109 protein-coding genes (1 of these 109 running past the window's edge) are annotated in these 115,343 nt (G+C 46.3%); 79 read left to right on the top strand and 30 right to left on the bottom strand.

The genetic code is table 11. From position 1 onward, the window contains the following. The 6 genes from F5971_RS14200 to F5971_RS14175 form a co-directional block, all read left to right on the top strand. Positions 1-674: the final stretch of a glycosyltransferase gene (locus tag F5971_RS14200; RefSeq protein ID WP_051514455.1), read on the top strand. It extends 4,375 nt beyond the left edge of the window; only the last 674 of its 5,049 coding nucleotides appear in the window; its start codon lies beyond the left edge, outside the window; its stop codon occupies positions 672-674. Beyond that, positions 671-1,603 carry a hypothetical protein gene (locus F5971_RS14195; protein WP_193495565.1) on the top strand — a complete coding sequence of 311 codons (933 nt, stop codon included), beginning with the start codon at positions 671-673 and terminating at the stop codon, positions 1,601-1,603. The genes F5971_RS14200 and F5971_RS14195 overlap by 4 nt, the downstream gene beginning before the upstream one ends. A 31-nt stretch (positions 1,604-1,634) precedes the next feature. Continuing rightward, positions 1,635-3,551 (top strand): hypothetical protein, encoded by a 1,917-nt coding sequence (locus tag F5971_RS14190; protein ID WP_193495563.1) that lies wholly within the window; start codon positions 1,635-1,637, stop codon positions 3,549-3,551. A gap of 502 nt (positions 3,552-4,053) precedes the next feature. Beyond that, positions 4,054-4,473, top strand: coding sequence for a nucleotidyltransferase substrate binding protein (locus F5971_RS14185; RefSeq protein ID WP_036508753.1), 420 nt, complete (start codon positions 4,054-4,056; stop codon positions 4,471-4,473). Positions 4,474-4,483: 10 nt separating this feature from the next. Further along, entirely contained in the window at positions 4,484-4,789 is a 306-nt protein-coding gene (locus tag F5971_RS14180; protein ID WP_193495561.1) for a nucleotidyltransferase domain-containing protein, read from the top strand. A gap of 82 nt (positions 4,790-4,871) precedes the next feature. Continuing rightward, positions 4,872-6,317, top strand: a complete 1,446-nt coding sequence (locus tag F5971_RS14175; protein WP_036508757.1) for a hypothetical protein — start codon at positions 4,872-4,874, stop codon at positions 6,315-6,317. A gap of 39 nt (positions 6,318-6,356) precedes the next feature. Here F5971_RS14175 and F5971_RS14170 read toward each other — a convergent pair whose 3' ends face one another. Continuing rightward, complete coding sequence (locus tag F5971_RS14170; protein ID WP_193495559.1) at positions 6,357-7,751, bottom strand: MBL fold metallo-hydrolase RNA specificity domain-containing protein; 1,395 nt, start codon at positions 7,749-7,751, stop codon at positions 6,357-6,359. Between F5971_RS14170 and F5971_RS14165 the strand changes: the two genes are divergently transcribed. Then, positions 7,746-7,928, top strand: a complete 183-nt coding sequence (locus F5971_RS14165) for a hypothetical protein (protein WP_193495610.1) — start codon at positions 7,746-7,748, stop codon at positions 7,926-7,928. The two genes, F5971_RS14170 and F5971_RS14165, sit on opposite strands and share 6 nt — an antisense overlap. Positions 7,929-8,054: 126 nt before the next feature. Next, positions 8,055-9,422, top strand: a complete 1,368-nt coding sequence (locus tag F5971_RS14160) for a Fic family protein (RefSeq protein ID WP_193495556.1) — start codon at positions 8,055-8,057, stop codon at positions 9,420-9,422. A 191-nt stretch (positions 9,423-9,613) separates the two neighbouring features. Here the strand turns inward: F5971_RS14160 and F5971_RS14155 are convergent, their stop codons facing one another. Then, positions 9,614-9,991, bottom strand: coding sequence for a hypothetical protein (locus F5971_RS14155; protein ID WP_036508768.1), 378 nt, complete (start codon positions 9,989-9,991; stop codon positions 9,614-9,616). A 248-nt stretch (positions 9,992-10,239) separates the two neighbouring features. Between F5971_RS14155 and F5971_RS14150 the strand changes: the two genes are divergently transcribed. Then, positions 10,240-12,663 (top strand): Kelch repeat-containing protein, encoded by a 2,424-nt coding sequence (locus tag F5971_RS14150; RefSeq protein WP_193495553.1) that lies wholly within the window; start codon positions 10,240-10,242, stop codon positions 12,661-12,663. A 380-nt stretch (positions 12,664-13,043) separates the two neighbouring features. Continuing rightward, on the top strand, positions 13,044-14,396 hold the full coding sequence (locus F5971_RS14145) for a hypothetical protein (protein WP_193495551.1): 1,353 nt from the start codon (positions 13,044-13,046) through the stop codon (positions 14,394-14,396). 61 nt (positions 14,397-14,457) lie between these two features. Here the strand turns inward: F5971_RS14145 and F5971_RS14140 are convergent, their stop codons facing one another. Continuing rightward, the gene (locus tag F5971_RS14140; protein ID WP_036508775.1) at positions 14,458-14,835 is read right to left on the bottom strand and encodes a hypothetical protein; all 378 of its coding nucleotides are present in this window, start codon (positions 14,833-14,835) and stop codon (positions 14,458-14,460) included. 171 nt (positions 14,836-15,006) lie between these two features. On the opposite strand from F5971_RS14140, the gene F5971_RS14135 reads away from it, so the two are divergent. From F5971_RS14135 to F5971_RS14050, 18 genes are all read left to right on the top strand, one after another. Beyond that, a complete protein-coding gene (locus F5971_RS14135; protein ID WP_193495548.1) occupies positions 15,007-16,848 on the top strand; it encodes a CAP domain-containing protein in 1,842 nt (613 codons plus the stop codon). 58 nt (positions 16,849-16,906) lie between these two features. Then, the gene (locus F5971_RS14130) at positions 16,907-19,126 is read left to right on the top strand and encodes an NF038132 family protein (protein WP_051514258.1); all 2,220 of its coding nucleotides are present in this window, start codon (positions 16,907-16,909) and stop codon (positions 19,124-19,126) included. After that, positions 19,123-20,841 carry a GspE/PulE family protein gene (locus F5971_RS14125; protein ID WP_193495546.1) on the top strand — a complete coding sequence of 573 codons (1,719 nt, stop codon included), beginning with the start codon at positions 19,123-19,125 and terminating at the stop codon, positions 20,839-20,841. The genes F5971_RS14130 and F5971_RS14125 overlap by 4 nt, the downstream gene beginning before the upstream one ends. Continuing rightward, positions 20,841-22,046 carry a type II secretion system F family protein gene (locus F5971_RS14120; protein WP_193495543.1) on the top strand — a complete coding sequence of 402 codons (1,206 nt, stop codon included), beginning with the start codon at positions 20,841-20,843 and terminating at the stop codon, positions 22,044-22,046. The genes F5971_RS14125 and F5971_RS14120 overlap by 1 nt, the downstream gene beginning before the upstream one ends. Positions 22,047-22,074: 28 nt before the next feature. Beyond that, positions 22,075-22,494 carry a type II secretion system major pseudopilin GspG gene (gspG, locus tag F5971_RS14115; protein ID WP_081763743.1) on the top strand — a complete coding sequence of 140 codons (420 nt, stop codon included), beginning with the start codon at positions 22,075-22,077 and terminating at the stop codon, positions 22,492-22,494. Between the two features lie 5 nt (positions 22,495-22,499). Beyond that, positions 22,500-22,964: a prepilin-type N-terminal cleavage/methylation domain-containing protein gene (locus F5971_RS14110; RefSeq protein WP_036508784.1), complete on the top strand. Its 465-nt coding sequence runs from the start codon at positions 22,500-22,502 to the stop codon at positions 22,962-22,964. Beyond that, entirely contained in the window at positions 22,954-23,367 is a 414-nt protein-coding gene (locus tag F5971_RS14105; RefSeq protein WP_223116334.1) for a type IV pilus modification PilV family protein, read from the top strand. Before F5971_RS14110 ends, F5971_RS14105 begins: the two co-directional genes overlap by 11 nt. Positions 23,368-23,371: 4 nt before the next feature. Then, positions 23,372-23,971, top strand: coding sequence for a prepilin-type N-terminal cleavage/methylation domain-containing protein (locus F5971_RS14100; RefSeq protein WP_193495541.1), 600 nt, complete (start codon positions 23,372-23,374; stop codon positions 23,969-23,971). A 49-nt stretch (positions 23,972-24,020) separates the two neighbouring features. Continuing rightward, a complete protein-coding gene (locus F5971_RS14095) occupies positions 24,021-24,815 on the top strand; it encodes a type II secretion system protein GspK (RefSeq protein WP_193495538.1) in 795 nt (264 codons plus the stop codon). 17 nt (positions 24,816-24,832) lie between these two features. Beyond that, positions 24,833-25,846: a PilN domain-containing protein gene (locus F5971_RS14090; RefSeq protein ID WP_193495536.1), complete on the top strand. Its 1,014-nt coding sequence runs from the start codon at positions 24,833-24,835 to the stop codon at positions 25,844-25,846. Further along, the gene (gspM, locus tag F5971_RS14085) at positions 25,843-26,394 is read left to right on the top strand and encodes a type II secretion system protein GspM (RefSeq protein WP_193495533.1); all 552 of its coding nucleotides are present in this window, start codon (positions 25,843-25,845) and stop codon (positions 26,392-26,394) included. The genes F5971_RS14090 and gspM overlap by 4 nt, the downstream gene beginning before the upstream one ends. Further along, positions 26,391-26,960 carry a hypothetical protein gene (locus tag F5971_RS14080; protein ID WP_193495530.1) on the top strand — a complete coding sequence of 190 codons (570 nt, stop codon included), beginning with the start codon at positions 26,391-26,393 and terminating at the stop codon, positions 26,958-26,960. The genes gspM and F5971_RS14080 overlap by 4 nt, the downstream gene beginning before the upstream one ends. A 178-nt stretch (positions 26,961-27,138) precedes the next feature. Beyond that, positions 27,139-30,303, top strand: coding sequence for a M26 family metallopeptidase (locus tag F5971_RS14075; RefSeq protein ID WP_193495528.1), 3,165 nt, complete (start codon positions 27,139-27,141; stop codon positions 30,301-30,303). Positions 30,304-30,514: 211 nt separating this feature from the next. Continuing rightward, positions 30,515-32,653 carry a type II secretion system secretin GspD gene (gspD, locus tag F5971_RS14070; RefSeq protein WP_193495526.1) on the top strand — a complete coding sequence of 713 codons (2,139 nt, stop codon included), beginning with the start codon at positions 30,515-30,517 and terminating at the stop codon, positions 32,651-32,653. Positions 32,654-32,675: 22 nt separating this feature from the next. Further along, positions 32,676-33,212 (top strand): hypothetical protein, encoded by a 537-nt coding sequence (locus tag F5971_RS14065; RefSeq protein ID WP_036508813.1) that lies wholly within the window; start codon positions 32,676-32,678, stop codon positions 33,210-33,212. Positions 33,213-33,301: 89 nt separating this feature from the next. After that, positions 33,302-35,254: an SBBP repeat-containing protein gene (locus tag F5971_RS14060; protein WP_193495523.1), complete on the top strand. Its 1,953-nt coding sequence runs from the start codon at positions 33,302-33,304 to the stop codon at positions 35,252-35,254. A gap of 147 nt (positions 35,255-35,401) precedes the next feature. Continuing rightward, on the top strand, positions 35,402-37,501 hold the full coding sequence (locus F5971_RS14055; protein WP_193495521.1) for a glycosyltransferase family 2 protein: 2,100 nt from the start codon (positions 35,402-35,404) through the stop codon (positions 37,499-37,501). After that, a complete protein-coding gene (locus F5971_RS14050; RefSeq protein WP_193495518.1) occupies positions 37,492-38,499 on the top strand; it encodes a glycosyltransferase in 1,008 nt (335 codons plus the stop codon). The genes F5971_RS14055 and F5971_RS14050 overlap by 10 nt, the downstream gene beginning before the upstream one ends. A gap of 14 nt (positions 38,500-38,513) precedes the next feature. On the opposite strand, the gene F5971_RS14045 is transcribed toward F5971_RS14050, so the two are convergent. Together F5971_RS14045 and F5971_RS14040 are read right to left on the bottom strand one after the other, a co-directional pair. Beyond that, entirely contained in the window at positions 38,514-39,377 is an 864-nt protein-coding gene (locus F5971_RS14045; protein WP_193495516.1) for a nitrate- and nitrite sensing domain-containing protein, read from the bottom strand. 22 nt (positions 39,378-39,399) lie between these two features. Continuing rightward, a complete protein-coding gene (locus F5971_RS14040) occupies positions 39,400-40,536 on the bottom strand; it encodes a methyl-accepting chemotaxis protein (RefSeq protein WP_036509133.1) in 1,137 nt (378 codons plus the stop codon). A gap of 529 nt (positions 40,537-41,065) precedes the next feature. Here F5971_RS14040 and F5971_RS14035 point away from each other — a divergent pair. The 12 genes from F5971_RS14035 to F5971_RS13980 all read left to right on the top strand — a co-directional run bounded on the left by F5971_RS14035 (position 41,066) and on the right by F5971_RS13980 (position 52,319). Beyond that, the gene (locus F5971_RS14035) at positions 41,066-41,332 is read left to right on the top strand and encodes a type II toxin-antitoxin system TacA family antitoxin (protein WP_036508821.1); all 267 of its coding nucleotides are present in this window, start codon (positions 41,066-41,068) and stop codon (positions 41,330-41,332) included. After that, positions 41,323-41,826 carry a GNAT family N-acetyltransferase gene (locus tag F5971_RS14030; protein WP_036508835.1) on the top strand — a complete coding sequence of 168 codons (504 nt, stop codon included), beginning with the start codon at positions 41,323-41,325 and terminating at the stop codon, positions 41,824-41,826. The genes F5971_RS14035 and F5971_RS14030 overlap by 10 nt, the downstream gene beginning before the upstream one ends. A 166-nt stretch (positions 41,827-41,992) precedes the next feature. Continuing rightward, positions 41,993-43,069: a capsular polysaccharide export protein, LipB/KpsS family gene (locus tag F5971_RS14025; protein WP_246187813.1), complete on the top strand. Its 1,077-nt coding sequence runs from the start codon at positions 41,993-41,995 to the stop codon at positions 43,067-43,069. A 33-nt stretch (positions 43,070-43,102) separates the two neighbouring features. Next, positions 43,103-43,945 carry a 3-deoxy-8-phosphooctulonate synthase gene (gene kdsA / locus F5971_RS14020; protein WP_036508837.1) on the top strand — a complete coding sequence of 281 codons (843 nt, stop codon included), beginning with the start codon at positions 43,103-43,105 and terminating at the stop codon, positions 43,943-43,945. Positions 43,946-44,262: 317 nt separating this feature from the next. After that, positions 44,263-45,168 (top strand): DMT family transporter, encoded by a 906-nt coding sequence (locus tag F5971_RS14015; RefSeq protein ID WP_051514274.1) that lies wholly within the window; start codon positions 44,263-44,265, stop codon positions 45,166-45,168. Positions 45,169-45,189: 21 nt separating this feature from the next. Beyond that, positions 45,190-46,407, top strand: coding sequence for an MFS transporter (locus tag F5971_RS14010; RefSeq protein ID WP_051514275.1), 1,218 nt, complete (start codon positions 45,190-45,192; stop codon positions 46,405-46,407). Positions 46,408-46,537: 130 nt separating this feature from the next. Further along, on the top strand, positions 46,538-46,777 hold the full coding sequence (locus F5971_RS14005; RefSeq protein WP_193495514.1) for a helix-turn-helix transcriptional regulator: 240 nt from the start codon (positions 46,538-46,540) through the stop codon (positions 46,775-46,777). Beyond that, on the top strand, positions 46,770-47,936 hold the full coding sequence (locus F5971_RS14000; protein WP_193495511.1) for a type II toxin-antitoxin system HipA family toxin: 1,167 nt from the start codon (positions 46,770-46,772) through the stop codon (positions 47,934-47,936). Before F5971_RS14005 ends, F5971_RS14000 begins: the two co-directional genes overlap by 8 nt. A 411-nt stretch (positions 47,937-48,347) precedes the next feature. After that, a complete protein-coding gene (locus tag F5971_RS13995; protein WP_246187812.1) occupies positions 48,348-49,475 on the top strand; it encodes a C4-dicarboxylate TRAP transporter substrate-binding protein in 1,128 nt (375 codons plus the stop codon). A 78-nt stretch (positions 49,476-49,553) separates the two neighbouring features. Further along, the gene (locus F5971_RS13990; protein ID WP_193495509.1) at positions 49,554-50,045 is read left to right on the top strand and encodes a TRAP transporter small permease; all 492 of its coding nucleotides are present in this window, start codon (positions 49,554-49,556) and stop codon (positions 50,043-50,045) included. Between the two features lie 25 nt (positions 50,046-50,070). After that, positions 50,071-51,363 (top strand): TRAP transporter large permease, encoded by a 1,293-nt coding sequence (locus F5971_RS13985; RefSeq protein WP_036508842.1) that lies wholly within the window; start codon positions 50,071-50,073, stop codon positions 51,361-51,363. Positions 51,364-51,461: 98 nt separating this feature from the next. Continuing rightward, entirely contained in the window at positions 51,462-52,319 is an 858-nt protein-coding gene (locus F5971_RS13980; RefSeq protein WP_036508845.1) for an alpha/beta fold hydrolase, read from the top strand. Positions 52,320-52,343: 24 nt separating this feature from the next. Here the strand turns inward: F5971_RS13980 and F5971_RS13975 are convergent, their stop codons facing one another. After that, positions 52,344-53,147: a DNA-binding transcriptional regulator gene (locus tag F5971_RS13975; RefSeq protein WP_193495506.1), complete on the bottom strand. Its 804-nt coding sequence runs from the start codon at positions 53,145-53,147 to the stop codon at positions 52,344-52,346. Positions 53,148-53,495: 348 nt separating this feature from the next. Between F5971_RS13975 and F5971_RS13970 the strand changes: the two genes are divergently transcribed. The 8 genes from F5971_RS13970 to yddG all read left to right on the top strand — a co-directional run bounded on the left by F5971_RS13970 (position 53,496) and on the right by yddG (position 61,068). Further along, on the top strand, positions 53,496-55,163 hold the full coding sequence (locus F5971_RS13970) for a bifunctional 3-(3-hydroxy-phenyl)propionate/3-hydroxycinnamic acid hydroxylase (protein ID WP_193495504.1): 1,668 nt from the start codon (positions 53,496-53,498) through the stop codon (positions 55,161-55,163). After that, the gene (locus F5971_RS13965) at positions 55,164-56,114 is read left to right on the top strand and encodes a 3-carboxyethylcatechol 2,3-dioxygenase (RefSeq protein ID WP_193495501.1); all 951 of its coding nucleotides are present in this window, start codon (positions 55,164-55,166) and stop codon (positions 56,112-56,114) included. It abuts the gene before it with no gap. Continuing rightward, a complete protein-coding gene (gene mhpD, locus F5971_RS13960; protein ID WP_193495499.1) occupies positions 56,111-56,890 on the top strand; it encodes a 2-keto-4-pentenoate hydratase in 780 nt (259 codons plus the stop codon). The genes F5971_RS13965 and mhpD overlap by 4 nt, the downstream gene beginning before the upstream one ends. Positions 56,891-56,932: 42 nt before the next feature. After that, entirely contained in the window at positions 56,933-57,868 is a 936-nt protein-coding gene (locus tag F5971_RS13955; RefSeq protein WP_193495497.1) for an acetaldehyde dehydrogenase (acetylating), read from the top strand. 12 nt (positions 57,869-57,880) lie between these two features. Then, positions 57,881-58,909, top strand: a complete 1,029-nt coding sequence (gene dmpG, locus F5971_RS13950; RefSeq protein WP_193495495.1) for a 4-hydroxy-2-oxovalerate aldolase — start codon at positions 57,881-57,883, stop codon at positions 58,907-58,909. 142 nt (positions 58,910-59,051) lie between these two features. Continuing rightward, the gene (ppiC, locus tag F5971_RS13945) at positions 59,052-59,333 is read left to right on the top strand and encodes a peptidylprolyl isomerase PpiC (RefSeq protein ID WP_281348323.1); all 282 of its coding nucleotides are present in this window, start codon (positions 59,052-59,054) and stop codon (positions 59,331-59,333) included. 62 nt (positions 59,334-59,395) lie between these two features. Beyond that, positions 59,396-60,136, top strand: a complete 741-nt coding sequence (locus F5971_RS13940; RefSeq protein WP_193495493.1) for an AraC family transcriptional regulator — start codon at positions 59,396-59,398, stop codon at positions 60,134-60,136. Between the two features lie 65 nt (positions 60,137-60,201). Beyond that, positions 60,202-61,068 (top strand): aromatic amino acid exporter YddG, encoded by an 867-nt coding sequence (gene yddG, locus F5971_RS13935; RefSeq protein ID WP_193495490.1) that lies wholly within the window; start codon positions 60,202-60,204, stop codon positions 61,066-61,068. Between the two features lie 152 nt (positions 61,069-61,220). On the opposite strand, the gene ovoA is transcribed toward yddG, so the two are convergent. Then, positions 61,221-63,338, bottom strand: coding sequence for a 5-histidylcysteine sulfoxide synthase (ovoA, locus tag F5971_RS13930; RefSeq protein WP_193495488.1), 2,118 nt, complete (start codon positions 63,336-63,338; stop codon positions 61,221-61,223). Positions 63,339-63,704: 366 nt separating this feature from the next. Between ovoA and F5971_RS13925 the strand changes: the two genes are divergently transcribed. The 6 genes from F5971_RS13925 to F5971_RS13900 all read left to right on the top strand — a co-directional run bounded on the left by F5971_RS13925 (position 63,705) and on the right by F5971_RS13900 (position 68,273). Continuing rightward, positions 63,705-64,190 (top strand): DUF6036 family nucleotidyltransferase, encoded by a 486-nt coding sequence (locus tag F5971_RS13925; protein WP_193495485.1) that lies wholly within the window; start codon positions 63,705-63,707, stop codon positions 64,188-64,190. 114 nt (positions 64,191-64,304) lie between these two features. Next, positions 64,305-64,757, top strand: coding sequence for a DUF5320 domain-containing protein (locus tag F5971_RS13920; protein ID WP_193495483.1), 453 nt, complete (start codon positions 64,305-64,307; stop codon positions 64,755-64,757). A 221-nt stretch (positions 64,758-64,978) separates the two neighbouring features. Beyond that, entirely contained in the window at positions 64,979-65,551 is a 573-nt protein-coding gene (locus F5971_RS13915) for a sigma-70 family RNA polymerase sigma factor (protein WP_193495481.1), read from the top strand. Further along, positions 65,551-65,772 (top strand): zf-HC2 domain-containing protein, encoded by a 222-nt coding sequence (locus tag F5971_RS13910; RefSeq protein ID WP_193495478.1) that lies wholly within the window; start codon positions 65,551-65,553, stop codon positions 65,770-65,772. Before F5971_RS13915 ends, F5971_RS13910 begins: the two co-directional genes overlap by 1 nt. An 81-nt stretch (positions 65,773-65,853) precedes the next feature. After that, complete coding sequence (locus F5971_RS13905) at positions 65,854-66,081, top strand: hypothetical protein (protein WP_193495476.1); 228 nt, start codon at positions 65,854-65,856, stop codon at positions 66,079-66,081. A 32-nt stretch (positions 66,082-66,113) separates the two neighbouring features. After that, positions 66,114-68,273, top strand: a complete 2,160-nt coding sequence (locus tag F5971_RS13900; RefSeq protein WP_193495473.1) for an FAD-dependent oxidoreductase — start codon at positions 66,114-66,116, stop codon at positions 68,271-68,273. Between the two features lie 79 nt (positions 68,274-68,352). Here the strand turns inward: F5971_RS13900 and F5971_RS13895 are convergent, their stop codons facing one another. The 8 genes from F5971_RS13895 to F5971_RS13860 all read right to left on the bottom strand — a co-directional run bounded on the left by F5971_RS13895 (position 68,353) and on the right by F5971_RS13860 (position 76,747). Next, the gene (locus F5971_RS13895) at positions 68,353-69,948 is read right to left on the bottom strand and encodes an isocitrate lyase (RefSeq protein WP_036508888.1); all 1,596 of its coding nucleotides are present in this window, start codon (positions 69,946-69,948) and stop codon (positions 68,353-68,355) included. A 530-nt stretch (positions 69,949-70,478) separates the two neighbouring features. Continuing rightward, positions 70,479-71,660: a ribosomal protein uL16 3-hydroxylase gene (locus tag F5971_RS13890; RefSeq protein ID WP_193495471.1), complete on the bottom strand. Its 1,182-nt coding sequence runs from the start codon at positions 71,658-71,660 to the stop codon at positions 70,479-70,481. A gap of 21 nt (positions 71,661-71,681) precedes the next feature. Continuing rightward, on the bottom strand, positions 71,682-72,446 hold the full coding sequence (locus tag F5971_RS13885) for an RNA methyltransferase (RefSeq protein WP_051514278.1): 765 nt from the start codon (positions 72,444-72,446) through the stop codon (positions 71,682-71,684). Positions 72,447-72,452: 6 nt separating this feature from the next. Continuing rightward, a complete protein-coding gene (gene purB / locus F5971_RS13880; protein ID WP_193495469.1) occupies positions 72,453-73,817 on the bottom strand; it encodes an adenylosuccinate lyase in 1,365 nt (454 codons plus the stop codon). A 65-nt stretch (positions 73,818-73,882) separates the two neighbouring features. After that, positions 73,883-74,581 carry a lysogenization protein HflD gene (locus F5971_RS13875; protein WP_036508897.1) on the bottom strand — a complete coding sequence of 233 codons (699 nt, stop codon included), beginning with the start codon at positions 74,579-74,581 and terminating at the stop codon, positions 73,883-73,885. Positions 74,582-74,583: 2 nt separating this feature from the next. After that, complete coding sequence (gene mnmA / locus F5971_RS13870) at positions 74,584-75,699, bottom strand: tRNA 2-thiouridine(34) synthase MnmA (RefSeq protein WP_036508899.1); 1,116 nt, start codon at positions 75,697-75,699, stop codon at positions 74,584-74,586. 44 nt (positions 75,700-75,743) lie between these two features. Continuing rightward, the gene (locus F5971_RS13865; protein WP_193495466.1) at positions 75,744-76,403 is read right to left on the bottom strand and encodes a pseudouridine synthase; all 660 of its coding nucleotides are present in this window, start codon (positions 76,401-76,403) and stop codon (positions 75,744-75,746) included. Positions 76,404-76,534: 131 nt separating this feature from the next. Next, positions 76,535-76,747: a cold-shock protein gene (locus F5971_RS13860; RefSeq protein WP_036508905.1), complete on the bottom strand. Its 213-nt coding sequence runs from the start codon at positions 76,745-76,747 to the stop codon at positions 76,535-76,537. A gap of 258 nt (positions 76,748-77,005) precedes the next feature. On the opposite strand from F5971_RS13860, the gene clpS reads away from it, so the two are divergent. From clpS to F5971_RS13845, 3 genes are read left to right on the top strand one after another with little or no spacing between them, the layout of a single operon-like run. After that, the gene (gene clpS / locus F5971_RS13855; protein WP_425489359.1) at positions 77,006-77,341 is read left to right on the top strand and encodes an ATP-dependent Clp protease adapter ClpS; all 336 of its coding nucleotides are present in this window, start codon (positions 77,006-77,008) and stop codon (positions 77,339-77,341) included. Positions 77,342-77,354: 13 nt separating this feature from the next. Beyond that, a complete protein-coding gene (clpA, locus tag F5971_RS13850) occupies positions 77,355-79,616 on the top strand; it encodes an ATP-dependent Clp protease ATP-binding subunit ClpA (protein ID WP_193495464.1) in 2,262 nt (753 codons plus the stop codon). A 41-nt stretch (positions 79,617-79,657) separates the two neighbouring features. Further along, positions 79,658-80,536, top strand: a complete 879-nt coding sequence (locus tag F5971_RS13845) for a DMT family transporter (protein ID WP_193495461.1) — start codon at positions 79,658-79,660, stop codon at positions 80,534-80,536. Between the two features lie 53 nt (positions 80,537-80,589). Here the strand turns inward: F5971_RS13845 and F5971_RS13840 are convergent, their stop codons facing one another. Next, positions 80,590-80,790 carry a hypothetical protein gene (locus tag F5971_RS13840; RefSeq protein WP_193495459.1) on the bottom strand — a complete coding sequence of 67 codons (201 nt, stop codon included), beginning with the start codon at positions 80,788-80,790 and terminating at the stop codon, positions 80,590-80,592. A 192-nt stretch (positions 80,791-80,982) separates the two neighbouring features. Beyond that, positions 80,983-82,701 carry a Na/Pi cotransporter family protein gene (locus F5971_RS13835; RefSeq protein WP_036508944.1) on the bottom strand — a complete coding sequence of 573 codons (1,719 nt, stop codon included), beginning with the start codon at positions 82,699-82,701 and terminating at the stop codon, positions 80,983-80,985. 235 nt (positions 82,702-82,936) lie between these two features. On the opposite strand from F5971_RS13835, the gene F5971_RS13830 reads away from it, so the two are divergent. From F5971_RS13830 to F5971_RS13805, 6 genes are all read left to right on the top strand, one after another. Then, positions 82,937-83,455 carry a retropepsin-like aspartic protease family protein gene (locus F5971_RS13830; protein ID WP_237748528.1) on the top strand — a complete coding sequence of 173 codons (519 nt, stop codon included), beginning with the start codon at positions 82,937-82,939 and terminating at the stop codon, positions 83,453-83,455. Between the two features lie 70 nt (positions 83,456-83,525). Next, on the top strand, positions 83,526-83,699 hold the full coding sequence (locus F5971_RS13825; protein ID WP_081763751.1) for a DUF2970 domain-containing protein: 174 nt from the start codon (positions 83,526-83,528) through the stop codon (positions 83,697-83,699). Between the two features lie 100 nt (positions 83,700-83,799). Continuing rightward, positions 83,800-84,945: a cytochrome c oxidase subunit II gene (gene coxB, locus F5971_RS13820; RefSeq protein ID WP_081763752.1), complete on the top strand. Its 1,146-nt coding sequence runs from the start codon at positions 83,800-83,802 to the stop codon at positions 84,943-84,945. A gap of 93 nt (positions 84,946-85,038) precedes the next feature. Then, on the top strand, positions 85,039-86,604 hold the full coding sequence (gene ctaD, locus F5971_RS13815) for a cytochrome c oxidase subunit I (protein ID WP_425489363.1): 1,566 nt from the start codon (positions 85,039-85,041) through the stop codon (positions 86,602-86,604). 13 nt (positions 86,605-86,617) lie between these two features. Then, the gene (locus F5971_RS13810; RefSeq protein WP_193495457.1) at positions 86,618-87,181 is read left to right on the top strand and encodes a cytochrome c oxidase assembly protein; all 564 of its coding nucleotides are present in this window, start codon (positions 86,618-86,620) and stop codon (positions 87,179-87,181) included. After that, positions 87,174-88,031 carry a cytochrome c oxidase subunit 3 gene (locus F5971_RS13805; RefSeq protein WP_193495454.1) on the top strand — a complete coding sequence of 286 codons (858 nt, stop codon included), beginning with the start codon at positions 87,174-87,176 and terminating at the stop codon, positions 88,029-88,031. The genes F5971_RS13810 and F5971_RS13805 overlap by 8 nt, the downstream gene beginning before the upstream one ends. 4 nt (positions 88,032-88,035) lie before the next feature. Here the strand turns inward: F5971_RS13805 and F5971_RS13800 are convergent, their stop codons facing one another. Next, entirely contained in the window at positions 88,036-88,224 is a 189-nt protein-coding gene (locus tag F5971_RS13800; RefSeq protein WP_193495452.1) for a DUF2909 family protein, read from the bottom strand. On the opposite strand from F5971_RS13800, the gene F5971_RS13795 reads away from it, so the two are divergent. The 6 genes from F5971_RS13795 to F5971_RS13770 all read left to right on the top strand — a co-directional run bounded on the left by F5971_RS13795 (position 88,223) and on the right by F5971_RS13770 (position 92,813). After that, on the top strand, positions 88,223-88,975 hold the full coding sequence (locus F5971_RS13795; RefSeq protein ID WP_051514279.1) for an SURF1 family protein: 753 nt from the start codon (positions 88,223-88,225) through the stop codon (positions 88,973-88,975). The genes F5971_RS13800 and F5971_RS13795 overlap by 2 nt on opposite strands. Continuing rightward, positions 88,972-89,472, top strand: a complete 501-nt coding sequence (locus F5971_RS13790) for a hypothetical protein (RefSeq protein WP_036508953.1) — start codon at positions 88,972-88,974, stop codon at positions 89,470-89,472. The genes F5971_RS13795 and F5971_RS13790 overlap by 4 nt, the downstream gene beginning before the upstream one ends. An 84-nt stretch (positions 89,473-89,556) precedes the next feature. Beyond that, positions 89,557-90,615, top strand: coding sequence for a COX15/CtaA family protein (locus F5971_RS13785; RefSeq protein ID WP_051514280.1), 1,059 nt, complete (start codon positions 89,557-89,559; stop codon positions 90,613-90,615). Beyond that, positions 90,608-91,528, top strand: a complete 921-nt coding sequence (locus tag F5971_RS13780) for a heme o synthase (RefSeq protein ID WP_036508955.1) — start codon at positions 90,608-90,610, stop codon at positions 91,526-91,528. The genes F5971_RS13785 and F5971_RS13780 overlap by 8 nt, the downstream gene beginning before the upstream one ends. Before the next feature lie 130 nt (positions 91,529-91,658). Continuing rightward, on the top strand, positions 91,659-92,264 hold the full coding sequence (locus F5971_RS13775; RefSeq protein ID WP_036508957.1) for a Yip1 family protein: 606 nt from the start codon (positions 91,659-91,661) through the stop codon (positions 92,262-92,264). 66 nt (positions 92,265-92,330) lie between these two features. Next, a complete protein-coding gene (locus F5971_RS13770; protein ID WP_051514281.1) occupies positions 92,331-92,813 on the top strand; it encodes a TlpA family protein disulfide reductase in 483 nt (160 codons plus the stop codon). Here the strand turns inward: F5971_RS13770 and F5971_RS13765 are convergent. Then, positions 92,810-93,235, bottom strand: a complete 426-nt coding sequence (locus tag F5971_RS13765) for a hypothetical protein (RefSeq protein ID WP_036508959.1) — start codon at positions 93,233-93,235, stop codon at positions 92,810-92,812. The two genes, F5971_RS13770 and F5971_RS13765, sit on opposite strands and share 4 nt — an antisense overlap. A gap of 286 nt (positions 93,236-93,521) precedes the next feature. Further along, positions 93,522-94,088 (bottom strand): elongation factor P-like protein EfpL, encoded by a 567-nt coding sequence (gene efpL / locus F5971_RS13760; protein WP_036508961.1) that lies wholly within the window; start codon positions 94,086-94,088, stop codon positions 93,522-93,524. A gap of 90 nt (positions 94,089-94,178) precedes the next feature. Between efpL and F5971_RS13755 the strand changes: the two genes are divergently transcribed. Continuing rightward, positions 94,179-95,330, top strand: coding sequence for a pyridoxal phosphate-dependent aminotransferase (locus F5971_RS13755; protein ID WP_036508963.1), 1,152 nt, complete (start codon positions 94,179-94,181; stop codon positions 95,328-95,330). Between the two features lie 9 nt (positions 95,331-95,339). On the opposite strand, the gene F5971_RS13750 is transcribed toward F5971_RS13755, so the two are convergent. Then, a complete protein-coding gene (locus F5971_RS13750; RefSeq protein ID WP_036508965.1) occupies positions 95,340-95,768 on the bottom strand; it encodes a PaaI family thioesterase in 429 nt (142 codons plus the stop codon). A gap of 78 nt (positions 95,769-95,846) precedes the next feature. After that, positions 95,847-97,061, bottom strand: a complete 1,215-nt coding sequence (gene alaC / locus F5971_RS13745) for an alanine transaminase (RefSeq protein WP_036508967.1) — start codon at positions 97,059-97,061, stop codon at positions 95,847-95,849. A 441-nt stretch (positions 97,062-97,502) separates the two neighbouring features. Here alaC and folX point away from each other — a divergent pair, with 441 nt between their 5' ends. The 3 genes from folX to folM are packed head-to-tail and all read left to right on the top strand — an operon-like array spanning position 97,503 to position 99,260. Then, entirely contained in the window at positions 97,503-97,868 is a 366-nt protein-coding gene (gene folX, locus F5971_RS13740) for a dihydroneopterin triphosphate 2'-epimerase (protein ID WP_193364993.1), read from the top strand. A gap of 28 nt (positions 97,869-97,896) precedes the next feature. Continuing rightward, a complete protein-coding gene (gene folE, locus F5971_RS13735) occupies positions 97,897-98,535 on the top strand; it encodes a GTP cyclohydrolase I FolE (protein WP_036508969.1) in 639 nt (212 codons plus the stop codon). 17 nt (positions 98,536-98,552) lie between these two features. Continuing rightward, positions 98,553-99,260 (top strand): dihydromonapterin reductase, encoded by a 708-nt coding sequence (gene folM, locus F5971_RS13730; protein ID WP_036509173.1) that lies wholly within the window; start codon positions 98,553-98,555, stop codon positions 99,258-99,260. Between the two features lie 3 nt (positions 99,261-99,263). Here folM and F5971_RS13725 read toward each other — a convergent pair whose 3' ends face one another. The 4 genes from F5971_RS13725 to rimO form a co-directional block, all read right to left on the bottom strand. Beyond that, on the bottom strand, positions 99,264-100,103 hold the full coding sequence (locus tag F5971_RS13725) for an NAD-dependent protein deacetylase (protein WP_036508971.1): 840 nt from the start codon (positions 100,101-100,103) through the stop codon (positions 99,264-99,266). Between the two features lie 17 nt (positions 100,104-100,120). Beyond that, positions 100,121-101,203 carry a methyl-accepting chemotaxis protein gene (locus F5971_RS13720; RefSeq protein WP_036508978.1) on the bottom strand — a complete coding sequence of 361 codons (1,083 nt, stop codon included), beginning with the start codon at positions 101,201-101,203 and terminating at the stop codon, positions 100,121-100,123. A 181-nt stretch (positions 101,204-101,384) separates the two neighbouring features. Next, positions 101,385-102,029, bottom strand: coding sequence for an LON peptidase substrate-binding domain-containing protein (locus F5971_RS13715; protein ID WP_051514282.1), 645 nt, complete (start codon positions 102,027-102,029; stop codon positions 101,385-101,387). A gap of 68 nt (positions 102,030-102,097) precedes the next feature. After that, complete coding sequence (rimO, locus tag F5971_RS13710; RefSeq protein ID WP_193495449.1) at positions 102,098-103,417, bottom strand: 30S ribosomal protein S12 methylthiotransferase RimO; 1,320 nt, start codon at positions 103,415-103,417, stop codon at positions 102,098-102,100. Between the two features lie 142 nt (positions 103,418-103,559). On the opposite strand from rimO, the gene F5971_RS13705 reads away from it, so the two are divergent. From F5971_RS13705 to F5971_RS13695, 3 genes are all read left to right on the top strand, one after another. After that, positions 103,560-104,237 (top strand): DNA-binding protein, encoded by a 678-nt coding sequence (locus F5971_RS13705; protein ID WP_193495447.1) that lies wholly within the window; start codon positions 103,560-103,562, stop codon positions 104,235-104,237. Between the two features lie 44 nt (positions 104,238-104,281). Next, positions 104,282-104,725, top strand: coding sequence for a response regulator (locus tag F5971_RS13700; protein ID WP_246187811.1), 444 nt, complete (start codon positions 104,282-104,284; stop codon positions 104,723-104,725). A gap of 71 nt (positions 104,726-104,796) precedes the next feature. Further along, positions 104,797-105,471 (top strand): response regulator, encoded by a 675-nt coding sequence (locus F5971_RS13695; protein ID WP_036508984.1) that lies wholly within the window; start codon positions 104,797-104,799, stop codon positions 105,469-105,471. Between the two features lie 13 nt (positions 105,472-105,484). Here F5971_RS13695 and F5971_RS13690 read toward each other — a convergent pair whose 3' ends face one another. From F5971_RS13690 to F5971_RS13680, 3 genes are read right to left on the bottom strand one after another with little or no spacing between them, the layout of a single operon-like run. After that, positions 105,485-107,638, bottom strand: coding sequence for a CHASE2 domain-containing protein (locus F5971_RS13690; RefSeq protein ID WP_223116333.1), 2,154 nt, complete (start codon positions 107,636-107,638; stop codon positions 105,485-105,487). A gap of 2 nt (positions 107,639-107,640) precedes the next feature. Continuing rightward, complete coding sequence (locus F5971_RS13685; RefSeq protein ID WP_193495444.1) at positions 107,641-109,008, bottom strand: tetratricopeptide repeat protein; 1,368 nt, start codon at positions 109,006-109,008, stop codon at positions 107,641-107,643. 1 nt (position 109,009) lies between these two features. Beyond that, a complete protein-coding gene (locus F5971_RS13680) occupies positions 109,010-110,455 on the bottom strand; it encodes a FecR family protein (RefSeq protein WP_036508993.1) in 1,446 nt (481 codons plus the stop codon). Between the two features lie 234 nt (positions 110,456-110,689). Between F5971_RS13680 and F5971_RS13675 the strand changes: the two genes are divergently transcribed. From F5971_RS13675 to F5971_RS13665, 3 genes are all read left to right on the top strand, one after another. Continuing rightward, positions 110,690-112,858 carry a methyl-accepting chemotaxis protein gene (locus tag F5971_RS13675; RefSeq protein WP_193495442.1) on the top strand — a complete coding sequence of 723 codons (2,169 nt, stop codon included), beginning with the start codon at positions 110,690-110,692 and terminating at the stop codon, positions 112,856-112,858. Positions 112,859-113,394: 536 nt separating this feature from the next. Then, on the top strand, positions 113,395-113,625 hold the full coding sequence (locus F5971_RS18570) for a DUF2269 family protein (protein ID WP_343042648.1): 231 nt from the start codon (positions 113,395-113,397) through the stop codon (positions 113,623-113,625). Beyond that, entirely contained in the window at positions 113,537-113,884 is a 348-nt protein-coding gene (locus tag F5971_RS13665) for a DoxX-like family protein (protein ID WP_193495597.1), read from the top strand. Before F5971_RS18570 ends, F5971_RS13665 begins: the two co-directional genes overlap by 89 nt. 690 nt (positions 113,885-114,574) lie before the next feature. On the opposite strand, the gene F5971_RS13660 is transcribed toward F5971_RS13665, so the two are convergent. Continuing rightward, on the bottom strand, positions 114,575-115,165 hold the full coding sequence (locus F5971_RS13660) for a hypothetical protein (protein ID WP_223116331.1): 591 nt from the start codon (positions 115,163-115,165) through the stop codon (positions 114,575-114,577). Positions 115,166-115,343 lie beyond the last annotated feature (178 nt).

Here is a 115,343-nt window from a genome sequence, read left to right as displayed (position 1 = left end):
ACAATGAGCAAAACATGGGGTACACGTGCACCATCAATAAAGCGATTCAGCTAGCCGGTCGGGACGATGTGTTGTTGCTGAACAGTGATGCCTATGTCACGCCGGGTTGGTTTACTGGTATGAGGATGGCGGCGGCCAGTGAGGAGAAGGTGGGCACGGTAACGGCCATGGGAAATCATTCCGGTGCGTTCTCGTTTCCGGTCCAGGGCGTTGAAAACCTGCCGCCACAGGGCTGTAGTTACGATGAGTTTGCCAGTACGATCACCTTGAATAATGCCTCAATTAAGCCTTTGGCCCTACCGACGGGCAATGGGTTTTGCATGCTGATTAAACGGTCTTTGTTGGATGAGATTGGCCTCTTTGATGAAGAGGCATTCCCTAGAGGCTATGGTGAGGAGAACGATTTTTGTATGAATGGATTCAAGTTAGGGTATAGCAATTTATTGTCTCCTTGGTCGTATGTGTTCCATGTGCGCAGTGCCTCTTTTAAGGGAGAAAAGGCGCAGTTGTTGGAGGCAGGGGCGCTGGCATTGGAGAAGAAACATCCTGACTATCCAACGTTAGTGGCAGCGGCGTTTTCAAGTGCTTCCATGCGAGCACTGAGACAGCATATTCATCAAACAGTAGGGGCCATCAACTCGAAATGGGTTGGTCGTAAAAGTGTTCAGCAATGAAGTGGTTTAAAAAATACAAGCTGCATAAAGCACGCAAAAGGATAGAAGCCTCGGGACTGTTTGATCCGCAATGGTATTTGCAAGAATACCCGGATGTGTCTGCGTCGGGTATGCATCCTTTGGTTCATTATATTAAGTTTGGTGTGAAGGAGGGGCGTTCACCGGGTGTCTTTTTTAATGAGGCATTTTGTGATGCGCATTCGACACCGAGTTCAAAGCTGTATCCGGTGTATTGCTATTTTAAGTATGGTTTGGATACGCCGGATGCGCCGGTTTCATCACCCGTCACTCCTCAGCTGAGGGCACTCAAAACGCCGGAATTTGAAGCGTCGATTAAGCCGTCAAAGTCTCAGGTATTACCTAAACAACCATCCTATGCGGCCTATTGTTTAGTATTGAATACAGCGGATGTGGTGAACTCTGATGTATCGGGATTGTCTCAGTGGGCCAATGAAGCACGTGTATTTGTTTTTGCGCCATTGGCCTTGGCTCCTGAAACAGTGGAGCGTTTGTGTCAGGTGTTACCTAAGGCTCGTTTTGTGTTTTCGGCGTCGGATAGCGTGAAGAGTTTTGCTGAGTTTATACCGGTCTTGATGAATGAAGGGATAGGTTGGTGTGCTCTAGCGGGCCTTGGTTCATTTCAGGAATTGAAACCGCTTGCCAAGAGTGAGGTGTTGAAGCGAGCGTTTGCATCAGAGATGGAAGGAGTTGGGTTTCAGTTAAATAAATCGAGTGCTGTTTCACAGCCATTAGGCTCGTTAAGTGCTCATCAGATGATACAAAAAGGAGTGATGTTTGTTGCTTTACATCCCACTTTAGGGGATTGGGTGCAGAACAGTGTGTGTGTTCGACGGGTCGACTCTGCGGGTAAAGAGGTTTTGTTTTCAGCAGAGAGGGTTAGTTTTAATTGGTATTCTGTCAAGCGTTAGTTCGACCTTGTCTTTTTATTAAGGTTTATATATGTCCAGTAAGTTAAGTCAAGCGTCAGTCAGCCAGGCCTTTTCGGCATTTAAGACATTTTTAGGTATTCAGCCGGCTGTTGCTGCTTCTGAGTTTGGTTTTGAAAAATTAGAAAAGAAAGATTATCCATTGCTTGCGGAGCAGTGGTGTGAGTCTGCTGAACTAATTGAGTATGAGAGTTTAAATGCATTTTTAGAAAGTGATTCTGCATCAAAAACGACGCAAGAGAGTCTTGAAGAGTTTGTGTTGAATTTTAAAAGTGAAGAGTTTGTTTCTAATTCAGTTGCGTCTGCTGTTGAGCATAATCAAATTCGATGTACGTTATCGCATTTAGATGCCCCGGCTATTTGTGATACGAGCTTTCATTCATCGGTGGTCAATCTACTCAAGTTTGATTATTCGGGTGGCCATTTTTTTGTATTTCAGTATGTCAGTTCGTATGACGCTGTGTATTTTCCTGAGTTTAAGTTATTTTTGCTGACGGGGCATGGCAGTAAGGTATTATTTTTTACTGAGCTGGTAAAAGCGTTTTTTGCTCAGTTGAAGGCGAGTGATGTCGATAAGCCCAAGAGGTTTGGTGGAGTTTTGACTGCGCATGGTCGTCCATCGCATACGTTTTATGATTGTTTGCCTGCGATGTTTCATTTGCATCGTAAAAAGCTCTTAAAGAAAATACCCTTTTTTGTGCAGTTGGAAGGGTATGATTATGTTCAGTTGCCGGCTGTTTTTTCTGAAATTACGCCTGAGCGGTCTGCCACCTTAAAGCCTGCTGAGTTTTCAAAGCGTATGGCGGCTGAGGACAGCTTTTATTTTCATGTCGGGTTGTTATTTAAGCAGCGTTTGCATTTAAAGTTGGTGAATGCGTTTGATAAGCATGTGGTCAAGGCGGCGCTGCATCAGCCATTTGATGCCGTTAAGTTTAAGGGTATTGATGATACGCTGTTGATTTGGTTTGGGGTGACGTCGCAGAAGCGCTCTTGGATTGAGCAGGTGGATGCCTGTGCTGCATTTGTGAATCATTTAGCGACAGAGTATTCCGATGTGGCGTTGGTGGTGGATGGTTGGACAAATCCGCATTCGCCACGTGCGTTGGATATAGAGGAGTCGGCTTCGGATCGTAAGTTAATTAAGCAGATTAAGTCTAAGCTGTCTAAGACTATTCCGGTGTATTCTGTGATTGGTGAGACGCCGTTTACTAAGTTGCAAGTGGCGAAGCGAGTTGCCTTTTTTATTGCAAATCAGATGACGGGGTCGATGTTGGTGTCTCGTTTTTGCGAGCGTCCGGGCATTACGCATATGAGTCAGGCATTTTTTAAAGATTCGGCGGCTCAGAGTGTGAATAAGCATGCGATTGCCTATCCGATAGAGAAGGTGAAGGATGCGGTTGAGGATCTTGATAAGCGTATGGATCAGGTGAGTTATTCAATCGCTGTGCCGGATTTTGTTGAGTTTGCAGACGGTGTATTCAAGAAGCAGTTTTCTTCGATTCAGGCGTATCTGTCTAAGCAGGATTTGGTTTCTTCTACCAAAACGGCGTTTGATTTGTTGACGAAGTTGGAGCCTAAAAAGGATTTGGTGTCGGATCAAGAGGCGGCGTATTGGCGTTCGACGGGTGATGATCCAATTTTTATGGTGTGTTCGACGTTGTTGCCTTTGATTAAGCCGGATACGTATGACTTTAATGTTGCGTTGGATTTTAAGTCTTTGGCGCCTAAGAAGAAGGGACGGGTGTTTTCGAAGGTGTATATTGATTATGGGCAGGGGTATTCTGAGCAGCAGGCGTTGGTTGTTGAGTTAAAGGAGGGGGTAGGGTCTGCTCAGTTTACGGTGGGTGGTAATGTGATGGGGGTTCGGTTCGACCCGACGGATTGTGAGGCGGTGTTTAGGATTGATCGTTTGCAGATTGTTCGGTGTTGATTGTAGTTTTTTGTGTGGGTTTATTTCTTGGTTGTGGGGGCTAGGCTAGGTTTGCTCCATTTTCGACATGCGTTTAGCTGTTTATTCCTTGGTTGTGGTGGCTAGGCAGTCCACCCATTCCTTCCAGAGAGACGCCGTGAATATGTCCCTATAGGCTTGAATGCCGCATCCATGCGGCATGCACTCTCTGAAAGAAATAGGTGAAGTGCCTTGCTGAGGCTTGCGGTGTTTTAGAGCAGCTGAGTTCTTTCAGCAGTATGTAGGGAGAAGTTTTAATACTAAAGAGCATCGTGAAACCTTGAGAGTTTTTATTTAGTGCATTGATAATAAAGTCAATATGTTGCCTTTAATCTAGAAGGAGTGCTGTTGACTTTGTAAGAGCGGAAGTCTTAGTAAAGTATTATGAAACTGGTTTGCATCCTTGCCGAGAATGCCGATTGAGCGAGTGACAGTGATAGACTTTAGTAATGCTAATTTTTTCAACGAAGGAAACTAAACCTAAATGGCAGATGCAGAGATACGCTGGATGCAGCGCTTTGATAATTTTAAGAGAGCTCACTTACAGTTTAAAAATGCGCTGCAATTAATGCGAGAACGATCTCTCAGTGATTTGGAGAAGCAGGGATTAATACAAGCGTTTGAGTTTACATATGAGCTGGCATGGAATCTTCTGCGTGACTATTTAATGTGGCAAGGTGATGCGAATCTTGCTGGTTCAAGAGATACCTTTAGAGAAGCATTTAAACGTGATCTTATTAAAGATGGCCATGCTTGGATGGCTATGCTGCAGGATAGAAATCGTACGGTTCATACGTATAACGAATCCACAGCGAATGAGATAATTTCACAGATTGAGCTAATCTATGCCGGACTCTTTAGTGAGCTAGAGCTTACTTTTAATCGTTTAAATATTTCTGATTGAAGGTAGATAGATGCATTTTGGACTCAACCAAGCTGATATTGATAAGCTATGCCATGTTTTTAGCAAGTATCCAAGCATAGATAAAGTGATTGTTTATGGCTCGCGAGCTAAGGGTACCTTCCGCGATAACTCAGATATTGATTTAACAATAGTCGGTGATTTGGACTGGCTTACCTTTAATGAGTTAGAAACAGAACTGGATGATTTACTACTTCCTTATACTCTTGATCTTTCTCTCTACGAGCAAATAGAGAATAAGGACTTGCGATACCATATCGATCACGTTGGACAAATATTTTTTGATCGGCAGGTATGATTCGTATGCTATGAAATTGACAAGACGGGTTGCTCTGCTAATTTAAGTTCATAACTTGGCGGTGATGTGCAGTGGAGGCAGTATGAAGGTGTTTCAATTAAGTGGGTTGCATGTAAAGAAAATTCTACGATGTTCACTTTCGGTTGCGATTTTAACGTCTTTTAGCACGGTGTCGGCGTACGCAACTGTGGCGGAGCCTGATACCAGTTTGGCGGGGGCGGGTTGGGTAAGGATTGAGTACGTGTCTCCAACCTTTGGTGATGCGCAGCCAAATAATCGTAATAATAATGTGTATGCAGCGAAGGTGAACCCCGACAGTTCTTTTTCGGTGCTGGGCACTACGTCTGTGCGAGCGCAGCAATGCAGTTCGCCTGATTGGTGTTGGACGGTTGATCAGGTTGTTGCCAGTATTGCCAATATTCGTGAGAACGGGACTTTAAATACGGTTGTGACAACGGATGCACAGTTTATTGTTCATGGTGCCTTCACACCGGATGGTAGTAAGGTGTTGTTACTCGCGAATACCGTTCCTGGGGTGACAGGCACGATTAAGCGCTACAATCTTGATGGAACGATTGATACAGGGTTTGCTGACCAAGGGGTGTTTAGAGACCCAAATAGTCTTTTATCTACGTTTTATCCAGGCCTATGGCAAGACAGTGAGGGGCGAATTTTGGTTGCGTCTTTTCCGAATGGATTAGCTCGATTGTTGCCCACTGGCGTGTTGGATGCGACGTTTGGTACGGATGGGGCAACGGGGTCAGCGGGAGGGAATATTTCGTCTGTGGTTGAGGCGACAGATGGTGCCTACTATGTGATGTTGGAGGGTAATATTTCTCCGGGAGCTCGTTTACGTCGCTACACCGGAGCGGGTGTGTTGGATACCGAGTTTGGTACGGAGGGTGAGTTGACATTGCCTACGAATACCTCAGCTGCTCAGATGCTGGCCATGCCTGAGGGTGGGGTGTTGTTGCTGACGGGGTCGTTGCAAACCAATCAGTCCTATAATGCCCGACTAACACATTTTAACCGTCAAGGCGATATTGTCGCTCAGACCGAGCCTTTGTTAGAGCCATCAGTTAGCTTCAGTAACTTTTTGGGATTGTCGAGAGGCGCTTCTTTAACACGTATGCCGGATGGAAAAATCCTCTTAAGTGTGAATAGTCAAGGCGCTGTTCCGCTGACGTGGAGCATTGGATCGATGCGTCTTTTCGGTTTATTTAATCCTGATCTAACACCCGATATAGGGTTTGATGGGGATAATGGTTTATACCTTGCAGAAGAGGAAGGCAAAACTATATACGCATTTGATAATACGCTTCCATTAAAAGTAACTCAGACTGTTGATCCAAAGGGACGAATTGTTTTGGTGGGGGCCAGTATTAATGAAACGGGTCATAACAAGTGGACGGTTGCGCGTTTGATGGGTGACTTTAATGGCATGACTCCGCCACCGCCACCCCCCAATCAGTCAACGCGTCAACGTGGAACGGGCATGCCTGCTTGGTTGTTTTTGAAACAGGATTAAAGTGTTCAAGCGTTTTGAAAAGGTCTTGTTGGTCATTTTTCACATACTGATTTCAGTATTGGGAAGTTTGGTTTGCAAGGCTGTTTTCAACGCGCGTTTGGCCGCTAATTCGCCGTGAACGAGGTGTATTTTTTTAGGTGGAAAGCGCATGCGTGTGACAAATCGCACCAATTCGGCTTGGTCAGCATGCGCCGAGTAGCCTGACAGGGTTTTTACCTTGGCACGAATATCAATACGGTCATCATCGAGGATGACATAGCCATCACCCTTTGGACCATGGGTTTGTATGATGCGTCCGGGTGTGCCTTGAGCTTGATACCCAACAAAGACCACTGCGTGACGTGGATCGGGTAGCAGGTGTTTCAAGTAGTTCACTATACGGCCTGCGGTGCACATACCGCTGCCAGCAATCACAATGGCGGGGCGTCCGGATTGCGCTAAGTGGTGTACCATGCGCAGATGTTCGTCGTGGCCTTGAACAGTAATAAGTTGTTCAAATGCCAGTGGATTGCGTCCTTGGCGTAGGGTTGCATGTGCTTCGGTATCCCACCACCTATTCAGCTTTTTATATATTTCGGTAAAGTTACTGGCCAGAGGTGAGTCGACGATAACGGGCAGTGCTGTCCAGGGTAAATCTGCTCGAATGGTTCGATCCTTTTCAAAATGAATAATGGATTCTAATTCGTATAAAAGTTCTTGCGTGCGTCCAATGCTAAATGCAGGAATCATGACTGTGCCTTTGTTTTGCAAGGCTTGGTGCACGACTTGCTGCAGTGCCCGGCGTCGATGCTGGCGGTGTTGATGCAGGCGATCGCCGTAGGTGCTTTCTAGCACCAAAACATCGGCTCGCCAAGGTGAGCGAGGGGCGGGTAATAAGGGTGTGTAGGAGGCACCGAGATCGCCGGAAAAAACGACAATTTGTTTTTGTTTAGACGGACGTTGAGTGATTTCAATTTCAAAATAGCAAGAACCTAAAATGTGTCCAGCACGCTGTAGGCGCAAGCGAACACGATGAGTGTCGGTGTCATAGAGTTCAAACCAAGTTTTGTAAGTCAACGGCTTGACGCGTTGCATGACCTGTTTGATAAAGGTGTCTCGATCACGTGTATGGCGGCTGACGCTGAGTGTAAAAGAGTCCTCTAGCACTAAAGGTAGCATTTCAGCGGAGGGTGCCGAACATAAAATAGGCCCTGTAAAACCTGCCGCTAATAGCCAGGGTAGCCGGCCAACATGGTCGGCATGTACGTGTGTGATCAACAAGGCACGTAGCGTGGAGATGTCGAAGTTGATGGTGTGAGGGTTGGAGGTGTCGGCGGCTTCTTCAGAGCCTTGAAAAAGGCCACAATCAATCAGTAAGCTGTGTTCAGGGTGAGTAAAGAGTTGATGGCAGGAGCCGGTTACGCCTTGACCTGAGCCATGGTGAATAATATGCATGCGATAAGTCCTTTTCGCGGTGGTGTCGAAATCCGAGCAGAGTATACCATAGCGTTTAGAGGTGTAAAAAGCGTCTGCGGGACTGGCGCGGTGAACATGGTGACGACAGCAGCCGTAGAGCATGTGAATCCTATTCCTGTCTTGTTTCTTCTGGGCGATACCTTTGCCACTTTTTAGGGTTAAACGTTTTTTAAGTTGAAAAAAACGCCATAATCGCGCCAAGCAACTCGTTCAAGCTGGCGCGATTCCAGAAATTGCGCCACAATTGCGCCAATCCTAACTTACAATTGCGCCAACAACACTATGTCATCTACCAACGATTTGTTGAAAAGCATTAATGCATCCACCAATGGGGTCTCAATGGCAGAGCTCATGACCATGCATCCCGGTATAGCCAGACGTTCAGCGCAGCGACAAGTTGCCAAGCTGGTTGAAGATGGGCTGGTCGTTGCTCGCGGGGATGGCAGGGGGCGGCGCTATTTCAGTGCTGTTGTTCTACCAGAAGCACCATCAAAAACAAATGTCCTCACGAATAAGGGCGATGTTTTTCCTAGCTCTATCCCGGTGTCTGCGGATAGTCAAGACATATTAAGTTATATCAATCAACCGCTTGAAGCTCGGAAACCTATAGGCTATCAACGGGATTTTTTGGATTCTTACCATCCTAATAAGACCTGGTATTTGTCAGAGTCATTGCGTCGTCAATTACACAAAATGGGCAAAACCACGGACAGTCAAGAACCAGCGGGAACTTACTCTCGCGCTATTTTAAATCGGTTGCTGATAGATTTGTCATGGGCATCAAGTCATTTGGAAGGAAATACCTATTCTCGCTTAGATACACGTGAGCTAATCGAACATGGAAAGTCCGCACAGGGTAAGGCTGCCATTGAGACACAAATGATTTTAAACCATAAATCGGCTATTGAGTTATTGGTGGATAATATCGATTCAGCTGAATTTAATCGCTATACCCTGATGAATATACACAGTGCATTGTCGGAAAACTTGCTACCAAATCCTGCCGATGAAGGTCGAATTCGACAACATGCTGTAGATATTAGTCAGAGTGTCTATCGTCCATTGTCAGCTTTGGTACAAATAGAAGAGGCGCTCGATGTACTACTTAACAAAGCTAATCAGATTAGCGATGCATTTGAGCAATCTTTTTTTATGATGGTGCACTTACCTTATTTGCAACCGTTTGCTGATATTAATAAACGCACCTCCCGCTTGGCTGCGAATCTGCCACTATTTCGGGCTAACCTATGTCCGTTGACTTTTCTAGATGTGCCAGAGCAAGCCTATAGCAGAGCTACGTTGGGCATTTACGAAATGGCGCGAGTCGAATTATTACGCGATCTTTATGTTTGGGCTTATGAGCGCTCGACGCAAGAGTATTTAGCGATAAAGCAAGATTTAGCAGAGCCAGATCCATTACGCCTTACTTGGCGAGACTTTATCAAGCAAACGATTCATCTGGTTGTGACGAGTCCTGAACAAGATCCGTTTACACTTATTCAACAAACAGTAAAAACAGAAATCCCTACGGCTGAGCAAAATGATTTACAAGCGTTAATTGTCGAAGAGTTGAGACGATTGCATGAAGGCGTGTTAGCTCGTTATGGTTTGCGCCCCTCTGAATTTTCTGCATGGAAGGCTGTGCAATAGTCTAATAAAAACTGATTTCATATCAATGGTTCTATTAAACTGGTGGCAATTTATGTCTGATAAATCAGGCTGGAAGCCTTATGACTACTGGGCTCATTCCGACAAGAGCTGCCGCCGGGTTAATAAACAATATTCCAAACAAAAAAGGCGAGGTTTTAAACCCTCGCCTTTTTTATTAGCTGAAGTGCTGGTTATGGCAGTATTTGCACACGTTTAGCTACACACCAGCCATTGTGAGTCTGTTCATCCGTAAAGGTGATGCGCACGCGTTTGTTTAAGGCGAATGCCATTTGCACAAGGCTGAACATTTCGTATGCCTTGTTCTCGTCATTAAATTGCGCATCGCAATCAAAGGTTATCCAGTTATCAGCGCATCCGGGTAAAACCGATTTTGGGTTGTGTGCAGGAAAATGCGCAACACAAGCACCATATAGGTCGTTGTCAAACATAATACGGTCTACAGGCGCGGTGATCGTGCCAGTTGCGGCCATGGCTGAGTTAAATGCAATGGCGGCGGTGGCGGCGATGGCAAATGCGCTCAACTTTTTAAAGAGTGATAAGTGTTTCATAACAAGTGCCCCTGTTAAATGTTGTGATTTAAGTCTATGTGAGATTTATGTATTTGCAAATTCAGAAATGGCGAAAATAACGTATTTTCGGCGAATTTAGCAGGTTTTTATAAGTCGCTTAAAATTTTGATGGGTTTGTTGATCCTGATCAATAGTTCTGTCCTGCCCGAAAATAAACCCCTCTATGCTTAATAGCATAAAGGCGTATTACGTGAGTGGTATGCTTTAATTCTCATGAGGGCAAGGTTATGAAGAGTTTAAAGGGTATTCTTTGTTTGGCTGCCGTCGTTGTTGGATTGTTTCCTTCATTAGGTGGAGCCTCACTTAGAAATGAAACCCAGACACAGTTTATCGAGGGGGCCCCCATGCAGGTTGCGCGCATGGGGCATCATATTGTTCAACTCCCAACGGGAGAGGTTAAAGTTTTTGGCGGACACGGCAGTGGCTTTCGGTCCTTGGATACTGCGGAGTCCATATCATTTGAGTCAAATGAGTTTTCATTGCAGTCCATGCTATATAAGCATGATGATCCAGCCTTCGCTAGGTTGGCAAATGGTCATTATTTGATAATGGGAGGCAGTCGAGATTGGGGGATTCCTAGTTTCAGTCATGCTCAGATTTACAATCCGTTTACCGATACATATACACCAGCGGGATCAATGGTTCGCTTTAGAGCGGGAGCAGGGAGTACGTTGTTGAACAATGGCCAAGTATTGGTTGCAGGGGCTTGGTGGACACACAACACCGCTCATACCTATGGGGAGGTGTATAATCCGAACAGCAACACCTTTTCTGAGACGAATGCTTTTTCAGTGAGGCGTTCTCATCCGATTGTGCTGCCATTGGTTGATGGGCGCGCCGTTATTTTTGGCGGAGTGACTGAGTCAGGACAGCATGTTGATATGCCTGTTGAAATTTATGATCCGGTGAGCGGATTAAACTCTGTGTACCAACAGTTCATGTTTCCGAGTGAGCCAGGTTGGCACGTTGTCCAAGATAAGCGTTTACATGAAAATCAAAAATTGACCGATACTGAGTACCTGTTTTATGCGTGGAAGCGTGAAGGTAATGTCTATCATTATCGACTTTTCACGTTTGATACAGAGAGTTTGGCATTTGAATGGGTTTCAACAGAGGTTGAGTTGCCTACTTCTACGGTTATGTCGTTTAGTTCGCAGCCCGTGCTGAGTCAAAATAAACAGGCGGCGCATGTGCTAGTGACATTGACTGAGGGCGATAATGCGGGTTCTGTTGCGTTGTTAAGTGTCGATTTGCACTCAGGGCAGGTGTACTTATCAGAGCGTAGCATTGCGCTTGGTTATTCTTTAGGTGGTGTTGGTGTATTGGGCTTGCAGGATAATCGGATTTTTGTAACAGGCGGAACGCTTGATGGTTCTAACTTTAATCCGGTTAATAAAACATTTTTCATTGAGCCTATGTCGGTGGAGGCTGATCAAGACGGTGTGATTAGAAAAGATACGCAGACTCAGTTTATGGCTGGAGTGCCAATGCAGGTTGCACGCATGGGACACCATATTGTTCAACACCCATCTGGAGGGGTGAGTGTATTGGGTGGGCATGGCAGTGGCTTTAGATCACTGAACACAGCAGAGTCCTATTCGTCTGCTACGAATGAGTTTTCATTACAGTCGATGTTATACAAGCATGATGATCCCGCTTTCGCTAAGTTGGCAAACGGTAACTATTTGATTATGGGGGGAAGCAGCGATTTAGGCGTTCCTAACTTTAGCCATACTCAAATTTACAATCCAGTAACCGACACATACAGTGCTGGAGGAGCTATGGTTCGGTTTAGGGCTGGGGCGGGAAGTGCCTTGCTGAATAATGGCAAGGTTCTCGTTGTGGGGGCTTGGTGGATGCACAATACAGCCCATACCTATGGTGAAGTCTATAATCCTGAGACGAATACGTTTTCAGAAACCAATGCATTTTCTGTAAGACGTTCACATCCGATTGTGCTGCCATTGGTTGACGGTAGAGCGGTTATTTTTGGCGGAATTACGGAGACAGGGCAGCATGTGGATATGCCTGTTGAGATTTATGATCCGGTAAGCGGGTTAAATTCTGTCTATCAACAGCTTATGTTTCCAAGTGAGCCTGGCTGGAATGTGATGCAAGACAAACGTTTGCACGAAACACAGAAAGTCTCTGACACAAAATATGTGTTTTATGCTTGGAAACGCGATGGTGGTGTTTACTATTACCGACTGTTCACGTTTGATACTGCAACCCTGGCATTTGAGTGGGTTCCTACAGAGGTAGAGTTGCCAAGTTCAACGGCTATGTGGTTTGGTTCTCAGCCGGTACTGAGTCAAAATAAACAAGCGGTACATGTGCTTGTAACATTAAATGAAGGGGATGATGCGGGTTCAGTTGCTGTATTAAGTGTTGATTTGCAATCTGGCCATGTGTATTTATCGGAAAATCGTTTTAGACACGGTTTTATCATTAGTGGTACAGGGGTTTTAGGGCTGCAGGATGGTCGAATTTTGGTAACAGGGGGCAGTGCGGATGGATCCAACTTTAACCCTGTGAATACCACATTTTGGATTGAGCCTATGCTGTTGGGTTCAGAACCTGAGGAACCCGAAGACCCTCATAAATCAAGACGTCGTTCTAAACCGATTTGGTTGTATATCCTCAATAATTAATGCGTCATTTTAACATTCACTCTCGTCCAGCTGGGCGAGGGTGATTTTTTTGTCAATCTTGGTGTGGCGATTAAGCACGATGGCTAAGTGATGGGGTAGAGCTGTCTGTTCAAGAGTTAAAACAAGAAGGGATACTAATAGACCAAATTAATTTTAAGCGCTTACTTGGGGAAAACCTAAAAGGCTGACAGTAAAATGAGTTGACACATTTTAAACAAGGACGATAATCTTTTCATTTTATGCATATACTTATGTTGGTAAAGTACCACTAAGTTCGTGGATGTCAGTGCGGGTCGCTCGATTGTGGTAAGCTTTTGTTAATGTATGACCGAAAACACGAGATTTCTGGAAATAGGCGCCGTTGAAATTAGGATGAAACTATGAAAAATAAGATGATAAAGCCGCTTGTGATAGCCGTAGGATTGGCCTCTTCAGTTGGTTGTGTGTTTGCTAATCAATTGATGAATGTCGACAGTCCGGCCGACAACTTGCCAACTCTTACGTCAGTGGGAGGGGAGTTCGAGGGAGTTTCGTTTAATACTTGGTCAGAGCGTTTATCGGGACATTATGTTTCGCGTTGCCAGCAGGTGACAGATGTGCGCTATCAAGGGCGTCCAACCTATGAAAAAGTCTACGAGTTTTTTGAGCCATCTGGTGAGGATACCGAGGTTGATTTATCCGCTGTCTTTTATTATTACAGGGATACCGATACGACGTGCTCTGGTGAGCCGTTGGTCGCTTTAACTTTTGAGGGTGTGCGTGTTGAGCTCGATTCTGAGTTTATGCAGGTTCATCCCGAGTACGGAATTTTTGTGCCTGTTAGTCGTGTAACCTATCATGTAAATAATAGTGGATCTTTTTCATCTGAGCCGACTCGCTTAGCTTCGGGTGACTATGTGGTCGGTGATTTTACATTCAGCCAAGATCATGTCGACGGGGGTGAGTTTAAAGCCCTGCTAAGTGCTGATACGATTTTACACAGGACCTTTGCCGATGATGATGTGGACTTGGATATCAACGGCTTCCCGGAATTAATGGATTTTTTCAATACCTTTGATCAATTACTGAGATATGGTTTCTTACAGCGCCCCTTTGCTGAAGGTATTGTTGCAGTAGGTCAGTTTAGTGCCGATTTATCCTCATTAAACGGTGTCTTTGCCAGTGCGTGTGAGTTAGATGACAATGTGCAGATGCAAAATATCTGGGGGCCTTTTGCGCGTGTTCGTGAGATAGTGACGCTCAATGCTGTGAGTGATAATCAGGTGATAGGTAATTTACAAAAGCATATTTATGATCACCATAATACCCTGTGTCTGGGAGAGCCAATACTGTCATTTGAACAGGAGGGGTTGGTGTTTGATGTGGTGTCTGAATCATCCCGTTTGGAGCCCGAGTTTGGGTTGGATTTGACGGCTTTACGTGTCGATATTGCTGGGCCTACGGCCACGGGTTATGAATGGGTCCCAGAGGGCGATTATATCTTTAGAGATGGTTTGGTGCTCTCTTATGAGATGATTGGAAGTTTTGAAACCAAAGCAATTATAAATACGGATCCCTTTGGATTGATTGCAGGTTTTGATGAAGAGTCCGGTCTTGATCCAGATGGGTATGTGAATGTTTTTGATACCTATTTTTATCGAGTCGCGCTAAGCGAAGACGGTGGCGTCGACATGCCAACCTCCAGAAGACGTGGAGGGTTGCCCGTCTGGTTACCTGCAATTATTCAGCAGTAATGTTTTAAAACAAAAAAAGCGAGGCATTGTCCTCGCTTTTTTTTTTGTGCGCGATGCTTACTTAGGGCAGTAGCTGAACGCGTTTTGCGACACACCAGCCGTTATGGGTTTGTTCATCAGTAAAGGTGATACGGACACGTTTCTCAAGGGCAAATGCCATTTGCACCAAGCTGAACATTTCGTAGGCTTTGTTTTCGTCATTGAATTGAGCATCGCAGTCGAAAGTTATCCAGTTATCCGCGCAGCCCGGTAAAACCGACTTTGGGTTGTGCGCTGGAAAGTGCGCAACACAGGCACCGTATAGGTCGTTATCGAACATGATCCGATCAACAGGTGCCGTGATGGTTCCTGTAGCGGCAACCGCAGAGTTAAAAGCAACAGCGGCGGTGGTGATAACGGCGAAAGCGCTTAACTTTTTCAAAATTGATGTTTTGTTCATAACAAAGGGTCCCTGTCAAATTATGTTTAACCTAGTCTAAATTAATTCTTGGTTTTTTCAAGTCGACAAAGTGGTATATTTCAGCTAATTTTGTACCCAACTCCAATGCGTGTTTTTCACGTTTTGATTCAAAATGATGCCTTCAATCCCAATATGCCCCAAGGTTCTGTGATGCTGCCTTTTCAATTCCACCCCCGTGGTTTTTATTCGTTTTTAATGATGGTGGGGGGGATGTGTCTCGCAACCCCGTTAATGGCTGTTGATTTTAAAGGACACTTTTTCGATGTGTCGGATCGAGAGCAGGTTCGACAGTTTTACAATACGGTTTATCGCTCGTCTGATGGTGTATTGGCGAATTGGACAGGAAGTATTGAGAGCTGTGATGCGGGTCGAGTTTCAGAAGCCTATGAAGCAGCAACGCTTCGGCGTATTAATTGGTACCGGGCCTTTGCGGGAGTTCCTTCAACGATTGTTTTAGATGAAACCTATTCACGTAAAGCGCAAGAAACGGCGTTACTTCTCTCGGCAAATAATACGTTAACCCATTTCCCTACGTCAGATATGCGATGTTACTCCGCTGCAGGTGATGAGGGGGCGCAGAAGTCGAACTTAACTTACGGACAGGCAGGTGCGGGGTCTGTAAAAAACCAATTCGAAGATTATGGTAGTTCAAATAAAAGCGTCGGTCATCGACGATGGCTTCTTTATCCGTTTACCCAAAAAATGGGTGTGGGGAATGTCGTGCCAGAGTCACCCAATCCACGAATTGGAGCAGTTTGGGTTCTTGATCCGCCGAATTTAGCGTCTTGGGGTGCCCCACGTCCAGAGACTCGTGAGGCGTTTGTTGCGTGGCCGCCACCCGGTTTTATTCCTTATCCTCTCGTGTATCCCCGTTGGTCGTTTACCTATCCAAATGCGGACTTTTCCGATGCGCAGGTGACGTTGTTTCGAAACGGTGAAGCGCATCCATTGATGTTGGAGCCCTACGAAGTCGGTGCGGGTGAAAATACGTTGGTTTGGATTCCATCACCTTATAAAGACGGAGATCGCTGGCAATCCGTTGCGGAGGATGAGCAGTATGAGGTAATCATTGACGGCGTTCGCATTGCTGGAGCGCTTCAGACGTTTAACTATTCAGTCACTATTTTTGATCCTTTGTATTCTGCACAGGGTGTGTTTAGTGAGTCGATGTTGCCGCAAGGTCCTGAACAGTTATACAGGGATGATGAGGTAGCATTTAGCATTTTCGGATTACACTTTACAGATGGCTACGAATGGAGTGTACAGACTATTCTTGAGTCCGAGGCTCGTTATGATGCTGAGGTGGATGATGATTTAGAGATCCTGCGTTCCGAAGGTTACAGCGGATACGTATCGGGTATTGAGGCATTGGAGGGAGAGCGTTCATACCATTTGGCTCATCCAGTTCCAAGGGAGCAGTTGTTGGTGCTCCCGCAAACATTTTTGGTGAACTTAGATTCTCATATCGCTTTTCAAAGCTATTTAGGGTGGGCGAGCAATGGTCAAGTTGCCTCGTTTGAGGTGAGTGATAACGGTGGTTTAAGCTGGACTCCCTTGTGGGAGCAAGCCGGAGTAGGCAATCCCCAAGGGCAAGTTGTCAGGCAGATTCGTTTGTCATTAGGCGATTATGAAAACCAAACGCTTCAAATGCGCTTTCGCTATCGTTTTAATGATGGAAGCTATTTTCCGCAAGTGTCGGCGTCTGTAGGCTGGCGTCTAGACAGTATTGAGTTGGAAAATCTGGATGAGTTAGACTTATTGATGAATATTCAAACGAATGATTCAGTTCTTAGCAATTTAGATTTACAATCCTTTGAAATTTTTTGGTTACAAGTACGTTCGCGAGTTTTTAAAGATCACTTTACGGAGTGGGGACCAGGCAAACGTTTTGAGTTACTTGCTGACTTTAGGGACGATCCTAAGGATGATGAGCAGGCTCCAAGAAAGAAGCGTAAGGGCTTACCCGTTTGGTTATTTCATATCACACCCTGATTGGCGTGTTTGAATATTGATTTAGCCTTGTATTAATCGTTTAAATTATGGATGAATTATGATTAGAGTAAAGCAAGTTCAAACCGCGTTTAAACTGGGGGTTTTAAGTGCACTCGTGCTGTCAACTCCGTATGTTTATTCGGATACCCTGAATGACAACCTCCGAGCCCAACGTGATGCAAAGCCCAAAAGGGAAGCGCCTCAGTTACGGCAGTTGTTGGTTGACACATCTCAGTCCACCTCCGTCGCAAACTTTCAATCGCGCTCAAAAGGATCTCCTTATGCTGCACTGCTTGACGAAGTGCGCGAGCAGGGCACTATTCGGTTGAGAGTGGGCATAGCCGTTCCCTTTGCTGAAGAAGGCAAGCTGTCAGCGGCACAGGTACGCACTCAACGTGCCGAAATACAATCGGCTCAGAGACGCTTGTCTGAGCGTCTGCAAACGGCTCGTGTAAAAACATTTAATTCAATTCCATTTGTTACGCTTGAAGTCAATGAGCAGGAATTAGAGGCGTTATTGACCTCACCTGAGGTATTAAGCATTGAGCGAATCCAAAAATACCAGCCGATGCTGCCTGAAAGTGGGCGTGTGATTGGTGCGGATGTTGCCTTTGCTCGTGATTTGACAGGGACCGGATGGAATGTTGCTGTTTTAGACACAGGCGTGGATAAAAATCATAGTTTTTTGCAGGGAAGGGTGGTCGCTGAGGCTTGCTTTTCGGGTGAGGGTGGTTTTGACTTAGAAAATTCGCTTTGCCCAAATGGCAGTGCTGTCCAAATTGGCAATAATGCAGGTGGGGCCTGTAGTGCGAGCCTAGACCCGGGTTGCGATCATGGAACCCATGTCGCGGGGATCGTTGCGGGGAATGTTCGTGGCGGCGGTTTGCAAGGGGTGGCACCTGCGTCAGGGATTTTAGCTGTTCAGGTTTTTAGTGGTGATGAGAGTTGTGACCCGTTTGAGCAAAGCTGTATTGGTGCATATGACGACGATATTATCTCGGCACTTGAATATATTTATGATACGGCACGTTTTGACCATTCTATCTCAGCGATTAATATGAGCTTGGGCAGTGGGCAGTATTTTTACCATTGCGACTATTTGTCTATGGCAATGACCAGCGCTATCAATAATTTGCGCTCAGTTGGAATCCCAACCGTTATCGCGACGGGCAATGATGGTTTTACCAATAGCATTGGCTCGCCTGCGTGTATCTCTTCGGCCATCAGTGTTGGATCGACTTGGGACAGCAATTTCTCGAACCAGCAAGATTATTGCCCATCACCCTGGAGTGATCCCACAGGCAGTGTTGATCGTGTTACCTGTTACAGTAATTTGTCTTCTAACTTTGATACCTTGTTAGCGCCGGGTTCTTTGATTCGGTCATCTGTTTTTAACAATCAGTTTGATGCGTGGCACGGTACCTCCATGGCAGCGCCGCAAGTTGCAGGCTGTTGGTCATTGCTAAAACAAGCCAGCCCTGAAGCCGGTGTCGATGAAATTTTTTCTGTTTTGAAAGCAACAGGGACTCAGGTTCAAGATTGGCGTAACCCTGCCAACGTTTTCCCTCGAATCAATTGCTACGATGCTATCACTGCCTTGTTGGCGTTTGAAGACTGGTCCTGTGAAGGAACCTGCGGTGTGGCAGGCACGGATGGTGTCGTTTCACGTCCTCCCGTTGATGAGCCAGTGCGGTGGGTGAGTACGTTTGGATCACAAGAGAACAACGTAGCATTAGAAGGGGTGGGCGGCTCAGGCTACCCGACTAACGGCTCTCGATCATTGTCGCCGCCATTCTTTGGAACCGAGGGTGAAATATTAGAGTTTTATTTTAATTATGTAACGTCGGATGGGGCCGATTACGTTGATTATGCGTGGGCGCGTCTCTTAGACACCGAACTGAACCAAGAGTCATTACTGTTTACGGCACGTACCACGGAAAATGGCAATACGGTTCCCGGTTTGGATATGCCTGCACCAACGGCGGTGATTACTCCTGCCGTCAACCGGATTATTCCGGGGGGCCCTGAGTGGTCAGCTTTAGGCTATGACAGTGGTGATTGCTATTACGAGGGATGCGGGTATAGCGGCTGGATTAAAGCCACGTATACACTGCCAAAGTCAGGCTATTTCCATTTAGAGGTCGGGGTTGTGAATTGGGATGACCAACTCTATGCTTCGGGTATGGCATTTACCATGCCTTACGTGGGGAAAGCACCGCGTGAGCGTAAGCGTCAAGGAATGCCACCTTGGTTACCGGCGGTTATTTTACAAAAATGATAGAAGGGAGGTCTGAAGAGGTTGCCACAGGTGTGGCGACCCAATCGAAGCTTGGCGAGCGCTTGCTTGCCAAGCGTCTGATCAGCGCTTCAGATGTACACCGAGCACTTCAGGCTCAAGCGGAGATGGGTGGTCTTTTGGGGCAGGTGTTGGTTCAGCTAGGTTTGGTTGATGAGTCGATCATTCTAGAAACCTTGTCTGAGCAGCTTGCTTTGCCTTACTTGAGATCGCATGATTTTTCCGACAGCAGGCTGGAGCTGCCAGCAATCAATCTTGAATTTCTTGCGGCGAATCGGGTTGTTCCTGTCAAATATGTGCAGGGGCAAATTCTATTCGCTGCCTCTATTCCTCAAGATCCTTTCTTACAGAAAGCCTTATCCTTGGTGTATCAGAAAAAAGTTCACTTAGCTTTGGCACGTGAGCAGGATATTGATCGTGTGCTGGCTGACTACCAGCAGCCTAATGTGGATGAGGAGGTGTTGTTACACACCCATCAGTATGCGAGTGATGATGAGTTTGTTGAGCACTTAAAAGACCTCGCCAGTGAAGGGCCCGTGATTAAAATCGTGAATGATTTTTTTAATCAGGCCTTAGAGCTCGGTGCCTCAGACATTCATATTGAGCCTTTTTCGGATCGGCTAATTGTCCGCTATCGTGTGGATGGCGTGATTCAAGAGTCACTATCAGCGCCTGATGTGTCCTTGGCGCCCGCGATCATTTCACGTGTAAAATTGCTGGCAAATTTGAATATAGCTGAACGACGTTTGCCGCAAGATGGTCGAATTATGCTGCGTATAAAAGGGCATGAGCTTGATTTAAGGGTGTCATCCGTGCCCACCGTTCATGGTGAAAGCTTAGTGATGAGGCTGCTTGATCGGCAAAGTATCCGTTTAGGTCTGACGGATATGGGGTTTTCTAAACATCATCTTCAGCGTTTTCAAAGCTTGCTTGAAAGACCGCACGGTATACTGTTAGTGACGGGTCCCACCGGATCGGGTAAAACCACGACCTTATATGCAGCGTTAAACAGCCTCGACTGTCAATCCACCAAGGTGTTGACGGTTGAGGACCCGGTTGAGTATCAATTGCCGGGTGTGAATCAGATTCAGGTGCAACCGCAAATCGACTTAACCTTTGCTAATGCTCTGCGCTCAATTTTGCGGCAAGATCCTGACATTATCATGATTGGTGAGATGCGAGATTCAGAAACAGCCAAAATCGCTGTGCAGTCAGCCTTGACTGGTCATATGGTGTTATCAACGCTTCACACCAATACAGCCGCAGGGGCTATTGTCCGGTTGGTTGATATGGGGGTCGAGCCTTATTTAATCACCTCGTCCTTGAATGCTATTTTGTCTCAACGTTTGGTGCGCTGCTTGTGTCCGCATTGCCGAGTTCCGGTGGACTCTCCCGATGCTCAGCTCGCTCAAGTGAGTGAGATGCGCGTGACACAATTCAAAAGCTTGGGGTGTGAACAGTGCCAAGGCACTGGGTACAAAGGGCGTACTGCTATTCATGAGCTCTTAGTATTGGATGGTAGGTTAATTGAGGCCGTGCTAGCTGGACGAGATGCATCCTTTATTCATGAAGTTGCGATCGAGCAAGGGATGCTAACACTCTATGAAGACGGTCTGCACAAGGTTGCAGCGGGGGTAACCAGCCTTGAGGAGGTGTTACGAGTGACACAAGATCAAATGATGGATGCACTGATTTAATGGAGTATTTGTACAAGGCGATGACTCGCCAAGGTGCCATCTTAGAGGGCAAGGATTCTGCAGAGTCACCGGATGTTTTGGTTGGGCGCTTAAAAGCGCGAGGGTTAACGGTCCTTCAAATTGACGCTTTTTCCAGTCAAGATGAGGTGATTACGTCTTCCGTAAGGGCGTTTCCTTTGGTTGAGCTGTGTCGTTTTACCCGAGACTTATCTGTCTTGATGCGCTCGGGTTTGCCGATAGAGCGAGCCTTAAAATTGCTGAGTGAAACAGTATCGAATGTCGCTATGGGAGCGTTTATTACGGATGTTCGTCAGCAGGTTAAGCAAGGTAAACCTCTGAGTCAGGCGTTGGCGCCTTACGAAAAGTTTTTAGGTCGTTTTTATTTGAGTCTGATTAAGGCAGGTGAAGCCAGTGGCCGCATGGTTGAGGTTTTGAGCACTTTGGCTGACTATCTCGAACAGCTGCGTCTACTTCGTTCAAATGTTATTTCTGCGATGATATATCCTGCCATTCTGCTGGCGTTTGCCATTATCTCTATTTGGGTGATGTTAGGCTTTGTTGTCCCACAGTTTGATACATTGTTTTCAGATATGGGCGATGCGTTGCCGCTGCCGACGCGTGTTTTAATGTTTGTTGGTGATTTTTTTAGTCATTATGCCCTACATATGTTGGTTGGGGCTGTGCTCTTGGCTGTTTTTGTATGGAAAGGGTTAAAGACGGACAAGGGGCAAACGTCTTTGCAAGCATTTTTGATGCGATTGCCTTTGGTTGGCTCATTATTAATCACTCTTGAAGTGGCCAGGTTTACTCGGACCCTTGGAACCCTTTTGGCAAAAGGGGTGCCGATGGTCAAAGCATTGGAGATTGCATTAGACACCTTGTCTTTGGTAACCATGAAGCAGGCGTTTGCTCAGTTAATTCCGGCGGTTAAGAGCGGCCGGGTCATGTCAGACACGCTAAAGGATTTCAAACGTTTTGTAACGCCAACGTTGATTCAAATGATTCGAGTCGGTGAAGAAACTGGGCGCTTGGATGCTATACTCTTGGACTTGTCGGCGCTGTACGAGGCGGAGGTGGCGGTTAAAATCAAGCGCTTGTTGACCTTATTGGAGCCTGCGTTGATTTTAACCTTGGGGGTGGCAATTGCGTTTATGGTTGTGGCGATTTTACTGGGTATTTTGTCGGTGAATGACTTTATATTTTAATTTTGTCGGTTAGTGTGAAGGGTGTTTCATGTATAAAAATCGTGGGGTTAGGGGCTTTACACTCATAGAGTTATTGGTAGTTCTTGCGGTGTTGGCGCTGTTGGCCGGTTTGGTTGGACCGCGTGTTTTAAATCAGCTAGGGGGGGCAAAGAGTAATACGGCACTGGTGCAAATTCGTGATTTGGAGCAGGCAGTTGAGTTGTTTATGCTGGATGTTGGGCGTTTTCCGTCGAGTGAAGAGGGATTAAATGCCTTGGTGGTGAATCCAGGTGCTAACGGCTGGAAGGGGCCGTATTTACGACGCAATCAAGTGCCTAAAGATCCTTGGAATCGAGAGTATGTGTATCGTTCGCCAGGTGAGTATGGCCCTTACGACATTTTTTCGTACGGGGCGGATGGGCGCTTAGGGGGTGAGGGTGAAAATGCCGTGGTTGGGAACTGGAATTAAGTCCCATGTCGCTCACACAGCCTAAACCAACGCAAGGTTTTACATTGCTTGAGTTATTGGTGGTGCTGGTGATTTTAACCGGTGTTGTCGGTATTTCGTCGCCTTATATGATGCGTTTGTACGAGACGGTTCGCTTTCAACGTTTTGTCAAAGACATGCAGCAATCTTTATTGGAAGTTCGGCACGCCGCGATGATGTCGGGTGAGGTGCGTCGTTTTTATTTTTCATATGAATCACAACGCTTTGGTGACACTGATGCGCTGACGCAACAGATACCTAAAGCCTTTAAGGTCGATATGATCGCAGCGGCTGAAATTCAAGAGGGGGCTGTTGGGGTGATCGATTTTTACCCTGCTGGCGGCTCGTCTGGAGGGAGTTTAGAGATTCGACAAGACGAGCGCTCTGCACGTGTGCGAGTGGATTGGCTCTTGGGTCGTGTGACATTGGAACCGCTGTTGAATGAATCATAAGCAGATGGGGAGTCCTCTAGCACCGAACTATTCCCCCTCTCGGGATTTAGGCTTTTCGTTGCTGGAAATGTTAGTGGCCTTGGTGATCCTCAGTATTTCTCTGGCCGCCTTGTATCAGAGTGCGGGATTATCGTCTCGGATAGTGGTGGCCGAAGAGCGTCGAGTGAAAGGTTTGTTAATTGCTGAGTCTGTGTTGGAGGGCGTTCAGATGGAGAGTGATCGTCAACCGCGTTCGGGTGTTGTAGATGATTTCGCATGGAGTCTTCGCTTGTATGCCTTACCGGATCATCCTTTGCAACAAACCATCCCGATGGCATTGGTTGAAGTTGATGTATCCTGGCCATCTTTGTTCCGCCACGGATCCGTGCAGCTCCACAGTTTTGTCGTGCTTGGACGGGAGTAGCCAAATGCACCTCACACGTCGACGTATCCAAGTAGGCTTTACGTTATTAGAGGTGTTGGTTTCGCTGGTTCTTTTATCGCTGATAATGACGGTCAGTGTAAGTGCTTTGTTTACGCTCAATCAATCATCAAAACGCATTAACCAAACTTCCACTTCGCTTGATGAAATGCGCTTGGTATCGGCGTTTATGCGTGAAAAATTAACATTGGCTCAATTCCCACGAGGCAATGCTTCGCTTTTTCAGTCGTCCTTACCTTTGACAGGAGAGAGTGATTCTCTTGTTTTATTGAGTGTAATGCGAGCACACCAAGATCAAGGTGGATTGCATGTGATGCGGTTTCGACTCACCCAAGACAAGGGTTTAGTGTTTGAATGGTTACCCTATGTGCCTCAGCGTGTAGAGATTGACTGGGCACATGCAAATGCATTGAGCCTATTGCCCCAGGTAAAACGTTTCAATCTTCTTTATGAAGATGCAGATGGGCAGGTGTCATCCCAATGGCATAGTTTGGAGAAACTGCCAACCTTTATTACGGTTTCAATTGAGGAGCCTGAACGGAGTTGGCCTGCCATTCGTGTTCGCGTCCTGGGTGCTTATGGTTAGGTTTCCATTAATATTTGGCATTCGTAAGGACGAGGGCGTTGTGTTGCCCATGATGTTATGGCTAATCTTGGCCTTATCCTTGATAGTGGCCGGGATTGCAGCTGTCGCAAAGATGGATGCGCGCGTGGTGAGTCATCATTTAGCCAGTATTCAGGCGTTCCAGTTGGCAAAGGGTGCTGTTCATTTGGCCATGCGTGATCTGCAGCTTGCCCGGGAAACGGGCGAGCATCAGGGGCGTGGAGTCTTTGTTGTGCAGTATCAATTTAACCAATCTCAGTTGACCGTGACGGTTATGCCAGTAACCGGTTTGATGAATGCAAATCGTGCATCGGAGGCACTTTTATCCTTGGTTTTTCGACAGGCTCTGCAAATGGAGACAGAGGCGGCAGACGCATTGGCCACTCGATGGGTTGCTTGGCGTGCACCTTCAGACGACAATATGAGCGATGAACAGGATTTAGGTGGACGCCGCTTTGAAGTAATAGAGGATCTGCGTCAAGTGGTGGGTATTCAGTTTGATCAATATGCGCGACTTAAAGAACTTGTAAGTGTAATACCCTCTAACCACTCGGGCATTGATCCTGTTGCAGCACCTGCAACACTGTTATTGGCATTATTAGAGGGAGATGAGACCCAGTTTGAACGCTTGATGAGTCTTCGTGAAAATGATGCGCTGGATCATCAGCCGTTTGATTCGATTGAATCTCAGTTCTTAACATCCGCCAGTTCGCGTGGGTATCGTGTTGATGTTAGGATAGAAAAACAGACGGTGTTCATGCATCGGTTTTGGGTGATGCTAGACAGCTATGATGAAAAACAACCCTGGCGGATCGTGTCTTTTTAATAGGATGAAAACTCTACGTGCTTAAACTCGAACCCAAGTTATTTGGTCTTGATTTATCACATTCAGGGCGTTGGCTGCGTCATTGGAATGCACGGGTATGGTGGCAGCAAGATGCGTGGATGCGCGCCTATTTAGATGTGCCTGTGTTGTTGCAAGATCCAGAACATCAGACGCACTATTGGGTCATTAAAGGCGCGGCAATCCCCGCACCCTTGCCGATGCCTAAAAATCCTGTGGAAGGTATTTTACTCCCTGAAGAGGTGTGCTTGGTGAAGCGCCTGCACTATCCCCGCCATCTGCAGGGAGAGTTGGATTCAATCATTGAGAATGAGCTGAAATACTCAAGTCCTTTTCTCGAAGAAGATACCTGTTGGACCTACCGTATAACGCAAACAGACAAGACGTTTACCTTGACGCTTGTGATGGCATCGATTGCGCAAATACACGCCTTTTATTTAGATCGCACAGTTTCAAGGACGTCTAATCACGAAGTTTGGTGTCAGGTTGACGGCCATTTTTTATGTTTTTCTCATTTCAAACACCCTGAGCGAGAGCGTCAATATCAAAAGCGCGTAAGCACGTTTAAGGCATGTGGTGTTTATATTTTAGTGATGTTGGTGTTACTTCCACTCCTGCCGTTGGGAGTCAAGCACAAACAGTTGCAGCGAATTGAAGGTCAAGCGCAGTTATTTCAAGCTCAGGCGCAGGGCAGTATTGCAGCGCGTAATCAGATGCTGGCCTATCAAGCGGGTTTAGCAGAAGTGAGTGCCATGGATGTGACGCTTCCTGCTCCCTTATTTCATTTGAGTGAGCTTTCGCGTTTATTGGACGATAGCGTGTGGCTGACCCACATTGAATTGACGGCATCGGGTATTCGCATAGAAGGCCGTGCACCCGATGCTTCGAGAGTCATGGCGTTGTTATCCGCCAGCGAAACTTATGCGCAGGTGAGAGCTCCATCTCCTATTGTGCGTGATAATGCTGGGTATGAGCGGTTTTTACTGGATGTTGCTCCAAGGAGTGGCCTTTGAACTGGAATGTATCGAATATACAACGGCTGGGTCTATTGAGCACGATTGGGGTGCTGCTTGTGCTTGTCTACGCAGTGTATGTCTCGGGTGTTTATGCGGTCTATAAAGCATATGGCGATCAAATACATACAGTCTCCGAACGTGTTGCCCGTTTGCAAGGCTTCGTTGAGGCAGGGCCATTAATTGAAGCACAGACACATGAGACTGAGCGCTTCATGCACAGTCTTGTTTACCCGCGTACCGTTGATGATTTGAATGTTGCCGCTCAGTTACAGCAAAAAGTACGCGCGGTTTTTCAAGCGGTTGAAGGGGATATTTTGGGTGTTCAGATTATGCCAACCCAGGCGTTGGGTGGTTTTGAGCAGGTTCGTGTGCATATTCGTGCTGAGCTCGATATAGAGGGGCTGGAGACCTTATTAAAGCGCTTAGAAGAAGAGTCGCCAAAAATTTGGATTGAGTCTTTGGCTGTTCAACCGATGGGAGCCAATCGTTCAGGGAATCGGTTGACTGTGCAAATACGTTTTGTGTCTTTACGGTGGTTAGCATGAGGCATCCTCTACTAAACGTTACGTTTACTGTGTGCTTTGCATTGACGTTAGGCTTGGTTGGGTTGGCAGGCTTTCAATGGCAGGCATTGCATAAAATGACTTTACCTGAGGCACAGCTACCGAGCTTTCCTAAGGCGGTTGATTTGAGTCCTCAAAGATCAACCCTGCCCTCAAATACGTTAACGATACGGCCTTTGTTTTGGCCCCGTCCTGAATCTGTGACGGTCGAGATCGAAGAAGTCCCTGTGTTTCTGCCAGCACCTGAGGTCTTGTTGACAGCCGATTTTTTAGATGGATTCATCCTTAGAGGCGTTTTTCAGAATGCAGAATACTCAGGTGTGATTTATGAGTATGAAAAAATGTCGGGGCGTCTCAGAGTGGGTGAACATATAGGTGATTGGGAGTTGTTGCATGTGGATGAGAGAGGGGCCATGTTTGGTTCAATGCCTGCTCTATCTGACCCGCTTAACACGCCCTTAAACCATTTTGTTGAACTGCCTTATTTTATCGGAGAAGGCCGTTTTCCGGCCACAAATCTTGACCCAAGTCAGCAAACACTCAAATGATTTCAGTGTTATTTGCGCTATTCACCAGCCCGTCTTACGCTTAAAACGAATCATTAGATGATTTTAATGTAGTGACATCTAGTGAAGATGTGTCAACGCATTCGCACGCAAGAAAAATAAAACGATGTCACAAGATCAGATAAGAGAAGGGAGGTTGAGCCCTTCCTGAGGAGTCGTTATGAATAGCGTGACTGCTTTTTATCGTTTCATCTGCAGCAAAATGCATCGGTCTGTGTTGAGTGTACTTCTGATCATTTTGGTGTTGATGAGCGCCCCAGTGAATGCACAGTTTTCAGGCGGAGATGGAACTGAAGCCAATCCGTATTTAGTTGCCACGGCATCTGATCTTAATCAGGTCAGGAATCATTTAAGTGCACATTTTCGCCAGATAAGTGATATTAATCTCTCGGGACAGTCTTGGTCTGCTATTGGCAGTTCTCATGTCAATGAGCGTTTTAGCGGTGTATATGACGGTGGCGGTAATCGTATTCTTGGATTAACCCTGCAACGGCCCAATGAACACTATCAAGGCTTGTTTGGTTATATTAGCGGCGGCAGCGTTAAGAATTTACATTTACAGAATGTCTCGATTCAAGCCAGGAGTTATGCAGGGGCATTGGTCGGTTATGCGACTCAATGTGTTATGGAAAACGTGTCTGTATCGGCCACCAATGTGAGTGGATATATGTATGTCGGTGGTTTGGCTGGTTGGCTTTATGCGTGTCAGGTTCGATCAGCGGAGTCTGATGGAGTTGTGTCTGGCTATCAAACAGTGGGCGGTTTAGCGGGCATTACTCAAAGCACAACTCTGCGGTATGGAAGCGCAAGAGGGCAGGTGTTGGGCAGTCACTCGTATGCGGGTGGCTTGTTAGGCCAGCAACAATCAGGCGCTACATTCGACAGTTTTAGTCATGCGCAGGTTAGTGGGGGCAATATTGTCGGTGGACTCATTGCAATGGCCTATGGTGGAGGAGCTGCGATAGTCAAGTCATACAGTGCTGGATCAATTGATTCCGAGGGCGATGATTTAGGTGGGTTGATTGCTCAGCGTGTTGCTTTGTATGGTGTTCCAGTCGTGGTTGATTCGTTTTGGAATCAAGAGACTGCGGGCGTCAATAACAGTGATGGCGGTGTTGCAAAGTCCACCCTGCAAATGCAGCAGGCTGAAACCTTTATCAATTTTAATTTCCGCACTGTGTGGTCAATGCAAGGCGAGTCTTACCCCACTTTTCAGAGTTTACGTCAGTACTCACAACCTGAGCGCGTACTGTTAGAGTCCTTGCAAGGTCAGGGGACAGCGGAGTCACCCTATTTGATTTACAGCGCTGGCGAGTTAAATGCGATGCGTATGAATCCCAGTGCACATTATCAATTAATGAACGAAATCAACTTGATTGACAGTGTTGTGTGGGAATACGGTGCGGGTTGGTTACCTATTGGCTCTTCCGATGCACCTTTTGTTGGAGTACTGGACGGGGCTGGTCATGCCATTCGTAATCTAGTGATTAATCGTCCTACATCTCATGTCCAAGGTTTGCTTGGTCAGACTGCCGAAGGTGCGGTGGTGACTAACCTAAGTGTGTTAGATGCGAATGTGTATGGCGGTGATGAGGTCGGCATCTTAGTGGGGCGCGCAGTTGGTGTCGATATTGACAGGGCTGTTGTCAGTGGCGAAGTCTCCGGACGTAACCAAGTGGGTGGTGTTTCGGGTCGGATTTATTCAAACAGTCGTCTCGTATATGTTGGCAGTGATGTGTCCGCTAAAGGGTTTAATCATGTTGGAGGGTTTGCAGGGGTAACTCATAATATCTCTATGATTTACACCTACAGTCAGGGGGCCGTTCGTGGAGATCAGAATGTCGGTGGCTTATTGGGGCAATTACAAGGTGGTTTGACCGCTGATAGCTATAGCTCTTCGGATGTGAAAGGCCTGCAACAGGTCGGTGGCCTAATGGGGTCAACCTATGGGGGAGGTTCCCTTGTCTTTAGAACCTACAGTAATGGCTCTGTTATGGGCGACCCAGCACACAGTGAGACAACCGGTGGTTTGATAGGCACACGCATTGCACTCTACGGTGTAGGTGAGGTTGAGGATAGCTATTGGGATATTGAAAAATCCGGTCAAGTCGAGAGTAGCATGGGCATAGGGCGCTCATCGGCTGAAATGTCCATGGCTGAAACATTCCAACGTTTTAATTTTAACTTAGTTTGGATGCTTCCAGATCAGATGAATGCATCCCCTGTCTTTCAGGATTTGTCGGTTTATACTCATCCCGAAGAACGTTCGCTGTCTGATTTGAGTGGCTCAGGCACACGCCTTGATCCGTATTTAATTCACAACCGACATGAGCTCAATGCAATGCGGTTAAATGTAAATGCGCATTATCGCTTAATGGCCAATATCGATCTTGCTGATTCGGTTGTGTGGAACATGGGAGAAGGCTGGTTACCTGTAGGTACTCAGGAGCAGATGTTTGTGGGTTCCTTTGATGGCAACGGATTTGCTTTAGAGAACTTGGTGATTAATCGCCCTGGAAAAAATGATCAAGGGCTCTTTGGTCGTACCAACGAAGGGGCTGAACTCAGCCGCGTATCGTTGAAATCCGTCAATGTATATGGCTCTAGTTACACAGGTGCCCTTGTTGGTCGGGCAAACGCAACGGTTATTCATCGAATTCGAGTCGAGGGTGATCTTTCAGGACGTCATTCTGTGGGTGGTATCGCGGGTGAAATGACCCAAAATGTCAGTGTCGCTAATGTCCGTTCTCAGGTGAGGGTGCGTGGTTACAATTATATAGGCGGCCTTGTCGGCAACAGTGGTAGTACTCATGTTCGTATGGCGTTTTCAACTGGTGAATTGTCGGGTGCGGCATACGTGGGTGGACTTCAGGGGATGCAAAGCGGGGGACTCACTGAAGACAGCTATAGTCATGCCCGAGTTCGCGGGGCAGGTTACATTGGAGGGCTTTTAGGCTCAATTAACTCAGGTTCGGCTCAATTAAGACGTGCCTACAGTGCGGGTCAGGTCTTGGCACTCAACGAGGCATCTGTGCAAGTGGGTGGTTTGGTCGGCGCATCAGGGTGTTTTTATGGTTGCCCAGTCGTTAGTGATAGTTATTGGGATACAGAGTCATCAACTGTGTCAGTCAGTGCGGGTGGGACAGGTTATTCGACTGCCGCAATGACTTGGCCTTATGCCCAAGGGGTTTATCAAGGATGGGATTTTAGCAAAACCTGGCGCAATGACGTGAAACAGGCCGCTCAGGGGTATCCGTATTTGCGTGATCCAGACCAACAGCGTTCAAGACGCGGTGGGTTACCCGTTTGGTTGCTCATTCAGTAGTGTGTGATGTGTAGGTGTACGCCTCTTCTATCGGTTCGTTTGTGTAGAAGAGGCGTTTCTTTTTATTTGTTAAAACATCCCACGACTAAGGGCGAAGCCGTTTAGTCGTGGCAGTTCATGAAGCATTTCGATACACTCTTGCTGTTGATGCTTTAGGATTAAAGCGGCTCAATGTTCATTCGGGCAAATATTCAGGGTAATAGTGAAGTTAATGGCTAGGAATACGTCTATTTGGGTCCCTATTCTTGGGAGTTTTTTCTTAAGTGCTTGCCAATCACCAACACTTAAACCGGTTTCTGATCCAGTACCTGTACTCATGACAGAGCCAGTGTTGATGTCACCGAGTCAAGAGGGACGTTATTCCACGAGTTCTGATAAAGAGTCTGAATCAATTACGCCAACCCTTCCACAGTTATACAAAGGCAATGATCAGGTCGTCCGAGCGCCATCGTCATCAGAGCCTGTGCGTTTTTTTGGCGAAGATGTCAGCTTGAGTTTTGAAGAGGCACCCATTACCCAAGTGGTGCATATTATTCTCGGTGAGATTCTCAAGCTGGATTATGTAATCGAACATCCATTATCCGGCAATATCACGATTCGAACGCGCTCTCCAATTCCTCAAGATCAGTTGTTATCGACACTGGAGTCCTTGTTGCAGGCCAATGGCGCTGTCATGATTCGTGACAATAATGGTCGTTATTTTGTTGGAGCGGGCGCTTCCATGTCGAGCTTAATGCCAGGCATTGCCTCCGCGAACGAGCGCAATGCAGGCTATTCAAATGTGGTTATCCCTTTGCGCTTTATTGGCGCACAGGAAATGGCCGATATTTTAGGGCCCGTTGCAAGTGACTCTGCATTTGTGCGCGTTGATCCCCGCCGTAATCTTTTGATTTTGGCGGGAACTCGCCAACAGCTCGATGGTTGGCTCGAGATTATTTCGACTTTCGATATTGATCTACTAAAAGGTATGTCGGTCGGCGTGTTTCCGCTCCAATATGCGCCAGTTCAAGAGGCGTTCACCATGCTGCAGGCGCTGATGGGCGAGGAAGTGCTGGGAGATGGGAATATTTCGAGCTTGGTTCGCGTTATTCCGGTAGAGCGTTTAAATAGTTTATTGGTGGTTACCCCCAGATCACATTATCTGGAGCAGGTGAAGGTGTGGATGGAGCGCTTAGATCAGCCGCCCGATCATTTGTTTGAGCAGCAACTGTTTGTCTATCCGGTGCAAAATGGCTCGGCCGGGTATCTCGCATCTCTGATGAGTAAGCTCTTTTCGCCGTCGCCGGGAAGTGCTGAGATGACTGATGCGGGGGTGGCCCCTAATCTCACCGCGTCACGTATTTCTTCAGGAGCAACACCTCCCTCATCAAATCCGATATCGAGCGGTAGTACGACAGGTAGCTCAAGCGCGAGTGCGCAAACGGCATTGCCTGCGTCTACTGGGCCGACCTCGACCAACTACGATTTAGCACAGAATGTTCGAATTGTTGCGGATGAACAAAGCAATGCTTTATTGATTTATGCCAATCGCCGCGAATTTCGAAAAATTGAAGCGGCTTTGAAAAAGTTAGACATTGCGCCGTCTCAGGTGTTGATTGAGGCAAGTATCATTGAAGTTTCTCTAAATGATGAGCTGCGCTATGGTTTAGAGTGGTTTTTGCAAGAAAGCTTAGGCAGTGGCTGGCGAGGCAACGCATTGTTGAATTTATCGGATGATCCTATTGGGCCAAGAGTGCCTGGGTTTTCCTTCACCGTCACAAATCCGGCAGGTGCGATTCGTGCGGTGATTAATGCCTTGGCAGAGAAATCCTTAGTCAATGTGATTTCAACACCATCGGTCTTGGTACTGGACAATCATACGGCAACGATTCAAGTAGGCAATCAGCAGCCAATACGTTCAGCGCAGACGGTGACGGATGGTGGAACCATCACCTCGTCAATTCAGTATAAAGATACGGGTGTGATGCTGTCAGTGACACCATCGGTGAATGCAGGTGGCATGGTCAATATGGAGATCAAGCAGTCAGTCACGGACGTAGGTCAACAAGACAGTGCCACGGGACAGCGCAGTTTCTTAGAGCGTAACATTAACAGTCGAGTGGCCATTCGTTCGGGTGAGACGGTTGTTCTAGGGGGACTGATTCGTGATAACACGTCGAGAACACGTTCTGGCTTGCCTATCTTGCACGATATCCCTGTGATGGGGAACTTGTTTGGTGCAACTGGCAATACGACTAACCGAACTGAGTTGTTGGTCATGATTACTCCGCGTGTACTATCCAATGAGCAAGATCTTCGTGATGTGAGCCGAGAAATGCGCTCGCGAATGTCGGGCTTGGTGTTTGAGTAAGCTTTATTAAGAAGGAGAAGCGATGAGTGCACTGAAATACTCAATGGTCGCCTTAGTGGTTTTAGTGATGGGAGGTGTCGCTTGGCTTTTTAGCCCTGACGATACCGCCCTTAGTCGAGAGGATTCTTCTCGTGTGGTTGATATTGACAAAAATGGACTATACTCAAATCGATCCATGGATTCTGAGAGGTTGTCAGGTGTACTGAGTAGTGGCTCTGCAGAAGCGCCTCGCTTAGAAACCTTAACCCCTTTGTCCCATGCGCGAGTTGAAAGAGTTGACCCAGATGTTCAGTTGGCGGAGTTAGAGCATCATCGCGTTATCCAGCCAAGTGATTCGGCAAGACAAGGTGAGTTTATTGACCCTGATGATGAGTCGTTTCAATACAACCTGACGCGCTCTGAGGCGATTGGTACTTGGATCGATCCAGACGATGAATCGCTACAGCGTACCATTACAGCGCCTGGGCGTGTGGGTGAGTTTATTGACCCTGATGATCTTAGCCTAGAGCGAGAGATTACAAACCCAGGTCATCTCGGGGAAAGGGTGGCGATAGAGTGATGATCGAGCCTTAGATCGTCTATTGTTTGGATTTTGCAATCTTGGTCTATACGAGGTGTGATTAAGAGCAATAACTAAAGGTGTTGACGATGTTAAGTCAGAACGTGTTTGCTCAAGGTTTTTTGAGTCTTCTAATCTTTGCCGTACCATCGCTAAGTTCGGCCAGCCTTTTAAATAGTCTAGACTCATCCAAATGGTTTGTGTGGGCAACAGTGGATGAGCGTGCTTGTGGTGGATCCATCTATCAAGAGTCGATGATTTTTTACATAGATCAGCAGGGAAACCAACTGAATGTGAAAGATGCAGACGGCTATGAATATACGGGTACACTCAATGGGCAGAATTTAACTTGGCAAGGTATGTTTACGGAGGATGAGGGCAGCACCAACATATCGGTTTCGGCGACAATTTCGGATGATTGGATCACTATGGAGGGTAGTTCTCAATTCACATTTACCCCCTTTGTTGGGTTTCCTTGCAGTGGAGGCAGTACCTTTAGCGGCGAGCGTGAGGTAGAAGATACCCCCATCATTGAACCTGAACCTCAACCCATTTATGCACCGTTATCTTCTGAATGGCCTTTGTATTTAGGCGGCAGTGGTCGTGATTTTGCATCTTCTGTGGTTGTTGATGGCAAGGGAAATATTATTATTGCGGGGAATACCCATAGCCAATCCTTTTCATGGGGTGATGGAGATGATTTACGTCAACAAGAAGGCATGTTTGGCAGTCAGTTTGTTGTTAAGTTTGATGATCAAGGGCGTTATGTATGGGGGCGCATTCTTCAGAACTCGGCGTTCACCACAGGGCTTGCCGTTGATTTTCAGCATAATATCCTTGTTATGGGCCTTTATGATCTAGTCAAATTAGATCCTGATGGGGCGGTGCTTTGGACACATTCGCTTAGCGATTGGGGTAACCAAGCCAGGCTGCGCGACGATGCCTCACCCTATGTTGGTTCGGGTCGACGAATCGGAGTCGACATGTTGAACAGAATTATTGTGGGAGGGCGAACAGTGCGCCCAGAGCTTGCGCAGGGGGGATATTTAACAGAGCATCAAGGTGGGTATGATGGCTATATTCAGGTCATCTCTCCCAGTGGCAATCGTTTGTGGTCAACCTATATTGGTGGTTCAAATGATGAGACCATTGAAGGTATCGCAGTGAGTCCAGTCTCAGGCACGATTTATGTCGTTGGCAATACGTCATCAATGGACTGGGTTTCGGGCGGTATGAGTACTGATCTGAAACAGTTTAAACAAGGCGGTATACCAACGAGTCGTATTTTTGGCCAAACCTGTTTTGTTGCGGCACTCAACTCTGAAGGCGAGCATATTTGGTCAACCTATTTGGGAGGGTCACTTTTAGAACAGCCACCTGTTTTCAATGATAGGATTTACTTGTCTGATAACTGCTTAGCCATCGATCTTGATTTAACGAACACGCTCAATATTGTGGGGCTGACCAGAAGTGTTGCGGACGATGGTGCCGGGTGGATGCCCCCTTTGGATGAGCCCAGTGCCAGTATGCTCCGTTTAGAGCCTTCGCCCGATTTTCATCAGGATGGCTTTGCGGTGAAAATGTATGACAATGGCTCTGAATTGCTTTGGGGGACCTATTTAGGGCGGAAAGGAAGTCATATTGTGCCATTGGCGTTGCAGTCTACCTATGCGGGTGATTTGTTTATTGTAGGTGTTACATCTTCAGAGTATTGGACGGTAAGGGGGCGTGATACTGTTTATAATGGTGAGCGTGACGGTTTTTGGTTGCATCTGACATCCGCGGGACACACGCGATCGTCAAGTTATATGGGAGGCTTATTGGATGATGAGGCCTGGTCAATTGCGTTCGATAAGGCTGAAAATCCGATTATAGTTGGTATTACCAACTCTCCATTTTGGCAAGAGGGTAAGGCGTCTCTGCGCCTGAACCCTGATCCATACTATCGAGGTGACTCTGACGCATTTGTTGTTCGATTATTGCCACCTTCTTCTCGTAAACCCAAACCTTTACCACTTTGGCTGCCGGCTATTCTGCGCTAGAGGCATCCGTCACTCACTTCATGGGTAAAGTGACAACTAATCTGATTCTTTGTTGATTGTGTCTGAAACATTACATACCATTTGATCCTATTGAATTTATTAAAACTTTAATGCAAATAAAAATCATTACGACAGGTTGTTTCATTGATGATGCAGCACACAGTGTGTGACGATTCGGTCCTTCTTAAGCAAGGTTGGATTGCAATAAAAGGGCGTTTACCCGTATTAAGAAATATGGGGGTGGTCAACTTCACGGCGCAGTCGCGCTATCAGACCCTAAACTTTACTTTACACCTTTCAAAAACAGGGAGCTTTTTTGAGTTAGTCTATTTACCAACAGATATGACTCTACTCAATTTGGATATATTGCAAGACTCGATAGAGCATGATGCGATCGTGGTGAAATTGCGTCGTGTGCTTTGGCCTGAACGTATGTACTTAATGTCAAAGCGTGTTTGGCCTGCATTTAAAAATATTCATCGCTTTCGGCGTTATCGTGCAGGACTGTTTTGGTACACGCCCTTGCTGTCAATCAACAAGGCCTACCAGATTGCTTCCTGGTTTAGAAATCATTCGCCCAACATAGAGTATGACGAGTGGTTGGGTGACTTCGATGAAGTTACACCTGAAGAAGCCAGAAGTATCATTGCCTATTCAACTCAGCTTCGCAGCAAAGCACCGAAGGTAATTGTTCTTGTAGACGCACGAGAATATGGCGTTTTTCAATTAGAAGATGTGTTGAAAACACTGACTCGACAACTCTATCGACAGTTTGAAACCTGGGTGCTGGTTGCGGATGAGAATCAAAAGGATCAATTTGCCAAGCGTCTGACTGGGGATAGGTTCACTACGGAAGAGGGGCTGCTTACCGAGCTTAAGCAACAACCCAGTTCTGCGTTGGTTTTGTGGTTGGGGAAAGGCGCCTATTTGAGTCAGCATGCGTTAACTTGGTTTATTGACTCAGCGAAGGCGCAACCTGACTTCAGCATGGTTTATAGTGACCATGATGTCTTAAATGAACAAGGTCAAAGAGTGAGCCCGCAATTCAAACCAGACTGGTCATCAACCTTTGCTAAAGTATCGGCGTATCCGGGCAATGTTTTATTGTTTCCCCTTGCACAGGTCACTGATTACCTTCAAGCAGAGCATTACACGTGTTTATCCGCCTACGCGTTGATGCTGAGTGCAGGGTGTCTTTCAAGCGCACCGAAGGTCCTGCATATTCCCTCGGTTTTGTGGAGCCATAATGAGGCCTATTTGACATCCTTCGACGCTCATGTTGAAAAGCCGGTCTTAGAAGAAACATTACGGCTTGAAAAGATCGATGCACGCGTTTCGATCTTGGAGTCTGGCTTTTTTCGGCTTCATTATGAGTTGTTAAAGGCGGATGTGCAGGTTAGCATTATTATTCCTACCCGAAATATGTTACATCTGCTTAAACCTTGTGTTGGGTCGGTTTTAACCAAAACAGAGCGTGTTTCATACGAAATTATCATTGTAGATAATAACTCGGATGAAGAAGACACTTTGTCCTTCATGCATGATTGTCAACAACAATACGAAAATGTGAGAGTTGTGCATTATGCAGATGGGTTTAACTTCTCGGCGATCAATAACTTTGCAGCCTCCTTTGCGAAGGGCGACTATCTGTGCTTATTGAATAACGACACAGAAGTGATTACGCCGAGCTGGTTATTTGAGATGCTGTCGACCCTGCAGGCCGAACCCAATGTAGGTGCCGTGGGAGCAAGGCTATTGTACAGCGATAATCATCTGCAGCATGCGGGTGATTTAATCGGTGGAGGTGGGTGTGCGGATCATTTACACGGTGCAATCGCGTACGATGATCCAGGTTACATGCATCGTGCTGTTTTACCTCAGGATTTGTCAGCGGTGACCGCTGCCTGTGTGTTAACGCCAAAAAGTGTCTTCGAGACTTTAAAAGGATTGGATGCCGAGAACTTATGCGTTGCCTTTAACGATGTGGATTACTGCTTACGAGTGCGTGAAGCCGGTTTACGTGTTTTGTTTACTCCGTATGCAGAGCTTTATCATCATGAGTCTGTGTCTAGGGGCCTTGATAAAAGCCTTAAGCAGAGAAGACGCGGTAAGCGAGAAGCCAACTACATGAGAAAGCGTTGGAAGGACATCATTGGCAATGATCCCTTTTACAATCCGAATTTGAATTATGTGCGTTCGGACTTTTCACTCAACGCTAATCCTCGGGTTAAACGACCATGGGAGTGACGGATAGTAGGGTTGACGCTGTATGCAATATTAAGAATGGACGTTATATTGTTGTTGAAGAAGGCTCAAACCCTTCTTCAGATTTTTTTGTTAAACCCTTACTCACTCGTCTGTCGTTTAAGTTCACGTGTTATCAGCATAGTGATACGCCAAACATCGCTGATATAGAGAATACAATCCTCGTATTTGTTCGTTATATCCCGTCAACGTGGAGATTGTTTGTTGATCAGTATCGTCATCGACTCGCAGGTTTGGTGATCTTTATTGATGATGATTTGTTTGATGGTCGGGTGTTGGCATCTTTATCTTGGGGGTATTTGTCGAAGTGGTATCGTTTGGCTTATCGACATCAGTCTTGGCTGAAACAGCAAAAAGCCGATTTGTGGGTTTCGACCCCTTATCTGTTTGATAAGTACCGTGATTGGTGTGCGCCTGGATGCCAATTAACCTCGATTGATCCAGTATCGCCATACGGGGAGGATGGTGCAGATTCTTTTCTCTCGTCGCCGATCATTTTTTATCATGGTTCACCATCACACAGAGCGGAAATTGATTGGTTACTGCCAGTGTTTGAAAAAGTTCTTCATATGCATCCTCAGGTAACAATTGAGTTAATAGGGGATGATACGTTGAGACGGCGGTGCCTTAAATTCCCTCAGATTCGTGTTTTACATCCTATGTCTTGGTTGTCTTATCAACGTATGTTGAAGGAATCGAAGCGTCTGATAGGGCTGGCTCCCCTGTTAGATACTAAGGTCAATGCCGCTAGAGCACCGACGAAGTACTTTGACATTTCGGCAGCAGGGGCTGTTGGTGTGTATGCAAATAGTCACGTTTATCGTCAATTAGTGACGCATAAGGTCAATGGCCTACTCGTTGAGATGGATCAAGATGCGTGGGTGGAGGCGATTACGTCTTTAATAGACGATGTTCAGCAAAGAAGAGCGCTGTTCATTGAAGCAGGGCGTAGGCAGCTCATTTTGCCAGATATCGTTTAAAAGACACTAAAAAATCATATAGCCCCCTCAATATCAGTTAATGTCTCGTCGACCAAATCCAGAAGAACATCAATGGTTTGGGTTGCTTGGTTAAAGTAGTCTTTAGCCGAAATAGTGGGGGCGTTGTTGTTTAACAGTTGATCTTGAATACACACAATCAGTTGGTTGACAGCATTCTTGGCGGCACGAAGATCAAACGTAGTGGAGTTGGTTGGTTCTTCAGTTTGTTTGGCTAGAATTGCAAACGCAACGACGGAGAGCTCTTGGATCTTATCACACAAGAACCGCATGCGAATACGCTCTTGAGGGGTGCTGCTGGCTTTTGCTGCCATGCCGGTTCCGAGTGCCCGTGCTTGGCCAGCCCACTCTGCGGTTTGCATAACTTCTCTCCAAATACAGTGAGCATAGGTATGCTCTGGGAGGTTAGTGATGCCTGATTCATTGGAAATGTCTTCGGCTAAAAAGATCAAATTACGAATCATGGCGTGATGCTGTTGCAGATTGTTCTCGGGTTTAATTTCATTGGCCTCTTTAAGTCGTTGCCAATGATCAACGTGCCCTTGCCAGCGTTCATTTGTAACAAGGTATGTGTCGTTTTTGTGTTGTTGGAGAGATGCCGTGTTTTGCGCTATGGCCGCTCGAGTCTGTTGAAGTGAATGCTTTAAAGAGGTATCACCTGAAAGCAGTCCATTGGAGAGGCCGCGATGTTTTTGAATATCTGCGATTAACACACGGAGTGATTTCAGCAGTTGCAGGGTTTGATAACGTTTCGCGCGTGCTGTATTGCGCATGTGCTTGTAAATCAGGATTGAGATACAGCCCAAGAGTATAAAAGTTACTGACATGAGCAGTAGTGGAAATGTGTCAAATGGGGTCATGTGTGTCTCTACTCGTTCAAAATTAGGTGCGGTGTGTGAGTTTAGCTAAGTGCAAGGCAACGGCTTGAGTATGCTGAGCGACTTGGATGTTACAGTCGTTGCTCTCTCTCACCTTGTCTGTCAGTTGTGTGATTTCATTGGCGGCTAGACTTTGTTGAAGCGCACTCGTCGCCACTTGACTGACTTGTTCAGTCACGGTTTCAGTTTGTTGGCAAATTGTGTTTAAGGAGCCTTTCAAAAGCTGTGCACTATTTACACTTTCCTCTGATAGTTGTGATAAGTGATTCATGTAACGACCTACGTCGGCTATATAGTGTTGTATTGCGTCTATATTCTGGGTGATTTCACTGGCTGAGCTTTGGCTACGTATCGCTAGGTTTCTCACTTCGTCTGCGACGACGGCAAAGCCTCTTCCTGCATCGCCCGCTCTAGCGGCCTCGATTGCTGCATTCAGTGCAAGAAGGTTCGTTTGGTCAGCAATGTCTTTGATTACACTCGACATTTGATTAATGATGTTTGAATTGTCGTTGAGTTTAATAATGAGCTCTAGTGTTTCATGGGCTTTTATGGCCATGCTTTGAATATGACCCGAGAGTGATGCGAGCGATTGATTTCCATCCAACGCTTCTTCTCGAGCATTGATGCAGGCCAAGTGAGATTGATCGGCTAACGAGGCGACCTGGCTAATGCTAGTGTTTAACTCTTCCACGGCCGCTGCCGCCGTTGTGGCAGATTGTCCTTGTTGTTCTGCATTTTTGGCCACTTCATTTGCACTGTGTTCGAGCTCTTCTGTGGCGTGAGAAATTTCCTCTAGCTTTTGAGTTAAGGAGAGCCTGAGTCGTTCAGATTCACTGGAGTAGCGCCTAAGGTGCGTAGCAAAGGGCGATTGATAGTGAGACGAAGGGTAGAGTACTGATTGGGTTGACGTTGAATCAGCAATCCATTCCTCTAGCTTCCGCTGCTCAGTATGTATGAGGTGCAAGCTGGTGAGTGATAAATAGCCGATGACAAACAGACCCGAAAATAGCACGTAGCTGGGTTCGGGGACCAAAAATGATATCGCTGAAAAGATCACAAGCACCGCGAGTATGGCAAGCATCATACCCGGTAGTTGTTTCCATTTTAGTAGCAGTAAAGAGGGTGCAAATAAAAAGCTCATCATGCGTCCTTATTAAAAACAAAAACGCCAGCCTCCTCCGTGCAGTATGTGCATAGATGAGTGCTGGCGTCGTTGCCATGATTTGTAAAAAATCATATTTTTGGCCACTCATTGCACGAATGCTTGATATGGCAGGTACATGTACCGTATATAATTTAGGCATGCAATTTTAATACCATGTTTAATAGGCCTTAATTTAAGCGAATATAGGGGGGGGAATGTCGCATTTTGTGACAAGGCTAAGAAAGCTTGCATGATTCGAGTGCAAGGGGTGTTAGGAGGGAGGCTAGTATGTATGCAGTAACCTATAATGCGGAATTCTCAATCCAGAAGAGCGGCAAACTCTTTGTAAGGAGCCGCTTTGTGAAGAGCAGTTTAGCCTATAAAGGAGCACTTGAAGTCCGTGAATGTGTTTGCAGAAGGTTACTTGAAGTAATCTGCAATAGAGCGAAGGGATGTCCAGTGTATCTATTGACTATACGAAAAAAACACTTAAACTGTATATTAAATAGATATACAGGATTGTGTGATGGCTACAAAAACAGCTCCAATCAACATGCGAGTACTGCCATCGGTAAGAGATATTATCGATGCTGCAGCAAGCCTGAAAAAAGTGGACAGAACCGTATTCATTCAACAAGCAGCACTCAATGAGGCACATAACGTACTGGCCGAACAGCGGGATTTCGTTCTTGAAGCAAAAGCCTTTGAGGCATTCGATCTCGAACTTGGTGCAGAACCTCAGACTCTTGAAGGTATGACAGATCTCTTTAATAGGAAAGCACCTTGGGAATAAGTGCACCGACACTACTGACCGATCAGCATCAGCTCAATCCGTTTCAATGTGGCATTGAAGAGCTAGATATCTGGTTAAGCAAACACGCCTTGAAGAGTCAAAAGCGGGGAACCGCGAGAGTATACGTGGTCAATGATACGACGACTCGCCAAGTCATTGGTTACTATGCAATTGCCATGGGCTCAGTATCAAGAGAGCAAGCATTCAGTTCGCTAAGAAGAAATAGCCCTGACCCCATCCCAATGGTGATATTGGCTAGACTTGGAGTGGATAGCGCATATCACGGTCGAGGCATTGCCGCGGGTCTTTTAAAAGATTGCATATTACGCTCTATACAAGCAATGAACGCAGTAGGAGGTGCTGGTATTTTGGTTCATGCTATCGATCACAGTGCGCAGACGTTTTACAAAAAATTTGGTTTCAAAGAATCAGCATTTGATCCTCTTGTATTGATGGCACGGATTTGCGATATCGAGAAAACATTAAAATTATAATAAAGTAACCAATTTATTGGCAGGCTCTCAAGCAATCATCCCTGTCTGTATTTTGTAGCTCTGAGTTTTTCCAGCATAGGTTTTAGACCGGAGGATGATCATGAGTGTCTTGTTCGCTGTAGGTGTTTTCTAGTCCACTTTGCTGTCATAGCAAGGTTTTGCTAAAGTGAGCGCCAAACTATTAAACAGGCTATGTATTTTGACGCCCTTTGATTTTTCACAGCCAGTCACCCTTGTCGGTTTTTCTCGTTGGAAACGAGGTTTTCTTCCTAATTTCTTCGACGCAGGTCTTCAGTTACGCTTTATCGATCGCCTCGAATTGGATTTGGTTAACGCAGGTGACCAGTTTGTTCTTTGGTCAAATCGTGTGACGCCCGAGTTGGCAGAGGCCATACTGTTCCGGGGAGCCAAGTTATGGCGAATGGAGGATGGTTTTGTTCGCTCTGTCGGTTTGGGGGTGGATTTGGTTGAGCCTTTATCCTTGGTTCTGGACTCGAAAGGGATTTACTATGATTCGACTCAGCCCTCTGATTTAGAATGCCTTTTGAACGAGGCCCAGATGGATTCTGCATTGCTGACAAGGGCTGCCCAAGTATCTCAACGATTGATCCACTTGGGTATTTCCAAATACAATGTGGGTCTTCCAAAGACATTAGATCTTCCTAAAAACAAGAGAATTATTTTAGTACCCGGGCAGGTTGAAACAGATGCTTCAATTCGATTGGGCAGTCCAGACGTTAAAACAAACCTTGAGTTGCTTAAGCGTGTAAGGACAAACTGCCCTGATGCGTTTATTATTTATAAGCCTCATCCAGATGTTGTTGGGGGTGGGCGCATCGGTGAAGTAAACCACGTTGATGCCAGTGCCTTTTGTGATGTGCAAATCACGGATGTTGCGATGCCGGCTCTCTTGTCCCAAGTGGATGAGGTGCACACGATCACCTCGCTAACGGGTTTTGAGGCCTTGATACGTCAGATTCCAGTGGTGACCTATGGTTTGCCTTTTTATGCAGGCTGGGGGTTAACGCAGGATCATTTTGTCTGCGAACGAAGAACAGCCCAACGTTCATTACATGAGTTAATTGCCGCAACGCTGATCCTATATCCTATCTATGTGTTACCGGGCAAGAAGGGCAGTGTTGATGTTGAGGATGCGCTAGAAGAGTTGGCCCGACAGAAGATACAAAATGTACGTCCAACATTAAAAACGCGTCTTTACCGATTGATTAGAAAAAGAATTTAGTGCCCATTGAGTGGCAAACTAACAGGGGAATGTATGATTAGAATTACCGAGAGCATTGGTGTTGATAATGCTCAATCATTTGTGTTGTTTGGTGGCGTAAACGTATTAGAATCACGCGATTTGGCATTGCGTGCCTGTGAAGCCTACGTCAAGGTAACGACTGACTTAGGCATTCCATACGTTTTTAAAGCCAGCTTTGATAAGGCCAATCGCTCTTCGATTCATTCGTATCGTGGACCTGGAATGGAAGAAGGGTTGCGTATCTTCGAAGAGGTGAAAGCGGCGTTTAATGTGCCTATCATCACCGATGTACATGAGATACATCAGGCCGCGCCCGTTGCCGAAGTCGTCGATGTCATTCAATTGCCCGCATTTTTAGCGCGTCAGACGGATTTAGTCGTAGCAATGGCTAAAACTGGGAAGCCCGTCAATATTAAAAAGCCCCAGTTTTTAAGCCCTGCACAAATGTTGAATATTGTTGAAAAATTCAAAGAAGCAGGTAACGATCAGCTGATTTTGTGTGATCGTGGTACGTGTTTTGGGTACGATAATTTAGTGGTTGATATGTTGGGCTTCGGTGTAATGAAAAAAGTATCGGGCAATTTGCCGATTATTTTTGATGTTACCCATGCGTTGCAGCAACGCGATCCAACAGGGGCTGCTTCGGGTGGTCGTCGTGAGCAGGTCGTTGATTTAGCAAGAGCGGGTATGGCTGTTGGTTTGGCTGGATTGTTTTTAGAAGCACACCCTGAGCCATCTAAGGCAAAGTGTGACGGTCCGAGTGCATTGCCATTGGATCAATTAGAGCCTTTCCTCAAGCAGATTAAAGCGATTGATGACTTAGTCAAGAGTTTTCCTGTTTTGAACATCGACTAGGAGAAGAGAGATAAAAATGAGAGGTAGACGCTTGCATCCATGCAGGTTTTCCTCTCAAAACCGACTTCCATTTCGGTGAGCACTCATTCCTAGGACGTTAGGAGAAGGTGAGTGCTGCTTTTCAATACACTTGTGTTACATCTGCGTCGGATGTATACAAGCCACGTAATTCTAAAGTTGGACCTGTAAAGAGTCAATAAAATCAATGGAATGATCTATTTTTCAGTCTATTTTAATGCGCTTGGCTTGATTTTATGGCGCTATTTGATGCAGATTGATGCTACCTGTGCGCCTTTTATAACCTGGAAAAAATAATAATGATTCAATCGCTGAATACGCTGTTTGCATCGCCTCGTTTAGTGAGGGTAGCGCCCTGGATTTTTGTTCTTTTGTGGAGCACAGGGTTTATTGGGGCAAAGTATGGTTTACCCTATAGCGACCCTTTTTCATTTTTGGCTTGGCGCATGCTGTTTAATCTCGCATGCTTTTTTGTGTTGCTCAAGGTGTTTTCAGTCAAGTTGCCCACTCAAATGTCACTGTGGCGACAACAACTCTTCGCTGGTGCTTTGATTCATGGTGCTTACTTGGGCGGTGTGTTCTCTGCAATAGAGTTGGGCATACCTGCGGGTCTAACCGCACTTTTGGTTGGCTTGCAACCTTTGTTGACTGGCGTGCTTGTATTCGTAATTTGGAAGCAGCAACTGAGCTTTCGCCAGTGGTTTGGCCTGTTTTTGGGGCTCGCTGGTGTGGTGTTAGTCGTGCAGCAAACTTCAGGCATGGACTTGGAGCATATCAGCATTACGTGGGTTGGACTTTTGTGGGTTTTGTTGGCCTTAGTGGGCATTACACTTGGGACGCTTTATCAGAAGAACGTATGCGAACCTCAACCGCTTTTAGCCGCTTCTTTCATTCAATATGCAGGATGCTTTGGACTCATGCTTCTGGGTGTATGGATTAAGGGAGAAGGAGCGGTTGAGTGGCATCGAGATTTTATTTTAGCACTGACTTGGTCCGTTTTAGTGTTATCGGTCGGGGCCATTTTATTATTGATGTTGATGATTAAGGCCGGGGAGTCAACGCGAACGGCGAGCTATTTTTATCTTGTTCCACCTTTAACGGCCCTTGAGGCTTGGGTATTGTTTGATGAACGTATGACGGCCTTGGCATTGGTTGGGATGGTGATCACCGTGATGGGTGTGTACTGGGCGAATCGTTCAGTTTAAAAACGTTTGGGAGTTGTGTCAGTGACAAAGTCAGGTTTGAATCCGTGGTGGGTGGTGTTAGCGGGAGGGCTAGTGTTGGCTTACAGCATGGGGGTACGCTTATCCTTAGGGCTGTTGGTGCCAGACATTAGCCTCAATTTAGGTATCTCTGTTTCGGACTTGTCGTTTAGTTTTGCAATGCAGAATCTGCTTTGGGGCGCCGTATCGCCCGTTGCAGGTGCGTTAGCGGAGCGCTATGGCACGGCTAAAATTCTACTGGCTGGCGCACTGCTGTATGCCGCTGGCTTAGTGGTGGCCGCCTTAGCGGCCAGTAGTACGATGTTCTTTGTCGGCAATGCTATGTTGATTGGCATTGGGACGGGAGCCACGACTTTCCCGATCGTTCTCGCCGCCGTCGGTAAACGTTTTCCGGCACATAAACGAACCTTGGCCTTGGGTATTGCCAGCGCGGGCGGCTCGTTAGGGCAGTTTTTGTATGCGATTCTTTTAGGCTATCTTGCACCTTCACAAGGCTGGGTCAGCACCTTTTTAGTGTTTGCCGCAACCACGCTGTTGATCTTAGGGTTGATCGGCTTATTGCGTGATGGTGTGCGTCCCGTTCGGCAGGCCCATGATGCACCACTGCGAATATTTGATTGGCAGGCCATTGCGCAGGCAATGAGATCACGTGAGTATCAACTGCTCAGTATTGGTTTTTTTGTTTGTGGGTTTCATATTGCCTTCATAACTGTGCACATGTCTGGCTTAGTCGCCTATTGCGGTTTATTGCCGAGCGTCGCATCCGATTCCCTGGCCATAATTGGTTTAATGAATATTGTGGGTGTCATTTTAATTGGATGGGCGGGTGATCGTTGGCATAAGCCAGGTCTGTTGTTTGCGATTTACGCACTACGAGGCGGCTTAATTTTAATGCTGTTAACCCAACCGATCACCGATCAGCTTTTGTATGTTTTCTCGGGGATTATGGGCATGTTGTGGTTATCGACCGTTCCTTTAACCAGCGGCGCGGTGGCGCATCTATTTGGGACGAAGAACTTGGGATCACTGTTTGGTATCGTGATGTTTAGTCATCAAATTGGCGCGTTTTTTGGCAGTTGGTGGGCGGGCCTGACATTTGAGTGGTATGGCTCCTACGACGTTGCTCTGATCGCAAGTGCACTATTAGCTTTTCTTGCCGCGGCTGTTCATTTGCCGATGACCCCCAAGCGCATGCAGCAATTATCTTTTAGAGATGCCTGATCCTGTATTCTGTTGGATGTGATTATCCGGGCTAGAAATGTTTGATTAGCTGACAAATATAAGAAAAAAGACTAAAATACTTTACAATATTGAGTTTAATTGATTTTTTGTAAAGTATTTTAGTCATATCATGGATTACTTAGAACTTGGTCAGCAAATAGCTCGCTTAAGAAAAGATAAAAAGCTGACTCAGCAGTCACTTGCCGATTATGCTGGGATCTCGCGAGCGACTCTCAATGCGCTTGAAAATGGCCGGGTGGGGGATGTAGGTACGCGTAAGCTACTTAAAATTATCGATTTGTTGGGGTATGAAATTCGCCTTCGAGAAAAGTCTTCGTTTCCAACGTTTGAGGAGTTAAGGGATGGGTGACGGTTTGAAGGTGTGTGTTTCCAGCCGAATGACAGGGCATTTAGTCCGAGAGCATAAACAATTCATCTTTAATTACAATGCGAATGCACGAGCAGATGACGCTGTATCCCTGACGATGCCTGTTCGTCACCAGAGCTATACACATGATCAGCTCCATCCTATCTTTGAGATGCACCTGCCCGAGGGTTACTTAAGATCCGTTATTCAAAAACACTTTAGCAAGCTGACCGAAACCGATGATTTTGGTTTACTCAAGCTTTTAGCGATGAATATCCATGGCCGATTAAATTACAGGGAGAATGTTGCTTTTCAGGCGGATGGCGATCAGCCACTGACATTAGACCAGCTTCTTCATCCCGAAGATGGCCAGTTGTTTAATGAGCTTGTCAGTCGTTTTGCACTTAGATCGCCTTTAAGTGGTGTACAGCCTAAAGTGTTGGCTCAGATTCAAAATAAAGCCACTCTATCTGTAGATGATTACATCGTAAAAGCGTGGGGCGCTGAGTATCCGCAACTTGCCCTTAATGAGTATTATTGTATGCAAGCGGTACAGCTTTCTGGGATACCGGTACCGGAGTTTTATCTGTCGGATGATGATGCATTGTTCATTATGAAGCGTTTCGATTTGAACGCAGATGGACCGCATCCTGGTTTTGAGGATATGTGCGTTTTGCAGGCAAAACATCGAGACGATAAGTACAGTGGTAGCTATGAGCAAGTTGTAAAAACGATTAAGCTTTTCACATCTCCTGCTTTCAAGCAGGCTTCCCTTGTACAGTTTTTTAAAATGATCGTGTTGAACACGCGTCTTCAAAATGGAGATGCTCATCTCAAAAACTTTGGTCTGATGTATGATTCTGTTGATACTGTACGTTTAGCTCCCGCATACGACGTTGTTAGCACAACCTGTTATATCAAACACGATATTGCAGCATTGACCTTAATGGGGAGTAAAAAATGGTGGGGCCGCAAGCATCTAGTTCAATTTGGTATCAATGCCTGTGATTTGACGCTCAGGCAAGCTGAAAAGCACTATGACGAATGTTTGGCTGGGCTCAATCAGACGGCGCTCATGATTCAAGAAAGGCTTGATCAGGAGCTCCATGATGATAAAAAGCAGGTGCTTAGTCATTTACTGACCAGAATGACAGAGTTTTGAGTTGACGACGTTGCTCTGATCGCAAGCGCGTTATTAGCTTTTCTTGCCGCGGCCGTTCATTTTCCGATGACCCCCAAGCGCATGCAACAATTATCTTTTAGAGATGCCTGATTTTGATCGTGCACCTAGTGCACAGAAGGGTAGTTTTTGATTGCGCCCCTAACTCCCTCTTCCTAGACTTACGCCGTTACTTACAAAAGCGTGCGATTACAATAATCATAAGACACATGGCTTAAACATCGATTGAGGGTGTCACCGGACTGGGTGGAAGGTGGTTCAGTTGAATGTGCAAGGCATGGGTCATAGCATCAATGATGTGCCTCTAATTTTAGTATCTGTATACCTAAGCTATCTAAAATGGATACGGGTATCAAAATAATCGGCATGTCAAAAAAACAATAGGATAATAAAATGACTATGCGTAAATCATTTAGGAGAGTAGCGCTTGCCGCCACACTCATGGGTGCTATTTTTTCACAAACCTCTCTCGCTCAGCAGCTGAGATTAGCCTCTGGGCTGCCGCCGATGCAACCTGCTCATAATCCGCTCTATACTGAATTCCAGACAATGCTACCTGAAATGTCCGATGGACGTTTAAAAGGACAGTTGGTGGGAATGGAAGTCGTAAATTTAGCCAATATGCGTACCGCCATTAGCAGTGGATTGGTACAGGTTGGACTTTTTCTTCCAGCCTATTTCCCAGCTGATTTACCCAACTTTAACCTAGTGGGTGACTTATCCTTGATGGGGGGCACTCCACACGCAACGGCCGCTGCCATTACTGAATATATTGTGACCTGCGCAGATTGCCAGGCAGAGCTCAACGCACTCGGAATCGTGTATACCGGCTCACATGCCAATCCCTACAATTTACTGACAACGAAACCCGTAGCGGCAGAAGCAGACTTGCGTGGAATGCGCATTCGTGTGGCAACGCCTCAGCATGCGCGTTGGGTCGAGGCCATGGGAGCGACTCCTGTAAGCATGGCGACAGGTGAGGCCTTTGAAGCACTGTCACAAGGGATTATTGAAGGTACAGTGACGTCTTTATCCGATCTCATTTCCTTTAATCTCCAAGATGTGATTAAGCATGCAACGCTCATTGAAATGGGGACGTTTCATTCCTTAATCGATCATGCCGTACGCCGTGACACTTGGAACTCGATGTCTCTGGATAATCGCTCTACCATTATTAAAGCCTCCAATACAACCAGCATGCTCACGACGAGCCGCTGGGTTGAAATGGCGGAGCAATCAAAGCAGATCGCAACTCAAAAAAGCATCGACCTGCTTGAACCTGCAGAATCCTTTATTCAAGCAACGGCAGACTTTGTCATTGCCGATGTGGACACTGCTGTGACCTTAGCGGAAACCCGCTTCGGGGTCACGGGAGCTAAAGCTAAAATTGAGCATTTTCAAGCGCTTGTTGCAAAGTGGGAGACGATTGCAGAATCATTGGAGCATGATCCAATCTTAATGCAAGACGCTATTCAACGCGAAGTATGGGATTCACAAGATTTGTCTCAATACGGGCTGTAGCGTCATTGTCTCTAAATGGAGTGTGATGCCATCAGCTGTGGCATCGCACTGCGTCACTTTGTATCTAGGGTCATGGGTATGTCTTTATTAGCAAAGCTGGTTGAAAAATTAACCTTCAGTTTAATGGTGATTGGCGTTATTGCCGTGGTGGCAATGATGCTGCACATTACGCTGGATGTCGTACTCAGAACGACATTCAACATTTCTGTACCCGCAACTGAGCGTATTGTTACGCGATATTATATGGTCGCACTGGCCTTATTACCGCTTGGTTGGGTGGAGTGGTCTAAAAATATGATAGCGGTCGAAGCCTTCACGCAATTATATGGGAAAATAGGGTTCCTTATCCTGAGTGTATTAACCAGCCTTTTATCGACGGTTATTTATTATCTACTTGGCGTTGCGACCTGGGTGCAGGCCGTTGAGCAGTATAATCTGGGGTCATACATTATGTCGTTGAACCTGGTGATTCCGATTTGGCCTGCTTACTTTTTCGTACCTGCTGCCCTGTTTGTTGCCATGGTCGCTTGTGTAGCACGCATCCCCTTAATGTTGAAAAATCGATATTAATTCTTTGTTTTGTAGAGGTCGGTAAATGAGTATAGAAACAGGGGTATATGGGCTCGTCGCTTTGCTCATATTACTGGGACTGCGGGTTCCCGTTGCTATTTCATTGATTACAGTATCCTTAGTAGGGCTAACGTCCATGCTGGGTTGGGATACGGCTATTCAAATGTTAGCGTCGCGTCCTTATGATTTCCTGGCACGTTGGACATTAAGTGCCATTCCCATGTTCTTGTTAATGGGATTTGTTGCCTACCACTCTGGTTTGACTGCGGGGCTGTTTAATGCGGCTAAAGTGGTTTTTCGTTGGTTACCGGGTGGCTTAGCGATTTCAAGTATTTTTGCAAGCTCTGGGTTTGCAGCCGTTTCAGGTTCAAGTGTGGCATGTGCGGCTTCTATGGGCCGTATCGCCATCCCTGAAATGGTAAAAAGTGGTTATAAACCCAGCTTTGCCTGTGGCACGATTGCGGCTGGCGGAACGATCGGCGCATTAATCCCTCCAAGCATTCTCATGATCATTTATGGGGTGTTTGCGCAGGTCTCGATTACAGAGGTGTTTTTAGGCGGTATCACCATCGGTCTATTAACGGCTTTAGGTTACTGCATCACCATCTTAATGGTGAGTTGGTTGCGTCCTGACATTGTTCCTCGGACATGCCAGGGAGGCGAGGGCTATACGGTTGCGCAAGCGCTGAAAGAAGTATGGCCAGTGGTGGCATTGGGCATCATTATTTTTGGAGGAATGTTTTCGGGTGTCTTTACGGCAACAGAGGCGGGAGCTGTTGGAGCCTTAGGTGCTTTGGTTATTGCGCTCATAATTGGTAAATTGGATTGGTCTGTTTTAAAACACTCAATGATCGATACGCTGACAACCACGTCTTCGTTATTAATAATTGGCGTTGGGGCTAGCATGTTTACGGTCTTTCTGAGCATGAGCGGTCTTTCTGGATATCTTTTAAGTGCTTTAACGGGTTGGGAGCCCAGTTATTTACAACTCATGCTAATGATGGTGATCATCTATTTGCTTCTAGGGCTCTTTATGGAACCCTTTGGTGCAATGCTAGTCACGCTCCCGATTTTTTTACCTATTTTACAGAGCATGGATATTAGCCTTATTTGGTTTGGCGTGTTCTTGGTTAAATTGCTTGAAATAGGCATGGTCACGCCACCTGTCGGAATGAATATTTTCGTAATTAAAGGTGTGGCTTCCCAGTACGCAAGCTTGGTGGATATTTTTAAAGGCGTTTCTATTTTTCTGATCGCGGATTTGTTAATTGTCGCGTTTATGATTTTTGTGCCGGGTGCTGTGTTCTTATTTATGTGAAGTGAGTATAGCAGGGGGATCCTATTGCTCTGCATTCTTACATACCAGATAAAACGGACACTTTTTAGTTTAAGTCTCAGATTAAGGGTAATAATACAATGCAATCATTTGATGAAGCCAGCAGCAGTCATTTTGTAGATATTGTGGAAGGCGATCTGTCACTGCGCATTCACTATAACGAGGTTGGGCAAGGCGATAAGGTTGTTGTGACTCTACACGGTTCAGGTCCCGGTGCGACCAGTTGGGCTAATTTTAGTAAAAATATAGCGCCACTGGTTGCTGCAGGATACCGAGTGGTGTTGATGGACAGCCCGGGTTGGGGTAAAAGTGATCCGGTTATTTGTGAAGGATCACGCTCACATTTGAATGCAAGAGCCTTAAAAGGACTTGTCGATGCTTTACACCTAGACAAGGTCAGTTTAATTGGAAACTCTATGGGGGCGCATTCAGCAACCGCTTTTACACTGATGTATCCTGAGCGAGTTGAAAAATTAATTTTAATGGGCGGAGGCACAGGGGGTGCGAGTCCTTATGCGCCTATGCCAACCGAAGGAATCAAAAGGCTTCAGCAGTTGTATCGTGAACCTACGATCGACAATCTAAAAGCCATGATGGATATCTTTGTTTACGATACATCCGATTTGACTGAAGATTTATTTCAGCTTCGTTTAAACAACATGCTGTCGAATAAGGTGCATTTAGAGAACTTTGTTAAGAGCCTGGAGTTGAACCCTAAGCAGTTTCCTGACTTTGGAGCGGAGTTGACTAAAATTACACAGCAAACGTTGATTTTGTGGGGGCGAAATGATCGGTTTGTGCCAATGGATACCGGGTTGAAATTGCTTGCACATATTCCAAACTCAGAATTGCACCTGTTTAATCAGTGTGGACACTGGGCGCAATGGGAGCATGCCGAACGCTTTAATTTCTTGGTTCTGAATTTTTTAGAAAACTAAAAAGACAGATACACACATATTATCTTAGTGTTCATCGTCAAGGCTGAGCTCTATTTTATCGACCGTGGCCCGCATTTTAGCTAAATATTTACGGGCCGCTTCTTCGGGTAACATGGCTTTTGCAATGTAGACGAGATTTAAGACGCCAATAACCGTTTGGTTTTTAAAAATGGGCAGGGCGATAGCCGCTATTTTTTGCTCAGCCTCCCATTCAGAGTAATTGCTGCCGTACCCACGTTGACGCGTTCGATAGATTAACTGAGCTATATATTCTTCGTCACGCGCTAACAAGCCTTGAGCGTCTTGACGGCTGCCTAATAGATCCAGCAAGGCTAAGCGTTCGGCTTCTGGGCAGAATGCAAGATAGGTACGACCTGCCGCCGTATACAAAATGGGCAAACGACGCCCAACCATCGAGCGATGAAAGGATAAGCGGCTAAAACGATGTGTGGTCTCACGCACAACCATCGCATCACCATCCAGGGTGCAAAGATCGGTTGGCCAAATGACCTGTGGCAAGAGATCCGCGAGCAATGGCGCTGCAATGGCGGATATCCATTGTTCATCACGAAACCCCTCACTCAATTCACGGACTTGTATTGTCAATTGATAACCATCATCTGACAGGCTTCGGCGCACGTAGCCTTCATCTTGCAGTGTTTCCAGTAAGCGTCGAACGGTGGTGCGATGTATGCCAGTTAGTTTGGCGAGCTCGGAGATACTCGCCCCACCATCCAGCCGATTAAGCGTGTTCAACAAGAGCAGTCCTCGCGTGAGACCACGAACGGTTTTGTATTCAGTTTCTTTAGAGACGGGTTCTCGGCTCATGGAAATGTCCTTTTGTCGGCAACGAGTGTGCACTTAGTGCACAAGAAAGGCCTTTTTGGTTGATGCTATTAAGCATAGCTTTTTATAATCGATGAATAAATGAGCAGGCTAAAAAATATAACAGAATATTGAATTCTTCTTTATTTAAATAAAGATCAATCGATAGGTTATATAAAGATCGATGTAAATTGATGGCCCAATAAAAATCATGAAGAAACTCCATTCTTCATATTATTTTGTCTTAAATGCAGTTTTTTGTTCTATTCAATATTCATATCGTTTGAAGAGGAATAGAGCGACGTTGCTAAACCATAATAAAACAAACGGTACAACACAATGAGTACAGTTATGTCACAGACAGTATCAACTTCCCTTGATTATTCGGCAGATGTGGTCGTGTTGGGTGCAGGACCTGTGGGTCTGACGATTGCAAATTATTTAGGCCAGGTCGGAATACGGGTATTGGTCATCGAAAAGTTGGATACGCTAATTGATTATCCGCGTGCAATTGGCATAGACGATGAGGCGCTGCGCACCTTGCAGTCTGTCGGCCTGATCGACAAGGTTTTGCCGCATACGACTCCCTACCACTGGATGCGATTCTTAACCCCCAAAGGGCATTGCTTTGCATCCATAGAACCCAAGACCGATGAGTTTGGTTGGTCTCGGCGTAATGCATTTATTCAACCGCAGATTGATAAGGTTTTGTTGGAGGGACTGAAGCGCTTTGATCAGGTTAATACATTATTCTCACGGGATATGTATCAGTTTGATCAGGATTCTGAAGGGGTCAATCTCTATATGCGCACTGCGGAGGGTACGGAAGAGCGTGTTCGTTGCCGCTATTTGATTGCAGCCGATGGTGGCAATAGCATGGTTCGTAGGACGCTTAATATTGCGTTCGACGGTAAAACAGCCCCTAACCAGTGGATCGTGGTGGATATCAAGAATGATCCTCTGGGCACACCGAACATCTATATGTGTTGCGATCCCGTGCGTCCTTACGTGTCGGCTGCTTTGCCACAGGGGGTTCGTCGTTTTGAGTTTATGGTGATGCCGGGTGAAACCGAAGAAAGCCTATCTCAGCCTGACAATATGCGTAAATTACTGGCCAAGGTGTTGCCGAACCCCGAAAAAGTTGAACTGATTCGCCAGCGTGTCTATACGCATAATGCACGACTGGCCGCTGAGTTTCGCCGTGGCAAGATTCTGTTGGCAGGTGATGCGGCGCATATTATGCCAGTGTGGCAGGGGCAGGGGTATAACAGTGGAATGCGCGATGCCAGCAATCTTGCCTGGAAAGTTGGAATGGTGGTTAAGGGACTGGCGGGTGAGGCATTGTTGGACACCTATCAGCAGGAGCGCCGGGATCATGCGCGGGCAATGATTGATCTGTCTGTGATGGCAGGACATGTGTTAGCACCACCAAAGCCATGGATGGGGAAGCTCCGTGATGGTGTGGCGTGGTTATTGAATTATTTACCACCCATTAAACGTTACTTCTTGGAAATGCGCTTTAAGCCCATGCCCCAGTACGAAAAGGGTGTATTGGTGAAGCCGGAGATGAAGCTTACCCATAATCCTGTAGGCCGTTTATTTATTCAGCCTAAGATCCGAGCTGAATCGGGTGATGTTTGCTTATTAGATGATGTCATTGGTGCGAAATTTGCCATCATTGCTTGGGGGACCGATCCAACCTGGGGATTAAGTCAAGAACAGATCGCATTTTGGAAGCATTTAGGGACAGCGTTTATTCAGGTTGTGCCATCTGTGCAGATGTTAGCACCCACGACCTTGTCTGATGACGTCATCCGAGTTGGGGATGAACAAGGGCGATTAAAAGACTGGTTTGGTCAATACCCCGCTTCAGTGGTGGTTGTCCGCCCAGATCGATTTGTCGCAGGACTCACTCTTCCGCAGACCCTCGAGCAGACCTGCTCACGCCTATCACAAGCCCTCGCGGCTAAGGTTGTGTCACATCGAGCTAGCGTTGAACCTATAGGGAAGGTGGCGTGAATGAAGACAATGCTGCACTGCATGTCCCACTCGCCGCTGGTGGGGTTTGTTGACCCGTCACCTGAAATCCTGGATGAAGTGAATGGGGTTATTTCAAATGCGAGAAAGGCGGTAAAGGCCTTCGATCCAGATCTCGTTGTGCTCTTTGCGCCGGATCATTACAACGGCTTTTTTTACGATCTGATGCCGTCTTTCTGTATTGGAACGGAGGCTTACGCGATTGGTGATTTTGGCACCTTAGCTGGCGATCTCAATGTACCTCAAGCCTTGGCAGAAAACCTAGCGGCATCGGTTTTGGATTCAGGTGTTGATGTGGCGGTTTCGTACCGCATGCAGTTAGACCATGGTTTTGCTCAGCCACTTGATGAGCTGGTCGGAGGGTTGGATTGTAAACCTGTGATTCCCATTTTTATCAATTCGGTTGCAGTTCCCTTGCCAAGCTTTCAACGTGCCCGATTGTTGGGTGAAGCGGTGGGGCGCTACCTAAAAACACTGGATAAAAAAGTCCTGATCTTAGGCTCGGGGGGCTTATCGCATCAACCTCCCGTACCAGAATTGGCGACGGCGAATGCGCATATGGTTGATCGTATGAAAGGGTCTGGTCGTTACTTGCCAGACGATGAACGCGAAGCACGCACTCAACGGGTCATCGCAGCGGCGCGTCGGTTTGTGGAAGACCAAAGCACGCTTCACCCTTTACATCCTGAGTGGGATCAGTCGTTTATGACGCTGTTATCGGAAGGGCGAATGTCTGAGCTAGATGCCATGAAGAATGACGAGCTATCGGCACTGGCCGGAAAATCAACCCATGAGGTAAAAGCCTGGGTCAGCGCCTTTGCCGCTCTATCGGTGATGGGACATTTCAATACAACGGATCGCTACTACCGTCCCATTCCAGAATGGATAGCGGGTTTTGGTTCGTTAACCGCCTACACGGAAGAAACACTATGAATACTTTGTTGGAAACACTCGCATTAGATCTGCGCAATGCCGAACTGAGTGGACAGCCTATTGCTCCCTTACGAGATCAATTGGGTGATGTCGATGCTGAGTCGGCCTATCGCATTCAACAAATTAATGTTGAACATGCGTGTCTTCAAGGGCGCCGTGTCGTGGGGCGTAAAGTCGGCTTGACCAATCCATTGGTGCAACAGCAGCTAGGTGTGAATCAACCTGATTTTGGGACTCTATTTGCCGATATGAGTTATTCCGATAACGCCATAATTCCGTTTAATCGAGTGATGCAACCTAAGATTGAGGCCGAAATTGCGCTGATTCTTGATCGGGATTTACCCGAGGCTGATACCACTCTGGCGGATTTGATCAGAGCCATCGGTTGGGTGCTGCCAGCCTTGGAAATCGTAGGAAGCCGTATTGATGCCTGGAATATTCAGTTTGTTGATACCGTTGCTGACAATGCATCAAGTGGTTGCTTTGTGCTGGGAGGCCCTGCTCGCCGCTTAGAGGGATTGGATTTACTGAATGCCAAAATGAATATGACGCGTAACGGTGAGTTGGTGTCGAGCGGTAAAGGGGCTGAATGCTTAGGGCATCCGTTGAATGCCGCCGTCTGGTTGGCTCAAACGCTCAGTCGTTTGGGTACGCCGTTGCGTGCAGGCGACATTATTTTAACCGGTGCATTAGGCCCGATGGTCAAGGTAGAGCCCAATGATCGCTTTGCAGCGGATATCGAGGGCCTAGGCTCTGTGTCTGTACGCTTTTCTTAAGCCTTTATGTGTTCTGCCATCACCCTTTACTAGGATATCTCCATGAAAAAATTTAAAGCGGCCATTATAGGTTCAGGCAATATTGGCACTGATTTGATGATAAAAATTCTGCGCAATGGTAAGTATATTGAGATGGGAGCCATGGTTGGGATTGACCCTAACTCAGATGGCTTGGCACGTGCGTCGCGCATGGGCGTGGCAACCACACATGAGGGGGTTGAGGGGCTCGCTCGCTTACCTGTTTTTTCAGAAATCGATGTTATCTTCGATGCAACGTCAGCTGGCACGCACTTGAAAAATGAAGTGTTTTTAAGAGGCTTGAAGCCGAACTTGCGTATTATCGATCTGACACCGGCTGCAATCGGACCCTATTGTATCCCAGTGGTGAACTTGGATCGTCACTTAGAGGATACCAATGTCAACATGGTGACCTGTGGCGGCCAAGCCACGATTCCGATGGTGGCGGCTGTATCTCGTGTTGCAAAGGTACATTACGCCGAAATCATCGCCTCTATTTCAAGTAAGTCAGCTGGCCCGGGTACGCGTGCGAACATTGATGAGTTTACCGAAACCACCTCAAAAGCGATTGAAGTCGTCGGTGGTGCGGAGAAAGGGAAAGCCATCATCATTCTGAATCCCGCAGAGCCACCTCTAATGATGCGAGACACCGTAATGGTCTTGTCTGAGGCGGCGGATATGGCTGAGGTTGAAGCCTCCGTGTTAGACATGGAAAAAGCCGTCCAGAGCTATGTGCCAGGGTATCGGTTAAAGCAGCGTGTACAGTTCGATTGTATTCCTCCCGAGCGGCCTGTCAATATTCCGGGTTTAGGCCGCTTTAGTGGTTTAAAAACATCGATCTTTTTAGAAGTTGAAGGCGCCGCTCACTATTTGCCAGCGTATGCGGGTAATCTCGACATCATGACCTCAGCCGCTCTATCGACGGCAGAGCGCATGGCTCAATCATCATTGACGGTTTAAGGAGAGTTGACTATGAGCTTTAACCCAGGAAAAAAACTCTACATCTCCGACGTAACGCTGCGTGATGGGAGCCATGCGGTGCGTCATCAATATACGATTCAACAGGTGCAAATGATTGCGCGAGCGTTGGACAAAGCCCGTGTTGACAGCATTGAAGTGGCGCATGGTGATGGGCTTCAAGGTTCTAGTTTTAACTATGGCTTTGGCGCTCATACCGACCTGGAGTGGATTGAAGCCGTGTCTGAAGTGGTTGAGCATGCTCAGATCGCCACGCTGTTATTACCAGGCATAGGGACGGTTCATGATTTGGAGGCTGCCTACGCAGCGGGTGCTCGTATTGTCCGTGTGGCGACGCACTGCACGGAGGCCGATGTTTCACGCCAGCATATAGAGCACGCACGTAAACTGGGTATGGATACCGTTGGCTTTTTAATGATGAGCCATATGACGACCCCGCAAGGCTTAGCCGAACAAGCCAAACTGATGGAAAGCTATGGAGCCACCTGTATCTATGTGGTGGATTCGGGCGGTGCGATGGCTATGGGCGATATTCGAGATCGTTTCCGTGCGTTGAAAGATGTGCTGAACGCCAGTACCTTGACGGGGATTCACGCGCACCACAATCTTTCATTGGGCGTGGCGAACTCCATGGTGGCGGTCGAAGAGGGCTGTGATCGAATAGATGCAAGCCTTGCCGGTATGGGAGCGGGAGCCGGAAATGCACCACTTGAGGTGTTTATTGCGGCTGGGGAACGTCAGGGATGGGACCATGGAACAGATTTGTACACACTGATGGATGCAGCGGATGATATTGTACGTCCCCTTCAAGATCGCCCCGTACGTGTGGATCGTGAAACCTTGGCATTGGGCTATGCCGGTGTTTATTCCAGTTTTTTACGTCACTCTGAGATCGTGGCTGAAAAGTATGGTCTTAAAACCGTGGATATTCTGGTTGAACTGGGTAAGCGGCGTATGGTGGGTGGTCAAGAAGATATGATCGTGGATGTTGCATTGGATCTTCTCAAGGCCCAATCCGCTTAATGAGTTGAAATAACCGCTAGGTTTAAACGAAGCGACGCTCAGTCGCTTCGACATCACGTCAGTAAACAGCAAACCAGAATTTCAACGCTTTGATTAAAAAGTCTCAGCCTATAGAATGATTAAAAATTTTATAGGTGCAATCATGGCAACAGCAAGTGCGGTCCATATTTTAGTTAAAACGGAAGAAGAGGCAGAGAAATTAAAGGAAAAACTGGCAAAAGGTGCCGATTTTGCCTTATTGGCTAAGAAACATTCTATCTGCCCATCTGGAAAGCGAGGTGGCGATTTAGGTGAGTTTCGCAAAGGCCAGATGGTGAAAGCCTTCGATCAAGTGGTGTTTACCAAGTCTCTGTACAAAGTCCATGGGCCTGTAAAAACTCAGTTTGGTTTTCATCTAATCAAAATTCTGTACCGGAACAAGTAGAAAATGCGTCTGTACCCTATTTGCTGCAGATCGGTTGACTGTGTGTCTGAGGCGTTATTGGTGTGAGCATCGAGTTTTCGTCCCTCGACCTACGATCCTATTCGAATGAAGTGGCGAGCCATCAGCACGATTATCATCAATTGGTGTTGCCCGTTGCGGGGCGCTTGTCTTTAAGCATCGAGCACGCCGAGGGAGATGTGACAGCTTCGAAAGCGGCGATTATTGCGGCAGGGGCTTCTCACGGATTTTTTGCATCAGATCGAAATATGTTTCTGGTGGCCGATGTACCATCATCCTTGGCTCCGCGTTTGGAGTCATTTCCAGCGTTTATCGATTTGGATGAAGCACTGACGCGCTATGTCGGCTTCTTGTCTGCTCAGGTTCAGGCTCAACAAAATACGCCGGATCTACAAAAGCAAATGCTAGGCTTGTTGATACAGTTGCTGCAGGAAAAGGCGGGTGTTCAAGTACAGGTGGATCAACGCGTGGCCGCTGTTAAAGCCTATATCGCGCACAATTTGGATCAAGGTATTACACTGCCTCAACTGGCTGGGGTCGCCCATTTGAGTGTTCGTCAACTGAACCATGTGTTTACTCAATCTGAAGGATGCTCTCCACAGCACTACCTCATTGAACAACGAATGCAGCGTGCTCGGGACTTGCTGGAGTCAACGGAATTAAGTGTGCAACGTATCTCCGAATCCGTGGGCTATTCAAATTTGGCTGCGTTTAGTGATCGTTTCCGACAATGCATGGGTCGGTCCCCCCGTCATTTCCGCCGATTGAGCAAAGAGATACGCTGAATCACGAAAGCGTCGTCTAGGCCTTTTGGTTACAGTCATGTTTTTCAATCGACAGTAGGATCAAGATGGCTTCCTTGCATACAGCAACCTTAATAGGATCTGTTTCAATTCTTCTCTGGGGGACCTTGGCATTGCTCACCCGTATGACGGGCGGCGTGATTCCTGAGTTTCAGTTAATGTCCATGACTTTTGGTATTGCATTTTTATTGATGCTTGCGCGATGGTGTTGGCGTAAGCAATCGGGCGTTGTGTTTATCCGTCAGCCTATCGCAGCATGGGGGTTAGGGGTGGCCGGTTTATTTGGCTACCATTTTGTCTACTTCAAAGCCATGACATTGGCGCCCGCTGTTGAAGTGAGCTTATTGGCCTATCTTTGGCCATTGTTGATTGTCTTGTTCAGCGCTTTGTTGCCCGGTGAAAAGATACGAAAACCCCATGTGACAGGGGCAATACTGGCCTTATTTGGATGCTGGATATTGGTGGGTCAGAATGCAAGTGGCTTTCAGTCACAGTATGTACAGGGATATCTATTGGCTCTATTGTGTGCGTTGATTTGGTCTAGTTACTCTGTGTTAAGCCGTTTGGTGAAGTCTGTTCCCACGGATGCAGTGGGTTGGTTTTGTGCGGTGACCTCAGTATTGGCGTTGATTTGCCATCTAATATGGGAGCAGACCGTCTGGCCGCAAACGCTTGTACAGTGGGTTGGAGTGGTCGGTTTAGGGCTTGGCCCTGTTGGGATTGCTTTCTTTACCTGGGATTACGGTGTTAAGCATGGCAATATCCAGCTTCTTGGCACGTTGGCGTATAGCGCTCCCTTAATTTCGGTTGTCTTGCTGCTGATGGCCGGAGAGGCGGAACCAAGCTCGGCAATCCTGTATGCGAGTCTCGCTATTGTCGGTGGATCCTTCATCGCGGGAAGAAAATGGGCATAAGTCAGATTGTAAAAAAGGCCAGCGACCTCAGCAAATGTGCCTTTTGGTGACTGGCCTCTGACCTGTGCGACCACATTCCTAGAATGGGTGCTTGCGGTCTGAGATCGTACATATCTCTGCTTTAAGTATAGCGCATAATAGGAAAGTGCAAGTTATCGCGTCACTTTTTTCCAGACTGACATTTCGGCAACCGTATGCTGGTGCTTGCGTGCTGTTTCACGAATCACAAACGGAATATCTTGAGTGCCGATCAATTCAAACTCTGGCGCTAAATGTTGTTTCAGGCCTTCGAGCGTTGTGAGGTTCTCGCCAGCGTCTTTAAAGCCGCCTAACCATTGGTTTTTATCTGTAAATTCGGCCAGCCAAGTGTAGGGCGAGGTGAGGACCAGATAACCACCTGCAAGGATGCGGGGTTTGATGTCGTTTAAAAACTTCGCAGGCTCGTACAGTCGATCAATCAAATTTCCTGCAAATACCAAATCGTAGCCGGTATACATGGCTTTTAGATTGCAGGCATCGCCTTGGGAAAAGGTCACTTTATAAGCCTGTTGCTCAAGACCCAAGTGCGCAAGATGGATGTCTTTGAGTTCAGTTAATTCTCCCTCAGTGGGTATTTGATAGCGAATCTGACCCTTCTCTGCGAGCAACTGAGCATTGCGGATAAATCGTGCTGAAAAGTCTAAGGCATCGACTTTGTCTGAGATATTGGCCAGCTCGAAACTGCTGCGACCGGTTGCGCAGCCAATATCCAAAACATGTTTAAAGTGATTGCGTTGAGTGAGTTGCTGTACCTGCTCAACACAGGCTTTGGGGTAGTTTGGAACACCAAAATATTCTGCACCGTAGTGAAATTCTAGATACATTGAAATAAGCGCGTCGGTCTCGTAGGTGTTCATATGGTTATTCGGCATTAGGGCAGACTCCACATATCGAAAGCCCGCGTGTTGAAAAAAGTGACGTCGAAAGGCATAGCGACTGTCACGGATGGATTCATTTCCGGTTGAAATCCAGCTTCCCCCTTTGATTAGATTATGTTTACCATCAAAGGTCGGAACTGAAAAGTCATCATAGCTAGGATGGACTTCAAAACCGTTAAACGCATCAATGGGCGTCTCGGTCCATTGCCATACATTGCCGACAATATCGTAAAAATTGCCCTGTTGAAATTGATTCACCGGACATGAAGATGCAAACGCTTCTAAATTGACATTGCCGGGTGCCTTTTCCCACTCAACATGATCCTGTTGAAGGTTAAGGTCATAGAGTCGATACCATTCTGCTTCGGTGGGCAGCCTAAGGGGTTTTCCTTGCTTGGTGGACAGCCATTGGCAAAAGGCTTTGGCTTCTAAATGATTAACATCAACTGGCCAGCTCCAGGGCATTTCAATTTCCTCTAGCATAGCCCGATATTTAAAGCTGCCATCGCTTTGAGGCACCCAGAAAATGGGGTGTTTAGGCCTTTTGTAGCTCACCCACTGCCAGCCTTCATCTGTCCACCATTCTTGCACCTCATACCCTCCGTCACGGACAAACTGAAGGTATTCGGCATTACTGACCAAGTACTGGCTGGCCTGAAAGGCTTGAACCTCTGTCTCTAAATGGCCAAATTCATTATCCCACCCGTAGGTGTTCGATTGGTTTTTATGGCGGCCTTGAATCACAAGACCTTGGTTCACGGGAAGGATATTGTTGCTAGGGGGCGTGCGGGTTTGGTCTGGACAAATCGGCCACTGATTAGACGGTCTGACTTGATGAATGGGTAGCTGTCGAATTAATACAGATGAAGTTTCAAGATGAATACGTTCGTGTTCGATCCCCATTAAAATAATCCAGAAAGGGTCTTCCCACTGAATCGGCAACGCTAGAGGCAATTCATCAATAAGTTGGTTGACGAGGACTTTGACTTGATCGCGATAGCGTTTCACTTCTTCAACACTAGGCCAATCATAATGTGCGTCATTCAGATCATCCCAAGACATCTCATCGACACCGATGGCAAGCATGGACTCTAGCTTTGGGTTCAAGCGATTGCTGATGATTTGGCTTACGCGAAGCTTGTTTACGAAAAACGTAGCGGTGTGGCCAAAGTAAAAAATCAAAGGATGACGCAAGGGTTCGGGACGTAAATAGAACGTCTGATCGGATGCTAAGACTGAAAATAAGGACTCATACAGCTCGAAGGTATCATTAAAGTAGGTTTTGATCTCTTGTCGCTTAAGGATAGGGTCACCAGCGTTGATAATCGGTGTTTTATGAGGTCTGGTCAGCATGCGAGAAGTCCCTTGGCAAGGTATTAGTTTATTTAGTGCTACGTTGAGAGGGATAAGCTGGTTTAATCAAAAGAATTTTATTCTTGACTGGAAAATTCTTGATGTTTTGATTTTTTGTAGATGTTGATATCCTAATACAAATAATCAATGGATTCATATACCTGATTCTAGGCGAAATGTGCGTCCTGTTAGGCGCTGACATCGAGGCGGAATTTAAAGTCCTGATGTATGATAAAAGGGTGAAAATAGCATCATATACTGTATATAATACCAGTTGATGTTGACTTGCAGGATTCTGATACTCAAGTTGTCTTGAGTTATTCACTTTAGGCTCATCGTAGCTGAGGTTAGGAAAGAACAGACTACATGAACGATTTGTATTTAAATACACCCTTGACGAAAGCAATCTTTGAAGCATTTAAAGAACTCTCGGTGGAAATATCCTTCATACTAGAAGATGCTGCTCCGGGTTCATGTAGGGCTTATGTATTTGGTGGGGCAGCTGTTCACATCTATACAAATGCTCGAGGATCGGGAGATATTGATACTGAGCTTCAAGCTGCCCAGAAGATGGAGTTGGAAGAGATTATCATTAGGTATGAAGACGAGGAGGGTAATGAACAATCTGTCTCTATAGATCCCAATTTCAGCACTGGGATTTCTGGCATGTTGGCTGATGATTACCAAGAGTGTGCTGTACCCTTAATGATTGATAAAGCCGCTCCTCTGCATGTATACCTTGTCTCTCCATTACATTTAGCTGTTCATAAGTTGGATAGATTGGCTGAAGGTGATCAAGATGATATTATCTCCTTAGCAAGCGCAGGACGAATAAGTGCAGAGACCTTGTAGCAAGAAGGAGTGAAGGTTCTTTCTTATGCAATTGGAGCTCAATCTCGGCTTAAGGCAAACCTAAGCTATATGATTCGCGAGTTAAAAGAGCGAGGCTTATAAATAGGTGTTAACATGAGTGCAAACTATCTAAATCAGGCATATTTTGAGCAAACATTTTCGAACCCCTTAGACTCTGTTGATAGGGCTAAAGATGACCTGCGTAAAGTTGCTGAGCTTGTTTGGTTTCATAATTTTGTACCAAAGTTAGATCGACTGAGTGATCCAGATGCGGCAGCTAAAGCAGCTTATGTAGTAGATTATTTGGCATCCAATCATTTAGTGTCGCCTTTCCAAAAGAAAATGCTCAAACAACAATTAGAAGTTGTTCGTGAAAGACTTAAAAATCTGTCTGTTCACACGGAGCAGCGTACTTTTTATACGTATGATAGTTTGCCTCGCAAGAATAGAGATGATTTTGCTAAGCGGTGGGGTTTTGCAACTGGTATGAAGCCCATGGCTCTTGGCTTAATCGATATGCAGCGCAGAGCAAATCAAACGAGATATAAGGACTTACTTGCGCCATAGTCGGATGCACACTCTTGTATGATTTGGAAATTACATGGATACTTTAGCTGGGCATCTGAAATTTTCAATGATTAATCTTGTAATACTGTGCTTGATTCACAGACCTCCTTTGTTGACAAATCAACATCACCTGTGTCCCTTTTCTTAATAGACTTTAACCTGTAATTGTTTAATCTTATGGGCAAGTGTACTTTTACATAAAAATTGATTGGAAAGTCTTAATGTTACCTGATTATGAAAAGCGCCTAACAGCCTTGAGGCCACGATTACTAGCGTTTGCACGTTTACAGTTGCGTTGTCATGATGAGGCAGAAGACGTGGTGCAGGAAGCATTGTTGGTGGCGACAACTAAACAGGATGAGTTTAAAGGACTTAGTCAATATGAAACATGGGTATTCGGAATTCTTAAGTACAAACTACTGGATCTGTTTCGTGCCCAAAAGGTGCGTTCACGCTGGTTGGTTGATACGGATACCTCATGGCAAGATGAACTGGATAAACAGTTTCGTGAAAATGAGCGCTGGCAAGATGAACATCGACCCCAAGACTGGGGTGATCCAGAAGCGGTTCTTGCCAGCAGTCACTTTTGGCGTGTCTTCGATGCCTGCATGATTCATTTGCCCGATGTGCCTGCACGTGTTTTCTCATTACGTGAACTTATGGATGTCGATACTGAAGAAATATGCTCCATCCTGAACATTACAGAAAACAACTGCTCGGTGATTCTGTACCGAGCTCGAATGAAGCTTCGCCAATGCCTTGAAAAGGGTTGGTTAGTCGGAGAGGGCACATAATGTTGACCTGTCATAAAGCCACGCATCTTATGTCTGCTCGTTTAGACCGTCCTCTGCCTTTAGGCGAGAAATTGAGACTTAGGTTTCATTTGTTGATGTGTAAAAGCTGTCACCGTTGTGATCAACAGCTCGAACTCATTCATCAAGCGGGGCAAGGTTGGCATCAAAAAAGGATTGAAGAGGGTCATCTTGAGCCTGATTCAGATGCATCGAAAAAATAAACTGTAAGAAAACTGATGGCTTAAGCAACATATCCTTCAAATAGGATAAGAGGATATATCGATCAAACCGATGTTCAGCAGATGCTGATTTTATTGGTAATTTTGGCGGGCTTAATGGTGTTGTTTTTGACGCATCAGGCTTTTGAGTGGCCAGCGATCTTGAACAGTTCTCCAGAGTTAACGAATCAGGGTTGGATACTTCTCATTGTTGCACTTTTACAGGTCATCAGTTATGTCATGCTTTTTAAAAAAACTGATCAGCGTTTAAGTCATAGAGAGTGTAAGAACCACCGTGATGCTTACGACTGAGTTAAAACAGAATATTACTTAAGGTGTGATCAATGAATAAGAAAGTCGTATTACTGGCTGGGTTAGTCTTAGCCGTGTTAGTGGTTTGGCAGCTTGGTTGGCTAGATGCGTTAACCTTTGACAACCTCAAACAGCAGCAGGCTAACCTGATGGCGATGAGAGACGCTCAACCGTTCATGGTGAGTTTGGTTTACCTCTTGGTTTACGTCGGTGTGACTGCCCTGTCCCTTCCGGGAGCTGCGATTATGACACTCGCTGGTGGTGCGATATTCGGCTTAGGCTGGGGACTGTTATTGGTTTCATTTGCCTCTACGCTGGGTGCAACTCTGGCGATGCTGGTGTCGCGTTTTTTTCTACGCGATTGGGTCAAACAGCGATTTAGCCATAGCATGAAAAAGCTGGATGACGGTGTTGAGCGGGAAGGTGCCTTCTATCTTTTTGCACTACGCCTAGTGCCGGCATTTCCTTTCTTTGTGATCAATCTCGCGATGGGTCTGACACGGATGAACATCTGGACCTTTTGGTGGGTGAGTCAGGTGGGGATGCTGGTCGGTACGGCGGTCTATGTCAATGCCGGTACTCAGCTTGCACAACTTCAGTCACCGAGTGATATTTTATCCATTCAACTCTTGGGCGCCTTCGCGCTGTTGGGTGTATTTCCGTTGCTGGCCCGCAAAGCACTAGAAATCTATAAAAGTCGTCAAGCGTTACGTCAGTGGAAAAAACCGATGCACTTCGATACCAATTTAGTGGTGATCGGTGCTGGTAGTGGTGGTTTGGTCTCGGCTTACATTGCGGCGGCCGTGAAAGCGAAGGTGGTACTGGTTGAAAAGCACCAAATGGGTGGTGACTGTCTGAATACGGGGTGTGTGCCCTCAAAAGCCCTGATTCGTTCAGCGAAACTTGCGCATGAAATGCGTCACGCTGATCACTATGGTTTAAAAAGCCAACAACCGGAGGTCGATTTTGCTGCCGTGATGGATCGTATTCATGCGGTGATCGCTGAGATCGAACCTCATGATTCGGTAGAGCGCTTTACCGGATTAGGTGTCGATGTGCGCCAGGGTAGTGCGAAACTCATTTCGCCTTGGGAAGTTGAGATTACCCTAAATACAGGCGAAGTGCAGCGCGTCACTACCCGCAGCATTATTCTGGCGACGGGTGCTGAACCCTTCGTACCCGATCTTCAAGGATTAGATCAAGTTGACTATCTAACATCTGATAGCCTGTGGCAGTTACGTGAGCTACCTAAAAGGTTGTTAATACTGGGTGGAGGCCCCATCGGTTGTGAATTAGCGCAAGCCTTTCAACGTTTGGGCTCTCAAGTGACGCACGTAGAGCGTGGTACGCGTCTGATGTCACGAGAAGATGAAGATGCCAGTCAGTTGGTGATGCAGCATTTTCGTCAAGAAGGTGTGGATCTTCGTTTGCAGCATCAAGCGTTACGGTTTGAAGTTGCTGGCGATAAAAAATACCTGATTGCCCAGAAAGTGACTGGAGAAGAAGTCTCTATTGAATTTGATCGTGTACTGATCGCTGTAGGCCGAAAACCAAGACTCAGTGGATATGGTCTTGAAGAATTGGGGCTGTTACCCGAAGAGGCTAAAACACCCGATAGTCTCGATACAAACAAGTATTTGCAGACGCTTTACCCCAATATTTTTGCCTGTGGTGACTTGATAGGTCCTTATCAATTTACCCATGCTGCTTCACATCAGGCCTGGCATGCCACAGTGAATGCGTTGTTCGGTGATTTTAAAAAGTTTGCAGTGGACTATCGCTTTCTTCCATGGGCGACATTCACCGATCCTGAAGTGGCCCGAGTCGGTTTAAATGAACAAGAGGCTAAAGAGCAGGGCATCGATTATGAAGTCACGACCTATGGTATCGATGATTTGGATCGTGCCATCGCCGATGGTCAGGCCTATGGCTTTGTGAAAGTCTTAACACAGCAAGGGAAAGATAAAATCTTAGGTGTGACGTTAGTGGGTCCTCATTCTGGTGATTTGATTGCCGAGTTTGTACTCGCCATGAAACATGGACTGGGAATGAATAAATTACTGGGGACGATTCATATTTATCCAACCATGACCGAAGCGAACAAATTTGCGGCAGGCAATTGGAAAAAAGCCCATGCACCCAAGACGGTGTTAGGTTGGCTGCAAAAATTTCATCAGTGGAGGCTTAACTAAGAGAGGCGTTTGAGACACTTGAGTAGCCTCAAACGCATTTTGATAACCCCTTACTTAGTAAGGGGTTATTGAGGTCGTATTAGAACTGGTTCATCGTGTTGTCTTTACCAGACGCTTTCAGTGCAGCATCACCAGAGAAGTACTCTTTGTGATCGTCACCCATGTCAGATCCAGCCATGTTTTGGTGTTTAACGCATGCGATACCTTGACGGATCTCTTTACGTTGAACGCCTGCAACGTATCCTAACATGCCAGCGGCACCGAAGTACTCTTTCGCTAGGTTGTCAGTTGACAGCGCAGCTGTGTGGTATGTAGGCAGCGTGATCAGGTGATGGAAAATGCCTGCTTCGCGAGCGGCGTCTGCTTGGAACGTACGGATGCGGTTGTCAGCTTCGATCGCCAATTCAGTTTCATCGTACTCAACGCTCATTAGGTTGGCGCGGTCGTAACTGGAAACATCTTTGCCTTCAGCTGCCATCGCATCAAACACTTGCTGACGGAAATTCAGCGTCCAGTTGAAAGATGGGCTGTTGTTGTAAACCAGCTTCGCATTTGGCACTTCTTCACGAATGCGATCAACCATTTCTTTGATCTGACCAACGTGAGGCTTCTCTGTTTCGATCCAAAGTAGATCTGCACCGTTTTGCAAAGAAGTTACACAGTCAAGAACCACACGATCAACACCTGAGCCAGGCTTGAACTGGAACAAACCAGACGCTAGACGCTTAGGCTTGAGCAGCTTGCCGTTGGCTTTAACAACCACATCACCATTGGCAATGTCTTCAGCGCTGTTGATGTAGTCACCATCTAAGAAGCTGTTGTACTTATCACCTAGGTCGCCAGGCTCGTTTGTGACTGCGATTTGCTTGGTTAAGCCAGCTCCTAAGGAGTCAGTACGCGCAACGATGATACCATTGTCAATACCAAGTTCTAAGAAGGCGTAACGAACAGCACGGATCTTCGCTAAGAAATCAGCATGTGGAACGGTTACTTTACCGTCTTGGTGTCCGCATTGTTTCTCGTCTGATACTTGGTTCTCGATCTGAATCGCACAAGCACCCGCTTCGATCATTTTCTTAGCCAACAGGTACGTGGCTTCTTCGTTACCGAAACCAGCATCGATGTCAGCGATGATGGGCACAACATGCGTTTGGAAGTTGTCGATTTTGTCTTGAATCGCTTTCTCTTCAGCTGCATTACCCGCGGCACGAGCGGCATCCAGTTGACGGAATAAGCCACCCATTTCACGAGCATCTGCTTGACGAAGGAACGTGTAAAGCTCTTCGATCAACGCAGGTACTGAGGTTTTCTCGTGCATGGATTGGTCAGGTAATGGACCAAACTCAGAACGAAGAGCAGCAATCATCCAGCCAGACAGGTAGAGGTAGCGCTTGTTTGTGGTGCCGAAATGCTTTTTGATTGCGATCAGTTTTTGTTGACCGATAAAACCATGCCAGCAACCCAGAGATTGCGTGTACGCTGAGCTATCTGCATCATACTCAGCCATATCACGACGCATTATGTCAGCGGTGTACTGAGCAATGTCTAGACCGGTTTTGAAGCGGTTTTGGGCACGCATGCGAGCTGCGTATTCTGGGTTGATACCTTCGTAAGCAGGACCAAACTCTTTAGCCAAGGTAGCAATAGAATCTATATCTTTATTGATGCTAGACATGGGTTTTCCTTCTCAAAATTATCGGTTGAGGAACATGGAATCTTTACATCTGCGCGAGAGAGTCGTTCCTCTCGGCTCCGTTGAAATCAATAATGCGTTGCTCGGCCTTGACTGTCAAAGCTAATTTTGTGCATAGCAGCATGGCTGTAGTATGACTACAAGCGCTTTGCACGCTAAAATGTAAAAAAACTACAACTCTACGGAGAGTGTTTTGGTGTAAAAAGTGAGTAAATTCAGGGCTCAAGTCGAAGATCAGGGAAATGAGTCTATTGAAGAGAGTTTTTAAATAATCAGTCATTTACAAAAAAATAAGTTATTAAAAGTAATTTTTTTATTTCAAAAAGATCTTAATAAAAGCGACTACAAACTCAGGGTAAATTAAGCAAAATGACTGATTTTAAAGCTTTTTATACCAAAGTTGTGATCCTTTGGTCGTAGGTGTTAACTCTAGGGGAGAGGGTTCACTGCTGACTTCAATGGCGACAACAGTGAACAAAAAAGATATGTATGAATATATTTGTTAGGAATGTTTATTCTGATGCGTCAAGGTCATCTTGACTGTAAAGCGAATTGGCGAGGATCAAGTCAGACAAGAGTGTTACTGATTGTGCATCTGCAGCATTGACGTCATCGTCTAGTAAGGGCTCTGGATGGCAAAGACGTTTGGCTAAACGTCGACTGTCAGGTGTATCGAGAGTGTAGTGTTTGCCATCGACAAACAAATGCGTCACGGTCTCTGATTCTATGAATGAATACCGACTTCCTTCGTTTTGCGTTAAGACGCCACCTTCTTCTAAAAATGCGCGAATGTCATCTAGGGAAAAGGGTTCAGCATCTATATCCGCATAAAGAGGATACTTAGGCTCAGTAATCCACTCACCGAACCATTTCGCGAGGAGATCAGGCTGGTCTAGACTTTCTAGTAGGGTTGCACGCACTTTGTTAAGAGCTTCATGGCTGATTTCACCCGGTTCGGTTTGCAAGGTAAGATCTGGATCGCTGTAACGGGCATCATGACCCAGGCGCTCGCCAATATAATCCGTAAAGCTGCGTAAGATTTCGTGATGAGCCGGTGCTCTGAAACCAACCGAGCAGGTCATGCAGTCATCACCGATTGCAATTCCATTGTGACCGACTCTTGGCGGTAAGTAGAGAATATCACCGGGTTCCAATACATAGCTTTCGTGCGCTTCCCATTCAGGAAGAATCATAACTGGCGCATCTTCACGACGAGGTGAATGCTCATCAAATAGCCCACCAATTTCCCAGCGACGCTTGCCTTTCACTTGTATCAGAAACACGTCGTAATTGTCATAGTGAGGCCCAACACCGCCGCCATCTGTGGCATAGCTGATCATTAGGTCATCGACACGCCAATTGGGCACAAATGAAAAGCGACGTAAGAGCGCATTCGCCTCAGGAGACCAATGATCAACGCCTTGCACGAGGAGTGTCCAGCCGGAGGCAGGGAGTTGTGCAAAATCGTCGTCATTGAAGGGGCCATGACGCATAGACCATTGATCCGCTGACGGATTAAAGCTGATGAGTCTGGATTCTACATCCTCTTCACATGCCAAGCCCGCTAACTCGTCAGGCTCAATGGGAGGTGGCATCTCTGCTAAGGCATTGCGGATCACTAAGGGTTTCTTCTGCCAGTAATCGCGCAAAAATTCTTCTGCGCTCATATTGCCGAGCGGGGAGTTGGGTATCATATGAGTAACGTCCTGACAGGGTTAAGAGGCTTGATCGTCGTTTGAATGCGATGAGTGCGAAGGGCGTTGATTGCGCTCTAGGCTCTCTTCAACCGAATTCAAAATACCTCTGAGAATACTGAGCTCGGTACGTTCGGGACGAGAGCGATTAAAATAGCGCTTAATCTTATCGAGAACGCGGCCCTCGTGCTGAGGAATAATGAATTGCGTTTGCCGCAGCACCTTTTCCAGGTGCTCGTAGAACAACACCATCTCCGATTGACGTGCATAGGGGGTCTCGTCAATTGAAGCTTGTCTCGGTGTTTTGTAGGTTTTAAATAGTTCATAGCAAACAAGTTGAACAGCCTGAGCTATATTTAAAACGGGATACTCGGGATTGGCATCGATATACAGATGGCGATTGCATGCCAGCATTTCTGCATTGTTTAAGCCCATTGTCTCTCGGCCAAACAGTATTGCGATTTGTCCAGAGTGCGCCTCTTGATGAATCAGTGTTGCCGCCGTTTCTAAATCGAGTAAGGGAAGATTGAAAGTGCGTTCGCGCGCGCTGGTGCCCACAATCAACTGGCAGTCAGCGATGGCTTCATCGAGGCAGCTTACGACCTGTGCGGACTCCAGCAAATCTTTCGCTCCGGCTGCTCGGGAGGTGGCCTCAGGGTCTGGAAAGACCCGAGGCTGGACCAAATACAGCTGGCTTAAGCCCATGTTTTTCATCGCACGGGCAACCGCACCTATGTTACCTGGATGAAAGGTTTCAACAAGAACGATACGGATGTTGTCCAGCATAGCCGCTTAGATTCCTTTTGCTTGCGAGATCGCGTTGCCAATATATGTACTTGGCGTCAATGCCAACAGCTCAGTTTTGGCTGAGTCTGGAATTTCAAGCGTCGCAATAAAGGCTTGCAGGGTGTCACGTGTCATGGCTTGGCCGCGTGTCAGGTCTTTGAGCTTTTCATACGGCTCTTCAATTGCATAGCGACGCATGACGGTTTGGATGGGTTCAGCTAACACTTCCCACGCATTATCTAAATCTTCGTGCAAGCGCTGCGGGTTGGCTTCAAGTTTTGATATGCCTTTTAAACTGGCTTGATAGGCAATCAAACTGTGACCAAAGCCTACACCTAAATTGCGCAACACAGTTGAGTCGGTTAGGTCACGCTGCCATCTTGAAACTGGCAGTTTTTGTGCTAAATGCTGCATGATCGCGTTGGCGATACCTAAGTTGCCTTCGGAGTTTTCAAAGTCAATTGGATTCACTTTATGGGGCATGGTGGATGAACCCACTTCACCAGCGACGGTTTTTTGCTTGAAGTAGCCAAGTGAAATATAGCCCCACACATCACGATCAAAATCAATTAAGATCGTGTTGAAACGGCATACGGCATCAAAGAGCTCAGCAATGTAATCGTGAGGTTCGATTTGAGTGGTAAAAGGGTTAAAGGATAAGCCTAGGCCCTCGATAAAGCCTTTTGCATTAGCGGCCCAATCGATGCTTGGATAAGCACTTAGGTGGGCGTTGTAGTTGCCAACTGCACCATTGATTTTACCCAGAAACTCAACCGCTTCGATCTGCTTAATTTGGCGTTGTAAGCGATAGGCGACGTTGGCCATTTCTTTACCAACGGTGGTAGGGGATGCCGTTTGACCGTGAGTGCGTGACAGCATGGGCAGTTCGGCATGCTGGTGAGCCAGTTTGACAATCGCATCCGTTACCGCACGCATTTGATCCAACAACAATGCAGTGCCATTTTTGAGCATCAGGGCGTGAGAAAGGTTATTGATGTCTTCCGAGGTGCAGGCAAAATGCACAAACTCAGTGATGCTATTGAGTTCGGCGTTGTCGCTGATTTTTTCTTTAATGAAGTATTCAACCGCTTTGACGTCATGGTTGGTACGGCTTTCAATCGCTTTGATGCGAGCAGCGTCTGTTTCATTGAAGTCGCTGACAATCTGGTTTAGTAGCGTGTTTGCATCTTGGCTTAAGCTCGGGACTTCATCGATTTGAGGATGAGCCGCGAGTTGTTGTAACCAACGGATTTCCACTTCGACACGAAAGCGGATCAGGCCATATTCGCTGAAAAATGAACGTAGGTCTGCGGTTTTGCTACCGTAGCGACCATCGACAGGGGATATAGCGGTGAGGGCAGAAAGCTCCATGAATACGATCTCACTTACTTAACAGTTATAAAGTCTTTGTGCGGGTAAGGCTAATCAGTAAAGGATTAGTGCTTAGCCATAATTCTTTTTAAAGAAGGACGCACACGGGATTTAAAGAAAAACAAATGCCAGCGTTTTCCACCGACCTGACGCCACAGCATGGCTGCACGCACAGAGGCTAACAATAACGCACGAATTTTAGCGGCATTGTCAGGATTCTGCAGGTGTCTTGGATCACCGCCAACTTGCACACGAAAACTAAAGGTGCTCAGTGTGTCCTGGTACAGAGAGGCAAGGCCCGCAATGACATTGCTGTGTGTGTATTGGGATGGATTAAACGACGCACCCTGATCAAGCTCATTTTCAGACGGTTCGGATAAATCAGGGTTAAAATAGCGTGCTTTTGTTTGCAAACCTTCAAGGCGCTGGCCAATGGTTTGCAGCATATCTGGACGATCATTTAATTTACGCTCTAGATGAATCGCACTGAGCGCGTAACGCATCATATCGGCATTTTGTTCTGATTTTTGTTTATCGCACAGCTCTTGCAAAGAGCGAAGGCCGACGCTTAAGTTAAACGGAATATCTCTGACGCCACCAAAAATATCTTCGGTTAGGTCAGGATTGGTGATAAATAAACTTGCGATGCTGGTTTCAAAGCTGTTCTGTGGCACCATTCCGCGGCGAGCGATTTGGCTAACGAGATTGGCGGCTTGAAAAACACCGGCAAGCGCAATTACTTGTTCATCATGCTGTCGTGACATGCTTAGCTGACCCTACTTAAACTACGACTAGTGGTTTCAATAACAGCGCCGCCTAAGCAGGTATCATCCCGATAAAACACGACAGATTGTCCTGGCGTGACAGCGCGTTGCGGTTCATCGAATGTAACTAAAAATGAACCGTTTTCTTGTTGTTCGATCAGGCAAGCCTGATCCGATTGGCGATAACGAACCTTTGCTTTGCAGCGCAAAGGCAATTCTATTTCAGGGCCGTTAATCCAGAAAATATCACTGCAGGTCAGCCATTCGGAGTAAAGTAGCGAATGCTGTTGGCCTTGTACGGCAATTAATACGTTGCGATCCAAGTCTTTATTGCAGGTGAACCAGGGTTCCTCCGAGAAGTCTTTCAGGCCACCAATACCCAGTCCTTGGCGTTGACCGATGGTGTAGTACATCAGCCCTGTATGTTCACCGATGACAATCCCTTCGGGTGTTTCAATTTTACCCGGTTGGGCCGGTAAGTACTGCTGAAGAAAATCTTTGAAGCGACGCTCACCGATGAAGCAGATACCTGTGCTGTCTTTTTTATTGTGTGTAATGAGACCGTGTTGCTCGGCCAAGGCACGAACGTCTGACTTATCGAGTTCTCCAACTGGAAAAAGGCTGAGTCTGAGTTGTTCTTCACCAACTAAATGCAAAAAGTAGCTCTGATCTTTATTGCCATCGAGTCCTTTAAGGAGGTAGGTGCGATCATTGATATCTGCACGACGAACATAATGACCGGTGGCGATTAAATCCGCTCCCAAAAATTGGGCGTACTCCAGAAAAGCTTTAAACTTGATTTCGCGGTTACATAAAATATCGGGGTTGGGTGTACGCCCCGCTTTATATTCAGCTAAAAAATGTTCAAAGACGTTATCCCAGTACTCTGCCGCAAAATTAGCCGTATGAAGGGGTATGCCAAGTGTGTTACAAACAGCCTGAGCATCGGCTAGATCGTCTTTAGCCGTACAGTACTCGGTACCGTCGTCCTCGTCCCAGTTTTTCATAAACAGGCCTTCGACCTGATAGCCTTGCTGCATCAACAACAAAGCCGAAACTGAAGAGTCGACACCTCCAGACATACCCACAATCACTTTGGTGTGTGAAAGATCAGTCATTTCTCGCCGTAATCTTTATCAAAATAAAGCGAATATTATACCAGTTATTTTCCGGGTGTGCTCTGCTTCTTAGTGCTTTTAGGGGAGACTGCGCTAGGTGAGCGGGGTGAAGGACGTTTTGTGCGTGCTGCTGTTTTAGTGTGTTTAGGTTCTGAAGCGGGCAGATTGACTTGAGTCGTGAGCCACTGACCCGGTTGAAGATGTGCCAGCGTCCAGGGGCCTATTGCATAGCGAATGAGTCTGAGCGTTGGAAAGCCAACGGCGGCCGTCATACGTCTTACTTGTCGATTTCGGCCTTCATGAATAATCAACTCGATCCAAGTAGTCGGCAGATGTTTGCGTTCACGAATAGGCGGATTGCGTGGCCAAAGGTTAGGATCAGGCAGGACGCGGGCTTCGGCCGGGAGGGTTAGGCCGTCTTTTAACATGATACCTTTACGCAGTTGCTCAAGTGCTGTGTCGTCGGGTATGCCTTCAACCTGCACCCAATAGGTTTTAGGCAGTTTGAAGCGAGGATGGGTGAGCTTCTGCTGCAATGCGCCATCTTGAGTGAGTAACAGCAAACCCTCAGAGTCGAAGTCCAAACGTCCGGCTGCATATACATTTGGAACCGGAATAAAGTCGGATAGGGTAGACCGTCCTTCTGGATCCGTAAAGCAACTTAAAACCTGATATGGCTTGTTGAATAAAAGAATTTTAGACATGGCAACACAAACAAATGGCTTAAGACAATGCCTTAGGGTAAGCAATGTGGCAAACACATACAACCATCAAGTCCTATTAATAAATAAATAGGACTGAATTTTGTGTTTGCTATCTCATAAAAGCGAACTGATTACTGAGATTCTAAGAGACGAATATTGATGGCATGCAATCCCTTTGGGCCCTCCTTAGTTTCGAACTGGACGTCTTGCCCAGCTTTCAGACTTTTATAACCATCTGATAAAATTGCAGAAAAGTGCGCAAACAATTCTTCATCGCAGGATTCTGAAAGGATAAAACCATATCCTTTTGAATTGTTAAACCACTTGACCTTACCTGTCTTCATAACTCGCTCCCCAATATCCCTTTTTTTCAGGCCTATAATTGACCTGAACTCAACATTTAACACGTAAGCCGTGACAGATTCAAAAGAAACTGGATACGTGTCTTTACATCCATGCAGGGACTGCTGATACTAAATACCACTCCTGCGAGTTGAATTATATTACGTAAAAGATATCCAACAAAAGAACTAAGTCCAAATTTTATGTTTAATGATGACTTTGAGTGTGATATGCATAACGATAGTAAGATGGAAAATGTAATGGCACACCAAGATGATGGAGATATGTTTGACCAACATTCTGATGGTCAATTGGCAACGGCGGAAACTAAGCCTAAACTGAAGAAGCCACCCATGTACAAGGTGGTGTTGTTAAATGATGACTACACACCTATGGACTTTGTGGTCGAGGTGCTTATGGTATTTTTCAATCTTGATGAAGAAAAAGCCACTCAAATCATGTTGGCCGTTCATCAGCAAGGCAAGGGAGTTTGTGGGGTTTATACACGTGATGTTGCCGAGACTAAAGCGGCACAGGTGACCCAATACGCTCAAGCCAACAAACATCCTTTATTATGTCAAGTAGAGCAGGTCTAGAGAGGTAGCCGTCATGTTAAATCGTGAACTGGAAGATTCATTGAGCGCTGCCTTTCGGGCGGCAAGAGATAAGCGTCATGAGTTTATGACGGTTGAACATCTGCTACTGGCGTTACTGGACAATCGTGAGGCAGCAGAGGTCTTGATGGCGTGTGGGGCTGATTTCCCACGTCTGCGCAGTCAGTTGCAAAACTTTATTGATGAAACCACCCCAATTTTGTCTGATACTTTTGCTTCGATGGAAACGCAACCCACGCTTGGTTTTCAGAGAGTGTTGCAACGAGCTGTTTTCCATGTGCAGTCATCGGGTAAGTCAGATGTTAACGGCGCCAATGTGCTGGTGGCGATTTTTAGCGAGCAAGAAAGCCATGCTGTGTATGTGTTACAGCAGCAGGGTATCGAACGCTTGGATATTGTTAACTTTATTTCCCACGGCATCTCTAAGGTAGGTGGCAATGAGCCGTCTGAACAGCGTAATAACGACGAGTCTGAAGGCAATGAAGGGGCTGAAAAGGGCCAGAGCGCTTTATCACTCTATGCCGTCAACTTAAACCAGCAAGCCATTTTGGGACGGATTGATCCTCTTGTGGGGCGTGATCATGAAGTAGAACGAGTTGTTCAGATACTGTCGCGCCGTCGTAAAAATAACCCCTTATTAGTGGGTGAGGCGGGCGTGGGCAAAACAGCGATTGCTGAAGGTTTAGCAAAGCTTGTTGTTGAAAAGCAAGTGCCAGATATCATTGCAGACAGTGTTGTTTACTCACTGGATTTAGGGGCGTTGTTAGCCGGTACAAAATACCGCGGTGATTTTGAAAAGCGCCTGAAGAACTTGCTGAATGAAATTCGTCATCAACCTAAATCGATTCTGTTTATTGATGAAATTCACACCATTATTGGTGCAGGTGCGGCGTCCGGTGGTTCGATGGATGCGTCCAATTTACTCAAACCTTTGCTGAGTTCTGGAGAAATACGTTGCATAGGCTCAACGACGTTCCAAGAGTTTAGGGGCATTTTTGAAAAAGATCGTGCGTTAGCTCGACGCTTCCAAAAAGTGGATGTTCTTGAGCCTAGCGTTGCAGATACTTATCAAATACTCAAGGGCTTACGCTCACGTTTTGAAGAACATCATGAGGTTGAGTACACGGATGCTGCCCTAAAATCGGCTGCGGAATTGGCAGATCGTTATATCAATGACAAGCATATGCCAGACAAAGCGATTGATGTGATTGATGAGAGCGGTGCCTATCAACGTTTGCAGAAGCCCGAAAATCGCAAGAAAGTGATTGATGTTCCTGAAATCGAAGCGATTGTGGCAAAAATAGCGCGCATTCCTCCAAAAAGTGTCTCAGCTTCCGATAAGGATCAGCTTAAAAAGCTGGATAGCAACCTTAAAATGGTGGTGCTCGGTCAAGATGAGGCCATTGATACGCTGTCGGCCGCGATCAAGTTGTCTCGTGCTGGCTTAAAAGAGCCCAATAAGCCAGTGGGTTCCTTCCTGTTTGCAGGTCCAACAGGCGTCGGTAAAACGGAAGTCACATCCCAGTTGGCGCGTATTTTAGGCATTGAGTTGGTTCGTTTTGATATGTCTGAGTACATGGAACGACATACCGTATCGCGCTTGATTGGTGCACCGCCAGGATATGTCGGTTTTGACCAAGGTGGTTTGCTGACCGAAGCCATTACCAAAACACCGCATTGTGTGTTGTTGTTAGATGAAATTGAAAAGGCGCATCCGGAAGTCTTCAATATCCTGCTTCAAGTGATGGATAACGGTACCTTGACGGATAATAATGGCCGTAAAGCAGACTTCAGAAATGTGGTGTTAGTCATGACCACTAATGCTGGAGCCGAGGCCATGGGACGTCCTTCCATTGGGTTTAGCAAACAAGACCATGCGACGGATGCCATGGAAGCCATTAAGCGTCTGTTTAGCCCTGAGTTCCGTAATCGCTTAGATGCTGTTGTGCAATTCAAGCCTTTATCCTTGGATATTATTAAGGGTGTGGTGGATAAGTTCTTAACAGAGTTGCAGGCACAGTTGGATGACAAAGCGGTGGTGCTGGAAGTGTCCGAAGCGGCTCGCAGTTGGCTGGCAGAGCATGGTTACGATGACAAAATGGGCGCTCGTCCTATGCGTCGTTTGATCCAGGAAAAAATCAAAAAACCGTTGGCTGAAATGATTTTGTTTGGTGAATTGTCGGAAGGAGGTGGGGAAGTTCACATCGATGTCTGTGATTCTGAAATTTGTTTAACCTGTGAAATGGCAGAAGCGTAACTCCAAAGACAGATCTTTAGGGAGTCGCCGTAAGGGCATACATGGTCACACAACAATCGATACGCTCTGATTTGCTGCTAGTCTTGGTAACCTTGCTGGCAGCAATCAGTTGGGTATTCTCACGTGAAGCGTTAAATGGCATGGAGCCATTGTTTTTTATCGGTGTTCGTTTTTTAGGTGCAGGTCTTTTGTTAGCGATTCCTGGATGGAGTCGCTTGCGCACCTTCACACCTCAAGCTTGGCGAAGAGCGCTCTTGACAGGTTGCGTCATGGGGATTGCCATGATGTTTTGGATTATGGGCTTGTTCTTTGCCGATAACATGGGAGTCGGGGCTTTTCTGACCAGTTTAGCCGTCGTATTTATACCGATTGTTGGACGCCTCCTGTTTGGCGAAAAGGCCGCTCGCAGTACCTGGGTGGCAATGGGTATTGCGCTGATTGGCTTGGTTTTTTTGCGCATTGAAGGCGGCTTTTCCTTATCGACGTCGGATCTATTTTTTTTGGCGTCGGCGCTGCTTTTCTCGTTACACTTTAACTTGAACAGTCGTTTTGCTGCCAAGCTTCCAGTTTGGCCATTGACGGCTATTCAGTTGTCGGTAACGGGGATGATTGGCTTGCTGGGGTCCTTGGCCTTTGAGTCCGCTCCCAATTTGCCCAGTCAATCCTTATTGGGTTGGCTCGCGGCGAGTATCTTGATTGGCACCTGTATGCGATTTTTCATTCAGGTGAAAGCTCAGGGCATGGCGCCTGTCAGTCATGCGGCTGTGATTATGACACTGGAGCCAGTATGGGCCTCAATCTTAGGCGTTTATTGGTTTGCTGAATCGATGACGGGGATACAGCTGTTAGGCTGCTGTTTGATTTTCAGTGCATTGCTGGTCAGTCGTTGGCGATTGTTGTTGGGACGACCGGCTTCATAAGGGATGGCGTGTTAGCCAAGGGATAAGAGAGAGCCAGCAAGTGCTCTCTCTTATCAATCAGAATCAGATGAAGAGTCCTGCTCTTCATAGGTATGAAAAAAACTCCAATAGGCATAAAAAGTGATACCTGTAGCAACAAGTCCCCAAAAGTGTGCACCTGTCGCCCACTCAAATACTGCCCACAGCAAGCAAACTATAACGGCAACCACTCGGCGGTGCTTTGGACGAAAGAAATCGGCATCTCGCTGATTCATTTTTGTATGATCTCTTGTTGGTTATGAAAAATAAAAGTCTATATTAACCAATTTCCAGGATGAAAAACAAAAGTCGATGATCTCCACATATCTATGAAGCATCACACAGTGAAACCCGAGCAAGCCTTGCGGTAGAGCAAACAGGGTGCCAGCAGGAAAGTCCTACTGGCACTTGTCATTACGAAGCGGTGTTTATTCTCGCTTGATTCGGTTTCCGCACGCAAACTCATTGACATTGATGACATGATCGCCAATGCGCTCTAGACGGTTCAGTGCATCAATAAATACAACGCCTGCTCTTGGAGCGTAGTTGCCATTTTCAAGGCGATTGTAGTGATTTTTACGAAAGGTTTTACGCTGTTTATTCACACGTTTTTCAAGGCTAATTGCTTCATCTAGTTTGACTTCATGTGGCTCTTTGGCAACATTTTGCACCATATTGGTAATCGCGATATGCAGCACATCCATCATGATTTTAATTTCTTCGTAGGCTTCTTCTGGCCAGCTTGAGCGGTATTCTTCTAGTTTTTCTGCCATTTTTGCTATTTGGTAATAAATATCGCCAATACGTTCTAAGTCATTCAGCATGGCTTGCATATTGTGAATGCGCTCAGTGAGTTCGTGCTCCAATGAGGTTCGTTCGCTGATTCTAACCAAGTAGTCTGATATTTCAATTTCGAGACGATCGGTTGCTTTTTCATCTTGACGTAGTTTTTTGATGAGCGCTTCTTTGTCAGCGCTAGGATCAAATAGCAACTCACTGACACGGCCATGCATTTGATCGATAATGCCAGCGAATATTTGAATTTCTTTCTGTGCTTGTTGAATGGCAAACAGCGGGGAAGTCATCATCCCAGTGCTGATGTATTGTAAATGGAACTCGTCTTTCTCGCTGCCGTTTTCCGGTTGGATATATTCAACAAATCGAACAATATAGGGGACTAAGGCAAATAAAATAATGACGTTCAATACGTTAAAGGATGTGTGAAACAATGACAATGCGAGTGTCGCATTGGATCTAGACTCAATATCACCACTCATCACCGATAGGGAGGATTCAGTGAAGTATTGGACTACATGGTCAATTAAGTTTAGAACAGGGTAGATCAGAAGCATCATCCAAATGACGCCAATAACATTAAAGAAGAAATGGAAGCGGGCGGCTCGCTTTGCATGCACATTTCCCACGAGTGCCGCTATGTTAGCTGTGACGGTGGTTCCAATGTTTTCCCCTAAGATCATCGCCGCGGCAACTGGAAAGGATACCCAGCCTTCGAATAGCATGACAAGTGTAATGGCGGTTGCCGCAGATGAGGACTGTGTTAGTAGCGTTAAAATTGTACCAACAAATACAAACAGGATAAGGGATAAAAAGCCATACTCAGTGAAACCATCTAAAAAACTAAAGAGAGCTGGGTTACTGTTAATGTCGGGGACAGAGCCTTTAATAAACTCAAGCCCAATAAACAAGATCCCAAATCCAACCATAGCCTCGGCGATATTGCGCCAGCGTGCATTTTTGGAGAAGAGGAACACAAAGAAAATGCCAATCACGGCAAGTGCAATCGGTGTGATTTTAAACTTGAAACCAAATAATGCAACCAGCCAAGCGGTAATGGTTGTACCAATATTGGCCCCCATAATCACGCCTGTCGATTGGATGAAAGTCAGTAGGCCTGCATTTACGAAGCTAACCGCCATCACGGTCGTGGTGGTCGAAGATTGGGTGATGGCCGTAGTAGCAAAACCGGTAACAACGCCGGTAAAACGGTTTCGCGTCATTCCGCTGAGAATGCCTTTGAGTCGATTGCCTGCTATTTTTTGTAGGCCTTCACTGAAAATTTTCATTCCAAAAATAAAAATACCCAGCGAACCAATGAGTTGTAAAAAATCAAAGAGTGTGTACGACATGACCTACCTATGCATGTTTATGACAATTAGATGAACATTTTATGTCATAAATATGACATATTTGTGACAGCTGCATTATTTCTGCGTTGGGTTGTTACAGCCCCAAGTGATCATCAACAGACAATAAATCAGCAGGGCATCGAACCACTTAGATAACTTTAGGTCAAAAACGTTGATTCTGAGACGGTAAACGGGCGTAATTGGTTTCATATTACGATTTTAAGCAGGGGATCTAGTGGCCGAATCCACATCTACACAACGGCGAATGACACGGTTTTTTCAAGCTGCCTTTTGGATCTTGTTGTTGGTTCTATTGTCGTTATACTTTTCGGGTTATTTGGACCAGCGTAATAACCCTAATCGGAATTTGGCCGTTATTGATCTTGAAGTGAGCTCCGAAGTCGTGTTGCAAAGCAATCGTAATGGGCATTATATCGCTCCTGGATTCATTAATGGACACCCCGTTACCTTCTTGTTGGACACTGGAGCAACGACTGTGAGTGTGCCCGAAAGAGTTGCGAAAAAAGTGGGCCTTACACCTGGGCGGGCGGTAAGAGTGAGCACGGCGAACGGGGTTGTTTCGGTATATCAAACGCAGCTCAATACGGTTCAGCTCGGTGGAATTCAAATGCAGTTAGTCGAAGGGCATATCAATCCCCATATGTCATCAGACATCGTTTTGCTGGGGATGAGCTTCATGCGTAATCTCGAGATTAATCAACGCGCAGGTGTTTTGGTGCTTAAACTTCCTTAGTTGTCGCTTTGCGCTTTGCGCGTCTGTGGGCAATACTCAAGACTGCTCACAAATTGAGTGGTGACCCGTTATGTTAGACATCATTAAATCCGTCCTTGCCGCTTTTTTTGGCGTCCAGTCGGATCAAAATCGACGTAAGGATTTTCAACGCACATCCCCCTGGCCCTACATAGGGGTGGGAATTTTGATGACAATTATCTTTATTCTATTGGTCGCATTCGTTGCGCATCTGGCTGCAAAATAATCAATTATTTTTTTGCGCGTTCTAGATTCCTGTCTTAGACTCAATTCATTCAATACGTTTGGCTTCATTTCCTGATTGATAACAATAAAAGGAGGGAGTGATGATCCGGCTTACATTTGCGGCATTTCTCGGATTTGCGTTATTGCCAGTCTTTGGCAATGTTCATGCGTCTTCAATTAATACCTCATCGGGTTGGAATATGCCGGTGGGCGTTACGGACATCAGTCAAGAAGTCTTTCATCTCCATATGACGATTCTTTGGATTTGCATCGCAATTGCGGTGGTTGTCTTCGGCGTCATGTTTTGGTCTTTATTTAAGTATCGTCGATCAAAGGGTGCTAAATCTGCACACTTCCACGAGAACACCTTTGTTGAAATTATGTGGACGGCCATTCCAATGGTGATCTTGGTGGTGATGGCGATTCCCGCCACTGCCACTTTAAAAAAGATGTACGACACGAGTAATGCCGATATTGATATTTTGGTGACAGGGTATCAGTGGCGCTGGCGTTATGAGTACTTGGGTGAGGATGTCAGCTTTTTTAGTAATCTATCAACCCCTAGAGAGCAAATATACGGTCAAGAAGCGCGCGGCGACTTTTACTTGGTCGAAGTGGATGAGCCGATGGTGGTTCCAGTGGGTCGCAAGATTCGATTATTGCTTACGGCAAATGACGTGATCCATTCTTGGTGGGTACCTGATTTAGCGGTGAAAAAAGATGCCATCCCCGGCTTTATCAACGAGTCTTGGACCCGAATTGATCAACCGGGTGTCTACCGAGGTCAGTGCGCCGAACTCTGCGGTCGTGACCATGCGTTTATGCCCATTGAGGTCAAGGCTGTGTCGGAAGAGGAGTATACGGCATGGTTGGCAAGCAAGCGTGACGCCGCCATGGCGGAAGCACAGGGTGCCGACAGGGAATGGGCGTTGGATGAACTGATGGCGCGAGGTGAAGGAACGTACAATACCTATTGTGCGGCGTGTCATCAACCGGATGGTAAAGGGCTTCCACCTATCTTCCCTGCACTGGCAGGCACTGGGATTTCCATTGATCCAAACGCTCGACAAGCCCATATCGATATTGTGCTGTATGGCAAGACAGGTACGCCTATGCCTGCATTCGGAACGACGCTGTCTGCCGCCGAATTAGCCGCAGTTATTACCTATGAGCGAAACGCTTGGGGCAACGATACCGCCGATAGTGTTCAACCCGCTGAAATCCGTGACTTGTTGGGTTCACAATAATAAGAGGTGAGTGAGATGGCATCTGAATCAACGCACGCGGTTCTTCAGCCAAATGTCGGTACAGCTGAGCAGCATGGACATCACTCTGCTCAGATGCCAACGGGCATTATGCGCTGGGTATTAACCACTAACCATAAGGAAATCGGCTCGCTCTATTTGCTCTTTTCTCTGCTGATGCTGTTTGTTGGTGGAACCATGGCACTGGTCATTCGGGCTGAGTTGTTTCAACCTGGATTGCAGTATGTACAACCCGAATTCTTTAACCAAATGACAACCATGCATGGATTGATCATGGTTTTCGGCGCGATTATGCCGGCATTTGTCGGGCTGGCCAACTGGATGATTCCCATGCAGATTGGTGCGCCGGATATGGCACTGCCCCGGCTCAATAATTTCAGTTTTTGGTTATTGCCGGTCGCATTTGGGATCTTATTATCAACCCTGTTAATGGAAGGAGGTGGACCGAATTTTGGCTGGACATTCTATGCGCCTCTATCAACGACCTATGCACCGCCGTCAACCAGCTTTTTTATTATGTCTATCCACTTAGCGGGGATAAGCTCTATTCTTGGCGCTATTAACATAATTGCGACGATTCTAAACTTGCGCACTCCAGGCATGCGCTTGATGGATATGTCGTTATTTGTTTGGACCTGGCTCATTACCGCTTTCTTGCTTATTGCGGTAATGCCCGTGTTAGCCGGTGTTGTGACGATGATGTTATTGGACATTAATTTTGGCACCAGCTTTTTTGATGCAGCAGGGGGTGGGGACCCTGTTTTGTTCCAGCATTTATTTTGGTTTTTTGGTCATCCTGAAGTGTACATCATGATATTGCCTGCTTTTGGTATCGTATCCTTGATTGTTCCTACCTTTGCGCGCAAACGTTTATTTGGCTATGCATCGATGGTGTATGCAACCGCCTCTATTGCGCTGTTATCCTTTGTTGTGTGGGCCCATCATATGTTCACGGTGGGTTTGCCTTTGACTGCCGAACTGTTTTTTATGTATTCAACCATGTTGATTGCGGTTCCAACAGGGGTGAAAGTCTTTAACTGGATAGCGACTCTATTTAGAGGATCGATCACCTTCGAAGTCCCGATGCTCTTTGCACTCGGCTTTATTGTGATGTTCACGATCGGTGGTTTATCGGGTGTGATGCTTGCGATTGTGCCAGCTGACTTTCAATACCATGATACCTATTTTGTAGTAGCTCACTTTCACTATGTGTTAGTTCCGGGAGCGCTCTTTGCTATTTTAGCGGGAGCCTACTACTGGATGCCGAAATGGACAGGCCATTATGCAGACGAAACACTGGGGCGCTGGCATTTCTGGTTATCGGTGATTGGCGTCAACTTAACCTTCTTCCCTATGCATTTCTCAGGTCTCGCTGGCATGCCACGCCGTATTCCAGACTATGCCTTGCAGTTTGCAGATTTTAATATGATTTCATCCATTGGTGGTTTCTTGTTTGGCTTCTCGCAATTGATTTTTGTTTGGGTATTGGTAAAAGCCATTCGTGGTGGTGAAAAAGCGCCGGCTAAGGCATGGGAAGGTGCTGAAGGCTTGGAATGGACAGTGCCTTGTCCAGCACCGACCCATACGTTTGAAACGCCACCTAAATTTGTACCTGAAGTTGACTCTCCGAGTCGACATTAATGGGGAGGTCGCTGTGTCTAAGTCACAGAGTTCTGATGAGGGCGTTAAACGCACGGTACGAACAACAGTTTGGGCGTTGTTGGGCATGGTGTTGTTTACCATTGCGCTTGTGCCCTTGTATGACGTGTTTTGCGAAGTCACAGGCTTGAATGGCAAAACGGCGACATCGGCTCAAGTCATGAGTGCTCAGGAGCGTGATGACACTCGATGGGTTCGTGTGCAATTGGTTACACGAAGCGGAACCGGGCTGCCTTGGCGTTTAGAGGCTCTAGATCAAGTCATTGCCGTCCATCCAGGTGAAATTGCACAAGCGCGTTTTCGCTTTACCAATACCAGTGATGTTCGCAGCTCAGGTCGAGCCGTGCCGAGTGTAAGCCCTTCGCAAGGTGCTCGGCATTTTAGAAAAATGGAGTGTTTTTGCTTTCAGGAGCAGTGGCTTGAAGGCGGTGAGTCCATCGAGTTGCCGTTGGTTTTTCAGGTTGACCCTGCATTACCTGCTGATATCCAAACCTTAACGCTTGCCTATACCCTTTACCCTATGAGTGAGGTGGTTGCCCAAGGAGGTTACCGTGAGTAGTCAATATTATGTTCCGCCCACCAGTAAATGGCCGATTATTGCCGTTGTTGTATTGGGTTTAACCGCAGTGGGAGCAGGCTCATTAATGAGCTATGGCTCAGGCTTGCCCTTCTTATTGGCGGGTCTTGTGGGGATTGCGTTTGTTATGTATGGCTGGTTCCGAGACGTCGTCAATGAGTCGATGGGCGGTCTGTATGACGCGCAAATGGATCGATCATTTCGGCAGGGGATGGGTTGGTTTATTTTCTCGGAAGTGATGTTTTTTGCCGCCTTTTTTGGTGCCTTGTTTTACATTCGCGTCTTTGCACTCCCATGGTTGGATGGGCAAGGTGCGAAAGGCATCACGGCATTACTATGGCCTGACTTTACTGCTAGTTGGCCATTAATGAATACGCCAGATCCCAGCATCGGAGGGCCTAATGCGGTCATTAATCCTTGGACGCTTCCACTGATCAATACCTTATTGTTGGTGTCGTCGAGCGTTACATTGACCGTTGCACACCATGCGTTAAAGGAAGGCAACCGACCAAAATTAACACAGTGGTTGATTGTGACCTTGGCGTTAGGTTTTGTGTTTTTGGTCATCCAAGGCATTGAGTATGTCGAAGCTTGGACACAATTAGGTCTAACGCTGCAGGCTGGTATTTATGGCTCGACCTTTTTCCTGCTAACAGGCTTTCACGGTGTGCATGTCACCATTGGAGCCATTGTGTTACTCGTGATGTTGCTCCGCATAAGACGAGGGCATTTTAGTGCAAACCAACATTTCGCATTTGAAGCGGGCGCGTGGTATTGGCACTTTGTGGATGTGGTGTGGATCGGCTTGTTTCTATTTGTGTATGTCTTTTAAGCTCTCAGCCGAGATGGCTGGATGTAAAACCATAGACGAGCAAAAAAAGCAGTAGGCAGGCTAAGCTGACGCGCACTTTGAGTGATGTTAGTACTCGGGTGGATGAACTGGGATCTTTGAGTAAAAAACCAGCACTTAAGCTTAAACTGGTTAGCATTGCCAAAAATACAAGTGCAATAAGGATTTTTAGCATGAAAGACTCCAAGTATTTGTCATCAATGGCATTGAGTCCTGTCAGTCGAACAAATAAAACAGGTTGGGTCAAGCTTCATTTTAAATGGATTGTCTGGTGGGTGTTTTGGACGGCATTAATGCTGCTGGGTTTGGCTCTGTCTCAGTGGCAGTGGACACGTGCAGCAGAAAAAACTCAAATACAACAGGCTTGGCTATTGGCACCTGTGATCGAACAACCTCAATTTGAACCGCCTGCTTGGAGCAACCTCTCGTTAACGGGAGAGTTTCTAACATCGGAAACGCTTTGGCTCGACAATCGGATTTATCAAGGGCAACTCGGCGTTGCGGTGCTAACCCCGTTGATGACCGGTCAAAACCAGTGGTGGCTAATTCAAAGAGGTTTTATCCCAACATCGGTGGATCGTCGTATTGATCCCGTAGTTGAAACGCCTTCGGGCCAAGTCACCCTTACGGGCCGTTGGCAAACGGAGCTGGGTCGACAGTTGGTGCTGGGCACGAATCGCGAGGGTATGCGTTTGCAGTCGATTGACTTAAGCGCTTGGCAACACCTTGGTGACCGGGTGTTTGAAGGGGTGGTTCATCAAACGGACGGGGACGGTTTGCTGCAACCTTGGTGGACGCCTAATCAAATGCCTCCTGAGCGACATCAAGCCTACGCTGTTCAATGGCTCATGCTATCTGGACTGTGCATTGTTGTGGCTGTGCTGGGGTTTCGTGTGATGACGAAAGAAGCAAGGAGAGAGTCGTGAGAAATCGTTTAAAGCTATTGTGCCTAATCTTTGTTCTTGGTGCGCCTATGCCAATGGCTTGGGCGATGTTGCATTGGCAAATCGGCATTCCTGATCATAAAGTGGCGCATGGGAATTTAGACCATGATCGTCCGATACTCAGTCAATGGCCAATCGGTCAGCTTCCGGATCAATCCCAGTGGTGGTTGGTTTGGTCAACACATGAGACCTGTGATGATGTTTGTTTAGCCGAAGCCGATAAATGGTGGCGACTGCATCGAGCCTTAGGGCGTCAAGCTGAACGGGTCCTGCGTTTACGTATTGGCTCTGATACCGATGTATTGCCCGGCGAAATTGCTGTCTTTTGGGAAGGAAAAGCCCCCGATTGGCATGAAGCCTATAGAGTATGGCTCGTTGATCCACAAGGTCATATTGTTACAGAGTACCCTGCACAGGTCGATGCACGTAGTGTCCATAAAGACTTGGAACGACTGTTAAAGCGCAATCCAGAAAAATAAGTTGTGAGTTTTACTGGTGAACATGCATTTTTGATCTAGTCTTAGTAAAGATCGCCAAAAAACAATTATAAATCGGGGTGATACATGGATTCGAACTCATTTTCCTATGAGTCTTCACCAGCCAAACTCAACATGGCAATTCGTCTGAGCAGTTTGGGAATAGTCTTTACATTCATTGTGATTTTAGTAGGGGTTTGGACACGTTTAGTCGATGCGGGGCTAGGGTGTCCTGATTGGCCTGGATGCTATGGTGCACTCGTTGTACCCAATGCAGAGCGAGCCAGTGATTTTGCACCTCATATACCGCTTGACCCTTTTAAGGCTTGGGTTGAGATGGTTCATCGTTACTTAGCATCCTCTCTAGGGCTTTTGGCAATTGTATTGGTCGTTCTTGCTTGGAAAAATCGTCACTTACGCAATTATCCTGTTGGCGTCAGTGTATTGCTGCTACTGGTGATTTGTCTGCAAGGTGCGTTTGGTGCTTTGACCGTTACGCTCAAACTTTGGCCACAAGTGGTCACATTGCACTTGCTGGGTGGCTTTACTGTTCTCGCAATTTTCTTCTGGCTGAGGTGCCGCTTAGGCGTCTGTCAACGCCAGCCTGTTACACGCTCATCTTTACCTAGGATTTGGTGGTTGGCTATTGCACTCTTGACCCTTCAAGTGGCATTGGGAGGCTGGACATCCAGTAACTATGCGGGTATCGCCTGCACAGGTTTTCCAACCTGCAATAATGAATGGTGGCCAAGTTACATGGATTTTAATGAAGGCTTTCACATCACTCAGGAAGTGGGGCCCAATTACTTGTATGGTCAACTTCATGCAGGGGCACGTACCGCCATTCATTACACACATCGTATCGGTGCTTTAGCGGTCGGTATCGCTTTACTGATGTTATGGCATTATGGTCACACCAAGCAACCATCAATTAGGGGGATCACTCAGTTGATGCTTGGCATTTATGCACTGCAGATCACGCTTGGCATAGTGCTGGTTCTATTTTCGCTCCCGCTCTCTGTTGCGCTGATGCATACAGCGGGTGCTGCCGTGTTGATGCTCTGTTTATTGCGAACAGGTTGGCGTTTGTCGATTGCTCAAGTTTCCTACAGTCCCGCTACTTACAGGAAGGTCTCTCATGCGTAATTCAAATCTACTTATTGCTCATAAATGGGATTTTGCGTCGGGAAGAGCGCTAGCACGTGATTACTTTGAGCTTGGAAAACCCCGCGTTGTGGTTGTGATGCTCGTGTGTGCGGCTGTGGGAATGGCATTATCTGTGCCGGGTGTACCAGACCCAATGATGGCCTTCTTGGGGCTGCTTGGAATTGGCATGTCGGCAATGGGGGCGGCGGCATTTAATCATTTATTGGATCAGCGCTTAGACAAACTGATGCTGCGCACTTCAAGAAGACCTGTTGCAGAAGGGCGTGTGAAAAGTTGGCAGGCTGCGCTTTATGCCTTGGCACTTTCTATATCGGGTATCAGTTTGCTTTGGTTTGAAGTAAACCCTCTAACGGCTGTACTCACTGCAAGTGCTTTATTGGGGTATGCTGTGGTTTACACGGCGTTTTTGAAATGGGCAACGCCGCAAAATATTACCATTGGGGGGTTAGCGGGTGCAGCGCCACCTTTATTGGGTTGGACGGCGATGACGGGGCAGCTTCACGCCGATGCGCTGTTACTGGTATTGATCATTTTTGCCTGGACCCCACCGCATTTTTGGGCTTTAGCCATACATAAAAAAGAGGAGTATGCCAAGGCGGGTGTGCCGATGTTGCCAGTGACCCATGGCAACGAGTTTACACGGCTGCAAATTTGGTTGTATGGATGGTTGACGGTGGCCGCAACCCTGATGCCTGTTGCATCTGGGATGAGTGGCTGGATTTATCTAGTGGGAGCGCTCCTGTTAAACAGCAAGTTTATGTATTGCAACTGGAAAGTATGGAAGGGTGATGATCCATCGGCTCCTTTATCCGCTTTTTGGTTTTCTATTCGCTATCTTCTATACTTATTTTGTTGGTTATTATTTGATCATTATTTTTTCATATGGGTCTAAACGTAAACGGAGTCTAAAGCGTACAACGATCAGTATCACTCGATATTAAGTAACACGAAAATAAAAACAAAATGAACAGTCAAGCGATCAACAGAAATGGAGTGGTGACTACCCTCCAAGGAGCGAAACTATGTTACTGCAGCAAATCAGTGGTGTGATGTTTCACCAGCAAAATATTTGGAAGACGATCCGAGAGCGGCGCTATACTATTCAAGAGTGCTACACACACGTTTTGGTATGGCTTTGTGCAATTCCACCCGTTAGTTTCTTTATCGGAACAACGCAAGTGGGGTGGAGTGTCGGAACGGGCAGTTATGTCAAGTTAACAACCGACAGCGCGTTTATGATCGCTGTTGTCTTTTATATTGCGTTATTGGTTGGGGTTGCATTTATAGCGAATGTGATTCATTGGATGGAAAAAACCTATGGCGCACAATCTGATCTTGCTCACTGTATGGTACTCGCAACCTGTACCGCGACGCCCTTACTCTTAGCGGGAATTACCGGCTTATGGCCGATGCTTTGGTTTGTGGTGGGTGTTGGGCTCATTGCTCTGGCTTATACAGTGTACATTTTATATTCAGGAGTACCTGAGTTGATGAACATCCCCGCAGATCGCGGATTTATGTTCTCAACGTCTATCCTAACCGTGGGGATGGTAGTTCTGGTGAGTATGTTAGCCTCCACTGTTGTCCTCTGGGACCTTGGTATTAGCCCAACCTTTGTATCGGGTTAAAGGGTATTTCGTTTTAAGGAGGGTTTTGGTGGCACCAAAACCCTCCACTTCAGTGAAATTACATCTATGAAATATCTTAAGCCTTTTGGAATATTGGCATTGATACTCGCGGTAGCGGTGAGTGTTTATGTGCACTTCTGGCCGAAAGAGCCTTTGCCTGAGCAGCTTGTCTTGGCCAGCCTATCCGGACAACCTGCGTCATTCAGTGATGTAAAAGGCGATTTGTTGATCGTGAATTTTTGGGCAACCTGGTGTCCACCCTGTGTGCGTGAAATGCCCTTATTAGAGAGCTATGCAGCGAAGGAGGGGGTTTCGGTTGTTTTAATTAACCAAGGTGAGACCGTACCGGCCATCAACCAGTTTTTAACCACCCACCAGCTCGACTTTCAACATCTCTGGCTGGATCCTCGGCAAGAGGCCTTGCATCATATGAAGGTCAGAGGGCTGCCAACAACTCTGTTTTATTCCCGTGAAGGGTATTTGCTGGCAAGCCATCTGGGTGAGTTGTCAGAAGAGGATCTTCAATCTCTAGTGAGTAAACATCTTTAAGCTAGAGAAGCAGGGCTAGATCCTGCTCTATCGGCCCACAAGGGGTATTGATGATACTGAGCATGAGCGGTCTGAACTTTTCTAAAGACCAATGACATGCAGTTTCCCAGTTGACTTGCACGTTGCAGCGCTTGCATTTCGTGCTGCTTTAGAGGTGTGCTCACCCACAACATGACTAAACTACTAAGACCATTTTCCGCTGCTTTGCAGGCCAGAGCGCATGATCCATTCTGATCAGCATGAACCATTCGTACGTTATTCGGATGTATGCCCGCGTCTAAGAGTAGATGTACGTCGGGGTAGTCTTGTGGTGGGGAAATCAGGGTGATCCACTTTTCTTGATGGGCGACTTTTTCAAGCGCAGGGCGAACAAGTCGAGCATCGGCAGAAATGCATTCGATTGCAGTATAGGTTGAGTACATCGTTTATTCCCTCAATACTGATCATTTATACAGTTACTGTATTTATATACAGTATTTTAGGTAAAATCAAGCAAAAGAGACAATCAGTCAAAGAAAGATAAATGAAGAAATGAAGAAATGAAGAAATGAAGAAATGAAGAAATGAAGAAATGAAGAAGTAAAGTATGGATGTATGACGACTTCACGCCTAACAGTACCCTGAAGGGCATAAACACCCTAGAGGGCATAAATACCCTGAAGGGCATAAATCAGAGGCGTGGAGTCGTCACCTAAGCGAAGATAGGATTTAAGCGCGTGACAGGAACTTGCCGGTTTCGGTGTTAACTTTCACTTTTTCGCCGGGTTCTATATATTCCGGGACTTGAATTTCTAAGCCGGTTGCCAAAATAGCAGGCTTGGTGCGCCCTGTTGCGCTAGCTGATTTCATGCCGGGTACAGTTTCAACAATTTCCATCACCACTGTAACTGGCATATCCAGAGCAATCATATTGCCATCGACTAACAGGGCCATTAACCCTTCCATGCCATCGGTTAAATAGTCAATCTGATGTGCAATGATGTTGCTGTTAATGGTGTATTGGCTGTAGTCTTCAAGATCCATAAAGGTGTAGAGATCATCTTCTTTGTACAAAAAAGACACTTTGCGACGTTCAAGCTGAACATCCTTGACAATATCATCACCCACATAGGTTTCTTCGTGCTTACGTCCGCTAGGGACCTGTGCAAAGCGGACTTTATACAGTGTGGCTGCTCCACGGGCAGATGGGCTTTTAACATCGACGTTTTGGACAATGTAAAGGTTAGAGTTAATTTCAATCACGTGTCCGCGTTTTAGTTCAACAGCTTTAGGCATAGTTTAGGTCTCAGATACAATCCAAACGAGCATTTTATCTGAGCGCAAGGTATCATTCGAGTTAAATGTGTTCCCGCAATGGAGTATTTCATGCGTTACCCTGCATCGCGTTTACCTCAGGTAGGTACAACAATTTTTACCCAAATGTCGCAACTTGCATCAGACCATCAGGCCATTAATTTATCGCAAGGATTTCCTGATTTTGAGGGGCCACAGGTGCTCCTTGATCGTGTCGGGGAATACATTAAAAAAGGCATGAATCAATATGCGCCCATGACAGGGGTGGAGCCTTTGCGTTTGGCCATTGCCGATAAGATACAGCGTTGCTATGGACGCAAGGTGTGCCCTCAAGCTGAAGTAACAGTCACTTCAGGTGCAACAGAAGCCATCTTTGCAGCAATTGCAGCGACCGTTAGGCCGGGTGATGAGGTCATCGTTTTCGATCCTGCCTATGACAGTTATGAGCCTGCGATCCTGCTTAACGGCGGCGTAGCAAAACACATTCAACTGGACTCATATGATTTTTCAATCAATTGGGACGCAGTGCGTGAAGCGATCACCGCGAGCACGCGTATGATTATTCTTAACTCACCTCATAATCCAAGCGGAGCGACGTTATCTGTCGAAGATGTTGCGGCCTTGGAGGCTCTGGTTGAAAACACGGATATCTTGATATTGGCCGATGAGGTGTATGAGCATATCCTGTTTGATGGGCGTCATCACTTAAGTTTGCATCGTTATGAGGCATTGGCTGAGCGCAGTTTTATTGTGTCTTCGTTTGGCAAAACCTACCATATTACAGGTTGGAAAATTGGCTATTGCGTTGCACCGGCGGCTTTGTCGGTTGAGTTTCGTAAGGTCCATCAGTTCCTCACTTTTAGCACCAGTACACCCATGCAGTATGCCTTGGCGGATTACCTAAACCTAGATAAGGATCACGATCAAGCCTTAGGTGAGTTTTATCAAGCCAAGCGAGATCGCTTTAATACGGCCATGCAGGACAGTCGATTCCAATTTACGCCCTCGCAAGGGACGTATTTTCAGCTGATGGACTACTCAAATATCTCTGATATCAATGATGTTGAGTTTGTGCATTGGTTGGTTAAAGAGGTGGGGGTCGCTGCGATCCCCTTGTCGGTGTTTTATCAAAAAGCGCCTCCAGAGTTACGATGGGTGCGCTTTTGTTTTGCGAAGCGGGACGAGACACTTGATCAAGCGCTGGAGCGGCTGATCAAGGCATAAGAAAGACGTTTATTTACGGGGAGGAATAGAGTAGGTGCTGACAACATGTGCCACCATGGACTCTTCCTCTCCCTCACTGTAAAGCTCTACCTCGCCAATGACCAAGCGCTTGCCTAATTTTAGGATGGTGGCTTTTGCCATGAGCGCAGCGTTTGCACTGGGTTTGTTTAAAAAGTGACAGGTGAAATCTGTGGTCACGGTTAGGGCTTCTGGCCCAATTCTAGATAGAATCACCACATACAGCGCGACATCGGCCAGTGCCATCATCGTGGGGCCCGAAACCGTATTACCTGGGCGTACATGCGTGTTATCGATGGGTAAACGTAACAGGGCATAGTCTTCGGTGATTTCAGCAACTTCGCCATTAAATTGTGGATAGACATCCTGCAAGAAAGCAGTCATATCGTCTTGATTCATTAAAAGTGTTTGTTGAGTCATAGTCTTATCGTGTATGAAGGGTTGACAGAATAGGTTCGAAAAGATCAACAGCGTCAGTCCTGTTCGAACCTATGGCCTTTAGCTTGACGATTTACTAGAGGGTAGCAAACCATCCGCACGGAACATAGCTTTTATGCCACGTAAGGCTTGGCGAATACGGTCTTGATTTTCAATCAATGCAAAACGCACATGATCATCGCCATAATCACCAAAGCCAACACCCGGCGACACACACACCTTTGCTTCTGCCAAGAGTTTTTTGGAGAACTCCAGTGAACCTAATTCAGCATAAGGTTCAGGAATCTTCGCCCAGATGTACATTGATGCTTTGGGTTTCTCAACCATCCAACCGATTTCATGTAAGCCTTTCACCAACACATCGCGCCGTTTTTGATAACTGGCTGTAATGTCTTTTGCACACTGTTGGTCGCCTTCAAGGGCAGCGATGGCCGCAACCTGAAGGGGCGTAAAGGTGCCGTAGTCGTGGTAGCTCTTAATGCGGGCAAGTGCGCTCACCAATTCGGGGTTTCCCACCATAAAACCAATGCGCCAACCAGCCATGTTGTAGCTTTTTGATAATGTAAAAAACTCGACTGCAACCTCTTTAGCCCCCGGCACTTGCATAATCGAGGGCGCTTTCCAGCCATCGTAAACAATGTCGGCATAGGCGAGGTCATGCACGACTAAAATATCATGCTCTTTGGCTAGGGCAATCACACGTTCAAAAAAGTCCAATTCAACGCATTGAGCCGTGGGATTCGATGGAAACCCTAAAATCATCATTTTGGGTTTAGGAATACTTTCTTTGATGGCGCGTTGCAGCTCTTCAAAAAAGTCCATTCCAGGGATCAATGGCACGGAACGAACTTGAGCACCGGCAATGACGGCCCCATAGATATGAATAGGGTAGCTTGGATTGGGTACAAGTACACCATCTCCACGATCAAGCGTGGCAAGCATCAAGTGAGCTAGCCCTTCTTTGGAGCCAATGGTGACAATGGCTTCGTGCTCAGGGTCAATATCCACCTGGTAGCGTTCTTGGTACCAGTGGCTAATGGCGCGACGTAAGCGCGGGATGCCGCGAGAAGTCGAATAGCCGTGGGTATCAGGACGTTGTGCCACTTCACAGAGTTTGTCTACGATGTGCGCTGGTGTGGCCCCATCAGGGTTACCCATGCTCAGATCAATAATATCTTCGCCACGACGGCGCGCAGCCATCTTGAGCTCTGCTGTAATATTAAATACATAGGGGGGTAAGCGCTCGATGCGCTCAAAACGACGTGGTTTTGACATGTGAGTCTCTCTATATACGTAAGCGCCCGGAACCGTCCGAGCGACGCTGGCTGATGCTTCAGCCGTCTGAGCACTAGCTGCGGTTGGATTTGACGTTGATCTGCTTGATCGGCCAAGTGCGACGGGCGGCTAGTGAACTCGAATTCAACGATAGACAAAACCCTTTCGCTTGTCGAGAGCTTAAGACACATATTTTTATATGTGTTCAAGCGGGCGCGTCGCAGCAAAATACACTTAAAAGCGTCATTTGTGCACGATAAAAGTATTTAATAATGATTATAAATAACATAAATACAGTCTTTGATGAAAAAGAGCGTATAATGTTTGACCTTCTTTTTTAGGAAAGAAATGAATTATGACTGGGATGTTAAAAAATATCCGAGTAAAATGGTCTACTTTCGTGGCAGACTGCGTACTAGTGAAAAAACACGGAGATTCATTATGACTATCAGTAATGCGATCATCAAGATCACTAACCTGCGTCTGCGGACCTATATTGGATTTAATCCAGATGAGCGTGAAAAAAAACAGGACGTTGTGATCAACGCTGAAATCCACTATCCAACCAGTCGAGATTGCTTGTCGGATAATGTGTCTGCTGCACTGGATTACAAACAGATCACCAAAAAGGTTATTCAGCATGTTGAAGAGGGGCAGTTCTTGTTATTGGAAAAGTTAGTTGCAGATGTCTTACAGATTTGTGCAGAGCCTGCGTGCGTGACTCATGCACAGGTGACGGTTGATAAACCTCATGCCTTGAGATTTGCAGATTCCGTTTCATTAACCCTTCAATATCACAAATCCTGAACGGTTTAGATCAGGAGAGAGGTCAATTATGATTTCAAAAGAAGCGGCTTTAGTGCAAAAAGCGCTGTTCGACAGAGGGTTGGAAACCCCTATGTTGGATACGGGCATGTCACCCGAGCAAAAATATGAGCGTCTTAAGGGCCTGATGACCGAGGTTGTTGCGACATTAGGTTTAGATTTAAGCGATGATAGTTTGGCCGAAACACCCCATCGCATTGCAAAAATGTATGTGCAAGAGATTTTTTCGGGATTGGATTATCAAAACTTTCCTAAAATAACGGTCATTGACAATAAAATGAAGCTTGATGAAATGGTTCGGGTGTCAGACATTAGCTTGACCAGTACCTGTGAACATCATTTTATTACGATTGATGGCACGGCAACGGTGGCTTACTTGCCTGCTACCAAAATCATTGGATTGTCGAAAATCAATCGGATCGTACGGTTTTTTGCTCAGCGTCCTCAGGTGCAGGAGCGCCTAACCCAGCAGCTGCTGGTTGCACTCCAAGCATTACTCGAAACAGACAACGTTGCCGTGTCGATCAAGGCAACCCATTACTGCGTCAAGTCTCGTGGTGTTCAGGACGTGAACTCCAGCACCTCAACCACCGCATTGGGGGGCATTTTTAAAACCAATCTCCATACACGCGCTGAGTTTTTGCGCTAATGCAGGGGGCGTGTGAATTGAGTAAGGTTATTTTGATCACTGGGGTCGGGCGTCGACTAGGGCTTGCCCTGTCAACCCGTCTTCTTGAGCAAGGCCATCGGGTCATTGGTACCTATCGCACAGAAACGCCCGTTATTGAAGCCTTGCGCGATTTAGGTATGGAAACCTATAAAATTGACTTTAAGAGTCAGTTGGATGTGTCTGATTTTATTAAAGCGTTTAAGAGAAAATACGTCAAATTAGATGCGCTGATTCACAATGCCTCTGACTGGTTGCCTGAGTCGGAGACGCACCAGCATTTTGAAACCATCGAGTATATGATGCAGGTCCACGTGAATGTGCCCTATGTCATGAACCTTGAACTTGGCGCGTTGTTGCAAGCCTCTGATGGGATCGCTGATATTATTCATATCACCGATTACGTTGCAGAAAAAGGTAGTCAGAAGCATATCGCCTATGCGGCCAGTAAGGCGGCCTTGGCCAACATGACCTTATCCTTTGCACAGTTGCTCGCGCCCAAGGTTAAAGTGAACGCAATTGCACCAGCACTGATGCTTTTTAATGAGGCGGATGACGATCAGTACAAAGCAAAAGCTCGAGCAAAATCCATCATGCAAAGGGAAGGTGGTGCGGAGGAGTTCATTCAGGCTGTTGAGTATTTGCTAGCAAGTGGCTATGTCACAGGCAGGACGCTGCCCTTAGATGGCGGGCGTCACATCAAGTAATCATCATTCCATAAGTGCTAGAGTGGTCATCAGTGTCTGATCAATTCTAGCACTCAATTTTAAATGAGTGATATCATCTGCTCGTGTTTTTCCTAAGGTCAGGCTGGCAATTGGCTTATTCCATTCCTGTGCGCGTTTGCAAAAGCGATAACCTGAATAGACCATCAATGATGAGCCAACCACCAGCATCGCATCGCTGACGTCAAGTGCCGATAGTGCCGTTTCAACGTGCTGTTTAGGGACGTTGTCACCAAAAAACACAACGTCCGGTTTTAAAATTCCTCCGCATGTTGGGCAGTCTGGAACATCAAAGTTAGAAAAATCGACTTCAAGGTCGGCATCGCCATCAGGTGCTGCCGTAGCTATGAAATGCAAGAAATGAGGGTTGAGAAGGGCCGAGCGATGATGTATCTCGTCACGCGGACATTGAAAGCCACAATTCATGCAAATCGCACGATCGGAACGTCCATGCAAATCAATCACCTTTTGGCTGCCTGCGGCTTGATGCAGTCGATCAACGTTTTGTGTGACCATTAACGGTACGTGTATTAATCGTTCAAGACGCGCCAGCGCCTGATGACAGGCATTTGGTTGGGCGTCACGAATGATGGGCCATCCGATGAGACTTCGCCCCCAATAACGCTGTCGCGTTGCATGGCTGTTCATGAAGTCTTGATGCTGAACGGGCTGCTTTCGCTTCCAGTTTCCCTTTTCATCACGATAATCAGGAATGCCAGAGTCTGTGCTGACGCCAGCACCCGTCAAAATAAAGAGAGAAGGATGCTGTTGAATAAACTCAGCCAATGCCAATGCCGCATTCTGGTGATTCGATATCGTTTGCATAGTGTCTTTTCAGTGCTTTACTTTTGCACATCCTGCATGAGGCGATCAATACAGCCGACCACGTTTTGACTTGCAGACTCCATTGTTTTTAGGTGTTTGACCATCGCGGCTGCGTCCTGTTTTTTTCCTGCCTCCAGAGCCAAGCGACCAGACTGGTGAACAACTTTATGAGGGCTGTCGAGGTCTTTAAAGCTCGAAAGATGCCCATATTTACGTGCTCCATAGCCTTCAAAGTACCATTTACCTAGGCGGCACTCAGTGTGCGCGTTGACCGGTTGAGTAAAGGCTTCCGCTTCAACATGTTGATAAATTTGATTTTTCCAAACCGCGTGATCCAGCTTAACGGTATTTAAGAAGGCTGCAGTTGTAGCGTTACTGATGATTTTTTGCATATGCTCTGAGCGCGCAAGCACTTCATCAACAACACCGTCAATCTGGGTAGAGGAGGCAGATACATCCGTTGCACTCAGTTGGTTCTGTTCAACTAATTTTTTTATTTCATCGGCTTGCTGCAAAACCAGTCTAACAAGTGCTTCAATCTGGCCACTGGCATCGCCTGCTTTCACAGCAAGTTGACGCACTTCATCTGCAACAACCGCAAACCCTCGACCTGCTTCACCCGCACGCGCTGCTTCAATGGCTGCGTTTAACGCAAGGAGATTCGTTTGGTCAGAAATCTCTTTTATGCTTGAGACAAAGTGATTAATGGAATTGGCTGTTTTATCCAAAACAATGGCCGCATCCATGCTTTTGGATGCGTAGGTATTGATATTGTTTGCACGTTGGCTCAGTGTGGAAAGGGCCACGCGTGTTTGATCAAAGACATTGTCTAAATGTTTTAAAGACTTGCGCTCTTCGACCAATTGTTCAGCTGTGCTGGCTAAGCCTTGGCGAATGGTTTCTAACATGCTGCCACCTTGGAGTTGGCATGCAATGACATGAGCGGTGTTGTCGCTTAGACTGCGTATTGACTGCAGGGTGGCGTCTTTTTGGCTGAGCAGTTCCTTAAGTTCGTTAATCTCATGCAAGTGCATTTCACGTTCGGATACAAGTTGATTTTGGAGTTGCTCAATAACCGCGTTATTCTTATTAAACCACATACACGTTAGCACCTTAATGACAGAAGATGAGTGGTCATGATTTTTTTGAACACTCATATTTCAACGAATTAAGAGTGCCTTTAAAACAATGCCACCGATTTGAGTTCATTATATACAGAGCTAAGTGAACGTCTATTGAGCCTCAGCAAAAAAATGTCATATTAACGTCACTTTCTGCGAACTAATGTCGGGAATGCTCTTTAGTGGGTGAGCTATCTGACATCGCGAGATAGGTTTCTAGCCAATCAAAGCGATCATCAGGCTGCTCTATCTCAAGTAGAATTTGTTTATCACGGGCAGGGAAAGGCATGACGGTGATTAAGCCATTCAGCATTTCTAAGCCGTTTAAATGGGCGAGAGAGCGGCGATCCAAAAATAAGTTTTTGGCTGACGCGTAGTTTTCAAGGTGCTCAAGAAACGCTTGCTCACGACTGGGGTTCAGGTTGAGCACAGCGTCATAGTCCTTGCTAAAGCGTTGCCAGTCGACTTGACCAAGAAGAAAGCCTTCGTCAGTCAAAGTCGACCCGATTAAATCGAATCGACACAGACCCGTTAGCACAATTTCGATACGGCCTTCAGAGGTTTCATTAAAGAACTGAACACGACCTACACCGCCGACTCGCGCTAACTCTCCGGTCTCTTCATCCGGCTGCACCATGCCGATTAACCTTGATGTTTTCATTGAGTATTCAAGCATGGCTAGGTAGCGCGGCTCAAACAAATTGAGAGGAAGGCGAGCCCCTGGCATCAAAACGACATTGTTAAGCGGAAAGAGCGGGATTTGCTCTGGAAGCTCATTGAAAGGCGTTTTAAATAAAGTATGCATACGTCTATTCTCTTAAACTTAACTCATTTCAAACTGTTTATGGGGGCTGGAGTGCCTATTTTCAAGGCTTAATCAACGAGGTCAGCCCATAGATCATATTCGTCAGCATCGACAACTTTTGCTTTTACAATCATTCCAGGTTGTAAGTGCGTTGCGTTATCAATGAATACCTGGCCATCGATTTCTGGAGCATCGGCTTTGCTGCGACCGACAGCGCCTTCTTCAACCACTTCATCGATGATGACATCAATTACGCTACCAATCTTTGCTTGAAGCTTGGCGGCACTGATCTTGGCTTGAACCGCCATAAAACGATCCCAACGCTCTTGTTTGATCTCATCAGGCACAGGGTCTGCTATTTCGTTCGCCGTCGCGCCATCAACAGGCGAGTATTGGAAGCATCCAACACGATCAAGCTGAGCTTCTTCCAAGAAGTCGAGCAAAATCTGGAAGTCTTCTTCGGTCTCGCCGGGGAAGCCAACGATAAATGTACTACGGATAACCAGTTCTGGGCAGATCTCTTTCCAGGCGCGAATGCGTTCTAGTGTGTTTTCGGCATGAGCAGGACGTTTCATTGCCTTCAAAACGCGTGGGCTTGCGTGCTGAAACGGAATGTCTAAATACGGCAATATTTTGCCTTGTGCCATTAAGGGGATGACTTTGTCGACTGAAGGGTAGGGGTAGACATAATGGAGTCTCACCCAAACACCTAGCTCTCCGAGCGCCTCGGCCAGTTCGAGCAAGCGCGTTTTTACAGGGCGGCCTTTCCAGAAGCCTAATGGGTACTTAAGATCCACACCGTAGGCACTGGTGTCTTGTGACACAATTAACAGTTCTTTAACGCCTGCCGTCACCAATCGCTCTGCTTCATTCATCACTTCATCGGCCTTGCGTGACACTAGGTCTCCGCGAAGGGATGGAATAATACAGAAGGTACAGCGATGATTGCAGCCTTCACTAATTTTCACGTAGGCATAGTGTCGTGGGGTGAGTTTAATGCCTTGAGGTGGAACCAAGTTGATAAATGGATCATGCGTTGCTTGATAGGGGGCGTGCTCATGCACTGCGCCAACAACCGCTTCATAGGCTTGAGGGCCTGTTACAGTCAATACTTGAGGGTGTAGTTTGCGAATTTCATCTGCATTCACACCTAAGCAGCCCGTTACAATAACGCGCCCATTTTCTTTAATTGCTTCACCAATGGCATCAAGCGACTCTGCTTTGGCAGAATCGATAAAGCCACATGTGTTGACGACGACAACATCGGCATTGTCGTAGGAGGAAGAAATTTCATAACCCTCTGTGCGAAGCTGAGTCAGGATTCGTTCAGAATCAACCAAAGCTTTAGGGCAGCCAAGACTGACAAAACCGACCTTAGGTGCGTTCATTGCGTAAAAACCCTCAAAAGAATAAAAGTAAATTTTACCGAAATCACGCGTAACAGGCGATAGAGCGTCTAGCAGAAGTCTTAAATCATGGTATTATTTTATTTTGATACATATCATTCAATACGTATTGTGTATTTTAAATATGAAGAAGCAAAGTAGTACGCGCGAAAAAGTATTTCAAGCGGCAGATGAGCTTTTGGCGCAAGGGGTCAGACCCACGCAACAAAATGTTCGGGATCTCATCGGCAGCGGCAGTCTGACGACCATTAACAGCGCACTAAACGACTGGTGGCAAACGCTTAGCCAACGAATCACTCGACAACAGGCTCATCCAGATTTGCCTGAACCTGTGGTTCGATTGGCAAGCCAAGCCTGGGATCGTGCACTCGCCTACGCAGAGCAGGCATTCAAAGAGCGTCAGTTGGCCTTATTGCAAAAGCAGGCTGATCTTGAGTCCTCATTGAGTCAAACTGTTCAAGGCAGCAGCAAGGCCTTATCCGACCTTCAGCAGCAGTATGGTCAGCTGCTTGAGCGCTTTGCTCGAATGACCGAGGAAAAACAGTCGGCAGAAGAACAGCGTTTCAAGCTAGAGGAGCGCGTCTTTCGATTAACGATGGATTTGGAGCAGCAAGCCCAGCAGCGCAAACACGAGCATCAATTTCATTTGGCTGCAGAGAATCAAATGGATGAAGTGATTGATGCCAGGGTTAGAATTAAAATTCAGGAAGAGGAAATTGAACGCCTTAAAAGGCTCAACGAAAAGCTGACCAATGAAAATGCGAAGTTGCGTCAAGTGCTCTCAAAAGGGTCGGAGTTATAGTTTGATATTTTAAATTAAATTACAATTTTTAGTGATTGAAAAATATGGATAAATTTATAAGCGCTGATAGCTCGGTCATGAAGGTGAGGTCTCTTTTTAGAGAGGCTTGCAAAGGCGATGTGTTTGTCTGTGATGATGAGTATATTTTTCAGACGGCCAAAACAGCACTCGTTGCTGAAAAGGTGACGGGGGTCACAGTGCAATTGTTAGATACGTCTGGATATGTCATTAAGCAAGTGTCCAGCAAGCTTCGAACAGAGCAAAAGCGAAACGAGCAGTTTAATGATCGACAGCTTGCAGTCATTAGTGCGTTGGAAAAAGTATTGGCGCACTGTAAAAAAGAAGGCATTCAGTTAATTGGCTTTAGTGATGAATTAGTGGCGCAGCCAGCTCACTTAGATTTAAGGCAGGGTGTATCTCCCTTTGCGCTCGATCTTGATACACAAGGGGTCTATTGTGGTGCTGAAAGCTTAAGTGAAATGAATTAGCTCTCTACACACTGGCACCTAGGCATGATATATTTGCCCAATAAATTAAACATCTGATTGATACATTTTGTATGGAGAAATGTCTGAGCTCAACTATCAAGCTCCTTCTTGTTGATGATCACTCCATCATCCGAGCAGGTTACCAGCAAATACTTCAAAGAGACCCTTCTGTAAAAGTCATAGCAGAAGCCGAGTCAAGTTTTTGTGCGGTTGCAATTTATGCAAAGGTTCAGCCTGACGTCGTTGTTATGGATTTATCCATCCCGCAAAAAAAAGACGCGGATGAAGTTTCATCGACCTGTGGTATTGAGACCATTCGTAAAATTATTCAACATGATGAAAAGGCCAAAATTCTTGTATTAACAGCTCTGAGTGGCGACCCATACCCCTCTCAAGCCTTCTCGGCGGGTGCCTTAGGCTATCTCACCAAACATTGTGCTCCGAATGAATTAATTGAGGCTGTGCGTAGCGTTTATGCTGGGCAGCGCTATTTATCGGCAGCCATTAAAGCCGAGTTGAATACTGGCGACGAAAGTACCAACTCATTAATGCGTTTAAGCCAACGAGAGCTTGAGGTCTTTAGTATGTTGGCCGAAAGCCATCCTATTGCAAAAATAGCGGACGTCATGCATTTAAGCCCTAAAACCGTACATGCGCACCGTGCCAATATTTTACGCAAATTAGAGTTGAAGAATAATGCAGATATTGTGCGCCTTGCTGTACGCCAAGGGCTAATTGAGACCTAAATTGCATGACTGCTTATTTTTCAGTCATGGTGAGCGTGCCATTAAAGTCAGTTGGCGGGTTCCGAATGGCATCTAGGCAATGCTGAACGTACAGCTGGTAGAGATGCTGTGAAAAGCACTCATCAAGACGCCTGAAGAGTGTTAGAGCCTGTTGGAAGTGGCCAGCTTGAAATGCCTCAAGCGCCTTGTTCAACTGAGCATCTTCATTTTCAGAGTAGTTGCACCAAGGTTGGGATCTTAAACCCAAGCACTCGTAAAATCGCACGGGATGGCTTTTACCTTTTACATTTAACAGCCCCAAGGGGCGGAATTGATATAAGTCTCTCTGCTGTAACTCTCCATATGTTGATTCGGTGAGAATCAACTGACTCTGAAAGTATTTGCATAACCCCTCTGTCCTTGAGGCCAAGTTGACCTCATCGCCGATGCAGGTGTAATCCGAACGATCTTCGGACCCCATTTCCCCTACAATGGCCATGCCGGTGTTGAGGCCAATACCGATGCTCAGCATAGGCAATCCCTCTTTAATAAAGTCAGCGTTTAGCTGCTGCAGCGCTTCAATTTGTTCGATGGCAGAGTTTAAGGCATGATCCGCATGTAAAGCATCGTCCATTGGCGCATTCCAGTAAGCCATAATGGCATCACCTATCAGCTTATCAATGGTTCCATTTTTGTGGGTAATCCTATCGATCATGCAACTCATATAGCGATTGAGCAGGGTGACCAACTGTCGAGCCGAGCCAATCGATTCGGACAGCTGTGTAAACCCGCGAATATCGCTAAAAAAGATCGTAATGTAGCGCTCTGAGCCCTCTAGCATCAAATTGGGGTGGGTCAAAAGTTCATTTACAATATCCTTAGACACTTTGCGTTCGAAGCGTTGGCGGATAAAGTTTTTTTGCTTTTGATCTTGATGATGATTCAGCAACGTGCCTAATACAAAATGACTGATCAGCAACAAGGATGGAGTTAGCGTTGTGAACAGTAACCCTTGTTGACTGAGCAAGTAATAGTGAGCAACGAGCAGACACATTAAGCTGCTCAGCGCCAAACAAGCGGAGATCAGGGTGCTTGATACGCTTAAAATCAATGCACCAGCCGTTGCGATAATACACAAAGTAACGAAGTCGACGCCTAAAGCCCAGCTAGGCTTGCTAATAAAGTCTTGGTTCAGAATATTGTCGATCACTGTGGCGTGGACTTCTACGCCTGGATAGACCGAATCCAGAGGCGTGCTTCTTAAATCCAATAATCCGGCGGCCGATGTACCGACCAGCACAACGCTTCCTTCAAGCGAGAGTGTTTCTGGCCGGGTCAACACATCTACTGCCGAAATATAGGGGTATTGGAAGGACGGGCCTCGGAAATTGACGGCCAAGCGCCCATAGATATCGGTCGGTATTTCGAGTGAGTCTAGCAAAAGGGTTTCAACAAACTGATGGTGATATCTCAGTTGTATACGTTGTGCCCCCATCCCCAGTCTCGCTATTTCCATTGCTAAAGAGGGGTAAAGATTGCCGTCATATTCCATAATCAAAGGTAGGTGTCGGATGGTTCCATCAATATCTGGCAATGTGTTGATATACCCGCTAAACAATCCATCAATATGGGTTTGTGGTAGGCTCAAAATGGGTCTGTGAGGGTTCAAAACTAAGGACTGAGGCGGTTTGTTGCTTTCAAGGATAATGGCATGAGTGTCTGGCCTATGCTCGCTGTGCAGTTGATCATTCTCCATCACAAACACATAACCCAGGACGGTCGGTGTTTCGACAATGGCCTGATTAAAGATTTCGTCGTAATCCGGTAATGCGTCAATGTCTAAAGGGAGATTGAGGTTTTGAAGAATGCGCCTTGGTGATGCATTATCAGGCTCGGCAAAGACGATATCCAAGCCAATGATTGCGACACCGCTATCACGCAAGTTGAGTAGCAGTTCAGCGACACGGTTGCGTGGCCATGGCCATTGTCCAATCTCTTGTAAGCTGCGCTCATCTATGTCGATAATCGCAATTCGAGGGTCGACAGGCTGTTGGCCGCGAATGCTGAGCATTTGATCGCTGAGTTTGAGTTCAAACGTCTTCAATATCTGCGGTGGATACAGCTGCAATGCACTGAAAATGCAGAGCAGCGTGAAGGATAGAGCAATGTGTAACTTTATTTGTCGCACACTTAGAACCTAAGGAGGTAGTTCATACTCACCAGTGTTTTATCGTAGCTGTTTGGCTTTTGATTTGATCGACGTCTGTGCTCAGACACGGCAAAACTTACCGCACTGTTCGTGTCTAAGGAGTAGAGTAACGATGCGTCAAGGTGTTTGAGTGTATCGGAACGGGTATTGGCAAAGAGCACATCACGTTGTTTGTAGTCGGTCTCTTGATAGGTAAATCCTAGGCTCGCGCGTAGAGCTTGTGACAGCGGGTGTGACAGCTCTGTTCGTACTGTCCACATTTCATACGAAGTTGGATCGCTCGTATGGCGATGCGAGTTACGTTGATCGCGATGCTCAAAATCAACGCCAATGGTGCCTCGCGTTGATTTTGGTCCGAACAAGGTTTGCAGTTCGACGCCCACTTGGTTAGACCAAGCATCCCGATTTTGCCTAGGAGAGGCATATTTAAGAAGGCTTGTTCGATAATAGCTAAGAAATTGAATCTGAGGCGTGATCACCCGACGGTACTCGAATCCAGAGCCCGAGATATTTAAGTATTGATCATAGTTTAGCAAGATGTTTTCTGTAAAAAAGGGAATGCCAAATTTGTATGCATTGGTTGCAAGGGTGGGGGCAACGGAAGCTGAAATGTAAAATAAATCGTTTTTGTGAATATTCTTGTGGTTGCGGTTTAACAATACCAGTTGATTGTCTAAGTACCATCCACCTCTTAGCCCAAAATCATAGGTATGATCAAAGCGAAGGGCTTGAGTGAATCCGAAGTCCTCCTGTTCACTTTGGCCGGAGAGGCTAATGTTACCAAAACCAGGCAGTTGAAAGTGTGTAGAGCTGCCAATATCGTTATTCGCGTTGTCGTCGTATTGTAGACCCAGCATTAGAGTCGACACTAAATGGTGGCGATTTTGACGCGTATTCACAACTGCTAAAAAGTCTTGAGCTTGCGTCCTGACGGTATCAGGCAGGGGCTGATTCAGAGCTTTTTCAACTTCACTGGCAGCCAGTGAGTATTGTTTTAACTCATAGTATAAACGTGCCATTTCAAGCAGCGCTGGTGCATTATTAGGATCTAAAATCAATGCTCTATCTAATGCTGTTAATGCTTCATCATACATGCCTTGTGCCATGGCGGCTCTTGCCATCATAACATTAATCGCGAGACTGTCGGGCATCTGTAGAAATAGCTTTTCAAACAGCTCATAGGCTTCTTGATACTGCCCTTGCTCAAGTTTTTTCACAGCATCATAGTAATCATTAATGGCTTCCTGCGAATGCACGGCATTTGATTGCAAGGGTAAAGTGTCAGAGTGAGCAAGACCTGTGATGCAAGAAAGCAATAAACAAGGCAAAATCAGCTGTATCTTATTCATGTTATTTTTCCGCCCTAATCACACCAAGTGCTTGTATTTCATTAACAGTATCCGTCATATTAAAGAATCCGCCCAAACTTTGAGCTTCGGGACCAAAAAAGCTGCCTAACAAGGTTCCTTGAATATCTTGCTCTATCTCTTTCAAAAGGAAGTTAAAGTGTGCAATGTTCTTAGTGACATTTCCATCTTCTAGTGAGACAGCCCAGACAAATCCATTGCTGGTTTCGAAGCGCATAAACCCAGTATGCTCGTTGGTGCCAAAGTTAAACGTCAGTTCAGTTTTATTAAGCGTATTCTCTAGGATTGCATGAGGAGGGACATCGACAAATCCATAGTAGACATGGCCTTTAGCTTTACCTTCGAAGGTGTAAATCTGATTGGTAAGTGAGTTCAAGTGATTGACAGCACTTAAGCGTTCTACACCTGCTACCCAAGCACCGCCATCCCATAACCCCCATTTGGAGTAGTTGTCTGCAGCGTCAGGAAGGTCACCCACAGGCGGTGTGAAGGGCATAGCTAAAAAATCGGCATTAATGGCTGAATACCACCAACTTAAGGGGTTTACATTAACGGGAGGTGGATTGATAGGAGGTGTTGTGGGTTCAGTTGGGGCTGTCGCCAGAGTATCGTCGAAGTTATCTTGACTGACCTGAGTATCTAAAACATCGCTCACGCTAGCAGGTTCTTCAAAAGAGAGAGGGGATTGTATCTCGCTGAATATATTCAGGCTTTCAAGTGACGTTGTGGTTAAAAGAGTGCTATCCGTTGCTGGTATTTGGCTGGCCAGTGAAGTCGTTTCCGGCAAGGTTTGTGTGTCTGTGAGTAAGTTGGCTGAGGGAGGCGGCGTTGTTGGATCGGTATTGAGCTCCTCACCAATCGCTGGAATTAAGTCAGAGGCTGGAGTGGGTGTAAAGCCAGCAAGGACACGGGTGTACTGGCCTGAAGGGACATCAACGCTGGCACCTGTAATGCTTTCTACCACAAAAATTTGTCCCCGCAAGGTTGCAAACAGCTCAAAGTCGGGCGTTACTTTTCCAGAAATGATTGTTCCGCGTATTCCGACGGTTGCTGTGCGGGTACCCAGTCGAAAGCTTTCTGGATTTTGCCGAGCGATGCGTCCTGTAATCGCTTTAAACGTTCCTTGAGCTACATTCATTGACACTTTTGGAGTGCCAACCTCGGTAAACTCGTCAATCTGTAATTCTGTATTCCCTCCTACAGAGATAACGGTGCCATCATTCAGTACGATTTGAGCGCGCGCATTTTGAGCTGTTACAAAAATGTCTTTTGTTTCAAGAGGGCTGCCTGTTTGGGCTTGGATGGAAAGGTTATCTCGTTGAATCACGGCGCTTCCGCTAAGGAGGCTGACCGTACCAACCGCTGCGTAACACGTCATAAAGCTCAGTATTGCGTAAAAGATACAAGCCTTAAATGCTAATTTAAACATATCGAATATACCTGACTGTTTGGGTGAGCACGACCAATGCGTAATTTCATTCTATAAAGTATGTCTATTGCACTAAAAACGAAAGTAAAAAATGCTGTTTTTTCGCAGGAAATAGAAAAAAACTTCACCTATGTGTTTCAAACAACTGAAAACAGAAAAAAGCGACTAATAATTAAGTGATTTTGAACCTTTCTGTTATATTAATCTAAAGTATTGTCATAAGGTTGTTGTGCTATGGCCCATAAGTTAAGTGTTCGTCTCATTATTAATCTTCTATTTGGATTGATGCTAGGTGTTTTACTGCTGACGGGTGGTTTTTCCTATTTTAGCGCCAATACGTTGAGCAATGATTTGAACTATCTTCAATCAGAGACCGCTAGCGTGGCCGCCAGCCTTTCACAATCGGCCCAAGCACTCACGCAAATGGAGCAACAGGTTAAACAATTAGCAGGAGCGCAGACAGCCGTATCCGCTTTGCAAGGATTGCAGACACGCCTTGATGAAACTGAGCAGGCGAGTGGCGAGATCGATGCAGGGCTAAATCAGTTAAGACAAGTATCAGCTCAGCAAAGTGAAAGCTTAATTCAAATCAGTGAAGTCACAGAGCATATAGCAACCAACCTGGAACTGGTGTCGGGTCCTTTGCACACCATGATTACGGCCGCACAGCAAATTAACCAGCAGTCGCTACAAGCGCTCATCGACTTTTATAAGCTGGGCCGAAGCGAGCCTGATGCGTTAGCATCGCTTGAAGAAAGTCTTCAACAGGTATATCGCGCAACGTCAACGATGACATCGGCAATGTTTAATGTTGATCAAAGTGATGATACGCGTAATCTGTTGGTTGATGTTCGACGAGAGTTAAGGCCTTTTCGAAATCAGGTTCGTCGTTATGCAGCTTTAGATGACTCGTTTGAAAGAGAGATATTGGCAACTGAAATTATTGCAGCTCTGGAAGGGTTGATTAGCCTGTCCGTTCGCATTCAAACAGGTAGTTTAGACTTGGCTAATCGAACAGCCGCTGAAGCGAATGAGTTAGCGAAGCAAACACAGGCCGCAACCCGTACACAACTTGAGACCAGCGCCAACTCAACCGACGTATTGGACCATGCACTTAAGTTGATTAATCAATCCAATGAAAGTCACCGGTTAGTGATCGGTGATTTGTCCTCATCTGTTCAGCAATTATCTGTTTCTTTACGAAGTATTCCCGAGGTGGAACGTCAGATCGATGCATCTCTAGCGGCTATGCAACGTGCGATTGCATCTGACCAAGTCGAGCGTATTGGGCAAGCTGAAAACCGTGCTATGCAAGCTCAACGCAATGCCGAAACGGTCCCTCTGATTTTGCTGGCGTTTATTTTTATTGCACTTGTTATTAGTTTAACCATTGGCCTGTTATTACAGCGCTTATTGGTAAAACCCTTGGCTAGCTTTGTAAGTGGCGTTCGCCGTGTGACAGACAATGACTTAACGTCTCAGGTAAGTGATGTAGGTGCAATCGGTGAGTTAAAATCGGTTATTGCTTCAGTAAATGCGATGATTAAGAGTTTGCGCCAAAATGTTCTGGATATGAAACAGTCAGGTCTGAGCATTAGCGAAAGTGCAAAAATGATGACGAATACATCCAATAAAACCCGCGATGCGCTTGAGCAGCAGGCACAAGGTGAGCAAGCGATTATCAACTCAACGGGTGCTTTGGCTGAAATGGTTCGCGAAGTTGCTAGCCGTGGTGAGTTAGCAGGGGAGCAGGCACACTCTGCCAACCAACTCATTCAAGATAGCCAGAAAGACATTGAGAATGCCAAGCGTGAAATGGCCAGTCTTGCTGAAACCGTTAATCAATCGAATGAAGTTATTCAGTCGCTTAAACAGCAGAGTGACGATATTGGACAGGTTATCAGTGTTATCCAAAATGTTTCGGGGCAAACCAATCTGCTTGCATTGAATGCCGCGATTGAAGCGGCGCGAGCAGGCGAAAATGGACGTGGATTTGCAGTCGTAGCCGATGAGGTTAGGCAATTGGCGCAACGGACGAGCGATGCTACGATTGAAATACGCGAACTGATTGAGCAAATTCAAGCGCGTGCAGATTTGGGTGTGCAATCCATGACCCAGGGCTTGGCACAAGTTGCAAAAAACACACAAGCAACGGAGTCCGTTGCTCAGTCGCTTGAGTCTGTAATAAAACAAGTGGCAACCATAAGTCGCTTGAATTTAGAAATTGGAAAACATACTCGCTCCCAACTCCAGCAACTAGGAGCGATTGAGGCAGGAGTCGAAAGTGTTCGCCAACAATCAGAGCACGCCAGTGAAGCTGTTTTGGATAATGTGAGAGCCAGCAAAAGTCTCAACGTCACAGCAGGTACCTTAGAGGACTTGGTTAAGCGCTTTACAATTTAACCTCAGGGAGTGAATCGTGCTTCAGTTTATTCAGTGCACTATCACCTGATCTTGTAATCCATACAGGCGGTCCTTTTCAAGGACAAGATTACCGTGTTGCACGCGCCTGCATAGATTTAGGCAGCCATTACATCGATTTAGCGGATGACCGTCGTTTTGTCTGCGATATCACGTCACTTCATGAGCAAGCGTGTGCTCAAAATGTACTGATTGTCTCAGGAGCAAGTTCAGTGCCTGGGCTTTCTTCTGTGGTTGTAGATCATTTTGCTCAGCAGTTTTCAACACTTGAAGAAATCGATAATGGACGCTATGTGCTGAGAAGGGGATAGGGCCCTATATACCTACGCTTTCGGCAATCATTCTTGCAAAGAAATTGCTAACCGAAACCATCGATCTAAAAGGTGCAACGCCTTGCTTGGGGTTGTACACCTTGGACGAGTTTGATACCGAAGCAATGCCGTTAGGAATTTACCATCAAACAGAGGTGAACCTTGGATAGCTATCTCTTCTTAAAGCTGATTCATATTTTGAGTGCTGTGGTGGTTGCTGGAACGGGAGCAGGTATTGCCTTTTTTATGTTTATGGCAAACCGTTCTTCGAATGTGGCTGCAATAGCGGTCACAGCGCGTCATGTGGTTTTGGCGGATTGGATCTTTACGACGCCAGCCGTTTTACTGCATATTCACAGGCATCACGTCAGAGTTCTTTGCCAAAGAAATCGGTTACGAAGTGTTGGCATATGGTGGGATTGTCGGTGCGTTAGCTGATATCAGTATTTTGTCTGGTAGCGTTCTAGATATTCTGATTGGTATTTGGTTGCTGCTTGGCAAAAAGCTGAAGCGTTGCTTCCAGCTGCAAATGATCGTGATTGTAACGTACACACTGTTATTAACGGCTATCGATCCAAGCTTTTGGCTTCATCCGTTTGGTCCGCTGACAAAAAACGTACCGATACTTGTGATGATTTATGGTTTATACAAACATGAGTGCTCAAGGCTGGGACAAGTAGAGAGAGTTAGGGGCTAAGATGTTTGCACATATTTTTGTGCGATCTGCTTATATCGTGAGGCTTCAGTTTTTACCGCCCAAATACGACGTAAAGTGAGTGATTTTTCACTGAGTTTCACTGTATATATAGTTTCGTATAATATATATTATGTTAAATTTACTATATTGGATTGGGGGGGCGTGCTGCTTATTTGTGTAGTTTCCGGTTCAACTCTGAATTAATTCAGCTCTATCGGAAACTTTCGCTCTTTCTGCTGGCGTATCTGGCTTGGTCCTCTGAAGAACATCTAGATGCTCTACTCTTGGCAGAATTTCTTACACGTGGATCAATATCTCGGCTTTGACAATTGGCCAGAGTAGATATGCAACTGACTGGAACTCAGTGTGGAAAAAACCAATAACCGATACACATGTCTAGCTGATGGTATGCGATTACGCTATACATGATTTTTTTATCCAACCAATCTCCTAACTTTCGTTCCAGTCCATAGGCCTCGATCTCAAAATCATAGCTAGTGATATCAGCTGCCCAAATTAGCTGGGCTGCTGGAAGCATGAGGGATGGATATTTCGTAATTCCTACTCTAAGACTTACGAGCATCTAACGCCACTTCGAATATAGTCGAATAGTGAATAAAATATGCTCTCAAGCTCACTCAAAGTGTCTGAGCGTCTCCCTTCCCTTTTACTCCTTCAATTACATATCGCTTATGTAGACAAAATGGCGTCATTCACATCTATGTTAATTTCTTTCCATCGTTTAACTAATGTTGCAACACATGGATTACCGGCAAGCTGGTTCATACGAACCCAATCAACATCCAGTAAATCAGCAAGTAGCTCAATGTCCAATTCACCTTTTAAGGTGTGCCATTGTCGGATGCTCGGCTGCCTCATTAACTGGGCTTTTGGAGAAGTTAATCCACCAACAACAAAATATCCCTTTTCCTTGTCGTACCATATGCGTTGAATGCCAGGTATGTTACTCATCCAGCGTTTGATATCATTTAAAGGCTTATCGAAGTATCGGGATAATAAGGTATCTAAACTACCACTTATTGATGTGTCTTTTTTCTTACCTCGCTTATCTAACCAACGCTGAATAACCTCTTTTTTCACCTGATAGTAAGTTACCTTTGCTTCATTTTTCTGATGAAAAAGGACTAATTGCTCCTGCCACAGTTCAACCAATTCGGGTAATTCACTTTCAAAGCGCATTGTTGCCTTTTGGCTGGACAACACACCATCATCACTCAACTCTTTGACAATATTGTGCAATACTTCAATATCAGGAAGCATCCAATCCATCAACGGATAAGGTTTCTGTTTCTTGGTTAAATCCGAAAACGCATTGAACTGGTCTAATAGAACTGGACACTTTAATTAGCGACAATATCAGTCAGCTATTGAGGTGTCATTATGAGTCAGAAACGAACCTACAAACAGTACTCAACTGAGTTTAAAGAAGAAGCTGTAT

This window comes from Nitrincola alkalisediminis (genome assembly GCF_009821115.1).
Lineage (GTDB): Bacteria > Pseudomonadota > Gammaproteobacteria > Pseudomonadales > Balneatricaceae > Nitrincola > Nitrincola alkalisediminis.
This window is presented reverse-complemented; position numbering and strand designations above follow the sequence as displayed.

Bases quoted from the DNA above. Each gene is read 5' to 3' on its own strand.
- F5971_RS14195 (WP_193495565.1), top strand. From the start codon at position 671: ATGAAGTGGTTTAAAAAATACAAGCTGCATAAAGCACGCAAAAGGATA.
- F5971_RS14190 (WP_193495563.1), top strand. From the start codon at position 1,635: ATGTCCAGTAAGTTAAGTCAAGCGTCAGTCAGCCAGGCCTTTTCGGCA.
- F5971_RS14185 (WP_036508753.1), top strand. From the start codon at position 4,054: ATGGCAGATGCAGAGATACGCTGGATGCAGCGCTTTGATAATTTTAAG.
- F5971_RS14180 (WP_193495561.1), top strand. From the start codon at position 4,484: ATGCATTTTGGACTCAACCAAGCTGATATTGATAAGCTATGCCATGTT.
- F5971_RS14175 (WP_036508757.1), top strand. From the start codon at position 4,872: ATGAAGGTGTTTCAATTAAGTGGGTTGCATGTAAAGAAAATTCTACGA.
- F5971_RS14165 (WP_193495610.1), top strand. From the start codon at position 7,746: ATGCATGCGATAAGTCCTTTTCGCGGTGGTGTCGAAATCCGAGCAGAG.
- F5971_RS14170 (WP_193495559.1), bottom strand. From the start codon at position 7,751: ATGCATATTATTCACCATGGCTCAGGTCAAGGCGTAACCGGCTCCTGC.
- F5971_RS14160 (WP_193495556.1), top strand. From the start codon at position 8,055: ATGTCATCTACCAACGATTTGTTGAAAAGCATTAATGCATCCACCAAT.
- F5971_RS14155 (WP_036508768.1), bottom strand. From the start codon at position 9,991: ATGAAACACTTATCACTCTTTAAAAAGTTGAGCGCATTTGCCATCGCC.
- F5971_RS14150 (WP_193495553.1), top strand. From the start codon at position 10,240: ATGAAGAGTTTAAAGGGTATTCTTTGTTTGGCTGCCGTCGTTGTTGGA.
- F5971_RS14145 (WP_193495551.1), top strand. From the start codon at position 13,044: ATGAAAAATAAGATGATAAAGCCGCTTGTGATAGCCGTAGGATTGGCC.
- F5971_RS14140 (WP_036508775.1), bottom strand. From the start codon at position 14,835: ATGAACAAAACATCAATTTTGAAAAAGTTAAGCGCTTTCGCCGTTATC.
- F5971_RS14135 (WP_193495548.1), top strand. From the start codon at position 15,007: ATGCTGCCTTTTCAATTCCACCCCCGTGGTTTTTATTCGTTTTTAATG.
- F5971_RS14130 (WP_051514258.1), top strand. From the start codon at position 16,907: ATGATTAGAGTAAAGCAAGTTCAAACCGCGTTTAAACTGGGGGTTTTA.
- F5971_RS14125 (WP_193495546.1), top strand. From the start codon at position 19,123: ATGATAGAAGGGAGGTCTGAAGAGGTTGCCACAGGTGTGGCGACCCAA.
- F5971_RS14120 (WP_193495543.1), top strand. From the start codon at position 20,841: ATGGAGTATTTGTACAAGGCGATGACTCGCCAAGGTGCCATCTTAGAG.
- gspG (WP_081763743.1), top strand. From the start codon at position 22,075: ATGTATAAAAATCGTGGGGTTAGGGGCTTTACACTCATAGAGTTATTG.
- F5971_RS14110 (WP_036508784.1), top strand. From the start codon at position 22,500: ATGTCGCTCACACAGCCTAAACCAACGCAAGGTTTTACATTGCTTGAG.
- F5971_RS14105 (WP_223116334.1), top strand. From the start codon at position 22,954: ATGAATCATAAGCAGATGGGGAGTCCTCTAGCACCGAACTATTCCCCC.
- F5971_RS14100 (WP_193495541.1), top strand. From the start codon at position 23,372: ATGCACCTCACACGTCGACGTATCCAAGTAGGCTTTACGTTATTAGAG.
- F5971_RS14095 (WP_193495538.1), top strand. From the start codon at position 24,021: ATGATGTTATGGCTAATCTTGGCCTTATCCTTGATAGTGGCCGGGATT.
- F5971_RS14080 (WP_193495530.1), top strand. From the start codon at position 26,391: ATGAGGCATCCTCTACTAAACGTTACGTTTACTGTGTGCTTTGCATTG.
- F5971_RS14075 (WP_193495528.1), top strand. From the start codon at position 27,139: ATGAATAGCGTGACTGCTTTTTATCGTTTCATCTGCAGCAAAATGCAT.
- gspD (WP_193495526.1), top strand. From the start codon at position 30,515: ATGGCTAGGAATACGTCTATTTGGGTCCCTATTCTTGGGAGTTTTTTC.
- F5971_RS14065 (WP_036508813.1), top strand. From the start codon at position 32,676: ATGAGTGCACTGAAATACTCAATGGTCGCCTTAGTGGTTTTAGTGATG.
- F5971_RS14060 (WP_193495523.1), top strand. From the start codon at position 33,302: ATGTTAAGTCAGAACGTGTTTGCTCAAGGTTTTTTGAGTCTTCTAATC.
- F5971_RS14055 (WP_193495521.1), top strand. From the start codon at position 35,402: ATGATGCAGCACACAGTGTGTGACGATTCGGTCCTTCTTAAGCAAGGT.
- F5971_RS14050 (WP_193495518.1), top strand. From the start codon at position 37,492: ATGGGAGTGACGGATAGTAGGGTTGACGCTGTATGCAATATTAAGAAT.
- F5971_RS14045 (WP_193495516.1), bottom strand. From the start codon at position 39,377: ATGACCCCATTTGACACATTTCCACTACTGCTCATGTCAGTAACTTTT.
- F5971_RS14040 (WP_036509133.1), bottom strand. From the start codon at position 40,536: ATGAGCTTTTTATTTGCACCCTCTTTACTGCTACTAAAATGGAAACAA.
- F5971_RS14035 (WP_036508821.1), top strand. From the start codon at position 41,066: ATGGCTACAAAAACAGCTCCAATCAACATGCGAGTACTGCCATCGGTA.
- kdsA (WP_036508837.1), top strand. From the start codon at position 43,103: ATGATTAGAATTACCGAGAGCATTGGTGTTGATAATGCTCAATCATTT.
- F5971_RS14015 (WP_051514274.1), top strand. From the start codon at position 44,263: ATGATTCAATCGCTGAATACGCTGTTTGCATCGCCTCGTTTAGTGAGG.
- F5971_RS14005 (WP_193495514.1), top strand. From the start codon at position 46,538: ATGGATTACTTAGAACTTGGTCAGCAAATAGCTCGCTTAAGAAAAGAT.
- F5971_RS14000 (WP_193495511.1), top strand. From the start codon at position 46,770: ATGGGTGACGGTTTGAAGGTGTGTGTTTCCAGCCGAATGACAGGGCAT.
- F5971_RS13995 (WP_246187812.1), top strand. From the start codon at position 48,348: ATGACTATGCGTAAATCATTTAGGAGAGTAGCGCTTGCCGCCACACTC.
- F5971_RS13990 (WP_193495509.1), top strand. From the start codon at position 49,554: ATGTCTTTATTAGCAAAGCTGGTTGAAAAATTAACCTTCAGTTTAATG.
- F5971_RS13985 (WP_036508842.1), top strand. From the start codon at position 50,071: ATGAGTATAGAAACAGGGGTATATGGGCTCGTCGCTTTGCTCATATTA.
- F5971_RS13980 (WP_036508845.1), top strand. From the start codon at position 51,462: ATGCAATCATTTGATGAAGCCAGCAGCAGTCATTTTGTAGATATTGTG.
- F5971_RS13975 (WP_193495506.1), bottom strand. From the start codon at position 53,147: ATGAGCCGAGAACCCGTCTCTAAAGAAACTGAATACAAAACCGTTCGT.
- F5971_RS13970 (WP_193495504.1), top strand. From the start codon at position 53,496: ATGTCACAGACAGTATCAACTTCCCTTGATTATTCGGCAGATGTGGTC.
- F5971_RS13965 (WP_193495501.1), top strand. From the start codon at position 55,164: ATGAAGACAATGCTGCACTGCATGTCCCACTCGCCGCTGGTGGGGTTT.
- mhpD (WP_193495499.1), top strand. From the start codon at position 56,111: ATGAATACTTTGTTGGAAACACTCGCATTAGATCTGCGCAATGCCGAA.
- F5971_RS13955 (WP_193495497.1), top strand. From the start codon at position 56,933: ATGAAAAAATTTAAAGCGGCCATTATAGGTTCAGGCAATATTGGCACT.
- dmpG (WP_193495495.1), top strand. From the start codon at position 57,881: ATGAGCTTTAACCCAGGAAAAAAACTCTACATCTCCGACGTAACGCTG.
- ppiC (WP_281348323.1), top strand. From the start codon at position 59,052: ATGGCAACAGCAAGTGCGGTCCATATTTTAGTTAAAACGGAAGAAGAG.
- yddG (WP_193495490.1), top strand. From the start codon at position 60,202: ATGGCTTCCTTGCATACAGCAACCTTAATAGGATCTGTTTCAATTCTT.
- ovoA (WP_193495488.1), bottom strand. From the start codon at position 63,338: ATGCTGACCAGACCTCATAAAACACCGATTATCAACGCTGGTGACCCT.
- F5971_RS13925 (WP_193495485.1), top strand. From the start codon at position 63,705: ATGAACGATTTGTATTTAAATACACCCTTGACGAAAGCAATCTTTGAA.
- F5971_RS13920 (WP_193495483.1), top strand. From the start codon at position 64,305: ATGAGTGCAAACTATCTAAATCAGGCATATTTTGAGCAAACATTTTCG.
- F5971_RS13915 (WP_193495481.1), top strand. From the start codon at position 64,979: ATGTTACCTGATTATGAAAAGCGCCTAACAGCCTTGAGGCCACGATTA.
- F5971_RS13910 (WP_193495478.1), top strand. From the start codon at position 65,551: ATGTTGACCTGTCATAAAGCCACGCATCTTATGTCTGCTCGTTTAGAC.
- F5971_RS13905 (WP_193495476.1), top strand. From the start codon at position 65,854: ATGCTGATTTTATTGGTAATTTTGGCGGGCTTAATGGTGTTGTTTTTG.
- F5971_RS13900 (WP_193495473.1), top strand. From the start codon at position 66,114: ATGAATAAGAAAGTCGTATTACTGGCTGGGTTAGTCTTAGCCGTGTTA.
- F5971_RS13895 (WP_036508888.1), bottom strand. From the start codon at position 69,948: ATGTCTAGCATCAATAAAGATATAGATTCTATTGCTACCTTGGCTAAA.
- F5971_RS13890 (WP_193495471.1), bottom strand. From the start codon at position 71,660: ATGATACCCAACTCCCCGCTCGGCAATATGAGCGCAGAAGAATTTTTG.
- F5971_RS13885 (WP_051514278.1), bottom strand. From the start codon at position 72,446: ATGCTGGACAACATCCGTATCGTTCTTGTTGAAACCTTTCATCCAGGT.
- purB (WP_193495469.1), bottom strand. From the start codon at position 73,817: ATGGAGCTTTCTGCCCTCACCGCTATATCCCCTGTCGATGGTCGCTAC.
- F5971_RS13875 (WP_036508897.1), bottom strand. From the start codon at position 74,581: ATGTCACGACAGCATGATGAACAAGTAATTGCGCTTGCCGGTGTTTTT.
- mnmA (WP_036508899.1), bottom strand. From the start codon at position 75,699: ATGACTGATCTTTCACACACCAAAGTGATTGTGGGTATGTCTGGAGGT.
- F5971_RS13865 (WP_193495466.1), bottom strand. From the start codon at position 76,403: ATGTCTAAAATTCTTTTATTCAACAAGCCATATCAGGTTTTAAGTTGC.
- F5971_RS13860 (WP_036508905.1), bottom strand. From the start codon at position 76,747: ATGAAGACAGGTAAGGTCAAGTGGTTTAACAATTCAAAAGGATATGGT.
- clpS (WP_425489359.1), top strand. From the start codon at position 77,006: ATGGCACACCAAGATGATGGAGATATGTTTGACCAACATTCTGATGGT.
- clpA (WP_193495464.1), top strand. From the start codon at position 77,355: ATGTTAAATCGTGAACTGGAAGATTCATTGAGCGCTGCCTTTCGGGCG.
- F5971_RS13845 (WP_193495461.1), top strand. From the start codon at position 79,658: ATGGTCACACAACAATCGATACGCTCTGATTTGCTGCTAGTCTTGGTA.
- F5971_RS13840 (WP_193495459.1), bottom strand. From the start codon at position 80,790: ATGAATCAGCGAGATGCCGATTTCTTTCGTCCAAAGCACCGCCGAGTG.
- F5971_RS13835 (WP_036508944.1), bottom strand. From the start codon at position 82,701: ATGTCGTACACACTCTTTGATTTTTTACAACTCATTGGTTCGCTGGGT.
- F5971_RS13825 (WP_081763751.1), top strand. From the start codon at position 83,526: ATGTTAGACATCATTAAATCCGTCCTTGCCGCTTTTTTTGGCGTCCAG.
- coxB (WP_081763752.1), top strand. From the start codon at position 83,800: ATGATCCGGCTTACATTTGCGGCATTTCTCGGATTTGCGTTATTGCCA.
- ctaD (WP_425489363.1), top strand. From the start codon at position 85,039: ATGCCAACGGGCATTATGCGCTGGGTATTAACCACTAACCATAAGGAA.
- F5971_RS13795 (WP_051514279.1), top strand. From the start codon at position 88,223: ATGAAAGACTCCAAGTATTTGTCATCAATGGCATTGAGTCCTGTCAGT.
- F5971_RS13800 (WP_193495452.1), bottom strand. From the start codon at position 88,224: ATGCTAAAAATCCTTATTGCACTTGTATTTTTGGCAATGCTAACCAGT.
- F5971_RS13785 (WP_051514280.1), top strand. From the start codon at position 89,557: ATGGATTCGAACTCATTTTCCTATGAGTCTTCACCAGCCAAACTCAAC.
- F5971_RS13780 (WP_036508955.1), top strand. From the start codon at position 90,608: ATGCGTAATTCAAATCTACTTATTGCTCATAAATGGGATTTTGCGTCG.
- F5971_RS13775 (WP_036508957.1), top strand. From the start codon at position 91,659: ATGTTACTGCAGCAAATCAGTGGTGTGATGTTTCACCAGCAAAATATT.
- F5971_RS13770 (WP_051514281.1), top strand. From the start codon at position 92,331: ATGAAATATCTTAAGCCTTTTGGAATATTGGCATTGATACTCGCGGTA.
- F5971_RS13765 (WP_036508959.1), bottom strand. From the start codon at position 93,235: ATGTACTCAACCTATACTGCAATCGAATGCATTTCTGCCGATGCTCGA.
- efpL (WP_036508961.1), bottom strand. From the start codon at position 94,088: ATGCCTAAAGCTGTTGAACTAAAACGCGGACACGTGATTGAAATTAAC.
- F5971_RS13755 (WP_036508963.1), top strand. From the start codon at position 94,179: ATGCGTTACCCTGCATCGCGTTTACCTCAGGTAGGTACAACAATTTTT.
- F5971_RS13750 (WP_036508965.1), bottom strand. From the start codon at position 95,768: ATGACTCAACAAACACTTTTAATGAATCAAGACGATATGACTGCTTTC.
- alaC (WP_036508967.1), bottom strand. From the start codon at position 97,061: ATGTCAAAACCACGTCGTTTTGAGCGCATCGAGCGCTTACCCCCCTAT.
- folX (WP_193364993.1), top strand. From the start codon at position 97,503: ATGACTATCAGTAATGCGATCATCAAGATCACTAACCTGCGTCTGCGG.
- folE (WP_036508969.1), top strand. From the start codon at position 97,897: ATGATTTCAAAAGAAGCGGCTTTAGTGCAAAAAGCGCTGTTCGACAGA.
- F5971_RS13725 (WP_036508971.1), bottom strand. From the start codon at position 100,103: ATGCAAACGATATCGAATCACCAGAATGCGGCATTGGCATTGGCTGAG.
- F5971_RS13720 (WP_036508978.1), bottom strand. From the start codon at position 101,203: ATGTGGTTTAATAAGAATAACGCGGTTATTGAGCAACTCCAAAATCAA.
- F5971_RS13715 (WP_051514282.1), bottom strand. From the start codon at position 102,029: ATGCATACTTTATTTAAAACGCCTTTCAATGAGCTTCCAGAGCAAATC.
- rimO (WP_193495449.1), bottom strand. From the start codon at position 103,417: ATGAACGCACCTAAGGTCGGTTTTGTCAGTCTTGGCTGCCCTAAAGCT.
- F5971_RS13705 (WP_193495447.1), top strand. From the start codon at position 103,560: ATGAAGAAGCAAAGTAGTACGCGCGAAAAAGTATTTCAAGCGGCAGAT.
- F5971_RS13700 (WP_246187811.1), top strand. From the start codon at position 104,282: ATGGATAAATTTATAAGCGCTGATAGCTCGGTCATGAAGGTGAGGTCT.
- F5971_RS13695 (WP_036508984.1), top strand. From the start codon at position 104,797: ATGGAGAAATGTCTGAGCTCAACTATCAAGCTCCTTCTTGTTGATGAT.
- F5971_RS13685 (WP_193495444.1), bottom strand. From the start codon at position 109,008: ATGAATAAGATACAGCTGATTTTGCCTTGTTTATTGCTTTCTTGCATC.
- F5971_RS13680 (WP_036508993.1), bottom strand. From the start codon at position 110,455: ATGTTTAAATTAGCATTTAAGGCTTGTATCTTTTACGCAATACTGAGC.
- F5971_RS13675 (WP_193495442.1), top strand. From the start codon at position 110,690: ATGGCCCATAAGTTAAGTGTTCGTCTCATTATTAATCTTCTATTTGGA.
- F5971_RS13660 (WP_223116331.1), bottom strand. From the start codon at position 115,165: ATGCTTCCTGATATTGAAGTATTGCACAATATTGTCAAAGAGTTGAGT.